Annotated in this window: 116 protein-coding genes, 1 tRNA gene and 2 pseudogenes (1 of these 119 cut by a window edge); 36 read left to right on the forward strand and 83 right to left on the reverse strand. The window is 66.6% G+C overall.

Going from position 1 to position 109,670, the window contains the following annotated elements:
* Positions 1-37 precede the first annotated feature (37 nt).
* On the forward strand, positions 38-1,042 hold the full coding sequence (locus MX571_RS08700; RefSeq protein WP_247415500.1) for an AI-2E family transporter: 1,005 nt from the start codon (positions 38-40) through the stop codon (positions 1,040-1,042).
* A gap of 314 nt (positions 1,043-1,356) precedes the next feature.
* Here MX571_RS08700 and MX571_RS08705 read toward each other — a convergent pair whose 3' ends face one another.
* The 5 genes from MX571_RS08705 to MX571_RS08725 all read right to left on the reverse strand — a co-directional run bounded on the left by MX571_RS08705 (position 1,357) and on the right by MX571_RS08725 (position 4,996).
* The gene (locus tag MX571_RS08705) at positions 1,357-2,433 is read right to left on the reverse strand and encodes an archaeosine biosynthesis radical SAM protein RaSEA (RefSeq protein WP_247415502.1); all 1,077 of its coding nucleotides are present in this window, start codon (positions 2,431-2,433) and stop codon (positions 1,357-1,359) included.
* Positions 2,434-2,488: 55 nt separating this feature from the next.
* Positions 2,489-2,941, reverse strand: a complete 453-nt coding sequence (locus MX571_RS08710) for a VanZ family protein (RefSeq protein WP_247415504.1) — start codon at positions 2,939-2,941, stop codon at positions 2,489-2,491.
* Between the two features lie 7 nt (positions 2,942-2,948).
* Positions 2,949-3,392: a VanZ family protein gene (locus MX571_RS08715; protein ID WP_247415506.1), complete on the reverse strand. Its 444-nt coding sequence runs from the start codon at positions 3,390-3,392 to the stop codon at positions 2,949-2,951.
* Between the two features lie 67 nt (positions 3,393-3,459).
* A complete protein-coding gene (locus MX571_RS08720; protein WP_247415508.1) occupies positions 3,460-4,137 on the reverse strand; it encodes a DNA methyltransferase in 678 nt (225 codons plus the stop codon).
* Between the two features lie 43 nt (positions 4,138-4,180).
* Positions 4,181-4,996 carry a crotonase/enoyl-CoA hydratase family protein gene (locus MX571_RS08725; RefSeq protein ID WP_247415510.1) on the reverse strand — a complete coding sequence of 272 codons (816 nt, stop codon included), beginning with the start codon at positions 4,994-4,996 and terminating at the stop codon, positions 4,181-4,183.
* A 117-nt stretch (positions 4,997-5,113) separates the two neighbouring features.
* Here MX571_RS08725 and MX571_RS08730 point away from each other — a divergent pair, with 117 nt between their 5' ends.
* Positions 5,114-6,397, forward strand: a complete 1,284-nt coding sequence (locus MX571_RS08730; RefSeq protein ID WP_247415512.1) for a cation:proton antiporter — start codon at positions 5,114-5,116, stop codon at positions 6,395-6,397.
* Positions 6,398-6,430: 33 nt separating this feature from the next.
* On the opposite strand, the gene purQ is transcribed toward MX571_RS08730, so the two are convergent.
* Positions 6,431-7,108 carry a phosphoribosylformylglycinamidine synthase I gene (gene purQ / locus MX571_RS08735; RefSeq protein ID WP_247415514.1) on the reverse strand — a complete coding sequence of 226 codons (678 nt, stop codon included), beginning with the start codon at positions 7,106-7,108 and terminating at the stop codon, positions 6,431-6,433.
* Positions 7,105-7,356, reverse strand: coding sequence for a phosphoribosylformylglycinamidine synthase subunit PurS (purS, locus tag MX571_RS08740; protein ID WP_247415517.1), 252 nt, complete (start codon positions 7,354-7,356; stop codon positions 7,105-7,107). Before purS ends, purQ begins: the two co-directional genes overlap by 4 nt.
* Before the next feature lie 203 nt (positions 7,357-7,559).
* Between purS and MX571_RS08745 the strand changes: the two genes are divergently transcribed.
* Positions 7,560-8,894: a DUF389 domain-containing protein gene (locus tag MX571_RS08745; RefSeq protein WP_247415519.1), complete on the forward strand. Its 1,335-nt coding sequence runs from the start codon at positions 7,560-7,562 to the stop codon at positions 8,892-8,894.
* Between the two features lie 86 nt (positions 8,895-8,980).
* On the forward strand, positions 8,981-9,940 hold the full coding sequence (locus MX571_RS08750) for a formyltetrahydrofolate deformylase (protein ID WP_247415522.1): 960 nt from the start codon (positions 8,981-8,983) through the stop codon (positions 9,938-9,940).
* Positions 9,941-9,981: 41 nt separating this feature from the next.
* Here the strand turns inward: MX571_RS08750 and MX571_RS08755 are convergent, their stop codons facing one another.
* Positions 9,982-11,007: a phosphoribosylaminoimidazolesuccinocarboxamide synthase gene (locus MX571_RS08755; protein ID WP_247415524.1), complete on the reverse strand. Its 1,026-nt coding sequence runs from the start codon at positions 11,005-11,007 to the stop codon at positions 9,982-9,984.
* A 161-nt stretch (positions 11,008-11,168) separates the two neighbouring features.
* Here MX571_RS08755 and cofH point away from each other — a divergent pair, with 161 nt between their 5' ends.
* Complete coding sequence (gene cofH, locus MX571_RS08760; protein ID WP_247415527.1) at positions 11,169-12,551, forward strand: 7,8-didemethyl-8-hydroxy-5-deazariboflavin synthase subunit CofH; 1,383 nt, start codon at positions 11,169-11,171, stop codon at positions 12,549-12,551.
* An 86-nt stretch (positions 12,552-12,637) separates the two neighbouring features.
* Here the strand turns inward: cofH and MX571_RS08765 are convergent, their stop codons facing one another.
* From MX571_RS08765 to MX571_RS08820, 12 genes are all read right to left on the reverse strand, one after another.
* Positions 12,638-13,702: a WD40/YVTN/BNR-like repeat-containing protein gene (locus tag MX571_RS08765; protein ID WP_247415529.1), complete on the reverse strand. Its 1,065-nt coding sequence runs from the start codon at positions 13,700-13,702 to the stop codon at positions 12,638-12,640.
* Between the two features lie 209 nt (positions 13,703-13,911).
* Positions 13,912-14,100, reverse strand: coding sequence for a hypothetical protein (locus MX571_RS08770; protein ID WP_247415531.1), 189 nt, complete (start codon positions 14,098-14,100; stop codon positions 13,912-13,914).
* Between the two features lie 48 nt (positions 14,101-14,148).
* Positions 14,149-15,222: a CNNM domain-containing protein gene (locus MX571_RS08775; RefSeq protein WP_247415533.1), complete on the reverse strand. Its 1,074-nt coding sequence runs from the start codon at positions 15,220-15,222 to the stop codon at positions 14,149-14,151.
* A 118-nt stretch (positions 15,223-15,340) separates the two neighbouring features.
* Positions 15,341-16,468, reverse strand: coding sequence for a 7,8-didemethyl-8-hydroxy-5-deazariboflavin synthase subunit CofG (gene cofG / locus MX571_RS08780; protein ID WP_247415536.1), 1,128 nt, complete (start codon positions 16,466-16,468; stop codon positions 15,341-15,343).
* 81 nt (positions 16,469-16,549) lie between these two features.
* Positions 16,550-17,188: a 2-phospho-L-lactate guanylyltransferase gene (gene cofC, locus MX571_RS08785; RefSeq protein WP_247415538.1), complete on the reverse strand. Its 639-nt coding sequence runs from the start codon at positions 17,186-17,188 to the stop codon at positions 16,550-16,552.
* Between the two features lie 94 nt (positions 17,189-17,282).
* Positions 17,283-18,452 (reverse strand): carboxylate--amine ligase, encoded by a 1,170-nt coding sequence (locus MX571_RS08790; protein ID WP_247415540.1) that lies wholly within the window; start codon positions 18,450-18,452, stop codon positions 17,283-17,285.
* Positions 18,449-19,051 carry an arsenate reductase/protein-tyrosine-phosphatase family protein gene (locus tag MX571_RS08795; protein ID WP_247415542.1) on the reverse strand — a complete coding sequence of 201 codons (603 nt, stop codon included), beginning with the start codon at positions 19,049-19,051 and terminating at the stop codon, positions 18,449-18,451. The genes MX571_RS08790 and MX571_RS08795 overlap by 4 nt, the downstream gene beginning before the upstream one ends.
* 175 nt (positions 19,052-19,226) lie before the next feature.
* Positions 19,227-20,147, reverse strand: coding sequence for a polysaccharide deacetylase family protein (locus MX571_RS08800; protein ID WP_247415544.1), 921 nt, complete (start codon positions 20,145-20,147; stop codon positions 19,227-19,229).
* A gap of 82 nt (positions 20,148-20,229) precedes the next feature.
* Complete coding sequence (locus MX571_RS08805) at positions 20,230-21,015, reverse strand: GNAT family N-acetyltransferase (RefSeq protein ID WP_247415546.1); 786 nt, start codon at positions 21,013-21,015, stop codon at positions 20,230-20,232.
* Positions 21,016-21,107: 92 nt separating this feature from the next.
* Positions 21,108-22,274, reverse strand: coding sequence for a tubulin/FtsZ family protein (locus MX571_RS08810; RefSeq protein WP_368409043.1), 1,167 nt, complete (start codon positions 22,272-22,274; stop codon positions 21,108-21,110).
* Between the two features lie 185 nt (positions 22,275-22,459).
* Complete coding sequence (locus tag MX571_RS08815; RefSeq protein ID WP_247415552.1) at positions 22,460-23,374, reverse strand: complex I NDUFA9 subunit family protein; 915 nt, start codon at positions 23,372-23,374, stop codon at positions 22,460-22,462.
* A 30-nt stretch (positions 23,375-23,404) separates the two neighbouring features.
* Positions 23,405-23,611: a hypothetical protein gene (locus MX571_RS08820; RefSeq protein WP_247415555.1), complete on the reverse strand. Its 207-nt coding sequence runs from the start codon at positions 23,609-23,611 to the stop codon at positions 23,405-23,407.
* A gap of 124 nt (positions 23,612-23,735) precedes the next feature.
* On the opposite strand from MX571_RS08820, the gene tmk reads away from it, so the two are divergent.
* On the forward strand, positions 23,736-24,323 hold the full coding sequence (gene tmk, locus MX571_RS08825) for a dTMP kinase (RefSeq protein WP_247415556.1): 588 nt from the start codon (positions 23,736-23,738) through the stop codon (positions 24,321-24,323).
* A gap of 21 nt (positions 24,324-24,344) precedes the next feature.
* On the opposite strand, the gene MX571_RS08830 is transcribed toward tmk, so the two are convergent.
* On the reverse strand, positions 24,345-24,689 hold the full coding sequence (locus MX571_RS08830; RefSeq protein ID WP_247415560.1) for a DUF7991 family protein: 345 nt from the start codon (positions 24,687-24,689) through the stop codon (positions 24,345-24,347).
* Positions 24,690-24,813: 124 nt separating this feature from the next.
* Between MX571_RS08830 and pdhA the strand changes: the two genes are divergently transcribed.
* Positions 24,814-25,830 carry a pyruvate dehydrogenase (acetyl-transferring) E1 component subunit alpha gene (gene pdhA / locus MX571_RS08835; RefSeq protein WP_247415561.1) on the forward strand — a complete coding sequence of 339 codons (1,017 nt, stop codon included), beginning with the start codon at positions 24,814-24,816 and terminating at the stop codon, positions 25,828-25,830.
* Between the two features lie 33 nt (positions 25,831-25,863).
* Here pdhA and MX571_RS08840 read toward each other — a convergent pair whose 3' ends face one another.
* On the reverse strand, positions 25,864-26,181 hold the full coding sequence (locus tag MX571_RS08840; protein ID WP_247415564.1) for a DUF7967 family protein: 318 nt from the start codon (positions 26,179-26,181) through the stop codon (positions 25,864-25,866).
* A gap of 77 nt (positions 26,182-26,258) precedes the next feature.
* Here MX571_RS08840 and MX571_RS08845 point away from each other — a divergent pair, with 77 nt between their 5' ends.
* Positions 26,259-26,936: a potassium channel family protein gene (locus tag MX571_RS08845; protein WP_247415566.1), complete on the forward strand. Its 678-nt coding sequence runs from the start codon at positions 26,259-26,261 to the stop codon at positions 26,934-26,936.
* A 98-nt stretch (positions 26,937-27,034) separates the two neighbouring features.
* Here MX571_RS08845 and MX571_RS08850 read toward each other — a convergent pair whose 3' ends face one another.
* On the reverse strand, positions 27,035-27,544 hold the full coding sequence (locus tag MX571_RS08850; protein ID WP_247415569.1) for a DUF5813 family protein: 510 nt from the start codon (positions 27,542-27,544) through the stop codon (positions 27,035-27,037).
* Between the two features lie 451 nt (positions 27,545-27,995).
* On the opposite strand from MX571_RS08850, the gene MX571_RS08855 reads away from it, so the two are divergent.
* Positions 27,996-28,253, forward strand: a complete 258-nt coding sequence (locus MX571_RS08855; protein ID WP_247415571.1) for a hypothetical protein — start codon at positions 27,996-27,998, stop codon at positions 28,251-28,253.
* Positions 28,254-28,404: 151 nt separating this feature from the next.
* Here MX571_RS08855 and MX571_RS08860 read toward each other — a convergent pair.
* From MX571_RS08860 to MX571_RS08875, 4 genes are all read right to left on the reverse strand, one after another.
* A tRNA-Leu gene (locus MX571_RS08860) sits at positions 28,405-28,489 on the reverse strand.
* Positions 28,490-28,529: 40 nt separating this feature from the next.
* Positions 28,530-28,880 carry a ferredoxin gene (locus tag MX571_RS08865; RefSeq protein WP_247415575.1) on the reverse strand — a complete coding sequence of 117 codons (351 nt, stop codon included), beginning with the start codon at positions 28,878-28,880 and terminating at the stop codon, positions 28,530-28,532.
* Between the two features lie 180 nt (positions 28,881-29,060).
* Positions 29,061-29,579: a peptidylprolyl isomerase gene (locus tag MX571_RS08870; protein ID WP_247415577.1), complete on the reverse strand. Its 519-nt coding sequence runs from the start codon at positions 29,577-29,579 to the stop codon at positions 29,061-29,063.
* A gap of 51 nt (positions 29,580-29,630) precedes the next feature.
* Positions 29,631-30,002: a hypothetical protein gene (locus tag MX571_RS08875; RefSeq protein ID WP_247415580.1), complete on the reverse strand. Its 372-nt coding sequence runs from the start codon at positions 30,000-30,002 to the stop codon at positions 29,631-29,633.
* Positions 30,003-30,154: 152 nt separating this feature from the next.
* Here MX571_RS08875 and MX571_RS08880 point away from each other — a divergent pair, with 152 nt between their 5' ends.
* On the forward strand, positions 30,155-31,111 hold the full coding sequence (locus MX571_RS08880; RefSeq protein ID WP_247415582.1) for a succinylglutamate desuccinylase/aspartoacylase family protein: 957 nt from the start codon (positions 30,155-30,157) through the stop codon (positions 31,109-31,111).
* A gap of 42 nt (positions 31,112-31,153) precedes the next feature.
* On the opposite strand, the gene MX571_RS08885 is transcribed toward MX571_RS08880, so the two are convergent.
* A complete protein-coding gene (locus MX571_RS08885; protein ID WP_247415585.1) occupies positions 31,154-32,218 on the reverse strand; it encodes an anthranilate phosphoribosyltransferase in 1,065 nt (354 codons plus the stop codon).
* Between the two features lie 159 nt (positions 32,219-32,377).
* Here MX571_RS08885 and MX571_RS08890 point away from each other — a divergent pair, with 159 nt between their 5' ends.
* Positions 32,378-32,551, forward strand: coding sequence for a hypothetical protein (locus MX571_RS08890; protein ID WP_247415587.1), 174 nt, complete (start codon positions 32,378-32,380; stop codon positions 32,549-32,551).
* A gap of 66 nt (positions 32,552-32,617) precedes the next feature.
* Entirely contained in the window at positions 32,618-33,169 is a 552-nt protein-coding gene (locus MX571_RS08895) for a GNAT family N-acetyltransferase (RefSeq protein WP_247415589.1), read from the forward strand.
* A gap of 46 nt (positions 33,170-33,215) precedes the next feature.
* On the opposite strand, the gene MX571_RS08900 is transcribed toward MX571_RS08895, so the two are convergent.
* Together MX571_RS08900 and MX571_RS08905 are read right to left on the reverse strand one after the other, a co-directional pair.
* On the reverse strand, positions 33,216-33,704 hold the full coding sequence (locus MX571_RS08900) for a PH domain-containing protein (protein WP_247415590.1): 489 nt from the start codon (positions 33,702-33,704) through the stop codon (positions 33,216-33,218).
* Between the two features lie 101 nt (positions 33,705-33,805).
* Positions 33,806-34,684, reverse strand: coding sequence for an SDR family NAD(P)-dependent oxidoreductase (locus MX571_RS08905; protein ID WP_247415592.1), 879 nt, complete (start codon positions 34,682-34,684; stop codon positions 33,806-33,808).
* Positions 34,685-34,797: 113 nt separating this feature from the next.
* On the opposite strand from MX571_RS08905, the gene ahbB reads away from it, so the two are divergent.
* Entirely contained in the window at positions 34,798-35,838 is a 1,041-nt protein-coding gene (ahbB, locus tag MX571_RS08910) for a siroheme decarboxylase subunit beta (protein ID WP_247415596.1), read from the forward strand.
* 36 nt (positions 35,839-35,874) lie between these two features.
* On the opposite strand, the gene MX571_RS08915 is transcribed toward ahbB, so the two are convergent.
* Together MX571_RS08915 and MX571_RS08920 are read right to left on the reverse strand one after the other, a co-directional pair.
* Entirely contained in the window at positions 35,875-36,135 is a 261-nt protein-coding gene (locus tag MX571_RS08915) for a DUF8006 family protein (RefSeq protein ID WP_247415598.1), read from the reverse strand.
* A gap of 30 nt (positions 36,136-36,165) precedes the next feature.
* A complete protein-coding gene (locus MX571_RS08920; RefSeq protein WP_247415600.1) occupies positions 36,166-36,534 on the reverse strand; it encodes a DUF7996 family protein in 369 nt (122 codons plus the stop codon).
* A gap of 111 nt (positions 36,535-36,645) precedes the next feature.
* Here MX571_RS08920 and MX571_RS08925 point away from each other — a divergent pair, with 111 nt between their 5' ends.
* Positions 36,646-37,509 (forward strand): EamA family transporter, encoded by an 864-nt coding sequence (locus MX571_RS08925; RefSeq protein WP_247415602.1) that lies wholly within the window; start codon positions 36,646-36,648, stop codon positions 37,507-37,509.
* An 8-nt stretch (positions 37,510-37,517) separates the two neighbouring features.
* Here the strand turns inward: MX571_RS08925 and MX571_RS08930 are convergent, their stop codons facing one another.
* The 5 genes from MX571_RS08930 to MX571_RS08950 form a co-directional block, all read right to left on the reverse strand.
* The gene (locus MX571_RS08930) at positions 37,518-38,612 is read right to left on the reverse strand and encodes a phosphotransferase family protein (protein ID WP_247415604.1); all 1,095 of its coding nucleotides are present in this window, start codon (positions 38,610-38,612) and stop codon (positions 37,518-37,520) included.
* Positions 38,613-38,667: 55 nt separating this feature from the next.
* The gene (locus MX571_RS08935; RefSeq protein WP_247415607.1) at positions 38,668-40,995 is read right to left on the reverse strand and encodes a DEAD/DEAH box helicase; all 2,328 of its coding nucleotides are present in this window, start codon (positions 40,993-40,995) and stop codon (positions 38,668-38,670) included.
* Between the two features lie 24 nt (positions 40,996-41,019).
* Positions 41,020-42,417: a ribonuclease H-like domain-containing protein gene (locus MX571_RS08940; RefSeq protein ID WP_247415609.1), complete on the reverse strand. Its 1,398-nt coding sequence runs from the start codon at positions 42,415-42,417 to the stop codon at positions 41,020-41,022.
* Positions 42,418-42,506: 89 nt separating this feature from the next.
* Positions 42,507-43,382, reverse strand: coding sequence for a DUF7537 family lipoprotein (locus tag MX571_RS08945; RefSeq protein WP_247415610.1), 876 nt, complete (start codon positions 43,380-43,382; stop codon positions 42,507-42,509).
* 91 nt (positions 43,383-43,473) lie between these two features.
* Positions 43,474-45,027 (reverse strand): succinic semialdehyde dehydrogenase, encoded by a 1,554-nt coding sequence (locus MX571_RS08950; RefSeq protein WP_247415613.1) that lies wholly within the window; start codon positions 45,025-45,027, stop codon positions 43,474-43,476.
* 263 nt (positions 45,028-45,290) lie between these two features.
* Here MX571_RS08950 and MX571_RS08955 point away from each other — a divergent pair, with 263 nt between their 5' ends.
* Positions 45,291-45,908 carry a cyclase family protein gene (locus MX571_RS08955; RefSeq protein WP_247415615.1) on the forward strand — a complete coding sequence of 206 codons (618 nt, stop codon included), beginning with the start codon at positions 45,291-45,293 and terminating at the stop codon, positions 45,906-45,908.
* 44 nt (positions 45,909-45,952) lie between these two features.
* Here MX571_RS08955 and MX571_RS08960 read toward each other — a convergent pair whose 3' ends face one another.
* Positions 45,953-46,396, reverse strand: coding sequence for an ester cyclase (locus MX571_RS08960; protein ID WP_247415617.1), 444 nt, complete (start codon positions 46,394-46,396; stop codon positions 45,953-45,955).
* A gap of 395 nt (positions 46,397-46,791) precedes the next feature.
* Here MX571_RS08960 and MX571_RS08965 point away from each other — a divergent pair, with 395 nt between their 5' ends.
* The 3 genes from MX571_RS08965 (at position 46,792) to MX571_RS08975 (ending at position 51,416) form a co-directional block, all read left to right on the forward strand.
* Positions 46,792-47,562, forward strand: a complete 771-nt coding sequence (locus MX571_RS08965; protein WP_247415618.1) for a helix-turn-helix domain-containing protein — start codon at positions 46,792-46,794, stop codon at positions 47,560-47,562.
* A gap of 89 nt (positions 47,563-47,651) precedes the next feature.
* Complete coding sequence (locus MX571_RS08970; RefSeq protein ID WP_247415620.1) at positions 47,652-48,377, forward strand: helix-turn-helix domain-containing protein; 726 nt, start codon at positions 47,652-47,654, stop codon at positions 48,375-48,377.
* A 459-nt stretch (positions 48,378-48,836) separates the two neighbouring features.
* Positions 48,837-51,416 carry an ATP-dependent DNA helicase gene (locus MX571_RS08975; protein WP_247415622.1) on the forward strand — a complete coding sequence of 860 codons (2,580 nt, stop codon included), beginning with the start codon at positions 48,837-48,839 and terminating at the stop codon, positions 51,414-51,416.
* A gap of 341 nt (positions 51,417-51,757) precedes the next feature.
* Here MX571_RS08975 and MX571_RS08980 read toward each other — a convergent pair whose 3' ends face one another.
* Entirely contained in the window at positions 51,758-52,162 is a 405-nt protein-coding gene (locus tag MX571_RS08980; protein WP_247415624.1) for an acyl-CoA thioesterase, read from the reverse strand.
* Between the two features lie 182 nt (positions 52,163-52,344).
* Between MX571_RS08980 and MX571_RS08985 the strand changes: the two genes are divergently transcribed.
* Positions 52,345-53,127: an ABC transporter ATP-binding protein gene (locus MX571_RS08985; protein WP_247415627.1), complete on the forward strand. Its 783-nt coding sequence runs from the start codon at positions 52,345-52,347 to the stop codon at positions 53,125-53,127.
* Positions 53,124-54,719, forward strand: coding sequence for a hypothetical protein (locus tag MX571_RS08990; RefSeq protein WP_247415629.1), 1,596 nt, complete (start codon positions 53,124-53,126; stop codon positions 54,717-54,719). Before MX571_RS08985 ends, MX571_RS08990 begins: the two co-directional genes overlap by 4 nt.
* A gap of 39 nt (positions 54,720-54,758) precedes the next feature.
* On the opposite strand, the gene MX571_RS08995 is transcribed toward MX571_RS08990, so the two are convergent.
* Complete coding sequence (locus tag MX571_RS08995) at positions 54,759-55,319, reverse strand: 5' nucleotidase, NT5C type (protein ID WP_247415632.1); 561 nt, start codon at positions 55,317-55,319, stop codon at positions 54,759-54,761.
* Positions 55,320-55,536: 217 nt separating this feature from the next.
* Here MX571_RS08995 and MX571_RS09000 point away from each other — a divergent pair, with 217 nt between their 5' ends.
* The 3 genes from MX571_RS09000 to MX571_RS09010 all read left to right on the forward strand — a co-directional run bounded on the left by MX571_RS09000 (position 55,537) and on the right by MX571_RS09010 (position 57,476).
* Entirely contained in the window at positions 55,537-56,127 is a 591-nt protein-coding gene (locus MX571_RS09000) for a hypothetical protein (RefSeq protein ID WP_247415635.1), read from the forward strand.
* Complete coding sequence (locus tag MX571_RS09005) at positions 56,124-57,137, forward strand: tyrosine-type recombinase/integrase (protein ID WP_247415637.1); 1,014 nt, start codon at positions 56,124-56,126, stop codon at positions 57,135-57,137. The genes MX571_RS09000 and MX571_RS09005 overlap by 4 nt, the downstream gene beginning before the upstream one ends.
* 87 nt (positions 57,138-57,224) lie before the next feature.
* Positions 57,225-57,476: a hypothetical protein gene (locus MX571_RS09010; RefSeq protein ID WP_247415640.1), complete on the forward strand. Its 252-nt coding sequence runs from the start codon at positions 57,225-57,227 to the stop codon at positions 57,474-57,476.
* A 282-nt stretch (positions 57,477-57,758) separates the two neighbouring features.
* Here MX571_RS09010 and MX571_RS09015 read toward each other — a convergent pair whose 3' ends face one another.
* The 7 genes from MX571_RS09015 to MX571_RS09045 form a co-directional block, all read right to left on the reverse strand.
* A complete protein-coding gene (locus tag MX571_RS09015; protein WP_247415642.1) occupies positions 57,759-58,340 on the reverse strand; it encodes a helix-turn-helix domain-containing protein in 582 nt (193 codons plus the stop codon).
* A gap of 200 nt (positions 58,341-58,540) precedes the next feature.
* On the reverse strand, positions 58,541-59,152 hold the full coding sequence (locus tag MX571_RS09020; RefSeq protein WP_247415644.1) for a tyrosine-type recombinase/integrase: 612 nt from the start codon (positions 59,150-59,152) through the stop codon (positions 58,541-58,543).
* Positions 59,153-59,386: 234 nt separating this feature from the next.
* Positions 59,387-59,698 (reverse strand): hypothetical protein, encoded by a 312-nt coding sequence (locus tag MX571_RS09025; protein WP_247415646.1) that lies wholly within the window; start codon positions 59,696-59,698, stop codon positions 59,387-59,389.
* A complete protein-coding gene (locus MX571_RS09030; protein ID WP_247415648.1) occupies positions 59,695-60,057 on the reverse strand; it encodes a hypothetical protein in 363 nt (120 codons plus the stop codon). Before MX571_RS09030 ends, MX571_RS09025 begins: the two co-directional genes overlap by 4 nt.
* Complete coding sequence (locus tag MX571_RS09035; protein WP_247415649.1) at positions 60,054-60,458, reverse strand: hypothetical protein; 405 nt, start codon at positions 60,456-60,458, stop codon at positions 60,054-60,056. The genes MX571_RS09030 and MX571_RS09035 overlap by 4 nt, the downstream gene beginning before the upstream one ends.
* Positions 60,459-60,594: 136 nt before the next feature.
* On the reverse strand, positions 60,595-60,939 hold the full coding sequence (locus MX571_RS09040; protein ID WP_247415650.1) for a hypothetical protein: 345 nt from the start codon (positions 60,937-60,939) through the stop codon (positions 60,595-60,597).
* Entirely contained in the window at positions 60,932-61,291 is a 360-nt protein-coding gene (locus MX571_RS09045) for a hypothetical protein (RefSeq protein ID WP_247415652.1), read from the reverse strand. The genes MX571_RS09040 and MX571_RS09045 overlap by 8 nt, the downstream gene beginning before the upstream one ends.
* Before the next feature lie 302 nt (positions 61,292-61,593).
* Between MX571_RS09045 and MX571_RS09050 the strand changes: the two genes are divergently transcribed.
* Positions 61,594-61,881, forward strand: coding sequence for a hypothetical protein (locus tag MX571_RS09050; protein WP_247415654.1), 288 nt, complete (start codon positions 61,594-61,596; stop codon positions 61,879-61,881).
* 249 nt (positions 61,882-62,130) lie between these two features.
* Entirely contained in the window at positions 62,131-62,937 is an 807-nt protein-coding gene (locus MX571_RS09055) for an AlbA family DNA-binding domain-containing protein (RefSeq protein ID WP_247415657.1), read from the forward strand.
* 106 nt (positions 62,938-63,043) lie between these two features.
* Here the strand turns inward: MX571_RS09055 and MX571_RS09060 are convergent, their stop codons facing one another.
* The 4 genes from MX571_RS09060 to MX571_RS09075 are packed head-to-tail and all read right to left on the reverse strand — an operon-like array spanning position 63,044 to position 68,543.
* Positions 63,044-64,180 carry a hypothetical protein gene (locus MX571_RS09060; protein WP_247415660.1) on the reverse strand — a complete coding sequence of 379 codons (1,137 nt, stop codon included), beginning with the start codon at positions 64,178-64,180 and terminating at the stop codon, positions 63,044-63,046.
* Entirely contained in the window at positions 64,140-65,906 is a 1,767-nt protein-coding gene (locus MX571_RS09065; protein WP_247415663.1) for a DUF8063 family protein, read from the reverse strand. Before MX571_RS09065 ends, MX571_RS09060 begins: the two co-directional genes overlap by 41 nt.
* 57 nt (positions 65,907-65,963) lie before the next feature.
* On the reverse strand, positions 65,964-68,102 hold the full coding sequence (locus MX571_RS09070; protein ID WP_247415665.1) for an Env/VP5 family phage fusion protein: 2,139 nt from the start codon (positions 68,100-68,102) through the stop codon (positions 65,964-65,966).
* 3 nt (positions 68,103-68,105) lie between these two features.
* Positions 68,106-68,543, reverse strand: coding sequence for a DUF8023 family protein (locus MX571_RS09075; protein ID WP_247415667.1), 438 nt, complete (start codon positions 68,541-68,543; stop codon positions 68,106-68,108).
* Positions 68,544-68,800: 257 nt separating this feature from the next.
* Between MX571_RS09075 and MX571_RS09080 the strand changes: the two genes are divergently transcribed.
* Positions 68,801-69,163: a hypothetical protein gene (locus tag MX571_RS09080; RefSeq protein ID WP_247415669.1), complete on the forward strand. Its 363-nt coding sequence runs from the start codon at positions 68,801-68,803 to the stop codon at positions 69,161-69,163.
* A gap of 789 nt (positions 69,164-69,952) precedes the next feature.
* Here MX571_RS09080 and MX571_RS09085 read toward each other — a convergent pair.
* The gene (locus tag MX571_RS09085; protein WP_247415670.1) at positions 69,953-70,645 is read right to left on the reverse strand and encodes a helix-turn-helix domain-containing protein; all 693 of its coding nucleotides are present in this window, start codon (positions 70,643-70,645) and stop codon (positions 69,953-69,955) included.
* A 306-nt stretch (positions 70,646-70,951) separates the two neighbouring features.
* Positions 70,952-71,518, reverse strand: a complete 567-nt coding sequence (locus MX571_RS09090) for a hypothetical protein (RefSeq protein ID WP_247415672.1) — start codon at positions 71,516-71,518, stop codon at positions 70,952-70,954.
* Positions 71,519-72,235: 717 nt separating this feature from the next.
* Between MX571_RS09090 and MX571_RS09095 the strand changes: the two genes are divergently transcribed.
* Positions 72,236-72,646 (forward strand): hypothetical protein, encoded by a 411-nt coding sequence (locus tag MX571_RS09095; RefSeq protein WP_247415674.1) that lies wholly within the window; start codon positions 72,236-72,238, stop codon positions 72,644-72,646.
* On the opposite strand, the gene MX571_RS09100 is transcribed toward MX571_RS09095, so the two are convergent.
* Both MX571_RS09100 and MX571_RS09105 read right to left on the reverse strand, forming a co-directional pair.
* Positions 72,647-74,878, reverse strand: a complete 2,232-nt coding sequence (locus MX571_RS09100) for an AAA family ATPase (protein WP_247415676.1) — start codon at positions 74,876-74,878, stop codon at positions 72,647-72,649. It abuts the gene before it with no gap.
* An 891-nt stretch (positions 74,879-75,769) separates the two neighbouring features.
* A complete protein-coding gene (locus tag MX571_RS09105) occupies positions 75,770-76,048 on the reverse strand; it encodes a hypothetical protein (RefSeq protein ID WP_247415678.1) in 279 nt (92 codons plus the stop codon).
* Positions 76,049-76,297: 249 nt separating this feature from the next.
* Between MX571_RS09105 and MX571_RS22685 the strand changes: the two genes are divergently transcribed.
* Positions 76,298-76,630, forward strand: a complete 333-nt coding sequence (locus MX571_RS22685; protein WP_368409005.1) for a HalOD1 output domain-containing protein — start codon at positions 76,298-76,300, stop codon at positions 76,628-76,630.
* A gap of 297 nt (positions 76,631-76,927) precedes the next feature.
* Positions 76,928-77,647: a helix-turn-helix domain-containing protein gene (locus MX571_RS09110; RefSeq protein ID WP_247415681.1), complete on the forward strand. Its 720-nt coding sequence runs from the start codon at positions 76,928-76,930 to the stop codon at positions 77,645-77,647.
* A 3-nt stretch (positions 77,648-77,650) separates the two neighbouring features.
* On the opposite strand, the gene MX571_RS09115 is transcribed toward MX571_RS09110, so the two are convergent.
* On the reverse strand, positions 77,651-77,833 hold the full coding sequence (locus MX571_RS09115; protein WP_247415684.1) for a hypothetical protein: 183 nt from the start codon (positions 77,831-77,833) through the stop codon (positions 77,651-77,653).
* 284 nt (positions 77,834-78,117) lie between these two features.
* On the opposite strand from MX571_RS09115, the gene MX571_RS09120 reads away from it, so the two are divergent.
* Both MX571_RS09120 and MX571_RS09125 read left to right on the forward strand, forming a co-directional pair.
* Positions 78,118-78,255, forward strand: a complete 138-nt coding sequence (locus tag MX571_RS09120; protein ID WP_247415687.1) for a hypothetical protein — start codon at positions 78,118-78,120, stop codon at positions 78,253-78,255.
* Between the two features lie 78 nt (positions 78,256-78,333).
* Positions 78,334-78,633 carry a hypothetical protein gene (locus MX571_RS09125; protein WP_247415689.1) on the forward strand — a complete coding sequence of 100 codons (300 nt, stop codon included), beginning with the start codon at positions 78,334-78,336 and terminating at the stop codon, positions 78,631-78,633.
* A 69-nt stretch (positions 78,634-78,702) separates the two neighbouring features.
* Here MX571_RS09125 and MX571_RS09130 read toward each other — a convergent pair whose 3' ends face one another.
* The 3 genes from MX571_RS09130 to MX571_RS09140 all read right to left on the reverse strand — a co-directional run bounded on the left by MX571_RS09130 (position 78,703) and on the right by MX571_RS09140 (position 81,800).
* On the reverse strand, positions 78,703-79,548 hold the full coding sequence (locus MX571_RS09130) for a DUF726 domain-containing protein (RefSeq protein WP_247415690.1): 846 nt from the start codon (positions 79,546-79,548) through the stop codon (positions 78,703-78,705).
* Between the two features lie 107 nt (positions 79,549-79,655).
* The gene (locus tag MX571_RS09135; protein WP_247415693.1) at positions 79,656-81,317 is read right to left on the reverse strand and encodes an FAD-binding oxidoreductase; all 1,662 of its coding nucleotides are present in this window, start codon (positions 81,315-81,317) and stop codon (positions 79,656-79,658) included.
* Between the two features lie 54 nt (positions 81,318-81,371).
* On the reverse strand, positions 81,372-81,800 hold the full coding sequence (locus MX571_RS09140; protein WP_247415695.1) for a GIY-YIG nuclease family protein: 429 nt from the start codon (positions 81,798-81,800) through the stop codon (positions 81,372-81,374).
* A gap of 337 nt (positions 81,801-82,137) precedes the next feature.
* Between MX571_RS09140 and MX571_RS09145 the strand changes: the two genes are divergently transcribed.
* Complete coding sequence (locus tag MX571_RS09145) at positions 82,138-82,290, forward strand: DUF7557 family protein (protein WP_247415698.1); 153 nt, start codon at positions 82,138-82,140, stop codon at positions 82,288-82,290.
* A gap of 54 nt (positions 82,291-82,344) precedes the next feature.
* Here the strand turns inward: MX571_RS09145 and MX571_RS09150 are convergent.
* From MX571_RS09150 to MX571_RS09240, 19 genes and pseudogenes are all read right to left on the reverse strand, one after another.
* Positions 82,345-82,492: pseudogene (locus MX571_RS09150) on the reverse strand (peptide-methionine (R)-S-oxide reductase); the annotation flags it as partial.
* Positions 82,491-82,913: a peptide-methionine (R)-S-oxide reductase MsrB gene (gene msrB, locus MX571_RS09155; protein WP_247415704.1), complete on the reverse strand. Its 423-nt coding sequence runs from the start codon at positions 82,911-82,913 to the stop codon at positions 82,491-82,493. The pseudogene MX571_RS09150 and the gene msrB, both read right to left, overlap by 2 nt.
* 79 nt (positions 82,914-82,992) lie before the next feature.
* The gene (locus tag MX571_RS09160; RefSeq protein WP_247415707.1) at positions 82,993-84,414 is read right to left on the reverse strand and encodes an RtcB family protein; all 1,422 of its coding nucleotides are present in this window, start codon (positions 84,412-84,414) and stop codon (positions 82,993-82,995) included.
* Positions 84,415-84,527: 113 nt separating this feature from the next.
* Positions 84,528-84,935 (reverse strand): archease, encoded by a 408-nt coding sequence (locus MX571_RS09165; protein WP_247415709.1) that lies wholly within the window; start codon positions 84,933-84,935, stop codon positions 84,528-84,530.
* A gap of 23 nt (positions 84,936-84,958) precedes the next feature.
* On the reverse strand, positions 84,959-85,465 hold the full coding sequence (locus MX571_RS09170) for a pyridoxamine 5'-phosphate oxidase family protein (RefSeq protein ID WP_247415711.1): 507 nt from the start codon (positions 85,463-85,465) through the stop codon (positions 84,959-84,961).
* A gap of 314 nt (positions 85,466-85,779) precedes the next feature.
* Positions 85,780-86,604 carry a phosphosulfolactate synthase gene (locus MX571_RS09175; RefSeq protein WP_247415713.1) on the reverse strand — a complete coding sequence of 275 codons (825 nt, stop codon included), beginning with the start codon at positions 86,602-86,604 and terminating at the stop codon, positions 85,780-85,782.
* 72 nt (positions 86,605-86,676) lie between these two features.
* Complete coding sequence (locus MX571_RS09180) at positions 86,677-88,032, reverse strand: MmgE/PrpD family protein (RefSeq protein WP_247415715.1); 1,356 nt, start codon at positions 88,030-88,032, stop codon at positions 86,677-86,679.
* 102 nt (positions 88,033-88,134) lie between these two features.
* Positions 88,135-88,272 carry a hypothetical protein gene (locus MX571_RS09185; protein ID WP_247415718.1) on the reverse strand — a complete coding sequence of 46 codons (138 nt, stop codon included), beginning with the start codon at positions 88,270-88,272 and terminating at the stop codon, positions 88,135-88,137.
* Between the two features lie 179 nt (positions 88,273-88,451).
* Positions 88,452-89,495, reverse strand: coding sequence for a deoxyhypusine synthase (locus MX571_RS09190; RefSeq protein WP_247415720.1), 1,044 nt, complete (start codon positions 89,493-89,495; stop codon positions 88,452-88,454).
* 78 nt (positions 89,496-89,573) lie between these two features.
* Complete coding sequence (locus MX571_RS09195; protein ID WP_247415722.1) at positions 89,574-90,329, reverse strand: Nif3-like dinuclear metal center hexameric protein; 756 nt, start codon at positions 90,327-90,329, stop codon at positions 89,574-89,576.
* A 266-nt stretch (positions 90,330-90,595) separates the two neighbouring features.
* A complete protein-coding gene (gene speB, locus MX571_RS09200) occupies positions 90,596-91,456 on the reverse strand; it encodes an agmatinase (RefSeq protein ID WP_247415725.1) in 861 nt (286 codons plus the stop codon).
* 4 nt (positions 91,457-91,460) lie between these two features.
* On the reverse strand, positions 91,461-91,835 hold the full coding sequence (locus MX571_RS09205; protein WP_247415727.1) for a translation initiation factor IF-5A: 375 nt from the start codon (positions 91,833-91,835) through the stop codon (positions 91,461-91,463).
* Positions 91,836-91,997: 162 nt separating this feature from the next.
* Positions 91,998-92,378 (reverse strand): DUF7344 domain-containing protein, encoded by a 381-nt coding sequence (locus MX571_RS09210; protein WP_247415730.1) that lies wholly within the window; start codon positions 92,376-92,378, stop codon positions 91,998-92,000.
* Positions 92,379-92,524: 146 nt separating this feature from the next.
* Positions 92,525-93,604 carry an aminotransferase class I/II-fold pyridoxal phosphate-dependent enzyme gene (locus MX571_RS09215; RefSeq protein WP_247415732.1) on the reverse strand — a complete coding sequence of 360 codons (1,080 nt, stop codon included), beginning with the start codon at positions 93,602-93,604 and terminating at the stop codon, positions 92,525-92,527.
* Between the two features lie 576 nt (positions 93,605-94,180).
* Positions 94,181-95,887: pseudogene (locus MX571_RS09220) on the reverse strand (ABC1 kinase family protein); the annotation flags it as partial.
* A gap of 80 nt (positions 95,888-95,967) precedes the next feature.
* Positions 95,968-96,324, reverse strand: a complete 357-nt coding sequence (locus tag MX571_RS09225; RefSeq protein ID WP_247415733.1) for an Hsp20/alpha crystallin family protein — start codon at positions 96,322-96,324, stop codon at positions 95,968-95,970.
* Positions 96,325-96,461: 137 nt separating this feature from the next.
* Positions 96,462-97,250 carry a GIDE domain-containing protein gene (locus MX571_RS09230; protein WP_247415735.1) on the reverse strand — a complete coding sequence of 263 codons (789 nt, stop codon included), beginning with the start codon at positions 97,248-97,250 and terminating at the stop codon, positions 96,462-96,464.
* A 113-nt stretch (positions 97,251-97,363) separates the two neighbouring features.
* A complete protein-coding gene (locus tag MX571_RS09235) occupies positions 97,364-99,910 on the reverse strand; it encodes a bifunctional metallophosphatase/5'-nucleotidase (protein ID WP_247415738.1) in 2,547 nt (848 codons plus the stop codon).
* 191 nt (positions 99,911-100,101) lie between these two features.
* Positions 100,102-101,301, reverse strand: a complete 1,200-nt coding sequence (locus MX571_RS09240; protein ID WP_247415740.1) for a cytochrome P450 — start codon at positions 101,299-101,301, stop codon at positions 100,102-100,104.
* Positions 101,302-101,434: 133 nt separating this feature from the next.
* On the opposite strand from MX571_RS09240, the gene MX571_RS09245 reads away from it, so the two are divergent.
* Together MX571_RS09245 and MX571_RS09250 are read left to right on the forward strand one after the other, a co-directional pair.
* Entirely contained in the window at positions 101,435-102,715 is a 1,281-nt protein-coding gene (locus MX571_RS09245) for a molybdopterin molybdotransferase MoeA (protein ID WP_247415744.1), read from the forward strand.
* Positions 102,712-104,646, forward strand: a complete 1,935-nt coding sequence (locus MX571_RS09250; RefSeq protein ID WP_247415747.1) for a molybdopterin biosynthesis protein — start codon at positions 102,712-102,714, stop codon at positions 104,644-104,646. Before MX571_RS09245 ends, MX571_RS09250 begins: the two co-directional genes overlap by 4 nt.
* A gap of 33 nt (positions 104,647-104,679) precedes the next feature.
* Here the strand turns inward: MX571_RS09250 and MX571_RS09255 are convergent, their stop codons facing one another.
* Genes MX571_RS09255 through MX571_RS09265 form a run of 3 tightly spaced genes read right to left on the reverse strand, consistent with a single transcriptional unit; the run spans position 104,680 to position 106,074 of the window.
* Positions 104,680-105,360 carry an HAD family hydrolase gene (locus MX571_RS09255; protein ID WP_247415749.1) on the reverse strand — a complete coding sequence of 227 codons (681 nt, stop codon included), beginning with the start codon at positions 105,358-105,360 and terminating at the stop codon, positions 104,680-104,682.
* A 29-nt stretch (positions 105,361-105,389) separates the two neighbouring features.
* Positions 105,390-105,782 (reverse strand): LWR-salt protein, encoded by a 393-nt coding sequence (lwrS, locus tag MX571_RS09260; protein WP_247415752.1) that lies wholly within the window; start codon positions 105,780-105,782, stop codon positions 105,390-105,392.
* 16 nt (positions 105,783-105,798) lie between these two features.
* The gene (locus tag MX571_RS09265; RefSeq protein ID WP_247415755.1) at positions 105,799-106,074 is read right to left on the reverse strand and encodes a 4a-hydroxytetrahydrobiopterin dehydratase; all 276 of its coding nucleotides are present in this window, start codon (positions 106,072-106,074) and stop codon (positions 105,799-105,801) included.
* 75 nt (positions 106,075-106,149) lie between these two features.
* Here MX571_RS09265 and MX571_RS09270 point away from each other — a divergent pair, with 75 nt between their 5' ends.
* Positions 106,150-106,851 carry an SDR family NAD(P)-dependent oxidoreductase gene (locus MX571_RS09270; protein ID WP_247415758.1) on the forward strand — a complete coding sequence of 234 codons (702 nt, stop codon included), beginning with the start codon at positions 106,150-106,152 and terminating at the stop codon, positions 106,849-106,851.
* A gap of 206 nt (positions 106,852-107,057) precedes the next feature.
* On the opposite strand, the gene MX571_RS09275 is transcribed toward MX571_RS09270, so the two are convergent.
* Together MX571_RS09275 and MX571_RS09280 are read right to left on the reverse strand one after the other, a co-directional pair.
* On the reverse strand, positions 107,058-108,626 hold the full coding sequence (locus MX571_RS09275; protein ID WP_247415761.1) for a sodium:solute symporter family protein: 1,569 nt from the start codon (positions 108,624-108,626) through the stop codon (positions 107,058-107,060).
* Positions 108,623-108,871, reverse strand: coding sequence for a DUF3311 domain-containing protein (locus tag MX571_RS09280; RefSeq protein WP_247415764.1), 249 nt, complete (start codon positions 108,869-108,871; stop codon positions 108,623-108,625). The genes MX571_RS09275 and MX571_RS09280 overlap by 4 nt, the downstream gene beginning before the upstream one ends.
* 302 nt (positions 108,872-109,173) lie before the next feature.
* Here MX571_RS09280 and dnaG point away from each other — a divergent pair, with 302 nt between their 5' ends.
* On the forward strand, positions 109,174-109,670 hold the 5' portion of the coding sequence (gene dnaG / locus MX571_RS09285; protein ID WP_247415767.1) for a DNA primase DnaG. Its footprint extends 1,009 nt past the window's final position; the window shows 497 of its 1,506 coding nt (coding positions 1-497); its start codon is at positions 109,174-109,176; the stop codon falls past the right edge of the window.

Consider the following 109,670-nt stretch of genomic DNA (forward strand, 5'->3'; position numbering starts at 1 on the left):
CGGACGCCGAACCGCCCACCCGGCAGTCCGACCGTCGATGAGCCTGAACCCGCGCGTCGCCTTCTCGGCGGCGTTCGTCGTCGTCCTCGGCCTCCTCGCGTTCAGTATCGTCCAGCCGTTCCTCTCCTTCCTCCTCGCGGCCGTGTTGCTCGCGTTCGTCCTCTTCCCCGTCCACCGGCGACTGTCCGACCAGCTCTCCTCACCGGTCTCGGCCGGCGTCCTCGTCTCGGGAACGGTGCTGGCCGTCGTGGTGCCCATCGCCGCGTTCGCGGCCGTCGTGGCGGGCGACGTGGCGGCGCTCGCCGACGGGAACCAGGCGCTGCCCGGTCTGGAGTCGGTCGAGCAGGTGCTCCGCCAGCAGTTCGGCGTCCAGGTCCAGTTGCGCTCGCGGCTTCGCTCGATCGCCGGGAGCCTCCCCGGCTACCTCGCCAGCGCCGCGCCGGGACTGGTCAGGGGCGGCGTCCACGCCACGCTCGGCGTGTTGCTCCTGCTGTTCGTCGAGTACTACCTGCTGAAGGACGGCGCGGCGCTCGTCTCGTGGGTCCGCAGCGTCGTCCCGCTCCCGGACCCCGTCGCCGAGGAACTGGCCGAGGCCACCGACCAGATGACGTGGGCCGTCCTGAAGGGCCACGTCCTCGTCGCTGCTGTCCAGGGGTTCGTCGCCGGTGTCGGCCTGTTCGTCGTCGGCGTCCCGAACGCGGTGCTCTGGACGCTGGTGATGATGTTCCTCGCGCTGATTCCCGTCGTCGGGGTCGCGCCGGTGCTCGGCGGGGGGATACTCTACCTCGTCGTCCAGGGGAACGCTCTCGGGGCGGGGTTCGTCGTCGTCTACGGCCTCACCGTCGTCGCCATCACCGACGACTACCTCCGGGCGTTCCTGGTGGACCGCCACGCCGCCTCGCTCCACCCGGCGGTCATCCTCGTCGGCGTCATCGGCGCGGCCGTCGCGTTCGGTCCGATGGGACTGTTCTTCGGGCCGGTCGTCCTCGGCGTGTTCAAGACCAGCGTCGACGTGTTCCGCGACCACTTCGAGATGGGCTGACCGGGTCGAGCGCGTCCGATAGCGACGTGCGACGCGCCGGATGGCCGTGTCGAAGCAGTGGCTCGGTCGTCGTCCCGTATCCGTAGCCCGCGCTCTCGACGTGGCGAGAGTATCCGTCGAAGAAGCCCGCGACTCGTGAGTTCGTATGCGGAACAGAGCGCAAGCCCGGACGGACAGAAAACGTCCGTCCAGGCCTGCAATCTGAAATTGGTCCCCGCTGACGCTTCGGCCCTCCAGACGAAGCGTCGAGTAAACCAACTACCTCCACCCTAATAAGGTCTCACCTTACCGCAGGAAAGGTACCTACCAGACCGTCAGCGCGCCAGCGGCATCCCGAAGCTCTTCTCGCGCTCGACGACGGCGTTCCACGTCGTCTCGCAGTCGCAGGTGACCTGCTCGAACACGCTCGGGTCCTGCCGGAGGTCGAAGTCCTTGATCGCTCGTTGTACGCGGTCGTCGCAGTCGCCGCAGTTGTGCGGGCCGCGGTCGGAGCCGTGACCGACGGGGTCCGAGACGACGATGGCGTCCGCGTCGGCGGTCGATTCGAGCACCTCGCAGACCGACCAGAGCCACGGCGGTCGGTAGCCCCCCGAGTGGTACAGCTCCTCGACCATCGTGTACGACTGGACGTTGGTCGGGTTCATCGAGACGGTGTGACAGCCGTCGACCGCCGCACAGCGGCGCACGGAGCGTTTCATGTCCTCGACGGCCTCGGCCTCGGTGAGGAACGGCGGCTTCATCAGGAGGTACGCCTTCACGCCGGCGTCGGCGGCTTCGGCCTCCGCGCAGGCGTCCTCGAAGTCGGCGAAGTCGAAGTACTTGTTCACGCAGTCGTGGCGCACGCGGTCGGTGGCCGTCTCCAGTCCGATGGCGACGTCCGTCTCGATGCCGCGGTCGGTGAAGTCCGCGAGACGCTCGCGCTCGACGAAGTCGGGGAGCGATTCGAGCACCATGCGCTCGCGGTCGGCGAACGTCTCGGCGACGGCGTCGCGCGTCTCGGCTGGCACCTCGCGCTCGTCGAGGAAACTGCCGGAGGTGTATATCTTGATGAGCTCTGCGGGTTCGTCGCTCCGCTCGGTCTCGTGGTCGAGGCAGTACTGGACCTGCGCCATCAGGTCCTCGTGGGCGACGGTGCCACCGTCGACGGACTCCGCGACGTAGCCACACATCGTACAGCCGCCGGCGCGCGCCCAGCGACAGCCGCCGGTGTTGAGGATGATGGTCAGCGAGGTGCGCACGCCGTTCGGCGTGTTGTCCTCGTCGAGCCAGACGCGGGTCGGCTCCCGTGGGTCGTACGTTCGGTCGTTGCGCGAGCGCACCTCGCGCATGACGGCGTTGTGGGCGTCCATCCCACGGCCCTCCTCGTAGACCTCGGGGTCGGGCGTACTCATTGCCGGGGCTTGCCGACGGGCGGGTAAAGCGCCTTCGTCTCCTCCGTCTCTTCTGTCACGGCTCGTGGGGTCGCTCGTCGGCTCCTGCCGTCGAGGAACGGTCGAGTGCCAACCACAGCCCGACCCCGAGCAGCGCGCCCGTCGCGTTCGCCGCCATGTCGAGGAGGTCGAACGACCGTGCGGGGAGCGCCGACTGCACCACCTCGACGCCCGCGCCGAACGCCGCGACGCCGAGGACCACGAGCGCCAGCGTCCACCAGTCGCGAGTCCGGTCCGGGGACGCTCCCACGAACGCCGCCGCGCCGAGCACCGCGAGCGTCGCGTACGCCGTCGCGTGGACCCACTTGTCGAGGCCCAGGACGCCGAGTGGGCCGCTCCCCGACGTCTGGTGTCCCGCACCCACCGTACCGGGGTCCAGCACCGACGCGACGAAGACGACGGCGGCGGCCACGACGAGCGCCACGTAACGCCGTCGTCGCGTCGTCGTCGGCCGTCTCGACCTGTCCATACCGCCGTCAGCGCCCCGAGAGGCGTAAGGTGTCCGGTCGCACGCAGTTCGCGTCAGGGTCGCAACGCGGGTCGTCGTCGCTCGTCGCGTCGTGGAGTCGCCACGTCGCCACGCCGAGCAGCGCTCCCAGCGCGTTGGCGGCCACGTCGCCGCGTTCGTACAGTCGCCCCGTCAGCGAGTGCTGGAGCCATTCGAGGGCCGCGCCGTAGCCGGTCACGAGGCAGGCGACGGCCGCGAGGGAGCGCCAGGACTGCGCGTCGACGGCCTCGGCGAACGACCGGGCGAGCACGGCGTACCCGAACAGGTGGCTCCACTTGTCGACGCCCGCGATACCCAGCGGGTCCCGCGGCGGTGGGCCGCGGTCGGGGAGTTCCACGACGGAGGTGACGAAGACGACCGCGGCGACCAGCGCGGTGCGGCGATAGCGCCGACGGTTCGCTGAACTGGTCATACGCTCGTCACGACATACTGCAGGATAACGCTACCCGCGATGAGGCGGGCCGACGATTCGGTCCTCGTCACCCCTCCTTATCGAACACGAGGCAGTAGCTGTGGTCGTAGCCGTAGCCGTACGTCCCCTCGCCGTCCTCGTCCTCGCCCTCCCAGGTGACGACCACCTCTCCCTCGAACCAGAACCGCTCGGCGAGTACCTCCGCGACGTCCCACGCGAGCGTCGTCACCGCTCCCTCGAACGTCATGTTCGAGACGTCGACGAGGACGTGGCCGCCCTCTCCGAGCAGTCCGTCGACGTGGGCGAAGACACGTCCGAGGTCCGCGAGGTACTCGTCGTACTCCCGCCCGCGCTCCTCGTAGTTCGTCAGGGGGTCGCGCTCCATCACCGCCAGCATGTACGGCGGCGAGGTGAGACAGCAGTCGGCCCGCGGGAAGCCGTCGTAACTCTCGGCGTCGAGTGCGTCGCCGTGGACGACTCGCTCGGGGTGGTCGAGTGCCTCGCGGACGAACGCGACCCGGTCGGCGTCGTACTCGACGCCGTAGGCCTCGCGGTCCATGCGCTCGGCGACGCGGAGCGTCGTCCCGAATCCCGCGAACGGGTCGAGGACGGTGTCGCCGGGGTCGGTGAACTCGCCGAGGAAGTGTTCGACGTACGATGCCGGGGTTCTGGGGTCGGCGTCGTCCGCGAACGCCTCCGGGAGCGCGAACTCGAACTCGTGGGCGAGGTGGAGGTACGTCTGCACGGGGCGTGAGAGGCGGAGCGGACGGTAAAACCTCTGCCCCCGACTACCGGTCGACGCCCTCTCCGCCGCGTCCCTCGCCACCGGCGAACCGCGCCGCGCCCTCGTCGGCGGCGTCGAGCGCCTTCGTCCCGTGCCACGCCTCGACTTTGAGTCCGGTCTCCAGGGACTCCCCGAGACCGTCGTACAGCGCCGCGCGGTCGGTGCGGACCGTCGCCTGGGGATGCTCGGCGATGCCTTCGGCCAGTGAGCGGGCCGCCGCCAGCGCCTCGCCGGAGTCGACGACGCGGTCAGCGAGGCCCCAGTCGTGGGCCTCCTCGGCGTCGACCGCCCGCCCGGTCAGAATCATGTCGAGCGCCCGTCCTCGCCCGACGATGCGCGGGAGGCGCTGGGTGCCGCCGTCGACGAGGGGGACGCCGAACCGCCGCTCGAAGCAGCCGAACGTGGCGTCCTCGGCGGCGACCCGCAGGTCACACCAGAGGGCGAGTTCCAGACCGCCCGCGACGGCGTGGCCCTCGACGGCCGCGACGGTCGGCTTCTCCACCCGCATCCGGGAACAGCCCAGCCAGCCCTCGTCGCGGTCCTCCAGGTCCATCGCCTTCAGGTCCGCCCCGGCACAGAAGTCGTCGCCAGCGCCCGTGAGGACGCCCACCAGCGCCGCCTCGTCGGCGTCGAACCGTCGCCACGCGTCGCGCAGGCCGAGTGCGGTCCGGTCGTCGACCGCGTTGCGCGCGTCGGGGCGGTCGATAGTCACGACCGCGACGCCGCCGTCACGCTCGTAGCGGACCGTCTCGTGGTCGAAGGGTGCGTCGGGGTCGGTCGGGTCGTCGCTCCGGTCCCGGTGTTCGTCGGAGTCGCTCATGGACCACCCGCGTCGGGGAGCGAGAAGAAGCCTCGGCCGAGACGGGACGGCCCGCTGAGGCACGGTCGGTCAGGTCGTGGCCCGGACTTTTGTCGTCCGGTCGCGTCGTGTGGCCCGATGGTGATTCCCGACCCCGCCGCGAGCGACGAACTCGTCGTCCTGTTCGTCCAACTCGCCGTGGTGCTCCTGCTGGCGACTGGGTTGGGAGCGCTCGCGCGACGTGCCGGCGCGCCTCCCGTCGTCGGCGAACTGCTGACCGGCGTCGTGCTCGGCCCCTCTCTCCTCGGACTGGTCGCGCCCGACCTCTACGCGGCGCTGTTCCCCACGGACGCGACGACGCTCCTCCTCGGCGTCTCGTCGGTCTGTCTCGTCGTGCTGATGACGGTCGTCGGGTTCGAGACGGACCTCGCCGTCGCGCGGGCGAGACCGGGGCAGACACTGCTCGTCGCAGCGGGGAGCGTCGTCGTTCCGTTCGCGCTGGGTGGTGCGCTCGCCTTCCTCGCGCCCGACGTGGTCCTCGCCGACCCGGACGCCCGCCTCCCGTTCGTGCTGTTCGTCGCCACCGCGATGAGCATCTCCGCGATTCCCGTCGTCGCGCGCATCCTGCTCGACATGGGGCTGCTCGACGCGCCGTTCGGGCAACTCGCGGTCGCCGTCGCCCTCGTCAACGACACGCTCGGCTGGCTGCTGCTCGCCGTCGTCGCCGGCATCGCCACGGGAGAGGGTGACGCGCTGGCGTCGCTGCCGGGCACCATCCTCGCGCTCGCTGGCATCGTCCTCGTCGCGCTCACTGCGGGCCGCTGGCTGGCGGACCGACTCGGTGACGTTGCCGACGGCGTCGCCCTGCCCACGGTCGTCGCCCTCGCATTGGGTGCGGGGGCGGCGACGCAGGCGCTCGGCGTCGAGGCGGTGCTGGGGGCGTTCCTCGTCGGGGCGCTCGCTCGGGAACGCGGGACGCTCGACGCCCGGACGCGCGAGGCGATGGAGTCCGTGACGCTGGCGATGTTCGCGCCCGTCTTCTTCGCCGTCGCCGGACTCCGCGTCGAACTGGGGGCGCTCGCGGACCCCGAGGTCGCGCTCGTCGGTCTCGTCGCGTTCGCCGTCGCGGTCGTCGGGAAGGTGGTCGGGACCGTCGGCGCGGCCACGGTCGCGGGGTTCGAACGCCGCGAGTCGCTGGCGCTCGGGGCCGTGCTGAACGCCCGCGGCGCGATGGAGATAGTCGTCGCGACGGTGGGCCTCCGACTCGGCGTGCTCAACGAGGCGGCCTACGCCATCGTCGTCTGCATCGCCATCGGGACGTCCGTGATGACGCCGCCGCTGGTTCGGTACGTCTACGGAGGGGGAGTGGCCGACGCCGCCTCCGAGCATGGTGTGGGGAGTCTGACCCGGTTCAGACGGTGAGCGTGGTTCGTGCGCTCTGTTCGACGCAGCGACTCAGACCGTGAAACCGCGCAGCACGCCCTGGCCGTCGGTGCCGGCGTGGAGGTCGGGCAGCGTCGCGCGTTCGGGGTGGGGCATCAACACGGCGACGGTGTCGCGGTCGCCCAGGACGCCCGCGACGTTCCCCTTCGACCCGTTCGGGTTCGCGTCGTCGGTGACGGTCCCCTCGGCGTCGCAGTAGCGGAACAGCACCCGATTCTCGTCGTCCAGTCGCGCGAGTTCCTCGTCGGTCGCCTCGAACCGGCCCTCGCCGTGGGCGATGGGGAAGGCGACCACGTCGCCCTCGTCGTAGGAGCGGGTCCAGGGCGTGTCGGCGTTCTCGACGCGCAGGTGGACGTGTTCGCACTGGAACCGGGCGCTCGCGTTCGTCGTGAACGCGCCGGGCGTCAGACCGGTCTCGCAGCCGATCTGTGCGCCGTTACAGATGCCGAGGACGGGCGTCCCGTTCGCCGCGCGCTCGCGGACCTCGGCCATCACCGGCGCGCGGGCGGCCATCGCCCCGGCTCGGAGGTAGTCGCCGTAGGAGAACCCGCCGGGGAGGACGATGCCGTCCGTCTCGTCGGGCAGGCCGTCCTCGAACCAGACGCGTTCGGCGTCGACGCCGAGGTGGGCGAGCGCCCGGACCGCGTCGCGGTCGCAGTTCGACCCGCCGAACTGCAGTACGGAGATCATCGCTCGGCGACGCTCACGTCGTAGTCGTGGATGGTCGGGTTCGCGAGCAGGCGCTGGGCCATCTCGTCGGCGCGGGTCGCGGCCACGTCCGCCGACTCGGCGTCGAGGTCGACCTCGAATCGGTCCGCCGAGCGCAGGCCGTCGACCTCGAACCCGAGGCGTTCGAGCGCGCGCTTCGTCGTCTCGGCCTCCGGGTCGAGGACGCCGTTCTTGAGTCGAACGGTCACGGTCGCCGTGTAGGCGGTCATCGGTCGTGTAGGCGTGGTCGTGCACGAAAACGCTTGTGGGTTCTCCCCGGTGTGCACGTTCGTGGTGTCCTCTCGCGGGTCCGTGCAGCGTGGCCACGTGGCTTGCGAGTGCGCCGACCGTCTCTGCGTGGTGGTCGAGACCGTCTCACGCGGGATGCCCAGGCAGGCTGAAGGACTATCGACAGCGGTTGGGACCGTCCCGTATGCGCCTCGTCCGAGTCCTCGTTCCCGAAGCGGAGTACGCGCCGGTGGCAGACGACCTGCGAGCGGAGGGGTTCGAGGTGGTCACCAGTCGCGCGTACGACGACGCGGGCGAGACCACGGGGTCGTGGCTGCTCGAACTGCCGGTCCCGAACGCGGCCGTGGGGAAGGTGTTCGAGATCGTCGAGGAGACCGACGTCAGCGAGGAGGTGTACACGGTCGTCCTCGAAGCCGAGGCCGTCGCCACACCGAAGAGCGACGAACTGCGCGACCGATACTCGGGCGACTACGCGCCCCTGACGTGGGCGGAACTGCGGGCGAAGGCCCAGGACCTCACCGCCGACCGCTACAGCTACGTCGGGATGATGGTCCTCAGCGCCATCATCGCGACGGCGGCACTGCTGATGGACTCGCCGGCGGTGCTGGTCGGGTCGATGGTCATCGCGCCGCTGGTCAGTCCCGTCATCACCGCGAGCGTCGGGGCGCTCACGGCCGACCGGGAGATGCTCACGGCGAGCCTCGTTCGGCAGGTCGGAGGCGTCGCCGTCGCTGTCCTCGCGGCGACGCTGGTGAGCTTCGCGTTCCGATTCGGGCCGGTCGCACCCGCGCCGCTCGACGTCTCCGGCATCGAACTCGTCGGCCTCCGGATGTCACCGGGGGTGCTCGCGCTCGTCGTGGGGGCGGCCTCGGGGGCGGCCGCCGCGTTCGCGTTCGTCACGCGCGGGACGACCGAACTCGTCGGCGTGATGATCGCGGCGGCGCTCGTCCCGGCGGCCGCGGCGACGGGCGTCGGTATCGCCTGGGGGTCGTACACCCTCGCGTTCGGGACGATGGCGCTCCTGTTCGTCACGCTCGTCCTCATCAACGGCTGTATGGCCGGCACGCTCGTGGTGCTCGGCTACTGGCCGCTCGGCGACGTCGAGGTGCTCTCCTGGCGACCTGCGGCCGTCGTCGTCGGGGCCTGTCTCCTCGTCGCGCTCGCGACGGTCGCCGGCGTCGGTGGGCACGTCGGCTACGCGACCGGTGCGAAGGCGGCAGTCGGGGACGTCGTCGAACGCCCGGCCTACGCCGAGGTGAAGGTGCTCTCGACGAGCGCCCAGTACGCGGCCACCCCAGCGAGCGAACCGCGGAACGTGTCGGTCGTGCTCAGTCGCCCGGCCTCCTCGCAGGTGAACGGGTCGCACCTCGCGGGCGCGCTCTCCGAACACATCACCGCCGAGACCGGTCAGCCGACGACGGTCGACGTCCGGTTCCATGAGTACTACCGGTCGCGGGGGGCGACCGCGACGAACTCGACGGGGCCGACAGCAGCGACCCTGCCGATCCAGGCGACGTGACCGACGCGACGGCGGTGCGCGGAACGTCGCGTTTTTCACCGCCGATTGCCAGGTGACGCCATGAACCGTTTCGACCGGAGGCGACGATGACCCGGAACCTCGCGCAGGTCACCGTCGTCGGCGACGACAAGAAGGGCATTATCGCTCGCGTGACGACGCTGCTGTTCGAACGCGGCGTCAACGTCGAGGACCTCGACCAGGCCGTCCAGGACGGCGTCTTCCGGATGACGCTCCACGTGGACATCAGCGACATGGTCGTCAAGGAGGAGACGCTCCGCGAGGTGCTCGACGACCTCGGCGAGGAACTCGGACAGGACATCTCCATCCGGTTCCCCGGCGACCGGGACACCGACCGCATCGCGGTCCTCGTGACGAAGGAGTCACACTGTCTGGAGGCGCTCATCGAGGCGCGGGAGGAGGGCCGACTCGACGCCGAACTGTCGGTCGTCGTCGGCAACCACGACCACCTCGCCGACCTCGCCGAAGATGCCGGAATCCCGTTCTACGACATCGGCGACGGGTCGGGGTCCCCCGACGAGGAGTGGCTGCTGGACATCCTCGACGAACACGACGTGGACCTCGTGGTGCTGGCGCGGTACATGCGCATCCTCAGCCCGAACGTCGTGTTCCGCTACGAGGACCGCATCATCAACGTCCACCCGTCGCTCCTCCCGGCGTTCCCCGGCGCGGAGGCGTACCGGCAGGCCCGCGAGGAGGGCGTCCGCATCGCGGGCGTCACCGCCCACTACGTCACGACCGACCTCGACCAGGGGCCCATCATCACGCAACGAGCGTTCGACGTGCCCGACGGCGCTGCCCCCGAAGACCTCGAAGCGCGCGGCCAGCCGCTCGAAGCCGAGGCGCTCGTCGAGGCCGTCACGCTCCACCTCGACGACGCGACGACGGTGTACCACGGCCGCACGCACCTCCGCGAGGACGTGGAAGACGACGACTACCAGCTCGGCCTCCCCGGCGTCGCACAGGACGCGAATCCCGAGGAGCCGACCGACGAGGGAGTCACCCAGACGCCCGACGCCGACGACTGAACGCGAGCGGTGTTCGCTCCGGCGAACACAGCGTTTCTGCGTTACAGGTCGCGGACGGCAGCTACCGCCTCGTCCATCGACGGCGCGTCGAACAGGTCGCGACCGAGGTAGCGGTTCGCGCCGGCGCAGTAGTAGTCGCTGACGACCCGAATCACGCGCTCGTCGAGCGGTTCGGGGTCGCGCTCGCACAACTCGCGCCAGTCGGCCACGTCGCGCTCCTTCGCTTCCTCCTTCGCCGCCGCCACCGCTTCGACCCACTCGGGCTGGGTGCGCTTGTGGTACTGCCGGACGACCTCCTTCGACACCTGCTGGCCGTCGTAGGCGAACCGGTTCTCGTCGAACGTGCCGACCACGTCCGCGACGCGCACCTCGCCCTCGTAGAACAGGCACTCTATCTTCCCGTCCTCGTGGGTGAACCCGCGCTCCGCGGCGCGGTCGGTGACGAGTTCGTTCACGCGCCGGGCGACCGATTCGAGTGCGTCGACGCTCGCCGCGCCCGCGATGCGGTCGGCCTCCTCGCGGGCGAGGTACCTGTCGGACTCCTCGTACTTCGTCGAGAACTCGACCAGCGGCTCGGGGAGCGTGACGGCCTCTTCGGGCCACGTCCCGCCGTCGAGTCCGACCGCCTCGGGGGTCGTCCGGGAGCGGAGACTCGACCCGACCGGGACCCGGTTGCGGAAGACGATTTCGAGCGGGACGAGGTAGTTCTCGCCCGCGTCGTGGTGGTAGGCGTCGTAGTCGTACGTGCGGCCCTCGTGGGGCAGGTCGGGGACCTGCGTCAGGTCGATGGCCATCTCGCGTGGTGGGTCGTCCACGTCGGCGAGCGGGACCGGTTCCTCGCCGTCGTCGGGGACGACGCCGCGGTAGTGCGTCGGCACGCCCTCGGCGTCGAGCAGTTCGAAGTTCGCCGCGCCCATCGCGCAGAGCGCCCGCCCCTTCCCCGGAATCGGGTCGGGCATCTGCCCCCAGTCGAAGACGGAGTACGCGTCGGTGAAGACGAACGACCCGCGTCCGAGCGAGTCGGCCGTGGCCGCCTCCTCGACCCGGAACTCCTTCACACTCGTCATGGACGTGGGTGGTCCGCCGCGTAGCAAAGGAGTTTCTATGCACGGTCGTGCGACTCGGCGGGTGTGGTGTTCACGTGTCGGCGTCGGGCTCGCTCGCCCGTCACCGGCGACGCTCACCGGTAGCCGGTGTGGTTTTACCGTTCGAGGCGGGAGTGTCACCGATGGAACGGTTGCCGACGAACGTGCCGCGGGGCCGCTTCGAGTTCGCACACCGCCCGGAGACCGACCAGTCGTTCGAGAACGCGCTGGCGAAGGTGCGGGCGGGCGAGCGGTTGACCGTCGACGACGGCATCGAACTGCTGACGACGGGCACCGGATTCGACGGCATCGACCCGCGCCGGAAGGAACTCGTCCTCGAGGCCGCCGACCAGCGCCGCGCCGAGCAGGTCGGCGAGGAGGTGACGTTCGTCGCCAACCTCAACAACAACGTCACGACGGCCTGCAACACGGGCTGTCTGTTCTGCAACTTCAAGGACCCGGCTGGCGAGTTCGAAGCTGGGAACGTCCCCGAAGAGGAGGTCGCCCACGAGGAACGCGGGTTCACGAAGACGCCCGAGGAGTCGCGTCGACTCGTCCGGGACGCCATCGAGCGCGGCATCTACGAGGTGACGTCCGTCTCGGGGCTCCACCCGGCGCTGGCACTCGACGAGGACCACCTGGAAGCGCTCGACGCGCAGGGCGGCCCGAACTACAAGCCCGCCTCGATGTACGCGACGGACCCCGGCACGTACGTCGAGCAACTGGAGGCGATGGCCGTCGACGGCGTCCACCTCCACTCGATGACGCCCGAGGAGGCCGCCCACGCACGCCGCGGGACCGAGAAGTCCTACGTGCAGGTGTACGGTCGCCTCCAGGAGGCGGGGCTGGACTCGGTGCCCGGCACGGCCGCCGAGATACTGGTCGACGAGGTCCGCGACGTCATCTGCCCGCAGAAGATAGACTCCGGCGAGTGGGTCGCAGCGATGGAGGCGGCCGCGTCGCTCGGCCTCGACATGACGGCGACCATCATGTACGGTCACGTCGAGAACGAGGCGCACCGCGTGCAGCACCTCGACGTGGTCCGGGACCTCCAGGACCGAACGGGAGCCATCACCGAGTTCGTCCCGCTGTCGTTCGTCCACCACGACACGCCGCTGGCCGAGGAGGGGATGGTGACGACGGGGGCGACGCAGGCCGAGGACGAACTGCTGATGGCCGTCTCCAGGCTCTACCTCGACAACGTCGACAACCTCCAGTCGTCGTGGGTGAAGTACGGCGACGAACTCGGCCTGAAGATGCTCTCGTGTGGCGCGAACGACTTCATGGGCACCATCCTCTCCGAGGAGATAACGAAACGCGCGGGCGGCGAGTTCGGCGAGTTCCGGTCGGTCCGGGAGTACGTCGACATGATAACGGCCGTCGGCCGCGTGCCCGTCGAGCGCTCGACGGACTACCGCCAGCGACGGGTCGTCGACCCCGAGGAGGGGCCGTTCGGGCCGACACTCGGCCCGGAAGCCGACGGGACGCCGCTCGTCGACCGGTCGAAAGCGCTCGCCGACGACTGAAGGAGGGCCGACGAGGGAGCACGGCCAGACCGCGACGCGTCCGAACGGGGAGTGAGAACCGTTTCTAACGGCGACGAGGCGCCCGCTCAGCCAGTCACCGCCCCTTCGACGTACTCCCTGACGCCGAGGCTCTCGCTGGAGAGCGAGTCGGTGGACGTGTCGGTCGAGGAGTCGCGTTCGACGATGGTGCCGCCGTTGCCCACGGCGACGTCGTAGGTGTCGCCGTGGGCGACGCCCTGGAACTTCGTCGAGACGGGCGTCTCGTACAGTTTCCACTGGCCGGCCGACAGGCGCTCGTACACCTTGCCGCCGTTGCCCGCCGCGTAGCCGTAGTCGGTACCGCGGTCGAGCGCGCGGATGGCCTGCCGGTCGTCGTCCACCACGTGTGGCGTCCACCGGAACCCGTCGTAGCGGTAGACGATACCGCCGCCAGCGGCGACGTTGACGTCCTTCGCACCGACGCTGGCGATGTCGTAGAACGCGTTCCCGGCGAAGTCGATACCGATCTGCTCCCAGTTCGTGCCGCCGTCGGTCGTCTCGGCGACGAGCTGGCTGGTCGAGGCGACGCGGCCCTTCTGTCGCGCGTGGAAGTCGATGCCCGGAATCGTCGACCCGCCGCCGGGTTTGACGACGTCGTCGTACTTCACGGCGCCGCTCTCCTGGCGGACGCCGACGAGCAGCTCGCCCGACCCGTTGACGAAGTAGAGTCGCTCGTCCGTTCCGGCGGTGCCGACGACGGCGCAGTCCTCCCACGTCGAGGTCTTGCCCTTCGGGGCTGAGTAGTTCGTCAGCGTCTGCGTGTCGACGCGATACTCGCCGATGACGCCCGACCCGCCGACGAACCATACCGCCTTCCCGTCGTCGGTGACGTCACAGCCCGTGAGCGGCCGGCTCCGCGCCTGCGGGCCGTAGTTGACGATGCGCTCCCAGCCGTCCTGTCGGCGGATGACGACGTCGCCGCCGCCGCCGACCGCGACCGGCCCCTCGACCGTGTCGACCGCGTCGTTGAGCGTCTTCGTCGTCGGACTCTCGGCCTCGGTCCACCCGTTCGAACTGTCCTGTGCCGCCACGGTCGGGACGCCGACCACCGCGGCTGCGGTCGCCCCCGTGACCTTCAGAAAGCCCCGTCGGCTCGTGCTGGATTCGTTCATGAGTCTGCACCCGATAGTTACCGCTACCTGTATTCGTAAGTTACAGACTAGCAGATTTAAAATATTATTTCGGAAAAGATTCTAAATTAATGCCGTTTCCGCCGTACCTCGCTCGCGCTGGGTGCTGACGGACGTTCAGTATCGAACGTGTGTCGTAGTGGACCGTTAACGACAACACGTCGAGGAGTCCCGAGACTGAACTCGGAGACTCAGTCGTGCGCGAACGGCGGGGCGATGGCTCGCGTCTGCGGTCGGGAGGCGTACCACGTCGATAGCGCGACGCTCGCCCCCGTGAACGCTCCGACGACGAGCGCCAGCGTCCTGTTCCGACCGACGAGACCGGCGGCGGCCGTGGCCACGACGAACGCGACGACACCACTCACGAGCGAGTTGGACATGGTCGATAGCCGCGGTCCGCCGCCGTGAACGTTCCGCCACCGCTGACGCTACGTGGACGCCCGCTCCTCGGTCGGGTCGGTCGGGTCGGCGAGTTCGCCGGTGACGGCCTCGAATGCGTCGGTCGCCGTCAGCAGGCCGACCACTTCGTCGTCCTCGACGACCAGCGCCAGTTCCTGGTTCTCGTCCTGGAAGCTGTCGATAGCCTCGCTGATGCTCGTCTCCGGGGTGAGGGTCATCGGTGGCGCTGCGAGCTCCGCGAACGTCAGTTCGCCGTCGCGCAGCTCGTCGAAGTGCCGGGCGACGACCGGGATGTAGACGATTCCCTCGAACTCCTCGAGCGAGTCGCCGACGAGCGGGAACCGGGTGTGGGGGTTCTCCTCGAGGACCTGGAGGTTCTCGTCGACGTCGTTGCTCGTCGACAGCGTAGCGATGTCCTCGCGGGGGACCATCTCGTTACGGACGGTCAGTCGGTCGATGTCGAGTGCCGCCTGTATCTCCTCGCGGCGCTCCTCGGGCATGTCGCCCTCGTCGAGCATGTCGTCGAGCTGCCGGCGCAGGTCGGCGCGGGACTCGATGACGTCGGCCTCCGCCTCCATCCACGCGCCGGTCATCTCGACGCCGAACAGCTTCAGCGTCCCCTTCGCGATCCAGTCGCCGAACGCGATGAGCGGCGAGATGGCGTAGTGGAACCAGTACAGCGGGGACGCTCCGTACCGACACACCTGTCGGGAGCGCTCGACGCCCAGGTACGTCGGGGTCTGTTCGCCGTGCGTGAGGTGGACCAGGTTGATGATGAGGAAGGCGATGATCGCACCCGCACCGACGGAGGCCAGCGCCGTGTCCGCCAGCAGGGGTTCGAACAGGGCGGCGAGCGCCGGTTCGGCGACGATGCCGACCGCGATGCTCGACGCGGTGATACCGACCTGACAGGTCGTCAGGTACAGTTCGAGGTTCTGCGTCATCTCCCAGGCTCGCTCGAGCGACGGGTTCCCACCGATGAACTCCTCTTCGGTGAACTGTCGCGCACGCGTCAGTGCGAACTCGATAGCGACGAAGAACCCGTTGGTGAGGATGAGGAGGAGCCCGGCGAGCAGTCTGAGCGTGACCTGAAGCGAGGTCATATCGTGAGCCTGGAGCGGAACCATCTGACTGGTGTACCCGCAGAACGATGAAAAAGGTGGTGCCTCCTCTCTACCGGCCGTTGTCGCCGGTTTCGGTTCGCGGAGGGGGAAGGCGAGTTCAGCCTCCCAGCACCGACCGGTAGCGTTCACCAGTCGATGTCTCCGCGGCGAGTTCGTCGCGGAGTCGGGACGAGAGCCACGCCGACGAGGTGTCTCGCCCGCCTCCCACCTCGTCGCGCTCCCCCTGACCGACGAACCGCTCGTAGACGGGCAGTCGCTCGTGGAGCGGGACGCCCGCCTCCTCGGCGACGTCCTCCAGTTCGCGCAGCGCTGGCCAAGCGTAGTCGGGGTTGATGTGGTCGTCGGTGACCGGCGACACGCCCCCGAGGTCGTCGACGCCGCAGTCCAGCACCTCGCGGACGGGGGCGAGGTTCGGCGGCACCTGCACGCTCACCGACTCGGGAAGCGCGACGCGGGCCATCGCCACCGCGCGTCGGAGCGTCGCCACGTCGGGGGTGTCGCCGCGCCAGCGCTCGTTGTTCGCGACCGGCTGGACGATGACCTCCTGGACGTGGTCGTGGCGCTCGTGGAGCGCCCGGATGGCGAGCAGCGACTCCGCGCGGTCGCGCCACGTCTCGCCGATGCCCACCAGAATCCCCGTGGTGAACGGGACGCCGAGTTCCCCGGCGGTCCGGATGGTGTTCAGACGCTGACCCGGCGACTTCGCTCGTGGCCCGCCGTGGGCCTGCACCGCTGCGGTCGTCTCCAGCATCACGCCCATCGAGGCGTTGAGGTCGGCGACGTGGGCCATCTGCTCGCGGGTCTGGTCGCCGGGGTTCGAGTGGGGGAGCAGGCCCTCCTCCAGCGCTATCTCACAGGCCTCGCGCAGGTACTCGTGGATGGAGTCGTGGCCCCACTCCGCGAGTTGCTCGTGGACCTCGGTGTAGCGGTCGTCCGGGTCGTCGCCGAACGTGAACAGCGCCTCCGTACACCCGGCGTCCGCGCCGCGCTGGCAGACGTCCCTGACCTCCTCGGGGGTCAGGAGCGACGCCTGCCCCGGCACGTCGTAGTAGGTGCAGTAGGTGCAGGTGTAGCGACACGCCGTCGTCAGCGGGACGAACACGTTGCGACAGAACGTCAGCGCGGGCGCGGGGCCGACGTCGTCGGGCGTCACGTCCAGCAGTCGCTCGACGTCGGCGGGGTCGATGGCGATGTCGATATCGTACTCCGCTGCGCCCGGAATCACGGTTCGTGGTCGGCCGTCACCCACCGTAAATCCTCCCACTGTCGGCGGTTCCTGCCGTCGGTCCGGGACGGGCCACGCCGCTCACTCTCGGCGTTCGACGCCCACCCGACCGTCGCCGGTCGTCACCGCGAACCGGTCGGCGAGGAAGTCTCTGGTACGGCCGTCCGCTGTCGCGTGGAGCAACACCTCGACGAGGTCCGCCGGCGCGTCGACGTCCGTCCCGAGGCGGTAGGAGTCGACCGTCGTCGGGGTGACGCCCAGGTCCTCGCAGATTCGCCGGTGGTCGCGGTAGGAGGCTCCGTGGTAGTCCGTCCGGAAATCGGGGTGGCGCGAGACGAAGGCGTTCGTCCCGCCGCCGCGCCCCGGCGCGAACACGACCGGTCCGTCGGCGTCGAACAGCGCCGAGAGCGCCCCGGGCGTCGCCAGCGCGAGGTCGGCCATCACGACGGCGACCGGCGAGTCGGGGCCGGCGCGCTCGGCCAGCACCGCGTTCACGGCCGGTGAGAGCGGTCGGTCGTCGATACGGACCGGCGTCTCGGTGTCGCCGGGCGGGTCGAACGCCTCGGTGGCGAGAACCGTGGGGGCCTCGCCGACCGCCCGAACCGCGTCGAGCACGTCCGCGAGCATCGCCCGGGAGAGCGCCTCGCGCTCCGCTGGCGAGCAGAGCGACGCGAGCCGCGTCTTCGGGTCGGCGACGCGGTACGGGACGACGACGCGCATGGTCCGGACTGCGACGGCCCCACGATTGAGCGTGGCGGTTCGGCCCGGGCGGAGTCGCGTCGCCCGTCGGGTCTGTCGACCCAGGACCGCCGCGCTACGGGAGGACGGCCTCCAGCGTGAGCCACATATCCGTCGCGAACGGCATCGGGTCGTCGAGCGAGAGGTAGTCGAAGTTCGGCTGTTCGACGAACGAGCGCAGAACGGCGGGTATCTCGGTGCGGAGCGACGGCGGGTCGACCGGCCCGTCGTCGGCGGTGAGCAGCGAGGTGAGGTAGATGAGCTCCCCACGGAGTACGTGACTCGCCGTCCCGACGTCGTAGTCGAACGTCGGTTCGGCGGGGTCGCCGGTGGCCACGCGGTAGTAGTGGTACGGGAAGTCGACACCGGCGTGGACGGCGAGCTGGAGCGACCCCCAGAAGCGGGGGTTTATCTCGATGAGCGTGTAGCTGCCGTCGCGCTCGTCGCGCTTGAACTCGACCATCGCCGGGCCGTGCCAGTCGAGCGCTTTCAGTAGCGAGAGCCCGGCGGCTTCGAGGTCCGGGTCGTCGATGGCCTCTCGGTAGACGCTCGCGCCGCCCTTGTAGGTGTAGCTGCGGATGCGCCGGTGCTGGAACGTCGCGACCGGTTCGCCGTGGTCGAACATCGCGAAGAACCCCACCTCGTCGTCGCCGGGGATGAACTCCTGGACGATGGGGACGTGGCGCATCTGCTCGGTGATGGCGTCGCGGTCGGGCGTCTCGCCCGCGTCGAGGAGCTCGACGCCGGGGTAGAACGTCTCGCCGTCCTCGACGAGGATGGAGTACCGCGACTTGACGGCGGCGGGGCCGTCCCACCCGTCCCACTCGTCGAGCGACACCGTCTCGGGGACGGCGACGCCCGCGTCGCGGGCGATGTCGACGAGTCGGAGCCCGTCCTGGACGGACTCGACGGTGTCGTAGTCGGGCCACGGCGTCGCCACGTGTTCGGCGAACTCGTCGCGCCGCGTCGAGAGAACGTACACGTCCGCCTCCCGGAGCGGGACGACGGTCACCACGTCGTCGCGGGCGGCGAGTTTCAGGAGGACGTCGCCGTACCGCTCGATGTCGTCGCCGGGTGCCGGGGCGCGGTACGCCTCGTCGCAGTACTTCGAGGCGAACGGCGGCATCGTCTCGCTGCTCCCGACGGCGATGGTGCGGACGCCGGCCCGTCCGAGCGAGCGGACCGTCGCGAGACTGCTCGGCGCGGGGTAGAGCGACGGGACGACGACCGCGTCCTGCCCGGTCATCGTCGGGCGGCGAGCGCGTCGACGAAGTCGTCGACCGCCTGCGTCACCTCGTCGTAGATGAGTCGGAAGGTCGCCTCGCTCTCGCCTTCGGGGTCGATTATCTCGTCGTCGCCGTCGCGGTAGGCGGGCCCGCGCGTCGACACCGCCCCGAGGAAGAAGAACTTGTGCGCGTACTCGGGGAACTCCCGCATGTAGTAGCGGTAGTTGCGGATGTCCATCAGGAAGGCGACGTCGGCGTCGGCCAGCAGCTGGGCGGTGACGTCCTGCGAGCGGTGGGGCGAGAGGTCGACGTCGTGTTCGGTCGCGACGCTGACCGCGTTGGTCGGGCTCGGCCGGCCGCCGCGACCCGCCATCCCCGCCGAATCGACGGTGATGTCGTCGATACCCGCCTCCTCCAGTCTCCGTTCGAGGTAGTAGTGAGCCAGCGGACTGCGGCAGATGTTCCCGGCACAGAGCATCAGGACGTGGCCGCCGTCGTCCAGCGCCTCGAACGCCCGCTGTATCTCCAGTGGCTCGGGTATCCGGCCCGTCCGGAGGCGCAACCGGTCGAACTCGACGCCGAGTCGGTTCACCGCCTGTTCGGGGAGGGAGCGCGCCACGCTACCGCCCTCCGGACGACCGTCGGTCTACGGACCTGCAGGACACGCTCGGCACGGCAGAGTCGAGTAGCAAAACCTGGTTCATCTATCGTCAACGGGGTATTCCGCACGGCCGCATAGCTCTTTCCCCGGACAGTCTGCCCCACGATAACAAGCCGACAGCGGTAGGGTCGGCCTACCGAACGCTCGCCGCGACGTCCCGCATCGTCTCCACCGTGACGTCGTGATTCCGTCGGTACTCGTTTATCAGGTCGACCACCGCCACCATCCGCTGGAAGTCGGCCTCGGTCACGACGTTGTTCGGGTGGAGCCACAGGTGGAAGACGCCCTCGTCGCGCCGAGCGAGCGACTCCAGCCCGGCCTTCACCTGCCGGAGGATGGGCTGGTCGGTGAGCGGCGAGACGAGCGACCGAGCGGCCCCTTCGAAGCCGTAGAGGTAGAGCGAGGCGGGCACGTTCACCAGGCCGTGCTCGTCGACGGTCGGGTCGAAGACGGGCGGGGTCGACAGCCCCAGCGCGTACTCCGCGAACTTGCCGGGTGCGGTGACCGGCAGGCGGTGGTACCATCGGGGGACCTGGTTCCCCCGATAGCAGGTGAACCCGTTGTCGGCCAGCACGTCCAGGTGGCCGACGTTGTTCCGGGGGAACACGAGCGAGTCGAGGTCGACGCCGTACGCCTCGGCGGCCTCGTTCGCCAGTCGGAGTTCCGCGTCGGCGACCTCCCGGCTGGTGTCGGCCTTCCCGAACTCGACGTGCGAGAACGTGTGCGACCCGATGTCGTGGTCGACGTCGCTCTCGCGGATGCGGTCGAGGAGGTCCCGGCCGAACCAGTTGGGGTTCGCGACCCGGTCGCCGCCGGGGTCCGTCGCGAACCAGCCGTCGCCCGCCGCCGGGTGGTCGGCGTGCGTCCCGTCGCACTCGTCGAGGAAGAGGTGACCCACGACCGCCCACGTCGCCGGGACGTCGCCCCGTTCGAACAGGTCGACGAGGCGGTTCCACGACCCGCGCGCGTGTTCGATTCGCTCCACCGGGGGGTCCTGGAGGTCGTGGAAACCCCACGCCAGTTCGGCGTCGAGCGAGATGACGACGGCCTTCATACCGAATCCATCACGGATATCGACAAGTGCCTTCGGGTCTCCGGCCGTCGAATCACCGCGACGAGGGGGTACTCAGTCGGCGCTACAGGTAGCCGTCGTCGTACTGCTCGCTCCCGTCGGGTTTGTGCTGGTTCCCGCAGCTCTGGCACTCCAGTCGTTCCATCCCGTTCATCGCGGTGTCGGTGGCTCCGCAGTTGCTGCAGAAGAAGCCGTGCTGTTCGCCGTCGTCACCGACGTAGGTGGCGAAGAACGGGGCCTTGGTCCCCGAGCGCTCCTCGTCGCGGTCGACGCGGACCTCGGTGCCGTCGTCCGTCGTCGCCCGGCCGTCCTCGGGGAACTCGGACGGTTCGTCGCTCGGCTCCTCGCGCTCTCGCGGTTCGCCCTCCTCGGCGTCCCGCGAGTAGACGTGTTCGGTCAGCTCCTGGCCGCCGAACTCGACGTCCTGTTCGTCGACCTGCTGGAAGTCGAACCGCTCGAAGAACGCCTCCCCTTCCTGGTTTTCGGTGAGGGCGAGCGCGCGAACCTCCGTCGCTCCCCGCTCGTCGAGTTCGTCGAGTATGCTCTCCAGCAGTTCGGTGGCGTGGCCCTGGCCCCGGTGTTCCGGGTCGACGAACAGCCACCGGACGTCACCCTGCTCGCCGTCGACCGCCGCCTTGGTGACGGCGACGACCGTCCCGTCCGACTCGGTGACGAGGAAGACGGTGTCCTCGTCGTCCGTCCACTCCTGCTGTCGCTCCGGGGAGAACTGGTCCTCGACAACGGCGTCGAGTTCGCGGGGACTGAGCGAGTACGACGCGGTCATCGAGCTCTCGGCGACCGCACGAATCCGGTCGGCATCGTCGGGGTCTGCGGCTCGGGATGTCGTCACGCCTCTCCGTTCGAACGCACGTAGTAAAGAAGAGGGGCCTGCAGTGTCCGGTCGGTCTCCGGGTCGGGAAGGTGGGACGGCCGAGAGACTGCTCAGAACAGCGGTTCCAGCTCGTCCTGGCCGTCGTTGACGAGGTTGTCGAGGTTCTCGGTGCTCTCGTCGCGAATCTCGTCGATGTTGTCCTGCGCCTCGATGGCGACCTGCTGGAGTTCCTTGATGCGCGGGACGTTCGTCACGCCCGACAGCAGGACGACGCTGGCGACGAAGTCGCCGCTCCCGAGCGGGTAGTCACCGCCCCGGACCTCCATGCTCCCGGTCTGCTCCTCGAGCCACTTCCGCCCGCGCTCTATGCCCTTCCGGTTGAGGTACTTCGAGGGACCGGCCATGACGAGCAGTGCGCGCTCGACGCCGTCGACCTCACACGGGAGGGTCAGGCGACCGAGTGCCGCCTTTCGGACGAGCGACGTGACGCGGTTGGTCGTCTGGGCTGCGTCGAGGTCGTCGCCGTTGCCACCGTTGCCGCGGAACCGCGAGAGGAGTCCGGTGTCCTCGCGTTCGATGGTCTCGCTGGCGTAGCCGACCGTCGAGACGCCGCCGCCCGCCAGCGTGTTGATGATCTCGCTGGAGTCGACGACGCTCTCTGCGACCTCGCCGCCGTGTTCGACCTCGCCCGCACCGAACAGGAGGCCGAACCGCTCGACGATCTCCTCGTTGATGGCGTCGTAGCCGCCCTGCATCGACTCGCCCGCGTTGCGCCAGTTGTCGTTGTCGAAGACGAGCAGGTTGTCCGTCTCGCGGACGAACGTCTGGAACGAGCGCGCGGCGTTCAGGGTGTAGATGCCGCCTTCGTCGCTGCTCGGCAGGATGCCCAGCGCGTACACCGGTTCGGTGTAGATGCGCTTGAGGTGGCGGGCGACGACCGGACCGCCGCCGGACCCGGAGCCACCGCCCATCCCGCTGATGATGAGGAACGCGTCGACCTCGTGGGCCGGGACGTCGTCCATCGCGCTCATCACCTCGTCGATGTCCTCCTCGGCGACCTCCGCGCCGAGTTCGTTGTCGGCACCGACGCCGTGTCCTTTCACCCGTGACTGCCCGACGAGGACGCGGTTCTCCTCGGGGACGTGCTCGAGTCCCATGAGGTCGGCCTTCGCGGTGTTCACCGCGAGCGCCGCCCGGACGATGTTCGAGCCGTTCCGCTGGTCGTACTCGAGGAACTTGTCGAGTACCTTCCCACCGGCCTGCCCGTACCCTATCATTGCCAGCTTCATCTTGACGGAGAAAACGGGAGTTCGGGTATAACTCTTGTTACTAGAATAGTAGCGTATATCGACCTGTTTTCGAGCTGTCCCGAGCGCACTCCCGCGGTTCGGGTCGCCTCTAGGCCCCGATTAACGGTCGTATAGAGACGAACGCGCCGGGGATAGCACGCCCTGTCTGGCGATCACTGTTCCACCGGGGTCGGTTCCTCGTCCGGACTCAGACCGAGGTACTCCCCCAGCGTCTTCAGGTCGCGTTCGTCGTAGCCGAAGGCGTCGACGTCGTTGTGGGCGACCGTGTTGTCCATGCGGAGCGACCGGGCCTGGTCCCGACCCATCGGTCCGCCGATGGCCCCGAGCATCCCCAGCCCGATGTCCGCCAGCACCATCGGCATGGGAATCGCCGTGAACGAGTGACCGTCGGCGCGGTGGGCCATCTTCGCAACGTCCTCCAGCGTCAGCACCTCCGGGCCACCGATCTCGTAGGTGTTCCCGAGATACTCGTCGTCGTCGAGACAGTCGGCGAGCATCGGGATGAAGTCGCCGAGCCAGATTGGCTGGAACCTCGTGTCCCCGCCACCGGGTAGCGGTGCGGCCGGTCGCACCGCGAGTTTCTTCGTGAACGAGACGAACTCGCCGCCCTCGCCGAAGATGACCGACGGACGCACGATGACGTAGTCCAGCCCGGACTCCTCGACGACACGCTCGGCCTGCCCCTTCGACGCGATGTAGGCGGTGTCGCCGTCGGGGTCGGCTCCTAGCGCGCTCTGCTGGACGAGCGTCGGGACGCCGTGCTCCGTCGCCGCCTCGACGACGTTCTCGGTGCCGCCGAGGTGGACCTCGAAGTGCTTCTCGTACCCGCCCGAGGGCCGGAACAGCGGCGAGAGCGCGACGAGGTTGACGACGACGTCCTGCCCCTCGAACGCCCCCTCGATGGAGTCGTAGGCCGTGACGTCGCCCATCACCGTCTCGACGCCCGCCGGGAGGTCGTCGTCGTCCGGCGAGCGCGAGAGCGCCGTGACGTCGTGGCCGCGCTCGTTCAACGCTCGGCAGAGTGCGGTGCCGACGAATCCAGTTCCGCCGACTACGAGAACACGCATACGTGAAAGAGGGACGGAACCGACGTAAAACTACGCGCGGCGGCCATTCGGGCCGTCGAATCGGGGTAAGACGAGTCCGGCGGCGAGCAGGGTCATTCCGACGACGGCGGTGAACACTCCCGCGAGCATCGCGACGACGTCCAGGTCGGGCACGAGGAAGCCGTATCCGAAGATGACGACGCCGGCGACGAGGGCGACGGCACCGACGATCTGCAGCAGTCGTTCGAGCGATGGCATATCTCGATTGGGGGAGTGAGACCGGTAAACCGGTTTCGGCCTCCCGTCCCTCGGTCGACAGGTGACGGCCTCTTCGGGTCGGGCGAATCACCGTACTTACGTCCGCCGCCGGGAAACGCCTCTCATGCTCATCACGTTGGAGGGCATCGACGGCTCCGGCAAGACCACCGCCTGGGAGGCGCTGCAGGACGTCTACCCCGATGCGGTGTTCACCCACGAGCCGACGGACTCGTGGTACGGCGAGGCCGTCCGTCGCTCCCTCGAAGACGACGACGCCGACTCCATCGCCGAACTGTTCCTCTACACTGCGGACCACGCCGACCACCTCTCGCGGGTCGTCGAACCCGCACTCGACGACGGCGAACTCGTCATCTCCGACCGCTACTCGGACTCCCGATACGCCTACCAGGGTGCGAGCCTCGCGGGCGAACTGAAGCGACCGATGGAGTACGTCCGCGGCGTCCACCAGCCGTTCACTCGCCCGCCGGACGCGACGATATACTTCGACGTGGACCCGCAGGTCGGCGCGGAGCGGGCGGGCGCGACGGACAAGTTCGAGGCGGCGGGCTACCTCGCGGCGGTCCAGGAGAACTACGAGACGCTCATCTCCTACCAGCCCGAACGGTTCGTCCGCGTCGACGCCCAACAGTCGCCCGAGGAGGTCCTCGACGCGGTGGAGACGGCGCTCGAACGCATCCGCTCGAACGCGTAGGCCCGTCTCGAAAGACCGAACTCAGCGCCGCGGCGAGTTCTCCCGCCGTTCGCTCCCGTACTCGCGGGGCAGGTCCACGTCGTCGGGGCTGGGCATCCAGAGGTAGTCGAACGCGATGCCGAACGTGAGCGGGAGGACGAACGCGATGCCGACGACGGCTGCGCGACTCCCGAGGTCGAACGGGACGATGGCCCCGAGCAGCAGGACCGGGACGACCATGGCGACCGGCGTGATGAATAGCGTGAACACGACCGGTCCCCAGCGCGTGTCGAGACGGACGCGGAAGAAGCGCGTCAGGAGGGCGGCGATGGCGGTGTTGACCCCGACGATGAGGAGCAGGCCGACGACGCCGATGAGCGAGACCATGGGAGAGCTACGAGCGGCGGCCACTTCGACGTAACGGGTCGCGTACAGGAGCGGAACCGGTCGTCGCGTCCGCCGTGGCAGCCGACACCGCAACCGCTTTCGTATCGACACGTCACGTCGCCGTATGCACCGGGTCATCGGCGACCGCCCGTTCCCCGAGACGGGCTTCGAGGAGTCGGAGGCGCACGCGCTGCTTCGGGACATGGTCCGCGCCCGACGGTTCGACGAACGAGCGCTGTCGCTCCAGCGGCGTGGCTGGATGTCGGGGTATCCGCCGTTCCGCGGGCAGGAGGCGTCGCAGGTCGGGGCCGCACACGCCATGCGCGACGACGACTGGCTGGTGCCGACGTACCGCTCGAACGCGATGCAGATAGCGCACGGCGTCCCGATGTGGGACCTCCTCGCGTTCAGGCGCGGCCACGCCGAGTACTCCTCGGGGCACGACCTGAACGTCCTCCCGCAGGCCGTCCCCATCGGGTCGCAGATACCCCACGCGGCGGGCCTCGGGATGGCGACCAACTACCGCGAGGAGGAGTCGGCGGTCCTCTGCTACCTCGGCGACGGGGCGACCTCCGAGGGCGACTTCCACGAGGGCCTCAACTTCGCGGGCGTGTTCGACGCGCCGGTCGTCTTCCTCTGCGAGAACAACCACTGGGCCATCTCGACGCCGCGAACGAGACAGACCGCGAGCGACTCCATCGCGGTGAAGGCCCAGGCGTACGGTATCGAAGGGGTGCAGGTCGACGGGATGGACCCGCTCGCGGTCCGGAAGGTCGTCTCGGCGGCGTTGGACGTCGCCCGCGACGGGACGCCCGTCCTCGTCGAGAGCCTCACCTACCGGCAGGGGCCACACACGACGAGCGACGACCCCTCGAAGTACCGGGACGACGACGTCGACCTGCCCGAGTGGCGGACCGGCGACCCCATCGACCGCTACGTCGACTACCTCCAGCAGACCGACCTCGTCACCGACGAGGAGGTCGAGGACCTCCGCGAGGAGGCGAACGACGAGGTCGGGGACGCCGTCGAGCGCGTCGAGGAGACCGAGACCGACGACCTGGACGACGTGTTCGACCACGTCTACGAGGAGCTGCCGCCGCGACTCCGCGAACAGCGCGAGTACGTCCGCTCGCGGAACTGACCGACCCGCTCTCGGTCCGACGCCGCCGTCGTTTCACACCGAGTCGTCCGGCGCGTGCGTCTCGCGGAGTCGTTCGACCTCCGTCGCGTAGCGCTCGCGCGTCTCCTCGTCCGAGACGGTCCCGAGGTTGCTCGGGGAGACGTCGAGGGCGGCCGTCGTCTCGCGGCCCGGGCCGCTGAAACTCGTCAGCGCTCGTTCTTTCCGGAAGTCGCGCTCGCCGTCGGGCGTCGCGTACGTCAGGATGATGAGGTTCTGCTCGTCGTCCGAGTACGTCCGCTCGACCAGCCACACCCTGACCGCGTCGTCCGACGCGTCGGCTCCTTCCACGTCGCTCGCTCCGGAGTGCTCCATACCTGTCAGTCGGTGCCGCGAGGCCAAAATATCGCCGACGGGGATACAGTTATACAGCGGGGCCTGTATGAGAAATCATGCGCTTTGTTATCGTGGGTGCTGGGCGTGTCGGGCGACGAACGGCACGCGTGTTGACCCAGGAGGGTCACGAGGTGACGGTCGTCGAACTCGACAGCGGTCGTGCGGAGCGCGCACCGTCCGAAGAGTTCGAGGTGGTCGAGGGCGACGGGTCGAGCGAGAGCGACCTCGAATCGGTGGGCATCGACGAGGCGGACGGCATCGCCGCGCTCTCGGGCGACGTGACGGTCAACCTCGTCGCGTGTATGATCGGGAAGGCGCGCGACTGCCGGACGGTCCTCCGGGTCGACAACGACTACCGCGAGTACATCCTCACGAAGTACGCCAGCGACGTGGACGAGGTCATCTACCCCGAGCGACTCGGTGCCATCGCCGCGAAGAACGCCCTCATGGGCGGGTCGGTCCGGGCCATCGCCGACGTCGCCCAGAACATCCAGCTGGTCGAACTCACCGTCACCGAGGAGTCGCCGATGCGCGGCTACACGCTCTCGGAACTCGAACTCCCGGCGGACTCGAAGCTGCTCGGCTTCGGGAAGGAAGGAGGGTCGGTCAGCCTCCCGAACGACGACGAGTCGCTCGAACTCGGAGACAGGGTCGTCGTCATCGCCGACTTCGACGCACTGTCGGACGTCAGACAGATAATCGTCGGCGAGTCGCCGCAGCGAGCGACGGCCTGAACTGACCGTCCGGCGACGCGCTCGTTCTCGGTTGCCACCGCTCTTCGACCGTTCTCCCGACGCCCCGAGTGACGACCGAATCGACGCCGACGCGCCGGTCAGAGCGGCATCGGTCCGCTGCCGCCCTCCTCGTCCTGTCGCGCCCGCGAGAGGAGGTTCGCGACGGGTGGTCGGTAGGTGAACCCGGGGACGACGCCCTCCATGTACGTCCCCTCGACGTACTCGGCGAAGGCCTTCGTCACCTCGGGCGCGCGGTCGGCGTTGCCGAACGTGAACTCGAACGTGGCGACGGCGTCGGTCCCCCTCGTCTCGACGTCGATGGCCTCGACGTCGACGGACTCACGGACCGTCCCCGGCGCGTCCTCCAGTCGCAACTCGAACGTCTCGAGCCAGCCGTCTCGCAGGCTGGGGCCGACGTCCTCCTCGACGGCCGCGTCGAGCGTCGGCACCCGGACCGTGAGCGAGTAGCGGAGCGCCCACCCGTCGGTCTCGCTGGCGGTGACCCGCCCACCGAACGCCGTCGTCTCCAGTTCGTACCCCTCCTCGCCCGCGTCGAACGCGTCGTGTGCGTCGAACGCACGCCGTGCCTTCTCCGGAAGGTCGCTCATTACACCTCTGTAGGCCGCTGCGACGGAAAAGGACACCGCGATGCACCGCTCGCTGACTGTGAAAGGACCAGACTGTTACTGCTCGGCCGCGTCCCCGACCACATGGCATCTCGCGTCAAACGGCTGTTCAAGCTGCTGTACAACGTCACGAGCATCATCACGGTGCTTCGACTGCTCCGCAAGGGGTTCAAGAAGATCCGCGGAAAGTAGCGCCCCCGTTCGGGGACGCCGTTCGGTACTGTAGGGAGAGAACTTTTCAGCCCGGCGACCGTTGGTTTCAACTGTACTTCGCGGTCGGCACCCGCTCGCGGACCGGACGGCGACTCGCCGCCCAACGGGCCCCACTCGACGGCGTGACCGGTCTCTCGCCCGAGTCGACGGACGGTTCGACATCGACGCCAACGACGACGGAACGACCGACGGGAGCCGTGCCGCGGGTCGGAGTTCGACTATGCCCTGGCAAGACCTCGTGTTCGCGGTCGGATCGATGGTCGGAATCATCGCCCTCCTCCCCACGCTCCGGGACCAGACCGCCCTGGTCCCGCGACGGACCTCCCTGACGTCGTTCGCCATCGGCGGCATCTACACCGCGGCGTTCGTCAGCCTCGGGATGTGGCTGTCGGCGCTCGGGTCGGTGCTCACGGCGACCATCTGGTTCGCCATCGCGTCCCTGCGGAGCGACGGCGGCGAGGCTGCGAACTCGGGGTGACGGCTGCTTCGTCTCGATTCGTTGGGAGTGGTCAGGAGCCGGTGGAGGGATTCGAACCTCGTCCGAGAACCTGCGCATCGCGCAGAACCTCGGTCTGGTTCAATTCTCTCACCGTCCATCGCTGTCGCTCACTGTCGTTCGCGACGAGCGATGCGGGAGGAGGGATTTGAACCCACGAACACCTACGTGAGCGGATCTTAAGTCCGCCGCCTTTGGCCAGACTCGGCCACTCCCGCCTACGCGACCCTGTGAGAGCGAGTGAAAAGGCCGTTGCGATTACCAGTCGACGCTGAGTGTCCCGTCACCCTGTGGGTCGGGGGCTATCTCCTCGCTGGTCCGCCGGTCGACGACGTGGATGACGCCGCGGTCCTTCTTCGCCGGACAGACCTCGGCGGCACGGACGTTGTGGTCGAGTTCCGCCTCGTCGAAGAAGTACGTCTGCGGTCGTGCGATTCCCGTCGAGAGGTCCATCTCCCAGTTCGCCGAGACCTCGGCGCACTTCCCGGCGGCGATGCACTTGTTCGCCTCGAAGATGATCTTGTAGGGCTTCTCCTCGACCGGCGGGGCGTCGGCCTCCCCGATGGTGCTCGGGTCGATTGGGGCGTCGGCGTCCTCCTCGCGACTCATGCGAGAGGGTTGCTGACGAGGCGGTTTGTCGCTATCGATAGTGCTCCCGAGCGACTCCCTACTCCTGGGTTCGACCACGGGAATCGAGTTCGCCGGCGGCGGTGCCGACCGAAGAGCAAGACGGACCCGCTGGTGTTCGGACGTGCGCCGAAAGAAAGAAGAGCGCGCGATAGCGCCGGACTACCGGCGAATCTGGACGGACTCGATGACGACGTCCTCGGTCGGCTTGTCGCTGCCGTCGGTGTTCACCGAGCCGATCTCGTGGACGACGTCCATCCCGTCGACGACCTCGCCGAAGACGGAGTGCTTGCCGTCGAGGTGCGGCGTGGCGTCGAGCGTGATGAAGAACTGCGAGCCGTTGGTGTTCGGTCCGGCGTTCGCCATCGAGAGCGTCCCCTCGCTGTCGTGGGTCAGGTCGTCGTGGAACTCGTCGTCGAACTGGTAGCCGGGGCCGCCGCGACCGGTGCCGGTCGGGTCACCGCCCTGGATCATGAACCCCTCGATGACGCGGTGGAAGATGGTGCCCTCGTACAGCGAGTCGTTCCGCGTCTCGCCGCTCTCCGGGTCCTCCCACTCCTGTGCGCCCGTCGCGAGCTCCGTGAAGTTCTCGACCGTACGAGGCGCTCGGTCCTCGTACAGTTCGAGTTCGATGTCGCCCTTGCTGGTCTTCAGGATCGCGTGGGGGTTGTCGTCGGCCATGGCCGAGGCCACGAATCGGGTGCAAAAAAGCGTGCCGATGGCGAGGACGGATTACGCGCCGGGAACGCCGAGTGCGCTGAACGCGAGGATGTTCAGGAGGGTGAGTATCCACAGCACGACCAGCGACGCGAGCCACGCGATGAACGCGATGCCAGCCGCCCGGAGCCACCCACCGGGGTACTGCCAGTTGACGACCGCGAGGTACGCGACGAACGCCAGCAGGAAGCCGACCAACGGCACCCACGAGAACACTGCCCACGCGATGGCACCGATGAGCGCCGTCACGAGCGCCCGCGAGTAGTCGTCGACGTTCGAGAGGACCCGAGCGCCGACGTAGATACCGAGTCCGCCGATGAGCAGACTCACGACGAAGTTGATGATGCTCCCGATGAACCCCTCCGCCTGGACGAGTACTGGTTCCATATTCCTCAAGACACGCCAAGGACACTTTGGTAAGCGGCGCTTGCAACCTTGCACCGGCAAACTCGCCAACCCGGGACGGTTTCGCGCCAGTTTCGCCGTTCGAAAACGACGTTCCCGCAGGTACAAACCGTAGCGGTCCCACACTCTCGTCAATGCACGCCAGCGAGCGTCTCACGCTTGCACGACTCCCTTCGGGGGTCGCCATCGAGACGACCGTCCACACCTACGGCACCGACGACGGTCCGACGCTCTACGTCCAGGCCGCCCAGCACGGCCGCGAGGTCAACGGCTCGGCCGTCCTCAGACGGTTTCACGAGCGTCTCGACCCGAAGGACCTCTCGGGGCGCGTCGTCGCCGTCCCCGTCGCCAACCCGCTCACGTTCGACCGGGTCTCCTACACCACGCCCGAGCGCCTCGACTCGGTCAACCCGAACATGAACCGCGTCTGGCCGGGCGACGCCGAGGGGACGCTCCACGAACGGATGGCCGCGACGCTCTGGACGTACGCGAACGACGCCGACGCCATCGTGGACCTGCACACCGGCGCTCCGGAGATGCTCACCCACGTCGTCTTCGAGGAGGGGGTCGACCGGTCGCGCGAACTCGCCGAGGCGTTCGGAACCGACCTCCTGCTCGGCGAACCGGCCGACGACGAGGAGGAGACGGAGTGGACCGAACGGAGCTTCGACGGCAAGTTCCGCGTCGCAGCGGGGGACGCCGACATCCCGGCCATCACGCCCGAACTCGCCCACAACAAGGAGCTCGTCGAACCGGCCATCGAGACGGGCGTCGAGGGCCTGTTCGACGTCTGCCGCACTCTTGGCCTGCTCGACGGTGCGCCGACACCGACCGACCAGACGCTCGCGCGCAACCACCTCGGCAGCGTCACCGCCGACGACTCGGGCCTGTTCCGCCCGCACCCCGACCGCGACGTCGGTGAAGAGGTCGAGGTGGGTGACCCGCTCGGGACCGTCTACGACCCGTCGAGCTACGAGGTGCTCCAGGAGGCGAGTGTAGCGGACGACGGTATCCTCTACGCGCTGACCCGCGAGGCGACGGTGACGGCGGGGCAGTCGCTGGGCAACGTCGCGCTGGTGCAGGAGGAGTGAAATCGGCAGGCGGTCGGTCGCGTCCGTCTATCGGGTGCCGACTCAGAACGCCCGAAGCGCGTCGAGTCGCTCTGCCGCCTCGCCCGAGTCGATGACCTCGCGTGCCGTCGCCAGGCCCTCGTCCAGGTCCTCGCAGTCGCCGCGGGCGAAGATGCGGAACGCGCCGTTGAGGGCGACGGCGTCGGCGAACTGGTCGTCGCGCTCGCCGGTCAGTACCTCCTCGGTGATGCGCGCGGAGTCGAGGGCCACGTCCTCGACGCCCAGGTCGTCGCTGTCGAAGTCCATGCCGTACTCGGGCGTCTCGATGGTGAAGTCGTCCATCTCGCCGTCCTCCCCCACGGCGACGGTCGTAGACCCCGGACGGATGTCGTCGTAGCCCTCCATGCCCTGGAACATGACGACGCGCCCGATGTCGTAGCGCTCGCTCGCGTCGAACGTGTCGATGATGCGCTTGGCGTACGGCAGGTGGTAGAAACTGCCGAGGTGGACGTCGGCCCGCGCCGGGTTCGCCAGCGTCTCCATCGTGTTGACGAACGTCCGGACGCCCATCTGGTCGCGCCGGTCGGCGAGGTTCGACACGGCCGGGTTGAAGTTCGGCTGGTAGTAGAAGCCGAAGCCGACGTCGTCGGTCATCGCCGCCGACTGCTCGGGCGCGAGGTCGGTTCGAACGCCCAGCGTGTCGAGGACGTGCTTGTAGGCGTCCTGTTTCTGTGTCGGGACCCGGTCACCGGAGTGGACGACGACGGGCGTCCCGGCGGCCGCGGCGACGAGGCCCGCGCCGACGCCGAGCAGTGCGCTCCGGCCCTTGCCGTCGTAGTTCGCCCCGCAGTCGACCGGGTCGCAGTCGGGGGCGGCGAACGCGACGCTCTCCTCGGCCATCACGTCGATGTACGCCGCCAGTTCCTCGGGCGTGTTGCGCTTCCAGCGGTTCGCCAGCCAGAACGCGCCGAGCGTCGTCGGGTCGGGTTCGCCGGCGAGGATGCGCGCGAACGCCTCGCGGGCCTGTTCGCGGGTCATGTCCTCGGCGGACTTGTGGCCCGTCCCGACCACCTCGGTCATCAGCCGTTTCAGCGGCCACTCGCCGAACTCGGGGGTCGCTGTCGCCATGCGTGACCGTCCGAACTCGACCGTCGAAAGCGTTGCCGTTCCCGCGGACGAGTGCCATCGCGCTCGGTTCGCGTCGAGCGGGTGGGTCGTGCCGTCCGATGGCGCGAGCGCCACGCCACGGGAAGCTATTTCGCAGACGACAGGTAAGCTCCTCACGTCATGAACGTCGGACTCGTCGCCAGCGTGCTCTGGTTCCTCGTCGCGGTCGGCCTCGCCGTGTCCTCCGCACTGACGGGTGAACCCTCGCAGGCAGCCCTCTGGGGCGTCGTCTCGGTCATCGCCCTCGTGTTCGTCTCGAAGATGCGCGAGGAGTTCGGCCCCGTCCAGGTGTGACGCTCTCGAACCGGGTCGTACCGCCGAGGTCACAACGGTGATGCACCCGGGCCGTGTGGGGCCGGTATGGAGCTTCAGCCACTCGTCCCGGACACCGCGGCCTTCGAGGAGGCCGCCGAGTGCTACCGGCGCATCTGGGGCCGCGACGGGCGAGTGGCGTTCCGCAAGCACGCCGAGTTCCCCGGCTACCGGGGGTTCGTCGCCGTCGAGGAGGGGTCGGTCGTGGGCTACGCCTACGGCTACACGACGATGCCGGGTCAGTACTACCACGAGGCGCTCCGCGCCGTCCTCCCGCAGGCGACGTACGGGCAGTGGCTCGCGGACTGCTTCGAACTCGTCGAACTCGGCGTCGTCCCGGAGGCACGCGGGCGCGGACTCGGCGCTCGACTCCACGACGTCCTGCTGGGCGGCCTCCCACACACGACGAGCGTCCTCACCACTGGGGTCGACAACGAACCGGCGCGCAGCCTCTACGAGGACCGCGGCTGGGAGGCGCTGTTCGAACCGTTCGACCCGGAGGGCGGCGAACCGATGGTCGTCTACGGCCTCGCCCGCTCGCCACGCGCTGGCGGGCCTGTCGAGGAGGGCGAGCCTCGTTCGCGGACGGACGCACCCTGAGCACCGGTTCTCTCGCGCCGTTCGGTGGGCGTCGCTGCTCCCGATGTCACCTGACCATCCTGTCGAGCTGTTCGGTGAGCAGGTTGCTCACCTGCTGTGGGTTCGACACCGCCCGGAACGTTATCTCGGTCCCGCCGCTCCCGGCGGTGTCGACGTGGACGTCGCCGAAGGACAGCATGCGTTCGAGGAACGACTGCTCGAACGACGTGTTCTGGATGCGGTCGAGCCGGAGGCTGGTCACCTGCCGCGAGAACAGTCCCGTCTTGTGGTACACCTCGTTGGTCGTGATGACGTAGCGCGTCGACTGGTGGCGGACGTACGCGTACCCCACGAACAGCATCCCGAGCGGAATCAACAGCCACGCGACCCACCTGAACTCGAAGTCGTTCGGCAGCAGGAAGCCGTACAGCGCCAGACCGACGAGGACGACGACGACTCCGGCGACCAGCGACCCGGTCGCGAGGAGCAGGCTCGGGGTCCCGGACCAGACCACCTGCTCGTCGTCGCCGAGGGTCACCCACTCTGGGACGGACATGCCCACCCGTACGACGTCCCTCCGTATGGCTCTTTCCGGCCCGCTGACCCGTTCGGGGGCGTCGAGACATCGGCACGCTGTCACGCACCCGAGTCCTCCGGCTACGCGGGCCAGTCCGGTTCGACGTCGACCAGTCGGGCGCTCTCGTCCCACAGCCGTCGTCGGAGCGCGTCGTTGCCGACCCGCGAGTCGGGCGGCGTCGGGTCGCGTCCGACCAGGTACGCACCCGACTCGACGGCCAGTTCCGGCGCACCCGCGGCGTAGACGAGGTCCTCGCCCGACTCGGCGACCGACCGCCCCACGCCGAGACGCGACGCGAGTCTCACCGCGAGGCCGAACGCGCCACCGGTCTCGCGGTAGAGCCCGCTCCCCGGCACGAACCCCGGGTGGTACGCCAGCGCCGTCACGTCGCTCGGCAGGCGCGCGGCGAGTTCGGTGCTGAACAGCACGTTGGCGAGTTTCGACCGCGCGTAGGCCCCGAGCGCGTCGTACTCCTCGGCCAGCGTCGGGTCGTCGAGTCGCAACTCGCCGCGGCGGTGGACGCGCGAGGAGGTGACGACGACGCGCGAGGGTGCGGCCGACTCCAGTCGGCCGAGGAGTTCGTGGGTCAGCAGGTACGGCGCGAGGTGGTTGACGAGGAACACCCGCTCGACGGGGCCGCCGGGCGTCTCGACCACCTCGCGGTCGGGCAGCGAGAGGGCCGCGTTCAGCGCCAGCACGTCCACCTCGTCGTAGCGCTCGGTCACCTCGTCGGCCAGCGCCCGGACCGCGTCGAGGCGAGCGAGGTCGGCGCGGACGAAGATGCCGTCGCCGCCTCGGTCGCGCACCTCGGCGAGCGTCTCGACGCCCCGGTCGCGACTCCTCCCGACGAGCACTACCTCCGCGCCGAGGTCGCCGAATCGCTCGGCGGCGGCCCGGCCGATGCCGCTGGTCGCGCCGGTCAGGACGACGACGCTGTCGTCGAGCGTCTTCCACTCCATGCGGAGACCACGGGCGGGGGGACCGAAAGTACTCGCTCGTAGTGGACGGGGTCGTGACCGGGAGACGGACCGAGACCGAAACCCCCACTGTCGCCGGTTCCCTACGACCGACGATGAAGGCTCCCCGTGGGGACTGGTGCGACGGCCTCGACGCGGTGGACGTCGCCCTCGTCGACGGCTACCAGAGCGGGTTCCCGGTCGAACCGCGACCGTTCCGCGCGGTCGGCGCGGACCTCGGCGTCCCGGAGTCGGAGGCGCTCTCGCGCGTCGAGCGACTCCGCGACCGCGGCGTGTTCCGGCGGTTCGGCGCGGTGCTCAACCCGCCGGTCATCGGCAGTTCGACGCTCGCCGCGGTCTGCGCGCCCGACGACCGGTTCGAGGAGGTCGCAGACGTGATAAACGGCTACCGGCAGGTGAACCACAACTACCGCCGGGACCACGAGTGGAACATGTGGTTCGTCGTGACGGCCGCCTCGCGGACGACCCGCGACGCCATCCTCGCCGACATCGAGAAGCGAACCGGGCTCGACGTGCTGGCCCTCCCGATGCTCACGGACTACTACATCGACCTGGAGTTCCCGGTGATGAACGCGGACCGATTCGCCAGGGAATCGCTGGGCGAGACGACGGTGAGCGCGACCCGCATCTCCGAGTCCGCGACCGTCGACCTGAGCGTCCTCGACAGGCGCGTCCTGCTGGAGATACAGGACGGCTTCCCGCTCTCGCTCACGCCGTACGCCGACGTCGCGGCGGCCGTCGACGCGACCACCGGGGACGTCGTCGCGTCCATCGAGCGACTGGTCGCCGACGGCTGTATCAAGCGCATCGGCTGTATCGTCAACCACGTCGTCACCGGGTTCGACGCGAACTGCATGGTCGTCTGGGACGTGCCCGACGACGAACTCGACGCCCGCGGCGAACGCGCCGGGAGTCTCCCGTACGTCACGCTCTGTTACCACCGGCCGCGCCGACCGGAGCAGGGCTGGGAGTACAACCTGTTCACGATGATCCACGGCCGCGAGCAGGCCGCCGTCGACGAGAAGATAGACGAACTCGCCGTCGAGCACCTGCCGTACGACCACGAGCGACTCTACTCGACCGCGACGCTCAAACAGACCGGCGCGCAGTACGAGGAACTGGTCGGCGAGGAGTGAGGACCGTCACGGGCCGCGGTTCGGGGGTCGGCGCCGTCACTTGCTGGAGATGACGAGCATCGGCCCGACGAACACGAGGGCGATGCCGACGAATCGCCAGATGAACGCGTTGCCCATCATCGAGAGCGGCGTGAGGATGAACAGGAGACCGAACGCGATGATGTGCAGTCCGGTGACGACCTTGCTCTTCAGCGGGAGCGTCCCCAGGAGCCCCACGGCGAACAGTGCGAGGAAGACCTGCCCCATGTGGTACTGCTGCAGGAATGAGTCGACGACCTGGAGCGGGAGCGCGTACATCGTTACTACTCCATCGTACCAGTTCGACTTTCAAGCTTCCGTCTCTGCTCCGATGTCGAGCGGTCTGAGCACGACGTACCAGAGCGCGATGACCGCCGACCCGAATCCGACGGTCCAGACCAGCACGCCGAGGCCCGGCGCGCCCGCCTGCGTCAGCAGGTTGTCGACGAGACCGGGCACGATCACGCCCAGCGCGACGATGGCGATACCGGCCTTCGCGCGCTCCGAGAGCATCTCACCCTCGTCCTCGTCGGTGGCGGGGTCAGTCTCCGCGTCGGTGGTGGACTCCCGGTCCGCGGCGTCCACCTGGTCGGTGCTCCCGGCGGCGTCGGCCGACGTCTCCCCGCCGGCCGTCTGCCCCCTGTCGGCCGTCGAACTCGCGTCGTTTCCTTCGGCCATGGCCGCGCTACGGTCCCGGTGGTCCTGAACCCCACGGTCCTCCTCGGGGGACTCGCCGGCGGGCCGCCCACGAACCGACTCACCTTTCCGGCGGCGACGCGGCGTTCGACCGTGAACGTCGGACTCGTCGCCGCCCTCGCCGCCGCCCTCCTCTACGGCTGCTATCTCGCCGGCTACAAGCAGTTCTTCGGCGACTACCCGGCGATGGCGTACCTCTCGGTCGTCTACGCCGCGGCCGCCGGCTGGTACCTCCCGGTCACGGTGCCACACTTCACGAAGCTGGCGAGCCTGGCGCTCGGCTCGCTGGGCGCGCTCCTCGGTATCGCGGCGCTGACGGGCGTCGCCATCGCAGCGCTGTTCGAGGCGATTCGGTGGGGCGACGTGTCGTACGTCGCTCCGCTGAACAAGCTCGTTCCGCTGTTCGTGCTGCCGCTGGAGTTCTGGTTCTTCGAGGCGGGCCTGTCGGCGCTCCAGGTGGGCGGCGTCGTCCTCGCGACCGCGGGTGTCTACGCCGCGAACTACGAGTCGGGGAACCTCCTCGACCCGTTCCGCCGGGCGCTGTCCTACCGGCCCGCACAGCTCGCGCTCGTCAGCGCGGCGCTGTTCGGGGTCGCCGACACCGGGAAGCGACTGCTGCTCCAGGACCTCGCGCTCCCGGCCCCGCTCGTCGTCTGGACGACCCTCGTCGCCGTGACCGTCGTGGTCGCGCCGCTCGGAGTCCGCCAGCGGAGACGGCTCCCGCGGCGCGTCCTCCCGTTCCTGCTCGGCGTCGGCGCGTTCATCGCGTTCGGGAACCACCTCATCGCCATCAGCTTCGCCGAACTGCACGCGAGCGTCGCCTCGGCCATCATCAACGCACAGGCGGTCGTCGCCGTCCTCCTCGGCGGTGCCGTTCTGAACGAGGGGGCGTTCGGTCAGCGACTCGGCGCGGGCGTGCTCACGGTCTGCGGCGTCGCGTTCGTCGCGCTGGGGTAGCGGGACGCCTACCGGTCGTCGCCGTCCTCGGCGATGTGCTGTGCGACTACCGCCATGTAGTCCACGTAGGGGTTCCTGGTGGGCGCGCCGCCGGACTCGACGCGGTGACGGTCGAGGTCCGCCCACACCGTCGCCAGCACGAACGCCGCTTTCGCCCGGTAGAACCGCTCGTGTTCGAACGTGATGCCGGTGTTCGCCTCGTAGCGCGCGACCAGGTCCTCGCGACTCGGACTGCCGGGGTCCGCGGTGTACGGCGAGAGACCGCGCTCGTTCATCTGCCGCACGTCTTCGAGCGCCGCCTCGTCCGAACTGTGCGCCTCGATGTCGCCGAGCGGGAGGGCCGAATCCGACTCGTCACGGTAGTCGAGGAGGAAGTAGCCCAGTTCGGTGAACGGGTCGCCGAGCATCGCCGTCTCCCAGTCGAGGACGGCCGTGAGTTCGGGGTCGTCGCCGGCGAACAGGACGTTCCCGGCTCTGTAGTCGCCGTGGACGAGCGTCGTCGTCGGCGGCTCCGGGACGTTCGCCCCGAGCCAGTCGGCGACGTCCCGGAGTCGGTCGTACTCGCGGCCCGTGACTGTCGTCGCCACGTCGAGGCGCTCGACCGCTCGGGAGATCTGGTCCTGCGGTGTCAGCCGTTCGCAGACGTCGTCGAACGGGTCGGTGTCGAGCGAGTGAATCGTCGCGAGGGTGTCGACGAGTTGCTCGCCGATGCGTCGTCGCGCCGAGGGGGTACGATACCGTTCGGGCAGGTCGGTCCCGCGCGGGAAGGGCACTCCCTCGGCGTACGTCGTCACGACGAACGCCCCTCCCAGCACCGGCTCGTCGTCGCAGAACGCGACCGGCGAGGGAGTGGGGACGGCGGTCCCGTCGAGTCGTTCCAGCACCGCGTACTCCTGCTCGATAGCGACGAACAGGCCAGACTCCCGGAGCTTGTTCGGTCGGCGGACCACGTACGCCCGCGGGTCGTCGGCCGTCGCCACGGCGACGACCAGGTTGAGACCGTCGCTCAGCGTCTCGGTGCCGGCCACGTCGACCCCGAGTTCCGTCGCGAGGTACGATTCGAGGGCGGAGGTGTCGAGAGCGGTGGTCTCGGGACCGGTCATGCCCGAACGACCGTGCCGCGCCTGAAAAGCGAGGTGGGTGGGGTGTGAGAGTGACTCACGCCCCCTCCGCGTCTGCCTCGGGGGTCGCCCTCGTCTCGACACCATCCAGCACCGTCCCGAGCAGGTCCACCGCGCCGTCGGTGTGGAGCGGGCTGTTCCCCGAGCCGCACTGCGAGTCCATCACGCATCCCGGACAGCCGTCGGTCCCCTCACAGCCACACGTGTCGACGACGGTTCGCGTGTTGGCGGCGACGCGCTCGAACCGGTCGTAGAGCTTCCTGGAGAACCCGAGGCCGCCCTCGACGCCGTCGTAGACGAAGATGCCCGGCGAGTCGAGTTCGGGATGGCCGAGCACCGACAGTCCCCCGAGGTTCGACTTGTCGAGCGTGCACTCCAGCGGTGCGAGCTTTATCATCCCGTGCTCGGCGGCGTGCTGCGCGCCCTGGAACGCCACGTCCGGGGCGTCGACCCCGTAGCGCTGGCCGAGGCGGGCGCGCTCCGATTCGGGTACCGCCAGCCAGAGCGCCTGCGTCCGCATCGACAGCGGCGCGAGACCGGTCGGCTGTGGCGCGCCGAGGCTCTCGCCCGTCGCGATGGACTTGCGGGAGTAGGTGTCGTAGTGGACCGTCACGTCCGCGGTGCCCCAGTGGAGCGTGTAGTCGCCGAACGCCCGCGAGCGCTCAGACTCCAGGTTCCCGATGCGCGTGGCGTGGTTCGTCTGCGTGTAGTAGTCCACGTCGACCGGTTCGAGGTCGATGCGTGGCTGGTGGCCCTCCTCCTCGAAGCCGACCACCTCGAACTGCTGGCCGCGGTGGAGCGCCACCGCGCCGGGGTGGTACTCGCGGTACGCTCGCGCTCTCCCGACCGGTTCCAGTTCGGCGTCCACGTCGTCCGGCGTCCGAACGACGAACTCGTCGCCGCCGCTGGCGTACATCGACACCTGGCTCTGCGGGCGGTCCCGCCGGTCGTAGACGACGCCGGTGTCGAGGGTTCCCGTCAGGTAGCCAGCCTTCGTCCACATCTCGACGGCCGGTTCCAGACGCTCGCCGAACCAGCGCTCGTCGTCGTGCGTCAGGGGCAACTCGTGGGCCGCACAGAGCAGGTGCCGCGAGAAGACGGCGTTGTTCGAGCGGTCCACGACGGCGTCCTCTATCACGTCGTCGTCGAAGAGGTACGCCGGGTTGGCGAACACGTAGTTGTCGATGGCGTCCGCGCGGCCGACGAGGACCGAGAGCGCGTCGCCCGTCCCGCGTCCCGACCGCCCGAGTTGCTGCCAGAACGACTGTCGACTCCCCGGATAGCCGTTGAGCAGCGTCGCGTCGATACCCCCCACGTCGATGCCGAGTTCGAGCGCCGACGTGGTGACGACGCCGTCGAGCGACCCGTCCTTCAGGCCCGCCTCGGTCGCTCTGCGGTCGCCTTTCGTGTGGCCCGCGTTGTACGACTCGACACGCAGGCGACCCATGTTGTGGCGCGTCGCGGCCTGCTTCGCCCGCTCGCGGTTCAACTCGGTCATGCGCCGCGACCCGACGAACGCGAGCGTCTGGGTCCCGTTCGTCCCGAGGTGGGCCAGCACCTCGGCGGCCTCCGCGCTCGCGGAGCGCCGCGCCTCGCCCTCGCCGGGCGGCCGCCAGAACGCGATTTCACGACGCCCGCGCGGAGAGCCGTCGTCGTCCACGACGGTCACGTCGGTGTCGACGAGGTTCTTCGCGTGTTCGGCGGGATTGCCGATGGTCGCGGAGGTGAGGACGAGCGACGGGTCGGCGTCGTAGTGGTCGAGCACGCGCCGGAGTCTCCGCAGGACCCACGCGACGTGCATCCCGTGGACACCGGAGTAGGCGTGGGCCTCGTCGACGGCGAGGGTCGCACAGTTCCCGAACAGGCGCGCCCACTGGCTGTGCTGCGGGAGGTAGGCGTTGACGCCCGAGACGTTCGTGATGACCACGTCCGCCGTCCGGCGGATGTCCCGCTTCGCCTCGCTCGCGGTGTCGCCGTCGTAGACGCGCACCGACACGTCGAGGCCCAGTTCGTCGTACAGGTCGGTGAGCGCACGCTGCTGGTCGCGAGAGAGCGCCTTCGTCGGGCAGAGCAAGAGCGCTGTCGACTCGGGGTTCCGGAGGTGCTGGCGCGCGATCTCCAGCGCGTAGACGAGCGTCTTCCCGCTGGCCGTGCTGGTCGTCACGCAGACGTCCTCCCCTTGAGCCAGCGCGTCCAGTGCCGTCGCCTGGTGACTGTAGAGGTCGTGTGGCATCGCGTCGGCGAGGCCCGGTTCGAGCACGTCGCTCGCGGGGACCGTTCGGGCGTCGCGGGCCTCCTGGACGAACACGTCCCGTATCTGTCCGGCGTAGTCGGGGAACGTGGTGCGGAGGCGGTCGGCGTTCACGTCGAGGGTACCCCGCTCATCGTCTCAGAACTCCGAGAGCGACCCCTGTCGGGTGTCGCCCTCCTGGTTCGTCGCCGCTCGGTCGGCGACGGTCGACTCCACCCGGTCGGTCGCGGCGATAGCGTCGTAGACGTGCGCCAGCATCCGCACGTCGTCCTCGCAGTAGTTGCGGTGACGCTCCCAGTCGGGTTCGGGACCGCCGTCCATCCACGCGCGGTAGCGCCGGGCCGTCTCCGCGCCGGTCAGACCCGTCCCGTGACCCTCGTAACCGAGCGCTCCCGCGACGGCTTCGAGCTTGTTCGTCCGCCCCGGCAACACCGCGTTCCCCTCGTCGCGCGCCCACTGGAGCAGGTCGCACTTCGACGCGCGACGCCAGACGTCGCGGCGTTCGGGGTGGTGGGCCTCGACGTGTTCGTCCAGCACGGGGAAGTCGAACCCCCACCCGTTCCACGCGACGAGCGTCCCGTCGACTCCCGAGAGCCAGTCGAGGAATCCGCCGAGCATCGCGGGTGCGTCGTCGGGGTCCCGCGCGAGGAACGACCGGTAGTCGTCGCGGTACTGGACGCCGACCTGCCAGACGACGCTCGGGCGCAGGCCGTCCGTCTCGATGTCGAGGAAGACGGGGTCTGCAGGGAGCGGCGCGTCGCCCGTCCGCAGCAGTTCGCCGCGTTCGAGCGCCCGTGCGGACCGGACGGCGGTCTCGGCGCTCGAACGCCCGAACCCGTCGAGGTCGGCGAGTTCGTGGGGCGGCGTCTCGGCCAGCGTCTCGCGGTCGTAGCCCGCTTGCGAGAGGGCGGCGGCGCGACTGTCGCCGACGCCGGAGAGCGCGCGCAGGGCCAGGCGGTCGGTGCGCACCTCGTCGACGGCGACGGTCCCGTCGGGGTGGAGTGCGAGGACCGGGACGGCCGGTGCGCCCTGCGTCTCGACGGGCGCGACGCCCTGCACGTCGAGGCCGTCCCACTCGCGGCGGTAGTCGGCGGGGACGTACCCGGCGAGGTGGACGGTCGGTGATCGCTGCTCGCCATCGTCGTCACCCAGCGCCTCCCGGTAGGCGGCCGCGCCGTCGAGGCGGGTGTCGAGCGCCATCGGGTCCGTCTCGACGGAGAGGAGGGTCGAGGCGAGGAACGCGGTGTGGCCGCTGTCGTCGGCTTCTCCGAACGCGGCGCCCGACGTCACGGCTCGAACGTGGTCCAGCGTCTCGCAGACGGCCAGCGTCACGTCGCCGAGGACGTGGACCTCGCCCTCGGGCGTGAGGATGGGGACGTCGCTGCCCGGCGGCCGGAACCGACCCGGCGCGTAGACGGGGTCGGGGACGAGCACCGCGTCGGGGTCCGCGTACGCGTGGAGGTCCGCCAGTTCCGCGGGCGAGAGGCGGCCCGCGAGCGCGGACGGCAGTGCGAGGACGGTCGCCGGGCGAGGCATCTACGCGTGGAAGGAGTCGGAGGCACAAGAATCGCGCGACCGCTCCGGTCGCGCGCTCGGTGGTCGCCTGGTCGGTCGCGTCGACGTCCTCAGGCCGACGCGTTCGCGGTGGCGGTGCCGTTCGCGGAGACGCCGGCCGCGCCGCTCTCGGCTCCGTCGGTGGTTCCGTTCCCGAGACCGCCCGACTGCTCACGGGCCTCGTCGAGCCAGTCGGGTTCTTCCACTGTCGTGTTCCCCACGTCGGTGATGCGGACGTCGACCCGCTGAGTGGCGGACTGTCCCCCGGATTCGACGCCGAGTGTGAACGACGACTGCCGGACGGTCCCGTCGTTCGTCACCAGCAAGGTGGCGTCGTACCGGGTGACGGTCACCCCGCTGCTGGCGAACACCGAGTCGGCCAGCGTCTCGTTCCCCGTGGCGACGAACCGCGTCAGCGTCTCGCCGTCCTGCGTCGTCGTCCCGTTCCGGGTCCAGTCCGTCGCGGTCGCGAGCGACGACGTCGCGTTCAGCGGGACGAACTGCTCGCCGCCGAGCGAGGGGGTCATCGGCCCACCACCGCTGGCGTCGATGTACTGGTACCGCGCGTCCTCGCCCTGTCCGATGCGGACGAACGTCGCCTCGTCGGTGCCGTACACCGTCTGCTCGTTCGACACGGACCGGTTCCCGCTCCGCTGGTCGGCCGAGCCGGTCAGGAGCGTCCGGTTCGCGTCGAGGTCGACTGCGACGCGCTGGCGCTGGTCGGTCGTCGCTCCCTCGCCCGTCGACGAGTTCTGCGTGAGCACGACCGTGAACGACCCCGCCTCGCGGAGGTTCGACGCGTGGTCGGCGGCGAGTGCGCTGGTGTTCAGCGACTCCCCCTCGCCGTAGGTGTCGTCCCCGCCGCCGCCGAGGCCGGGCACGCTCGAACAGCCGGCGAGGACCGTCAGTAGACAGAGCAGTACCGTCGCGCCGCGTGCGAGTTCCATCTCGTCTCTACCGACTGCCGCCCGGCGAAAACAGTCTTCGGTCCGTCCCCGAAACGCGGTCGTCCCTGCGCCAGTTCCGGCTCCGGGTGGCTCAGAGGAGGCGACGGAGCTTCACCACGGCCGAGAGCGCGCTGGCGTACCACTCGCCGGGGAGCCACGACGGCGGTGCGATGGGACCGATGCGCGAGACGGCGACGGTCTGGCGTTCGGTGTACTTGCGGATACCCTCGGGGCCGTGTCGGCTGCCGACGCCGGAGTGCTTCCGACCGCCCATCGGCGCGTCGGCGGCCCCGAGCGTCGAGATGTAGGGGTCGTTGACGCTGACGGTCCCCGCCTCGACGCGTTCGGCGACGTCCCGGCCCCGGTCGTGGTCCTCGGTGAAGACGCAGGCGTTGAGGCCGAACTCGGTGTCGTTGGCGCGTTCGATGGCCTCGCGGTCCGAGCCGACCGGGTAGACGGCGACGACGGGACCGAACGTCTCCTCGCGGAACAGGTCCATGTCGGGCGTCACGTCGGTGAGAACGGTCGGTTCGAACGCGTAGGGGGCGACGTCGGGGCGGTGCTGGCCCCCGGTCTGGATCGTCGCGCCCTTCTCGCGGGCGTCCTCGACGTGTGCCCGCACGCTGTCGAGTTGCTCCTCGGAGGCCAGCGACCCGACGTCCACGTCGAGGCTCGCGTCCGTCCCGAGCGTGAGTCGCTCGGTGGCGACGACGAGTCGCTCGACGAACTCGTCGTACAGGGACTCGTGGACGTAGACGCGCTCGGGAGCCACACAGAGCTGTCCGGCGTTCGAGAAACAGCCAGCGACGGCACCCCGGACGGCGGTGCCGACGTCGGCGTCGTCGAGGACGAGCATCGGGTTCTTCCCGCCCAGTTCGAGCGAGCACGGGACGAGGTTGCGCCCGGCCTGCTCGGCGACGGCGCGGCCCGTCTCGACGCCGCCCGTGAACCCGACGTAGTCGCTCCCCGCGACGAGCGACTCGCCCGCCTCGGCTCCCCCGGTGACGACCTGGCAGACGTCCGACGGCAGGCCGGCCTCGCGGAGCAGTTCGACCGCCCGGAGCGCGACGAACGGCGTGTGCTCGTCCGGTTTCAGGACGACGCTGTTGCCCGCGATCAGTGCGGGTATCGCGTCCGAGACGGAGAGCGTGAGCGGGTAGTTCCACGGCGAGATGATGCCCACGACGCCGCGCGGGTGGTAGTTCACGCGCGTCGGCGTAAGCGGTCCGAGCGCGCCCTCGCGCCGGTCGGGGGCGAGCGCGCGGTCCGCTCCCGCGTAGTACTCGCAGGCCGAGGCGACGTCGAGCAGTTCCTCCAGTCCGGTCCGGCGGGCCTTCCCGCCCTCCAGCTGGAGCAGGTCGAGGAGGTCCTCGCGCTCGTCCCAGACGAGTTCCGCGAACCGCTCGACGACGGCGACGCGGTCGGCCAGCGGTCTGTCGGCCCACTCGTGCTGTGCGGTGCGAGCGTGTCGAATCGCGAGGTCGGTGTCGTCGGCCGTACACATCGGGACGCTCCCGACGGGGTCGCCGGTGAACGGTGCTTCGACCGTGACCGACTCCCGGTCGCCGTCCGCGCGGGTGACGAGCGTCGCGAGTCGCTCCAGTCGCTCGTCGTCGAACCGAGTCGCGCTGTCGAGTCCTGCCATGGTACACACTGCGGTCGCGACTCGCTTACCGTTGCTGCCGGCCGGGTGGTTATTTGTAAATGGAACGTCATCGAACCCTCAATGTGTAGCGCCATCGACGTCGGTCGAGAGGGGGGGACGAGTCCGGTCGACGGTGAGTCCACGTGTCGCGTCGTGTCGGCCTCGAACGGCGAGCCGTGGACGCCGTCATCGCGGCTCACACTTGGTCCGACGGCCGGTGGTCGCCAGCGTGCTCCGCGAACCTTCGGGGGCCACGCCGCACGATGACGCTCTACGACCTCTCACACACCATCGAGCCGGGGATGCCGACGTACCCCGGCGACCCGGTCATCGAGATGTACCCGAACGCGACCCACGCGGAGGAAGGGTTCCGCCTCACCGCCTTCGGTCTCAGCACGCACACCGGGACGCACGTCGACGCGCCGGTCCACGTCGAACCAGACGGAAAACCGCTCTCGGCGTTCCCCATCGACCGGTTCCACTACGACGCGCGACTGGTCCACTGCGACGTCGGGAGCGAGGAGGTCATCACGCCCGACCACCTCCCCGAGGACGAGGACGACGTGGACCTCTACGTGTTCGAGACGGGGTGGAGCGACCACTGGGGCGACATCGTCTACTTCGAGCACCCGTACCTCGGCCCCGAGTGTGCGAAGGTCTGTGCCGAACGAGAGGTGGACGTCGCGGTCGACTGCCCGAGCGTCGACCCGGTCGGTGGCGACCTGCTGGCACACCACGAACTGTTCCGCGAGGAGCGACTCGTCATCGAGAACGTCGTCAATCTCACCGACCTGCCCGACCGGTTCACGGTCCACGCCTACCCGCTCCCGCTCGACGACGCCGACGGTGCACCGGCGCGCGTCGTCGCGGAAGTGAACTGAGAGGGGCCGAGCGGAAACAGCGCGGCGTCACGCACCTGCCACGCTCAGGCGTCGAGCGGCAGTTCCACGTCGAGTTGTCGCAGGAGTTCGCCCATCTCGACCATCGAGACGGCCTCCACGATCTCCCCGTCGCGGACCCGGCGCTGGTGGAACCCGTCGACGCTGATGCGGTTCCCGGTCGGTTCGATGCCCCGGAACGTCCCATCGTGCGTACCGTACAGCGTCACGTGGGCGGTCACGGTGTCGTCCTCGACGACCTCGCTGTTGATGTCGACGTTCAGGTCGGGGAACGCCGTGTTCCACTCGCGGTAGATGTCCTCGATGTCCTCGCGGCTGGCGACCGGTTCGTCCGACCCCGTCCGTCGGATGCCGACGACCACGTCCTCCGCGTAGAGGTCGTCGACCACGCCGACGTTGCCGCGCTCGAACAGTTCGGTGATCTCGTAGCGGACGAGTTCCTTGCTGGTGAAGTTCTGGATACCTGTCATGGGAACGTCCTCCCTTACGTGTCGTTGGGGCGGCGACGAAATAGCTACTCGGGTGGTTTCGGAGGTGTGGTCGAAATTGTCCGGGGTGTCAACAGACATCGCCACGTAGCTCGTTTATTTCGTGGCAAAAGTTGCTGATTCAGCTGATAGACTCAGAGCGTGAGTATTACAGTAGCCGTCCTCCTCCTGCTATTAAACGGCATGAGCCACCAAGGGTTTCCGACTGGCCCTTCGATATGGAAGTCAAGGGACCACGAATCCGAACTGTGTATCCGTCTCTCCGTGCCGGAGGCGATGGATGCCGGTCGTCGTGTCACCGTGACATGGTTCATTCGCGTGGCGTCACGCGGGGTACATCGTACAGTATCACGCGTCCCCCAGACGGTCCACCACCCATGACATTCACACACCTCGTCGCGCCAGCCCGCGACCCGACGCACCGAACCGGTTCGGCCGGTGGAGACGACGGCCCCAGTCTCACCGACGAGGAGACGAAACTCGTCTGTGAGTTCACCGTCGATGCCGAGGACTTCGTCCTCGCCGAGACGGTCGAACGCGTCCCCGAGAAGACGCTGGAGTTCGAACAGTTCGTCCCGACCGGCGAGCACCTGCTGCCGTATCTGTGGGCGACCGACCACGACATGAGCGAGTTCGAAGCGGCCGCAGCGGATGACCCGAGCGTCGCGTCACTCCGGCGGGTCGGCATGTTCGACGACGGCGCACTCTACCGCGTCCAGTGGTCAGACGAGGCCGACCAGCTTCTCACGTGGATTCGAGAGCGCGACGTGGTCGTCCTCCAAGCTGAGACGTCCGGGAGAGACTGGTTGCTCAAGATTCGCGTCGATTGCCGAGACGACCTCAGTGACCTCCAGACATTCTGTCGGGACCGTGATATCGCATTCACCGTCGAGCGACTCTACGAACTAACCCAGCCGAAGATGGGCCAGTTCAACGTCTCGGAGAAACAACGTGAGTGCCTGCTCGCAGCCAAGGAGATGGGCTTTTTCGAGATACCCCGCGCGTCGACGCTCGAAGACGTCGCCGACCGACTCGGTATCTCCACGCGGGCGGCCTCCGAACGCCTCCGGCGTGGGCAGACGAACCTTCTCAACAACACCCTGACTATCGGTGAACCCACTGGTATCGGCGTTGGCGAAAATACATGAAATAATGAGATTACAGGTTGTACTGTTGATATAAAGGGTTCTGCTCATGATGCCTGCACTGTAACCCCCATGGTCAACCAAGTCCTGCTATGGCACTCAGGGAGCCGATGGAACACGGGGAGCCGGAGGAGACTCACCAGAGCGAGAGCGAGGACGTCATCGTACAGGTGCGTATCCCATGTGAGGACTTCGCGCTGGCGGAGACGCTCTCGCAGTTTCCCGAGGTGACTGTCAGTAGCGGGGCCGTCGCCGGAGGGGGCGGTGGGGTGTTGCCACTGCTCTGGATAGACGCCCCGGACCACGACCGGCTTGAGACAGCACTCCGGGAAGATTCGACGACGACGGGCGTGGCGCGCCTCACGACCCATGGCGAGGAGCACCTCTATCGCCTCTCGTGGACCCCTACTGTCGCGCTCGTCGTGGAGATGCTCACGTTGAAGCAAGCGACGATACTTGACGTCTCAGCGACCCACGAGGGGTGGCGAATGCGCGTGCTGTATCGGTCACAGCGGCCCCTCAGAGACGCGATGGACTGTTGTGAACAGCACCACGTGGGCGTCAGCGTTCAGTCGATTCATCAGTCAGCTGGCGACTCGTCCGGGCAGTTCGGCCTGACGACCGAACAGTACCAGTCGTTGAAGTTAGCGTTCGAAGCGGGTTACTTCAGCATTCCCCGGGAGACGAACCTGGAGGATATCGCAGAGATGCAGGACATCTCGCATCAGGCGTTGTCCGAGCGACTCCGCCGCGGCACGGAGACGCTCATGGAACAGGCGCTGTTCTGCGACGGGAAGCGTGCACAGAACTGTCTCTAACCAATCTCAAATCCGTCATGCCCGAACAACTCACCGTCAAGTGCACGGATTGTGGGACTGTCTACAGTGCTCGCAAGGAGAGCGGCCAGTTCGTCCTCACAGCGGGATTTAGTAGCTGTTCGTGTGGAAGTCAGTCGTTCGTCGAGTATCCGCGCGGAAAACGAACAGGCGTTCCCTAATCAAGGTCTGGACCGGCCCCTCCGCTACGAGTCGGTACTAATAGTGGTCGAGGGTGACGACTGATACACTCGCGGCACGAGTCTATCAATACCAGCAATCGACGTGCCCGTGACCTGTCGTGCTGACATCGTCCTTGACCTGTCACGAGCTCCAAGCATCGAAATGAGGATCGAATGCGAATCACCCACTGCGACGTTCGAGCGACTACCGCGGCGTGGAGGCACCTCCACGAAGACCGGGTTCCGACGGTTTATCACCGAGGACGGGCCAGTCGTGAACGTGACCGACGCCCCCCGGACCGTCGCCCGCGACTCGCTCGACGCGCGGTGGAGCGACTGGTTCCCGTTCGACCCGTATCCCCAGCAGGCCGACGGCGTCGAGCGCGCGCTGGCCGCGATGCGCGACGGGGGCTTTCTCGCACTCGAGGGCGCCTGCGGGACCGGCAAGACGCTCATCGCCCTCGCCGCCGGGCTGCAGGCCGTCGAGGAGGACGTCGGCGAGCGAGTGTTCGCCGTCACGCCCGTCAAACAGCAACTGAAGCAGTTCGTCGCGGAGGTGCGCGCCATCAATGCTGGCCGAACGGACGGCGAACCGCCCGTCGACGGCCTCGTCGTGGTCGGGAAACGCGACCTGCTCCCGTACGCCCGGACGGACGCGCTCCCCGGCACGAAGAGCACGCACGACGCGGCCGGCGACCTCCGGGAGACCACGGTGAGCCTCGTCCACCGCGAGTCGACGCACGCGCTGGACGTCGCACCGGGAGCCCTCGACGGGCGCATCAACGTCTGTGCGGCCAGCGACTGCGACACGCTGTCGTACTCGGAGCCGCGCTGTCCCGACCACCGCGAGGAGCGCGACGAGGACGCGCCGTGGTACGACCCCGTCCGTGCGGAGGCGCTCTGCTCGCTCGTCGAGTCGATGAACGGCGACCGGCTGGAGACGGCGGGCGTCAGCGCCCCGTACCCCGACGAACCGCCCCACACTCGCGACGTACTGGACATCTACGACGCCGAGGAACTGCCGGCTGGCGACGCGGGGTACTTCGACCCGTTCTTCTCGCGGTTCCTCGCCGACGAGGGGTGGCCCGGCGTCGACTTCTCGGCGGGCGAACAGAACGTGCTCGACCCCGAGGCGCTCGTCGCCGCCGCCGTCCAGCGAGGCACCTGCCCCCACGAGTGTCTCGCCGCGCTGATGCCCGAGGCTGACGTCCTCGTCGGCAACTACAACCACGCGTTCGACCCCATCACGCGGCAACTCACCGCCGAGAAGGCGGGCGTCCTCGACGGCGACACGCTCCTCGTCGTCGACGAGGCGCACATGCTCGAAGAGCGGGTCCGGGACCTGCTGTCGGAGACCTGCTCGCTCCACGCGCTCCGGACCGCCCACCGCGACCTCGCGCTGGCCCGCGAGTACCTCTCGGGCAACGGCGGCGAGCCGGGTTCGGATTCGGGCGCACACCAGCGCCACGCCCGCCAGACGCTCGCCGAGTTCGACAGCGTCGACGAGCGCGACCTGGCGTTCGCCCAGTCCGTCCTGGAGTGGGCCGCCGCGACCGTCGACGACGAGGTGAGCGAGTTTCTGGGGAGCGAGTTCGGCGACTGGTCCCGCCAGTTCGCGGAGGGGTCGCTCCCGGAAGAGGACCACGAGCTACCGCTGCGCGACCCCGAGTCGGTCGAGACCGACCGGTTCACCGACCGCGCGCTCTCGGAGTTCCCCGACGACGTCTGGACGCGCGTCCGCGACGCCTGCTACGTCGCCGGGCAGGTCCACGAGAACGACGGACAGACCGACCGCACGCCCACAGCACCGACCGTCGGCCGGTTCGTCCACCAGTGGGGCGTCCTCGACCACGCGACCTACTTCCGCGAGATAGAACTGGAGTACTCCGAGAAGGCCGTCACGGACACGACGCTCCCGGAGTGGGCGGAGGCGTTCAACGCCTCGCTCGTCCTCTTCAACTGCATCCCGCGGGACCCACTCGCCCGCGTCCTCGACGACCTGGCGGGTGGCGTCCTGATGTCCGCCACGCTCGAACCGTTCGACGTGTTCGAGCGGGTCAGCGGCCTCGAACTGCTGAGCGAGGGCCGCGAGGAGGGCGATGGAGGGGAGGACCGTCCACCTCGACGTGTCGAGGACGCGACGTACGGCCTCGGCTTCCCGCCCGAGAACCGCGCGTCGTGGGTCCTCGACCTCCCGGCGTTCACCTACCGGAACCGCGGCCCGCCCGTCACCGACTACGAGGAGATGACCCGCGTTCGCCAGAGCTACGCGAGCGCGCTCGTCACCGCCGCGCGCTCACACGGGAACGTCCTCGTCTGTATGCCCTCCTACCGCGAGGCCGAGTGGGCCGTCGACTACCTCCGCGAAGGCACCGAGAAACCCGTCTTGCGCGACCGCTCCTCCGAATCGTCGGAGACCGACGCGATGCTCGGTCGGTTCTTTCAGGACGACGACACCGACCGCGTCCTCGTGACGAGCGCGCGGGGGACGGTCACCGAGGGCGTCGACTACCACGGGGAGCGCCTCCACTGCGTCGTCGTCGTGGGTGTCCCGTACGCGAACACGTCCACCCCGAGGATGGGCGCGGTGATGAACGCCTACGACCGCGAGTTCGAGCAGGGTAGCGGCTTCGACACCGCGGTGCAGGTGCCCGCCGTCCGGAAGTCCAGACAGGCGTTCGGTCGCGTGATTCGCGGCCCGGACGAGGCGGGCGTCCGCCTGCTGTTCGACCGGCGCTACCTCCCGAACGCTCCCCGGTCCGTGAACGCGTTGCTGGGTGAGGCGGAGCGCGAGGAGTTCAGCGCGGTGAGCCCCGATATGCTGGAGTTGGCGCTAGAGCAGTTCTGGACTAGCAGGTGAGTCTGTATGGGAGACGTAGGGAGCTCTTGGGGTCGGTCGAGTGATTGTGACCTCCTCGAAAGTCCCGACCCGCTGGACTCGGGAGGCTCGCTGCGCTCCTCGGCCTTCGGCCTGCGGTGCTTGCGTCGCCTGCCTTCGCCCACCGGGTCGCCCCTTTCAGTCCATCCACTTCGGCCATCCAGCCCGGCACTCTGGGTGGACTGAAAGGGGCCGCGCTCTCGTGAGCTGAGACGAAGCAAGCACCGCAGGCCAAAGGCCGAGGAGCGCAGCGAGTCGCAAGCCACGAGAGCGCGGGGGCTTTCGAGGCGGACTCCCTAGTTCGGATAATCGCGTAACGTCCACTACACCCCGTCTTCGAACGAGTCGATGGCGTCGCGCCATGAGTCCGGGAGCGTCCGCGCCGACCCGTCCTCGTCCACCGAGACGATGACGCACGTCGCCTCGGCAGCGACCTTGTCGCCGACCGAGATACGCTGGTCCATCGTGAGACTCGACTCGCCGAGGTCGACGACGCTCGTCCCGACGGTGGCCTCGCCGTCCTCCAGCAGGATGGGCGAGCGGTAGTCGAGTTCGAGGCGGGCGATGACCATCCCGCCGTCACCGATGCCGACGCCCGCGATGCTGTCGAAGTACTCCGAGCGCGCCTGTTCGAGGTACGACGCGTAGACGGCGTTGTTGACGTGTTCGAGCGTGTCGAGGTCCCGATAGCGCACCTGGACCGAGGTTTCGAACGCGAAGTCGCTCATGGACGAAGGGCGCGGGCGACGAGCAAGGCGGTTGTGATGTTCGGTCGTCGGTTATCGTCGAGAGAGTCGTCCCGGCCCCGACCGAAACCGACCGATCCGCGGCTTCGCCGGCCCCGAGGGCCGTGTTCACGGAGGGAGAACGCTCGCGCAGTATTTTATAGGTGGACGCGCAGGTTCCATCCATGTCCTCGCCGTTCGCCATCGAATCGACGGGTCTCACGAAGCGCTACGACGACGAGGTCGCCGTCGAGGGCCTCGACCTGGCCGTTCGCCACGGGTCGGTCTACGGCTTTCTCGGCCCGAACGGGGCCGGGAAGACGACGACCATCAGGATACTGACGACGCTCCTCAGGCCCACTTCGGGCGAGGCGTCCATCGACGGCGTCCCCATCACCGACCGCGACGCGGTCCGCGAGCGCATCGGCTACCTTCCGGAGACGCCACCACTGTACCCCGAACTCACCGGGCGCGAGCAGTTGCAGTACGTCGCCGGCCTGCGCGACCTGCCGGACGAGGAGGCGACGCGCCGTATCGACGACCTGCTCCACCGGTTCGATCTGGCCGACGACGCGGACAAGCGCGTCTCGACGTACTCCAAGGGGATGAAGCAGAAGGCGGGCATCATCCAGGCCATCCTCCACGAACCGCGGGTCGTCTTCCTCGACGAACCGACGTCGGGGCTGGACCCGCGGGCGGCACGCACCGTCCGGGAGGTCATCTCGGACCTCGCCGCGGAGGACACGACGGTGTTCCTCTCGACGCACATCCTCCCGGTCGTCGACGAACTCGCCGACACCGTCGGAGTGTTGTTCAACGGTGACCTCGTCGCCGAGGGGCCGCCCCAGAAGCTGAAACAGCGCGCGGAGACGGGCGGGGAACGGACGCTGGAGGACGTGTTCCTCGAGGTGACCCAGGAGTCCGACCTGCCGACGGCGGACGCGACGGCGCGCACGGAGTCCCGATGAGCGTCGGCCACGCCGTCCTCGTCGCGCGGATGGAACTGACCTACCGCTGGCGGAAGACGACCGGACGGACGACCCAACTGGTCGCCATCGGTGTCAGCGTCCTGTTCGGGGCGATTCCGCTCCTCGGGAGCATCGCCGTGGCGTACTTCGCCGGCGAGGGCGTCGCGAACGGTACCATCACGGAACTGGTGCCGACGGCCCGGCTGGTGGCGGGGGTGATTCCGCTGTTCGTCGTGCTCGTCACCGCCCTCCGGGTCGTCCAGACCTCCGGGTCGCCGACGAACGCCGACGGCCTCCTGACGACCGTCTCACACCGTGAAGCGGTCCTCGGCGTCCTCTTCACCGAACTGGCCGTCGTCGCCGCCCTCGCGGGCGTACCCGCCGTCGGCGTCCCCATCGCGTTCGCCGTCGGTGCGGGCGAACCGATGGCGTTCCCGTTCGTCTTCGTCACGCTGGTCCTGCTCATCCTGATGGGTGCCCTGGCGGGGTTCACGGTCGGTCTCGCTGTCCGCAACCTCATCGCCCGGTCCGAGGTCCTCGCCCGGTACAAGACGGCCATCGGTATCCTGCTGTTCGTGCTCTACTTCGTCGTCATCAGCAGCCAGCAGGCGGGGTCGGCCATCATGCCCGTCGTCGACGCCGTGAGCGCGTCGCCGCTCGGCTGGTTCGCCGACCTCGCGCTGTACGGCACCGCGCCCGATGCCGACGTGACGCGAGGGGCGGCGGCACTCGTCGTCGGCGTCGTCTCGCTGCCCGCCCTCGTCGGAGCGGCCAGCTGGCTCGCCGCCCTCCTGTGGTACTCCTCGCCGGTCCAGCCCGAAGAGGAGGCGCGCGAGACGTCGCAGATGGGGTCGCTCGGCGGTATCCCCCGACCGATGTCGCGCATCGCCAGGAAGACGTGGATTCGCGCCCGTCGCGGGCCGATGCGGCTCATCTACGTCACCTACCCGCTGTTCCTCCTGTTCCCGTTCCTCCAGGTGGCCATCGTCTCACAGGAGGTGCCGACCGAACTCCCACCGCTGCTGGTGTTCTACGGTGCGTGGGCGACCGGGGCAGCGTTCTCGCTCAACGCCATCGGCGACGAGGGGCCGGTGTTGCCGGTGACGCTCACGACGCCCGTCTCCGGGCGGACGTTCATCGGCGGGCTCTGCCTCGCCGGTGTCGTCATCGGCGTCCCCGTGACTGCGCTGCTCGCGGTCGGGCTGGGGGTGCTCAGCGGTCTCAGCCCCCTCGGACTGCTCTCCGTCGTGGTGACGGCCGTCGCACTCCCCGTCGCGGCGACGGGCATCGCCGTCGGCGCGGGCGTCCTGTTCCCCCGGATGGGCACGGTGCAGGTGACCCGCGGCGTCGAGACGACGGCTCCGAGCCTGTTCGCCTTCGGACTCTACTCGCTCGTGCTCTCCATCACCGGCATTCCGGCCACGCTGGTCGGGACGCCCATCGCCCGCGAGTTCGTCGTCGAGGCCGTCGGCTACAGCGAGAGCGCGGTCATCGCGGGTGGGCTGGCGCTGACGCTCCTGCTGGCCGGGCTCGCGGCGGTGTTCAGCTACCGCTACGCCGTTCGGACGTTCGACGAGTACTACCTCGGGTGAGGACGGTCGCCGGTCGCGCTCGGTGCTGGGGTGTGCGCTTCAGACGACGCTGTCGACGAACCCGTCCCAGGACTCGACGACGAGCGCGCCGTCGCAGGCCGTCGGGTCGCTGTACGGCTGGCGGAACAGCGCGCCCGCCTTCCCGGCGGCGAGGGCGTCGCCGACGTTCCGGTGGTAGTCGTCGACGAGCGCGTGGCCCTCCAGTTCGGCCTTGTTCCGCGGGACCGCCTCTTCGTAGCCGTCGAACGGGATACCGTGAGCCTCGAGCCACTCGCGGGTCACGTCGTGCGTCGTCGCGGGGCGGTGGGTGGCGATGTGGACCTCGTAGCCCGCCTCCCGGAGTCGAGCCAGCCCGTCGGCCGCGCCGGGGAGCGGGTCCATCCCGAGCAGGAACCACTCGGGGTGGTCGGCCATCGCGTCGTCGATGAGTTCGCCGACGTGCATGCCTACCTCGGGAACGTGGTACTGCCACTCGGTGACGGCTGCGGGGTCGAGCGCCGCGCCGTGTTCCCGGTCGACGTACTCGACGAGCCGCGGCAGGTTGTCACAGAGCGTCCCGTCGACGTCGACGAGGATGCGCGCTCCGTCGGGGAGGTTCATGGCGGGAGACAGGACCGCGCGGAAAAATAGTCGTCGCTGTGGCAGGGGAGGCTCGCTCGTCGGCCGACGGAGGCCCGTGTCGGCCGTCCCGACGACGGCCCGTCGACTCAGAACCGGGCGACGATGTCGTCGAGGCAGCCCGACTCCTCGTAGTAGTACGAGTAGGGGCGAGCACGAAAATAATTATTGTTAAGACCCTTGTCCCCGTAGAGAACGTATGGGAACACGCTCTATCAGCGTTTCAGACGATATCCAAGAGGAATGGGAGGACTTCGTCGAGGAGAACGAAGCGTATCCCAATGTCTCCCACCTTGTGCGGGTTGCCGTGCGTCAGTTTATCGAGACTGGAGGGGAACTGAGTGGTCCTGGGCAAGGGACTTCGTCCGAACAGGTGGTGGAGTCTGTGGAAGTGGACATGGGTTCGCTCGAAGAACGGATGTCACGACTAGAGGGGTCCTTGTCGCGTCAAACAGAGATGCTGTCTGTCATCGTTGAACGGGCAGACCTAGAGGTGGCAGACCCCTCATTGGAGGCGGAGATACTTGAGCTCATTCCGACGATACCGAAGCAAGAGTGGAAGCGGTATACGGGTGCTCGGGTGAGTGAGATTGGTGGTCTCAACGAGCGAGCCCGGGAAGGGTTTCGGGAGAGGGAGGATATCTCTGCAGTCCCTCTGTTAGCGAAGCGTCTCGGTGTTGATGAGGAGGCCATCAAGGAGACGGTGAATCGGCTCGTCCGCGACGAGGACCGCATCGGGGTCGAACCGAGAGGTGGGGTGCATTTCGTATTCCAGAGGTTGGGCCAATGAACGTCGAACAGGCACTGAGAGACTGGCTGTCCGACGCCTCGGGGAAGACGAATAGCCACACGTACGGCAACTATCAGAGCCATGGCGGGAAGTTCGCGGGCTACCTGGTCAACAAATGCGACGTCGAAGCCATCTCGGACGCGACACGAGGGGACCTAGACAACTTTTTCGGTCACCTGCTGGACAAAGAGAATTTCTCCCCGGAGACGCTGCCCATCTACCTCCAGGGGATTCGGACTTGGTTTGACCACCTCTCAGACGAAGGCATCTGCGACGACATCACTGAGGGGTACGACATCTACGAAGAGTACGGGTCTCGTGGCGTAACGCAGCAAACAACTCGAAAGGCGCGTGCGACAAAGGCGAAAGGGGGTGTCGTCTGGGCACACCCGAACGAGGTCACCCAGATGCTCGAACACGTGCCAGAGACGTATGAATGGCGTAATAAACTGGTTGTGAGGCTTCTGGCAGAGACTGGCCTTCGGCGGGGGGAGCTCGCCGACGTATCTCTGAGCGACGTCGACCACGATGGACGTTCCATCACAGTCCTGACCCTCAAACGCGAGGACAGTATCGCCCGTACGGTGTACTACTCAGCTCGTACGCAAGAGTTGATGGACTACTGGGTCAACCGCCGTCGACAGGATATGGGTGGCGCTGACAACTCCGAATACCTGTTTCCGACGCATCAGAGTGGTCGAATGGCCGACCGGACAGTCGCGGACATCGTCGTCCAATCAGCTAAGAACGCGGGCATCCAATCTGTGATGTTCAGGGACGCGATGGACCGACCGAGACATCGACTGACCCCACACTCACTGCGTCACGGTTTTGCCGTCTCGTGCGTTCTATCGGGCGTTCGTGACGGGTTCGATTTCGGCAGCCAGATTGACCTTCGCACGCTGTCCACTCTCATGGGTCATAAGTCGACGGACACGACGGTTCGTTACTTGAAAGTCCGTGACGAATTTTTCCGCGAACAGGCTGAGAGCTGCGCTCCAAGGTTCTGAGCGACTCTGGCACTTCTTACCACATTCCTGATTTTCTAGATAATTGACAAGTAGTCGCGCCACGTACGTTCGAACGGTGATTCAGTAATGGACGACATCGACTGGTATCGGAACGGAGTCGGCAGCCAGACACAAACCACAGACCCGTCCGTCACGTCTCGGTTCTTCGACGTCGAGGACGTACCGGACGACCTCGTTGAGGATATCATCAGACACGTCGTGGTGCGGTGCATCTGCCCTGATTGCGGGGATACGTCGTTTTACTATTCGCCGCGTTTAGGCCACCGTGTCCCGGCTGACTGCCAGGGTGGGTGCGGTACCCAACTACACGTCGACTGATTGATTCGCTGACCTATCGCGCGTCTTCGCACTTCGCGCAGCTGCAGTCGACAGCGATGTGCGGGCAGCCGTGGTTGTGGACGACCCTGTCTGGCTCGCATAAGAATTCGGCGTCGCACTTTGTGCAGCGCGACACGGGCCATGTTTGGCCGTGGATGTTGCGTTTTCCTGTTTCGATGCAATCGGTTGGGTCAGTGCTTGCTGACATGCATCGATTCAGACACCACCACCCTATTGGTGTTTGGTGCGTATGGTTCGGCGGGAAATTATCTACTGTTTTCGTCAGTCGTCGTCGTCGGTCAGTCCGAACCGTTCCGCGACGTCGATTGTGGCCTGTGCGCGCTCGACCTTCTCCTCTGCCCTCTGGCGGTAATCATCGACCGTGTGCGGGCTGATGTCCATCGTCTCGGCCGTCAGTTGTCGTGCGTTATACTCGCCAGAGAAATCATCCATGTGGTACAGCACCCGTTCTTCTTGGTCCGATAAGAACGTGTCTTCCACCTGGGCGTCCAGCGCTTTCCCCAGCCACAAACCCATATCATCCACCCTAGAACTGTGGATGAAGTCAGTCATTTGGGGGTTGCCGGGGTCGTTCCCTTTTGGCGTCATCAGCTTGATTCCGCCGCCAGCAAGATTGCCGACAATGATGACGCGTCGGTCCGTGCATCGCGGCGAATACTTCCGACCGTGTGCTCTGGCACCCACACAGTACGCTCTGGCCTCCTCTTCGTCGAGGATGTCGCTGGTGTCTTCGCCGAACTCGTCGACGAGTTTCGCGTGCAGCTTGTCGACGCGGTCTTTCACGCGGTCTTCCATCTTTTGCTCGAACGCCTCGTCCTCGTCTGCGGTTTCGTTCTCGTTCATCGCGATTTATCCAAACACCCTACCCCCTATAGGTTTGCCGGGGCACCAAATGCCCCGAACTTAAGACTACGTCCAAATGTCAATCTGGTAGGTAGCTGCCTTGAGACTACGCCGAACGTAGTCTTAAGTCAAATGGGATGCCGTCGAATACGTCGATAATGTATCACCGGCGAATTGCGAAAATATCTCGCGCGCGGTGGTCAGAGTAGTCCCGCGCGGTCCATCATCTCGGCCGCGAGGTCGTCTGGCTCTCGGCCCAGATAGTTGCTCTCGAACGTACCCCTGTCAGACCATCCACCCCATCGCATGATGACGTCCGCCGCGTAGTGCGCGTCGAGTCTGAAGAACGTGTGCGTGGCCCAGGTACGGCGCAGGTCGTGCGGCCGTACGTGTCGCCAGTCGTCGTCCCCGGTCTCTTTGGCCAGCGCTTCCGCGGCGGTCTTGACCCATCGTCGCACGGTTCGCGGATGGACGTCGATGATGGGTTCGCCCTGGCGCAGACCCTTGGTTTTGCTCATCGTCACGGCGTTCAATCTGGTTTGACTGCTGACGGGGCACTCGCGATACCCAGTCTTCCCTTCTCGAATCCTGACTTTGAACGCTTCAGTCTCGGCGTCGAGCTGGCGGAAGTCCTGGCGAGCGACGCGTGTGGTCTCCTCGCCCCTGAATCCATCCAACATCAACTCGATGGCGAGCTTGCGGTCTGGCTCTTCGCTCCAAAAATCGACTATCTGTTCCTGTTCCTCGGACGAGAGCCAGCAGCGATAGCCGTCCTCTGTTGGCATCGGTTCAATCTGCATTGGAATCACCATCAGAGAGCGTAGAACGCTTCTGGAGAGCACGCCAACGTCGGTCTAACGGCCATCCTTGACGTCGGTGACTCGACCATACCTGATACAGGTCATCTGTCATCTCAATCTCTCCTGGGACACCATCTGTCCCCAGACAATCGTCGATGCGGTCGAGTACGTCCCGCCAGTCAGGGTGTTCGCCTTGAAGGATTTCTCCGGTGATGGTGACCTTGACCACCGTTAGCTTGTAGTCTCTCATCGCTCATCACCCATTATGTCGTACGAGCGCTCTGTCCTACCATTCCCCTTACCCGAATGACCCATCGTGACCAGTGGATGGGAGGTGTATTTGACCATGAACTCGTGAGCCTCCTGGTAGCACTCTTCGACTCTCTGTTCCTCCTCAACGACTACGGTGCAGCGCAGCGTTCGGCCACACCCGAAGTCATCATTCCCGGGGACGTCCTCCCCGCACTCGAACGAGTCGGCGTCGAGGTGATTCAGTCGCGTCCATGTCCCGCAGACGGGGCACTCCGCGCCGAATTCAGACCCCTCGACCTCGCTCATCTCTCATCACCTGCACGTACGAGTCCCAGTTCGAATCGGGACTGACAGAACACATTGATACACGCGTATTCGCCCGAGTCCAGACTGGTGATGTGGTATCCACAGTCCGGGCAGTCGGGGATGTGTTCGTCGTAGCACGAATCCAGGAATTTCATCATGTACGCCTCTGGAAGGTCCTCTCGGATGACTTCGTCTGCCGTTGAGTTACTGCGACGAACCATATCGGGCGGATAGATGATATCATCCCAGGCGTCCTCCAGGGGATACGGTGCGTCATCGGGCCACAGTTCGCGGATGCGTTCAACGTGGTCCTCTTCCTCTTCTCCGTCGACGTCTGGTCGGTATGGATTCGGACTCATCGCTCATCACCCGTGCAGACCTCTTCGATGGACTCTGGCGGCTGGTAATCCAGTTCCTCGGTCTGGTTCTCGCGTACGGTGACGACGCCAGTCTCCTCGGCCCAGTCAGGGTTGCAATCGACCCCCCACATTACCACCACCATCCCATCTCCTGAGGAATTGTCAATATCGACGCGGCCCCACGAAACATCCTGCTCTCCCGAATAATCTACCACTGTCGGTCCTGTGACTTGTGCGACCTCGTCGCAGGTGCGTGCAGGGGTGTCGCAGTCATCTGTTGTCGGTGACAGCATCATCGCACCGATGACGACGACGAAGAGGGCTGCGGTGAGCGTTGCACCCGCAGCGACTGCGACCAGCTTCGTCTTCATATCCATGTTCTGTTCGGTTGATTCGGTCATGTCTGATTCACAGACTATAGCGTAATATCAGATGGCAAAGGTGTTGTGGGGGGTCGAATCGAGTGGAAATCAGGGGGTCGAAGCGACAGTCAAGCGCGAATCTGTCCGAGAATGGGTGTAGTATCGGACAGCCCAATCAGTCGTCACCTGGGGCAATGTTGGCCACGCCCGTTGTCGACGACACAGGGGTCAATCCATCAAGCCGTTCTTGAATCGGCGACACAAACGACCGGGGAGACACGTCGAAGAAGCGCAACCACTGCCGCACCCACAAGAGGGTAATCACGTACCATACCCATGCGCTGTGTTCGACTGGGCCTGCCGCCAGTGGCAGAGCGAACACGTTCAGCTTGACCGTTAGCAGTGTCTCGGTGACCTCGGCGATGTCGAACGCGCTCCCCTGGGTGACCACGACGATGAGCCATGAGACAGAGATGTCTGTTACCGCACCCATGACTCGCGATATACGGTCCTCACTCATCGTCATCACCTCGGTCCGTCGAGTCGATGACTCCTGTCCCGACCGGGACGAGCATCCTCTCACTAATCCGTGCCCGACACACAGCCGGTTCTACCTCACACGACACCCAATCCCCTTCTGAAGGGCACTCACTTTCTGGGAAGAGTACGTACGACGATTCCCGAGTCAGCGTGCGGACGTTCAGGAACTCCAGCACACGCGTCACCGAATCAGGGCAGCGACCATGCTGGCGCTGGATGACGACCGCACACATACCTGCCTCCATCGCTCCTCTCATCAACCGGGTGAACTGGTAGTCGTCGACCTGTTCAGGTGCGACGACCTGCATTACCTCACCCTCGACGTTACTCATCGAACCACCTCTCGTCGAGAGAGAAGCGCATACAGGGCCAGGGCAGTTGTCTTGAACGCCACCGCGGAGAGCAGCCACTCGCCCGGGGGTAGGTACGCGACAGACGCTACCAAGTGAACGGTACCTGCGACCACTGAACTCAACCAGTATTGCAGCTTGCTGAACATGTGTTTATCCAGCTATTCGAGTCATATCGGGGAGTAAAGGGCTTGTGTCGGGCTGATATTGACATCGGAGGAGCCTGTGTTCACTTTCACTCCGATACGCAGAGGTTCATGTTGGATGGCGTTTGAGTGACACTCGTGGGAAACCTGACTTCCCTAGAACTCGGAACCGGTGCATCGGTCAAAGTGGGTGACGTCGTCCTCATCCGCGAGAGGCTCAGTGATTCAGAGGATGAGGCGAATACGAAACCTGGCCCACGCGAGGTGGATGAGATATGGTTCGACGACGACGAGGTTCCATCAGGTCAAGCAATAATCTACCTGAACCACGCCACTATCGAGGACGCAGACAGACTTGCTACCTCACCGGAGACCCTCACCGACTGGCTAGAAGAAGAGAAGGCATACATCGGAACGCCCGAGTGACGGCACAGACAGCATCACGAAACCCCATCCAACACTTCTTCGACGGCTGAACCGGTCATAGGGGATTCTATGGAGGTCCCTGCCCCTCAAGAGATAAAGGGTGCCCAGGGAACGCTGTAGAACGGGTCAGCTGCCCCGGTATAACAACTAGCCTAAATGCGTGCTGCCCGACAGTCACCATCATCACCACTTAGATGAGTAACCACCAAATGCGAAACGTGTTTGTCCGAATGGCATTACAGTGCTTGTATGTCGTCTGACGACTCTTTTGAGATTGAGGAATCTCTGAAAGACGATTTGGTAGAGTTTTTTTCTGAGCCATCAAAAGAGAATCTCCCGAGACTACTCCGCCAAGACAAGGAGTATGATTACTTGGAGTTCAAACGTGAATGGCCGCATAAATCAAAGCTGGCGAAGCATATTCTAGCCTTCTCGAATTCTGGGGGTGGGATAATCGTTGTAGGCGTCGACGAAGATGACAACGGTACACCAGAGCCCGTGGGGGTCGAAGATAGTTGGGACGAAGCGAAATTTGGGAATAAAGTTGAGAATTTCATACCGGACGCAGCACGAGAATTCTATGCGCTCAGGCAATATACATATTCCAGTAGCATATACGAGGATGACGTTGCTGGATTCACCTTCCAAGTCGTACTTATCGAGGGTGCAGACTCCTCCGGCCCACTCGTTGCAACCGGGAGTAGCACGCATATTGATGAGGGGGCGATTTATGTCCGAAGAAACAGCAAGAGTGAGAACGCCAACTACGATGAACTCCAGTCGATACTGCATCGCCGTGACGAAAATGGAGTAGAGAAGTCCACTGCTGAACTTCATGAAGAGATGGAGGAGTTGAAAACGCTCTATGGGCAAATTAGTAAGAAAAAGAGAGTCATTAAGAATAACTTTTTCATCATGGACATGGTTGGTTTTAGCAGCACCAAGAAAAACAAGAACTACCCTAGCCAGACCTATGACGAATATGTCCGCGAGCTCATCGACAAGAAAAAGATTAAGATAGAACGTAGGCTTGGCGTTTCTGGACTTGATATCTAATCAGACAAACCAGATTTTCTGTTTTCCGATTGGTGTGTGTGTATCCCCCCCACCCCTACGCGCCCGCGTACGCGTGCGGATGTCTGGGAACACCCGAGAGCACCATTCAGAGGCGTGAACGGTGGGTTCCGCAGTAGGTGGGGTCTCCACGTGGGTACATCGCTTCCTTCTCGCACGGTTCGTTGTTCGAGCTGTTGATAGCTTCACACTCGGGGAAGTCCCCGTCCTCCTCACCGAGCCCCTCAGTCTCGCCCGAGTCGTCATCATCGATGTCCCAGGTGAACTCACCCTCGTCATCCATCGATGAGTAGGCGAGGTTCGTCGGAGGCAGGTTCCGGAGTTCGTATTCGACGTTCCGAATCTGCATGTCTCCTGAAGAGTCCTCGTCGAGCTTGTTCCCGAGCGTGACACGCGTCTTCGTGTCCTTCCGGGCAAACACAACCGACCTGCGGACGTCCTTCGGAATGTCCTTCCCAGTGTGCGCTATCAGAATCAAGTGACATTGATATTTGCGCATCAGCCGCATCGCGAGACTGAGGACGTCTCCCGCGGTCATGTCTTGGAATTTCAGCCCCTGTGCTGCCTCGTCCAGCATCAGCACCTTCGGCCCGTCCGTCTCCTGCATCCACTCTAGCGCCTCGGACCACGTCTTCACCGTGGGGAACGTGTCGGTCGTGTTGTTCGTACACGCCTGTAGCGTCTTCCCTACGGCTGCGTACGCTCTGATACCGCCGTCGATGGCGGTGTAGCTGAAGTCGGTCTTCCCCTTCCCAGTGTTCGAGCCCTTGGCGATGCTCGGTGCTGGACCGTACACCATCAGGTTAAGCATGTGGTCGTCATCGCTGGGACGCCACAGCTTCTCGGTCAGGACCTCTGCAGCACCCCACGAGGACGCGTCTATCGACTCGGAACCACCACGCCCCTTGCGATAGGACGACCGACCGACGTTCCCGTTGCGCACGTCGTCGTACAACGACTCGCCCCCGGAGAATTCGTACGCCCTCTCGAACAGCTCTGTCTCCTCGAACGACGAGACTTGTTCAGAGCTCTCGACAGGGTCGAACGACTGTGCCATCATGGCCATCGCCTTCCGCGCCACCGGGTCGTCTATCTCCGCGACCCATGGGGGCGGGGCGATGCCATCGTCGCGCTCGCGCTCGCGATTGAGCCACTCGCGCAGGTAGCTCTCTGCGAGACCATCATTACTCACTGTCCTCACCTCCCTCATCCTCGGCAGTACCATCGTCTGGCACGTCCCCTTCATCGGGCGTCGAGCCGGGGTCGGACTGACTCTCGCCAGTCGACTCCTCTATCTGCTCGGTCTTGCTCTCGTAGTCCGGGACGACCCGTTCGAGTGTTCCTTCGATGCCCGTGCCAGACGTCGCTCGCGCAATACCCTCGGCGACCTCGTCCGATGCGTCCGCATAGGACTGCATCTTGATACCAGGCAGCGAGTTCTTCACAGCACGCGCTTCTCGGAGGGTATCCATCATCGAGGAGAACGCCAATGCCGCACGCTCCTTGGTGCTCAGGATATCGTCGACACCGACGTCCTGGTGGTCGACCAGTTCGAACGGTATCTCGGTATCGAGGTCGTACGTGTCCGAGACGCGAAGGTCGTCCGCGTGTTCGGCCGTGTTCTCGTCCGTGTCGATGTCGAGAAGCAGCCACGCCTGGATACCAGTCGACCGCGTCCGGCGAGGTGCAGGCGTCCCCTCTGTGTCGTACTCCCGCGAGAGGGTCCCGAGCTTCGCCACGAGTACGTCGTACGCACCCGTACCAGGGTTTAGCACCGCAGCGAACTCCAGTGAAGGGTTGTAGAGGGCGTTGAGGATTGGACCCATTATCTTCGGCGCGAGGAATGCGTACACGATTACGACAGACCCGACCCCCAGCTTCACTTCATCACTGAGCGACGGCAGCGCCACCTGGATGACGCCCAGGGCGTCGAGGACGTAGACAGCCGTGACTGCCTGTATGAGGAATATGACAGACCCTCTGATAGAGACGTACCGTGAGAGCACTCCTCGGACACCCTCGTCGACGTCCTCATCACTCTGAATCAAGCGCTTCACGAGGGAATCTCTGGATGGTGAACCGACGATGTGGTCTTCCACTGGTTGGTAGTCGGACAGGACCGACTCGCGCTTCAGATACCAGTGAACTGAGTAGAGGGCACACGCTGTGACTGCGCCGAACAGCACAATCCAGAGGTAGTAGTCCTTGAGGTCCTGCAGGAACGGTGGTTCGGCTTCTGTGATGAACGTTGACCCCTGCTGTGACTGGATGAACATCGCCGTCCCCCCTTGATAGTCGGTCGCGGGGAGTGTCACCGTCGACGCCCCCTCGTCGACCTCGACCAGATACTCGACCTGCCCCTGATTGTTCATCATCGCGCCGAAGTCGATGACCCGGACACGCTGGTCTTTGGTCGATTCGAAGTCGAACATTACCGTGTCGTTCCGGTCCGAGATGTGGTAGTCCGTGATACGTACCGTCTCGTCGATATACTTCGCTCGGCCAGGTAGCTCCGGGGAAGGCGTTCGCTCTGAACTCCCTCCGCGCTGGATGACGTCGTTGCCCTCTTCCGGGTTTCCGATGTTCTCGTGCAGACCAGACGGGGGATTGTCGGGGTTATTCGACCACGCGAGCCACGCCTCGACGAACACCTGCTGATTCGCCGAGAACGAGGACTTGTGTTCGTAGTACCAGTTGGCCATCGCCTGCGAGTCGACCGTCACCTCATCCAACGGCTGCTGGGCGATGGATGTGACCCTTTCGACCGACCACTCACTTGAATCGCTCGGCGTCGAGGTTGTGTCGGTGTTTACCCCCGGGTTTTCCGCGTCAGAAGTCGTCGCCGATGTGCTATTCGTTGGTGTCTCCTGTGCGACGGCCACTCCGACCGTCGACGTCAGGAGCAGCATCACCAGCAAGATGGCTGGCACCGTTCTCTCGATTCTTGACATATCTGTAAGTGAGTGTCAAAAATAGCTGCAAAGGAGTTTCCCCGAAAGGGATGTTCGTCAGCGTCGTGGGTCGTACGCCCGCACCGCAGCACCACCGCCACCTTTCAGGAGGTAGACAATGATGACTCCTGCGCCAGCCCACACGTAGATGGGTACGTTCGGCACAGATGGCATCGATGGGATGACCGGGCCATCAATGATGGGGCCGTCGAACCAGTCACCTGGGTCGACGTTGACGGTGTTTCCGTCGTTGTCCTCGTCGATTTTCCCGTCGAGAATCTCAATTTGCTGCTGCAGCGCATTGATGGTCTCGGTGAGTTTGGAGACGTTGGCAGACGTCGGGTCTCGCGGCGTGTGGCCGACCGTCCCGACATTCTCGCCATCGCTGTCCCGCATCGCTTCAACGATGACACGACCCTGCGTCACCTCGAATGTCTTACCCTCGACACCGTACGTGACCGAGCCGTTGACGAACTCCTGTTTAGGCACCGTCGCCGTCACATAGAGCGCCGTGTTGATTTCTGTCGAGGAGTCCGTCACAGAGACGTTGTAGTCCTCGCCCGTTTCCCACACCTGGTTCGGTGGAGAGCCAGACATCCACACCGTCCCCGAGACCGTCTGCGGGGCGTCGAGTGTCTGGTTGTTCACCTTCGTGCCAGCCGTGAACGTCATGTCCATCGTGTTGACCGAGGACATGTTCTGGCTGCTGAAGCCCAGGTAACCATATTGGAAGCTCTGCCATGGCGCTTCGCCGACATCACTGGGCTCGACCGTCAGCTGGTGCCTCTCGCCCGGAGTGTAGAGGTCGGACCAGCTAATCTTCCCGAGCTGGACAGCGTTGTACGCGTCGCTGAGGTAGCCCGAGTCAGCATCACCGAGACCAGCCAGCACCGTGTCCTTGGTGGTGATGAGGTCATTGTGAACCTGCTTGTACTGATTGTGGAAGTTTTCGAGGGCGTGGAGCTCACCAGTGTCGTAGTCAACCGTGACACTGTCGAGGTCACCACTGTTGAAAACCTCCATCGTCGACGATGATGGCGCTTCGACAGTCCCCTTCAGCTCGCCCTCAGAATAAACATCGAACTCGCCATTCGATTCGACGAGTTTGATGTCACGGGACCCACTCCCGTCCGACCACGAGATGTCAGGGGTGCCACCTTCGACACCACTCCCATCAGCACCGTAGACGAATATCTGACTGTCTCCCTTCCACAGGACACGGAATTCGTGGGTGCTCGTGTTCCCGATATACACGTCGTTCGAATCCTCTTGCGTACCAGACGCGTCGAGTCGGTACGTCATGTTAGTCGGCGCAGACTCGTTCGTGTAGACGACCGAACCTGACGCCGGACTGTTGCTGTGGTAGAGCTCTTCGAACCGAGTCGCATCCCCTTCGTTGACAATCATCTTCCAGCCCTGCTCGGGGTGGTTCACGGCCACGAAGACGTCCTGCTCGAACGGGGAGGCAGTCGCCGTAATCGTGCCGTTCCCGTCCGTCTGATAGAGCGCATTGACAGTGCGAGTCGAACCGTTCGCGAGCTGAACCTGAACCTGTGCCGCAGACTTGTTGGCGACGTTGGTGAGCTGGTACTCTTCGATAGTACCGTCGGACTGGATGACACCAGCCTTGATGACGTCGCCGACACCAGCATCCTCAGCCTCCCACGCCGTCCGACCAATGGAAGAACTCATCGCGTTCCACTCCTGGACGAGTCCAATCTGTTGAGCCGACACCCGGTCACGCACCGCCGACCGCGCGTCCGTGATGGCCTCGACCTCCGAAGAGCCGTTGCGCATGCTCGACACGAAGTGGGTCTTACCGTCGAGGTACGCGGGGCTAGAGAGCTGGTCGTTGAACTTCGCGAACTGATTGAACGTGATACGCTCGTGGCGCTCGTCCTCCAACAGCTCGACGGCCGCCGCGAGGCGAGCCTCGCCAGCCGAATCCGCGTCGACGACCTCGTTACCGTTCTGCCAGCACGGGTCACGGACGTTCGAATACAACGTCGTCACAGTCCCAGTGACGAGCCCGATAGTGGCGTCGTCGACACACCCCTCTGCGCCGATGTCCGCACGGGCGGGCTGCACCGGGGAGGCCGCGGGCTGGACCATTACCACGCCAGCGAGCGTGGATGTGACCAGCATGAACGCCAGGACGAATGCTGACGCCGTTCGAAGTGCGTTGCTGCCTCTCATAGATTATTCACCCGTGCTCTTTCCAATCGCGTAGAATCCTGCGGACTGCAGGGCCAGCGCTGCCGTGCGGTGGATGTCAGTCTGCGTGACCGCGTCCATCAGCTGCGGGATATGTGGCCCCGCGACCAGAATAGACGCAGTGGCGACCAACGCGAGCTGCTCGAACGTGGTGAGCATCCGGTAGTCTTCACGGCTAGTGAACGATTCACGAGCAGCCAGTCCACCCAGTGCACCGATTCCCAACACGTGACCAATCGAATAGCCTCCACCGAATACAGTGAAGAGCTGTTCGCTCAGTGCGTAGCCGTACAAATCGAGGTTACCGATGCCGAGAGTCGCGATGCTCCCGAACAAGAAGGCAACCATCAGTCCCTGTTCTACTTCGTCGAATTCGCCGACATCGACGCCGACGAAATCTGCTGTTTTGCTTACAATCGACATTGCACACTGCGAGCTAAAAAGCGCGAGTAAAGGGGTTGCCCCGTGTGGGGCTACCCTGAGAGAACGAGTGGACGTCCACAGGGGGACGCCCGCAAGCACATGTTCGACAACCGAACCGTTTGCACAGTCGGATTGGACAGGACGATATTGCACGCCCCACATCATCGTGTCAGAACGCCCCCTATTGGTCTTCTGTAACCTCGACCAGTGCCCCCGACACAACCCCTTTGCACCCCCTGGCGAGTCAACCAACTGCAATGTCAAGCAGAGAACCAGATGTCAGCAGCAGCATAGGGGACAGCCCAGACGACCACCGCATCGACAACGACGACATCCGAGTCGGCATCAAGCGAAACACAGAGTCCAACCAGACAACCGACCGCATCCACGACGACATCACACGAGACTACGGCGAAGACGCTGTCGTCGAGGTCTCCGAAGACCTACAGAGTGAGACCCCTGACGGCAGTCGAATCATCGTCGTCACCTGGGACAGCCACGTCATCCCGGTCGACGACGTACAGACGGACTACGTCCACCACGACCTGACATGCATCACACGACGGCCGCCACAGCGCGACGGATACGTGGCTATCAGATATCGCTACGACGACTTCTGAACGCGAAAACCCCTGGTTTTTCGTCAGCGTGAGGCGCTGCAGAACTGATTCGCATATAAAGGGGGTCGAAGACCCCATGATGCCAACTGGAAATGGTGTGGGAGCCATCGACAACCAGGATGCCAGACAGACGAATGTTTCGCTTCAGAAACAGCGACGAGCCTTGAATTCCATACACTCCTGTAGTCGTTAACTGTGGAAGAAATTTCTCAGGGGACGAACGGAAAGGGAGCCTCTGACAACCGGTGTGAGAACCGGCATGAGGAACATATCCTGACACGTACTTGTAACTGTCCTCTCATTGCCACCACCATCTCTCGGCATCGGAAATGACACTTTTATATCCTTATTGACAATAACTACTCAATGATATTATATCGTGGTACGCAGTAACAGGACCACGTCTCAACAGCGAGACATGGGGACACCAATGAACCGAACCATCGTGACCTGCACAAACTGCGAACGAGTGTACACTGCCCAGAAGAAAGACAGGGATTTCATCGTCCCAACTCATGATGGGGGCTGCGAATGTGGGAATAGCACCTTCAGAGAGCATGAAGAAGTAGCTAAAGCAGACTAATAGCAAGAGCAGCCAATGCCCACGTCGCGGCGGCTGACTCTAACAAGAAAACGCCTGTATTTGTGTCGGGGTGAGGCACTGCAGAACGGTATTTGATGGTTGTGAGTCCCCCGGGGACGAACTAACTGGGAGACTCTGACAGCCGGGTCTGACAACCCGACGATAACACGGATGCGTGACAAACGGATGAATCTAACCCTTGATTGTCAGAAGAAGCGACGGGATTCCAGTTCGTTGATGCGCTCCTGCTGGTCCGCGACCGTTTCCTCCAGTTCGTCGATACGTGCAGTGAGTCCATCGATGCGCTCAGCCTGCCCCGATGCACTCTGGTCGATGCGATTCTGTATGACGGGGACGAGGCGCTGAAGCGCCTCCCGCGTGTCCTCCTGTGTCTTGTCGATTCGCGCGTGAACGTCATCAGCGACATCGTCCGCGTGGTCAACGGCGATAGACTGCGACCTCAGCAGCTCCGTCATCGGCACATAATCGTCGTCGATGTCGTCGATGCGCGCCTTGTTCTCCTTCGAGCGCGCGTTCACCCTATTCACTTTCGTGCGATAGCCCTGTACGGACTCTTTGGCGCTCTCGGCTGCCTCGATAGCCTCTGCGACGCCGTCCTGCAGGTCGTCCAACGAGTCGATGCTGACCTCGTCCGTATGCTCCGCCAGCCACCCCTCACCAGACCCTGTCAACCGATAATGGTGAGTGTCAGCTGCGGAGCCCGGGTTCTCCTCCGTACGGACGACCTCGACGAGCCCACGGGAGAGCAGATGCTCACGCATCGCGTGAGAGACGCTACCTGAGCCGATGACCAGGCGACTGGCGATGGTCGGGCCACTCAACTCCCCGTGCTCCCCGAGCACCGCCAGGATTCGACGTGCGGTCTTGTCGATTGTCATGGATATTTGAGTTCCAGACAACCGCAAAGGTTTGGTGGCGACTTGGCAGAGGACGACGAATCTCTATTAGAGATTCAAATTGTGACACACGTAGTTTGAAGTCTACAACATAGCTTGATGTCTGCAACAGTCCGGTTCAGAGCATACGGCGGATTCTGGGCCCCGTCTCGTTCTCGAACCACCGATAACAGGATGGGCACAGCTGCGTGTGGTCATCCACCTGGTGCATCCACCTCGCTGAGCAGTCCAGACCATCACACTGCTGGGCTTCCGCGCGGATTTCTCGTGCCGTTTTGAACTCGACATTCATCGCTCATCACCTGGCAGAGGTACGCCGAGCAGGTCATCCACGTCGATGACCTTAGTCGGCGTGTCATCCCCGTGCTTTCCACCCTCGCAGTCCTCGGGAGAGCGCAGCCACATTGCGTCATCGACCATCCCGCGATGGGCCATGCCCTCGACCTGTGCCCAGCCCCCTTCGATGGAGAAGTTTATTTGGACGAAGATGTCCGACTCAACGCCGTTCCGCAACCGCGGTAGAAGGTCTCTTTTCCGTCCGACAGCCCAGTCTTCGAACGCGTAATCGTCGAGATTCCGTCCCTTGATTTCGACCTTCGCTCCCGTGCCCTGGATGACATCCGAACCGTGGTTCATCTGCACTTCTTCGAAGGGGATTCCGCGTTCTTCGAGATAGCGTGCGTAGACGAGTTCAGCGATGCGTCCCGTGGTCGCGTGCTGTGCCTTTGTCGACGATGACCGCGACGCGCTGACCAGTGCCGATTCACACGCCTGTTCGCGCGTCTCGCTGGCTTCGTCAATCAGGTCTTCGTCGAGGGGGGTGAACCAGACCCCTGTCTCTTCAGAAGCGCTCATCGCTCAGTCACCTCAGTGATAGCGCCCGAACAGTCTGCCTCGGTGCAGTACAGGTAGAACGTGTACCGGTCACCATCACTCCCGACGAGTGTGGGGCCGAACGCACGGTTCCCGCACGGGCAGGTCTTCGTTCGACCCGAAACACGCTCGCGAGCTTCGATAAGGTTCATCGGCCACCACCCCAGGAGTTAGCGCTGACCCCACGCAGGAACCAATCCGAGTGGACCGACGACTGTGGGTCAGACGGGAACACGGGCGTAGGCGTCGATATCGGCTCGCGAGTCAACTCGCCCCCGACCCAGGGCCAATAGTGACCGTGCCGAATCCCGTGCACGCGTAGCCCTGCTGTCGAGGACCACGGCACGTCTCGCACGCCATCAGACGAGTGAGTGTCGGCTTCGTGGGTGTTGACACCCGACGAATCGAATCGTTGCTCTCTCGACGCGTGAGAAGTGTCTATGCATTCCGGGTCGCTTCCACAATGTCGAACATGTGACATTGAACTGTCACGGATACGCCCCCCTATTGGTGTTTGGTGGGTCGAAGGGGGGGGTCGGAATGGAATGGGAGAGACGGCACACCCATGACAGACGGCCAATGGCCGTCAATGGTGCCGTCACCAGGGACCACACAGCAACGACATGTCAAGCCTCACCATGCGGCGAGTGTTGCGAGGAGCCTCCTGCATTGATACTCCGGGCATCCGTACGAAGGGGTATGGTCGAGCCACCGTCGCCGCCATCGCCCCGGGACGCCGCAGACCAGGAGATGCTCGACTGGCTCGCGGAGCTGGCGTCGAAGGACGAAGAGTGGTGGGACCAGATGGAGGAGTTCGCAGAGGGTACGCCTTACTTCAACGTGAAGAGGCGGCCAGAGCCACACCTCGCGCGGTTGAACGACCCGCCCACATTGCCCCTGGAAGACGGCCGCCCGGACGACCTCATCTGGATGGACTGGCACACATGGAATGACGATTCACCCGTCGAGCACCCTGTGTTTCACCACCCCCTGGGACACGGGGACGCCGACCATCACCCGATTGAAACACTGCCCGGACCTGCAGTGCTCACGCGAGAGGGGCGTGCGGAAGAGTTAGGCGCTACGCCCTGTCCGGACTGCTGGGACTAATTACTGTCCAGAGACGCCGTACCCGTGCTGGTTCCGCCAGACTGAGTTATCCTTCTGGAGACGCTTCAGAGCCATACGCGTGCGGGTCGGCGGGAACTCGTGTTCGTCCTGCATTACCTCGATAATACGGCCTTCAACGATGTTACCACCAGACTCTGACTGCAGCTCCGAGAGCGCCTCGATGACTGATTCACAGTCCTCACGCTGGGACGCAGTCGGACCAGCAGAAAGTGCGTCTGCATCCAGATTGCCGTGCTGGTCGCTCGCAACCATCTGCAGCGACGATTCGAGCAGTGTCACTGCCCGTTCAGCATCTTCGATTTCGACCTCGTCGGATAGTCGCAGTCGGGCCGACGCGATTGCCAACCGGCGCAGTGCCTCGCCTTGACGAACAGTGACTGAGATTCTGTTCGCGGACGACTGACCCCTGAGGCGCTGAAACTCCGCCTGCATGTGCTTCGCTGCATCCACCGTCAACGAAGGTTCAATCGAACGGGCGATGGACAGAATCAGGCGCAGGTCAGAGACGGGGATGGTGTTATCGTCGACGTCTTCCCCTTCTGCTCGCTGCGCTTCTTTGACCAGTTTATTCATCGCTGCTGCGTCTGCCTCCTCGTTTGGACGGTCGAAGAACGGAACGACCAGGTCGAATCGCGAGAACAGGGCGTCCTCGATGCCAATCTGGTCCGTGATGGGTTCGTGTGGCGAGAATCGCTGCCCATCCGGGTTCGCTGTGACGAGCACGTCAGTCTCAGCGCGGAGGGTCGCACGGATGTTCGCCTTCGACAGCTCTACCTTTCCTGACGATAGCGCAGAGTGCAGGGAGTTGTGAAGCGCTTTTCCACCTTTGTCGAGCTCGTCGATGAAACACAGGCCACCGTTGGCGCGGACCAGTGCGCCCCCAGAGACAGTGTACTCGGCTGCGACGCGGTCGTCTTTAACGACCCCTGCCGTCAGGCCGACAGGAGTCACCGTCTCCGTGTCGACATTGATGGATTTCGGTGCCACTTCGGAGGCGAACTCGGCGATAGACGACTTTCCCGTCCCTGGGTCACCGACCATCGCGACGTGGATTGTCCCTCTACCAGATTCGGACGTGTACGCGCCAGCGAGTTGATACAGTACTGCGCGGCGACCCATTGCAATCTGGTCGCCAGACGCGTGGTCATCAACTGCCTCAAGCGTGGGGTCAATCGATGCTGCCGCCGTCGAGTAGTAGTCCTCTTGACTGACGATGCCCTCTGCGTGTTCGCGTTGCTCCTCCGAGACGTCCAACGACGAATAATCGACGTCGGCATGTTCGACTCCTACCGCACGGAGGACGAAGTCCGCGGTCTTCGCCCCGTGTGATGTGTCGCGCATCACAGCCGCTGCGATACGGACCTCGTCGCCAGATTCGACGCTATCGACGAGGGAATCGGAGAGGATGACTCGGCAGTCAGCAGGCTCTGCAACGTCGACGTGCCGGTGCAGGTCTTGGACGACCAAGTCTTGCACCTCGTGTGTCCGGTGTCCAGCGTCCTGCGGGTCGAACGTGAGCTCACGCTCACACTGACTATAATCACACTGCTCAGTCTCCAACTCATCAGTGAACCATGGCTGGATGACGTGGCCGTCATATTGACAGTCGGAGCATTTTCCGTGTGCTTGATAGATGCGGGTCCGCGTCGATGTGCGGTGTGTCACTGTCGCCTCGATGACCACCATCGTGTCGACATCGGACGCGCGAAGGCCCTCGATGGTGTGTGTCGGTCGAGGGATTCCGTTCACTGGAAGGAAACGCTCGGTGTCGACGGAATCATCGATGTGCGCCATGTCCGACAAGGTTGACTTCAAATGCGCGAACGAACATGCTGGCGACTGCGCGAGTTCCACGATGAGGGGGGCAAGGTCATCATCATCCGCCAGAGCTGGCAGGTCGATGGATTCCGTGCCGTACCGGTGGTGGTAGAGAGCCCACGCAACCCGCGAATACAGATTGCCCCGGCCATTTCCGTTAAGACCCAGACGACCTGCAGTGCTCTTTCCCGCCGAGTAATTAATCCCGTCTGGGAAATCAACGAATGGTGGCTCTGTCTCCGTGTCGAAGGATTTGCACCACTCCACCAGGTCTTCGTACGTTTCGCCATCGGGCGACTGGCTCATGAGTTGGACGATGCGGTCCTCTGTCTCTTGTGCAGCTGTACTGTCGTGCGGGCTACCGCCCGCGTCGGTCTCGTCGAACCCTACCATGGGTTACCCGTTATAAATCGGGTGGGTGGTAAAGGTCTGTCGGCAATACGGACTGTCTCTTTAAACGTAGTTTTATATGAGGGTGCAAGTTAATGATTATGGAGTGCCATATTGGGTTGAGTTTATATAGTATAACAAACGGCAGAAGAAATCACTAGACACTGACAGTCAAAAGCTCTTTACCCCTTGGAAATACAATATAATCCGTCGGCGAAGTCGGACCCTACCAATTCACTTCGCCTTTTCGGTCTTCCCCAACAAATACAATCAATAGTTGTACGTATGTCTTTAGTGTTACAAAATAACATATATCATGACTGCCGAGGTTACGGGCGAATATCCTCTCTCGGCGATAGCCCCCTTACCCCCCCGAAACGTCAACGAGGACGCCCCATCCTACGACGAACAGCACTTCAGTAGCCCCCCAGGGGGGGCGGTGGGCCTTAGAGAGAGTACGCACCTCTCTACAACAATACGTTTTACATTCCAATAATTTCCTCTTACGATTTCATTCACTAGCCGATTCCACCCACTGCCACTCACTACCACACTACGCTACCATACATACGTATTCTATACTCTCTAAAAACCTGTTCATATAAAATAATATACTCCCTATTGTGTAGAAATAGAAGAGGTGATTGTTAGAGTGGTGTGCGCTCTCGCTCTAGCCCCCCGCCCCCCTCCGGGGGGCTACCTAATCTCCTGTATGTGGTTGTTATGAGGGCTGTAACCATCGTCTTAGGGCGATGGGGGGCTACTTGGGGGGCTATTCAGCACCATCGTCAGAAAAAGCTGTACCGTCCGTTTAGACGAGTTCGCCGCATTCGTCGCACTCGTCTGCGCTGTGCCACGTCATCTCGTCGCACGCTCGGCAGAACGCGTAGCCGGTCATCGTCCCACCGTCCGTGCGAACACGTTGCGGGAGTGGTCCTCGCCACCGACGTCGATGATGGTCCAGGGTGCGGGGTCGATGCTGCCCTTGCGCCGACCCAAGGCCATCCACTCGCCGTCGTCGCACACGAGTACGTACTCGTCGTCCGCGAACGTCTCCTCGTCGATTCGTTTGAGGCCGTCATCGCCGAACCACATCGCCACGTCGTCGTGGGGGATGGTGTCCGCGTGGTCGGTTACTGTTCCGTCGTCGTCCAACAGTGTGCTTGTGGACATACATGGCTACTGAAATGTCTGGGCAAAGGGGTTGGGGTGGTCGGTTTGTTTCAAGCTGATTCGCGGTGGCTCGGATGGCAATCATCTATTATTAAGTAAAAGGAATATCTGGGGTACATTAATTACCACCCAATCCTGCGAGCCAGTAGGGAACACGAATCGACCATTTACAGACGAACCCTCAATGACGGTTATCGCGGTTCGGGGGTGGCAGTGCGTCCAACGAGTCTTCGTGTATTCCAGTACTTAATGACACGAACTACACGACGTTCTGGAGCGAATTATAGTGAGGAGGATTGTAGCGATAATCGGTATCTCATTGGATTTGACCCAGAAACAGACTCGATTAGCCAAACAGTCATTGCTGGAGTCGCTGCCCTCACAGATACACCCTGGAGGGACTGTCCAGTGTTCTATGAGACGATGGACCCGGACGCGCTGGACGCGCTTTTTGATACTCATCCCGACGGAACAGAGCGTCCCGGACAATGGGCTATCGAATTCACCTACGCGGAGTGTGCCGTGCAGATTACTGCAGGTGGGTATATCGCACTCACCCCACTGTCGGGTACTGCAGAATAAGAAACTCGATACATCTCCCGAAGGCAGTGCCTCTGGCTGAGACGATTCGGACGCAGACACTCGTCAGTCTCTGGTGTGCGTTCAATTCGTGACCTCACACATTTGATAGCAGCGCCCGTACACCCACCATGGAGACTGTCGCTGACCGAGCGCGTGACCACGTCCGGGCGTCTCTTCTCGTCTTGAACGCTACAATCCCCTCATTCACGCGGTGCTGACCTTCGGAACACCTAATAACAGTGGCTAATATCACCTTGATGTACCAATCATGCAGGCAGGCAATGAGAGGGGGAAACGATGATTGTTGAGTTCACGATTCAGCAGCCGACACTCCTCCAGACATTGCGAGCGGCACCATCAACGCGAGTTATCTGGCAGCAAACCGATTCGACGGCCAACGACGAGCGACTCATTCTGTTCTGGGCGGAGTCAGACGACTACGACGCGTTCGAGCAGGCGATGTACGACGACCCGACGGTGACCGGACCGAAGACGCTCACGAAGTTCAGCGACCGGCGATTATACCACGTCGAGCAGACCGGCGAGGGCATCGCTCAAGCAGTCTACCCGTCGATAGTGGAAGTGGGAGGCATCGTCCAGCAGTGCATCGCGACCCAGGAGGGCTGGTGGTATCAGGTCGCGTTCCCCGACAACGACGCGCTCACGCACTTCCACGACACCTGTACGGACCACGACCTCGACTTTCGACTCGAACGGAAGTACGAGGAAGCCGACGACGACAACCCCTCTGGCAGTTATGGACTGACCGAGAAACAACGCGAGATGCTCGCGCACGCTATCGAGCAGGGGTACTACGAGGTGCCCCGCGCGACGAACCTCGATTGCATCGCCGAGGAGCAGGACATCTCCCATCAGGCTGCCTCCGAACGCCTCCGGCGAGCGGTCGAGGTGCTCGGGCAACATACCATCATGACGACCGCCGAACCGACCGGTCAGACTGCACAGGAAAGCGACGCACCTGACCCGAGTGAAGGGTCGGGACAGAGCGCGAACTGACGCTTAGACGGCTGGCCTGACTGCCGTGACCAACATCTCGTAATCCATCCGGGCTTCTGTCTCGTGACAGACCCATGCGCCTTCGACATCGACGTCGTGTTCGTGCGCCGAGTCGATGAGTGCGGTGAACTGTTCGATTAGCTCTGCTTCGGTCGTGACGGTCGGGGGTGAGTGTGGTGAGTCCATATGGTTCTGAGTCCACGCCAACGTTCTCTCGCCTACCGACGAGACCATTCTGAGCAGTCGCTCTCAGCTGCCTGCAGTCGTCTTCACGAGGGACACTCGAATACGACCATGGCCTGCGAGGGCATGTCCACTCCACTGGGGAGTGGTACCCCTCGATACACTCACGCTCTAGGTCAATCATTACCGGCAAGGCATGCACTGCGCGACATCGGTCTCTATCTCTGGTGTGCGTTCAATTCGCGATGTACGCCAAATCTTTGACAGCAGCACTCGTGAACAGATGCATGGAGACTGTCGCTGACCGAGCGCGTGACCACGCCCGGGCGTCTCTCGTCATCGTCGCATTCGGCGTGTTCGCGCTCGTCTACACTGCTTTCATCGTCTCAATCGTCATCCTAGGCCTCCCTCTCGTCGGGTTCTGACGACGTTCATCTTGTTGAGAATTTGACTTAGTAGGCCACGGTCCGTATTTCGAGACGATGGGCAAACGAGTCGAAATCATGGTGCTGGTCCGTCATATGGTCATCCACAACGATATAGAGGACCTGAAAGACGGCTGGGTGGAGGTCGACACATCGGATGACCCTGATGCGAAGACGCGCATTTTCAAGGGGGAGTTATCTGGCGATACGTTCGTCAGCGACGAGGGTGGGGATGTGTACGTCATCGAAGAGCAGCCCGGTGATTACCATCCCCCTGTGGAATCGGAGATGCCGATTCTGCGCCGTTGCAACGACCCAGGTACGATTGCTGGCGTCATACATCGCATCGACGAAACGTGGATTCACGAATCTGGTTAAGCTGCTTTTGGTCGTGGCTGTGTGAGGGCATCTGAATCGTCTGGCAGCCGGTGGTGTTGTTATTTTTTGTTATGCTGCTGCTCGCTTGTACGAGAAGTGGTCGGGGACGAAGTCGACGTTCACGTCCTCGTAGTTCGCGGGCGGCGTGCCCTCACAGCCCTCCTCGCCGACGGCGGAGTCGAACTCGGCCGTCGAGTAGAGGTAGTTCAGCACGTCGTCGCCGTCCTTCCAGAAGTTCGAGAACGACCCGACCGAGCGCCCGATGGCGGAGCCGTACTCGCCGCCGGTCGACACGCTGTCGTTGTCGGCCGCGCCGCCGAGCAGGCTGACCGAGGCGAGAGCGTCGCCCAGTCCCCACGCGTCGAGCGTCTTCACGGCCTCCAGCACGACTCGCGCACCGAGCGAGTGTGCGACGAACCGGACGTCCGTATTCGGGTACTGCTGGCGGACGTCGCGGGTGTACGCCGCGAGTTTCCGCCCGTTGCGCTCGGCGATCTCCGTCGCGTTCCACCACTGCGTGACGCCCGTGTCGGCGTCGTAGCTGAACCCGACGCCGGGGTGGTCGTACCCCTCGATGCCGAGGTTCGTCACGCCCGTGTAGCACGTGTCGAGGCCGCTCTGGTCGTCGTTGAGCCAGCCGTGGGCGAACACGAGTAGTTCGTCCTGGCCGTATGTACCGGAGAAGTCGCCCGCCGTCTCGTAGTCCGTCGGCGTGTGCCCGTCGGTCAACTGGACTTCGCCGTACCAGGTGATATCGAAGTGGTCGCGGGTCGTCACCCGCGGGAAGCCGCTCGGCGCGGACTTCCCGCCGTCACCGCCGATGGCCGCCGCCGACCCGCTGACGCCCACCGCGCCGACAGCCACCGCCCCAGTCACCGTCAGGAACCGCCGTCGTGATAGCCCGTTGCCAGACATTAGCTCACCCACAGGCGACGATACGATAAGTGTTTCCAACGTTCGTTACAATCGGAACTGGGACACCATCGTTTCAGATAGCACCCGACACAGCTACCGACTGCTGGTCAGAGCAACGCGCCGGGGTTCATGATTCCCTCGGGGTCGAGCGTTCGCTTCATCGAACGCAGGGCGTCGAGGTAGCCGTCGGGGATCTCGCGGTGGTAGTGGTCGCGGTGGACCCGCCCGACGGCGTGGTGGTGGGTCGTGGTCGCGTCGAACTCGTCGAGCGTGTCCGAGGCGGCCTGCTTGATGGCGCGCCACTGCTCCACCTCGTCGCCGGGGTCGGCCGGAGCGAGCAGCGTGTAGTACGGTGCCGGGCCGTCGGGGTAGACGTGCGTGAACCGACAGGAGAGGAAGCCCGCGCCGCACTCCTCGCGCATCGCCGTCCCCACGCGCTCCCGAACCGCCTCGTGGAGGTCGGGGAAGCGGTCCCACGTCACGGCCGTCTCGAACGTATCGACGAGGACGCCGATGCTGACCAGCGTGTTGAACCGGTAGGGGGCCTCGAAGAACGAGTTGCGCCACTCGCCCTCGGTGCCAGTGCGGTCGTCGTCGCCCGCCGATTCGCCGCTCGTCTGGGCCTCCTCTCTCCCGCCTCCTTCCGGTCCGTTCGCCTCCGCTCCGCCCGCGTCCGGCCCCTCGTGGGTCGGGTCGTCCCACTCGCCGCCGTGGTCGGCACAGACGGCCAGGGCACGCTCCATCGTCTCGACGGTCGGACCGTCGAGCGACTCGAACCCCAGCAGGAGGAGCGACGACCCGTCTGCGGCGAGTTCGTTCAGCATCGCCTCGCGCGGGCCGAGCAGGCGGCAGTTCGCGGGCGAGAACCGCGCCTGCACGAGTTCGCGGGTCGCTTCGACGCCGTCCCAGAAGTCGTCGAAGCGAACGGTCGCCCGCGAGCGGTGGCGGGGCCGTGGCTGGACGCGGACCCAGCCCTCGGTTATCACGCCGAACGCACCCTCGCTGCCGAGCAGGAATCTGTTGGGGTCCGGTCCCGCACCCGAGGCGGGTAGCCGTCTGGTTTCGAGCACCCCGGCGGGCGTGACGGCGCGGACCGACTCCACGAAGTCGTCGATGTGCGTGTAGCGCGTCGCGAAGTGTCCGCCCGCGCGGGTGGCGACCCACCCGCCGAACGTCGAGAACTCGTAGGACTGGGGGTAGTGGCGCAGTTGCAGCCCCTCCTCGGCGAGTTGAGCGTTCAGCCCCGGCCCAGTCGCCCCAGCCTGGACGCGGGCGGCCCGCGAGGTGTGGTCGACCTCGAGTACTTCGTCCAGTTCGCGGGTGTCGAGCGAGACGACGCCGCTGTACCCTGCACCCCGACACTCGACGCCACCGACGACGCTCGTCCCGCCGCCGTAGGGGACGATGGCGACTCGCTCGTCGCTCGCCCACAGCAGCAGGTCGGGGATGTCGGACTCGCGCTCCGGTCGGGCGACGGCGTCCGGTGCGGGACCGTACTCGCCGTAGAACCCGCGCACGAGGTCCGGGTAGCCCTTGCCGTAGGTGTGGCGGGCGCGCACCTCCGGGTCGGTGGTGCAGAAGTGGAACGGCGGTTCGACCCTCGACTCCGGGACGGTCGGAGCCCCGTCGTCGGGCAACTCCAGCAGCGGTCGCTCGGGGAACCCGAGCATCGTCTCGACGCGGGACTTCAGTTCGCGGCGGTCCGCCTCGCTCGGCTCCCGGTCGGCGTAGCCCCATCCCCAGCGACTCAGGTCGTCACCCGTTGACATGGCCTCAGGTGCAGTGCCGCCGACAAAACGCTGTGGGGCGGGCTCGCCCCGGCGTCAGTGCGCTCGACGGGCCGCCTCGTGGGCCGCCGTGACGGTCTCGGCGAGCTGTTCGACCGGCTCCGGCCCAAACAGGTGCGTGTCGCAGCCACAGTCCGAGGCCCCGAGGTGTTCCACGGCTGTCACCTCGTCCGCGAGTCGAGTGGCGACGGCGCACTCCGCGTCGATTCCGTCGCTCGTCACCACCGACTCGACGGTGCTCGCCGGGTGACCGAGCAGGTAGTCGACGTGCCAGTGGCGAGCGTCCCGTTCGCCGCGGGCGAGTTCGCGGTGTCGGTCGACCCGCGCGAACCCGCCCGGACCGAACGCCGTCCCGACGTACGCGTACGCGCCAGCGGGTAGGCGACGCTCCCCGGCCGCACCGAACGCGATGCACGCATCGTCCGCGAGTCCCACTACGAGTGTGTACGTCCCATCGCCGTCCATGGTCGGGTGGCGCGACGGAGCGTGTTGAACGGTTCGTTCCCGTGAACGTGGGAGTCACGCACGAGAGACAACACAAAACCTTTGTTCGCGCGTCGTGCTACCACCTCACTAGGTGACGAACCATGCCAGTACCCGTCTATCCCTCGGACGAACCGGACGACGAGGAGGCCCCCGACGGCGAGAAGCCGACGCTGCCGTTGCGGTGTCCGAACGGACGGTTCGTCGTCGTTCCCGGACACTGACGGCCGTCAGCGGAGCGGAGAGCGGTCGGTGACACTCTCTTTGAGCGACGGGTTCGGCCCCGCCGTTTAGGTGATTCCGTCTCCTACTGCCAGGTATGCCACAGGTCGACCTCAGCGAAGAGACCGTCGAGCGCCTCGACGCGCTCCGTATCGAGGAGGAGAGCTACGACGATGTCGTGTCGGAACTCATCAGCATCTACGAGGCAGAGGGCCTGTCGATGGCCCGCGGCGGCGACGAGTCCGGGTAGTCCACTCCGGGCCGTCGAGTCGACCCGTCGCCGGAGTCGTGGGTCGACCGAGAATCAGTCCTCTTCTTCGAAGTCGAGTGCGACGGAGTTGATGCAGAACCGCTTGCCCGTCGGGTCGGGTCCACGGTCGGACGCTATGCGCCCGACCTGCTCGACGGCGTAGCCGTCGACCATCGTCGAAGACGTGGCCGAGGTGGCCGTCAGTCTTCCTCCTCGAAGTCGAGTGCGACGGAGTTGATGCAGAACCGCTTGCCCGTTGGGTCTGGTCCATCGTCGAACACGTGACCGAGGTGGCCGCCGCAGTTCGCGCAGACGACCTCCGTGCGGACCATTCCGTGGCTGGTGTCCTTCCGGAGTTCGACGCTCCCCTCGGCGGCGTCGTAGAAACTCGGCCAGCCAGAGCCCTCCTCGTCGAACTTCGTCCCCGACTCGAACAGTTCCGTGTCACAGGCGGCACAGACGTAGGTGCCCTCGTCGTCCTTACCGATGAACTCGCCGGTGAACTTCGCCTCGGTGCCCTGCTCGCGGAGCACGCGGTACTCCTCGTCGGTGAGTACCTCGCGCCACTCCTCGTCGGTCTCGGGCAGGTCGTACGTCTCGGTGTCGTGGTCCGAGTCGCTCATGGCACGACGTACGCACCCGAGGCGTATCAATCCGTGGCGAGTGGGCCGCGCGACGGAGTGACGACTCTGCTCGTCAGCGCTACCCCTTGACGTTCGCGATTGGGCGCATCCGCGCCACCTTCGTCCCGATGCCGAGGGCGTCGCTCACCCGGACCACCTCGTCGACGTCCTTGTACGCACCCGGTGCCTCCTCGGCGACCGTCTCGCCGGAACGGGCCTTCACGTAGACGCCTTCCGAGCGCAACCGCTGTTGCAGGTCGCCCGCCTCGTAGTCCTTCTTCGCCTGCGTCCGGGACTTGAGTCGACCAGCGCCGTGGGCGGTCGACCCGAACGTCAGGTCCATGGAGCGCTCGCCGCCAGCCAGGACGTACGAGTGGGTGCCCATGCTCCCCGGCAGGAGCACCGGCTGCCCCACGTCGCGGTACGCGCCGGGAATCTCGGGGTGCCCCGCCGGGAACGCTCGCGTGGCACCCTTCCGGTGGACGAGCACCTCCCGCTGCTCGCCGTCGACCTCGTGGGTCTCCTCCTTGGCGACGTTGTGGCAGACGTCGTAGACGAGTTCCACGTCGTCGGTGCCGAACAGGTCGAGGAACGCCTCGCGGACGGCCTGGGTCATCGCCTGGCGGTTCGCCCAGGCGAAGTTCGCGGCGGCGTTCATCGCGCCGAGGTAGTCCTCGGCGGCCTGGTCGCCGAGCGGCGCGTAGACGAGTTGGCGGTCGGGCAGCGAGTCGACGAGGTCCGGGTAGGTCTTCTCGAACCGTCGGATGTAGTCCTGACACACCTGGTGACCGAGGCCGCGCGACCCCGAGTGGATCATCACGACGACGCCGTCCTCGCGCAGGCCGTACGCCTCGGCGGTCTCGTCGTCGTAGATGTCCGCGACGCGCTGGACCTCGAGGAAGTGGTTGCCCGACCCGAGCGACCCGACCTGCTTGACGCCGCGGCGCTTGGCGTCGTCGGGGACGGCGTCGGGGTCGCCGTCGAGTCGCCCCTCCTCCTCGCAGTGCGCGAGGTCGGCGGGGCGAGCGTGGCCCGCCTGCGCCATCCACTCGATCCCGTCTTCGAGGATGCCGTCGAGGTCCTCGCGGTCCACGTCGACGTAGCCGCCCTTCCCCAGACCGCACGGGACGAGGTCGTAGAGGCGTTCGACGAGTTCCTGCTCGTGCCCTTCCACGTCCGCGTAGTCGAGGTCGGTCCGCAGGACGCGGACGCCGCAGTTGATGTCGAAGCCGATTCCGCCCGGCGAGACGACGCCGTCCTCCGCCGAGACGGCGGCGACGCCACCGATGGGGAAGCCGTACCCGAGGTGGCCGTCGGGGAGGACGAGGCTGTACTTCTGGATTCCGGGCAGGGCGGCGACGTTGCGGATCTGCCCGAGGGTCCGTCCCTCCTCCTGCATCTTCCGGAGGAGCGGTTCGCTCGCGAACACCCGCGCCGGGGCCCGCATCTCACCCTCCTGCGGGATCTCGTAGACGTTCTCGGTGAGTTCGGTGAGGTCCATACCCGACGTTGGACGCTCGGGAAGAAAAGGGACGTGCGTGAGTCGGCGCGGAGGGCGGGAATCAGCGCGGAGCGGACGTGAGTTCGGGACGTGAGTGGGAGGACGGCAGACCGCTAGATATCGAGAGTCGTCTCCAGCACCCACCCGTCGTCGGTCTCCTCGACGCGCATCTCGCTGTACGTCGGGCTCTTGACGTCGAACAGCGTCCCCTCGATGGGTCCGCCGAGGATGCTCGCGTCGAGGTCGTAGCCGCCCTCCCTCGCGGTTATCTCGAGGGAGTCGGCTCGCGTCACCGCCACCGCCTCGACCTCCTGCAGGAGGATCAACTGGGCGACGAAGTCGAACAGGAGCGCCTCGCGGTCCTCGCTCTCGACGTGGACCGCGTGACGGACGTCGGTGCCGCCGTGGCTCTCGGAGACGTCCGCGAACGCGCGGACCGCCTCGGCGAACGCCGCCTCCAGCGTCGGCCCCGTCGCCCGGAACCGTACGTCCGCGGGGTGCGAGAGGAGTTCGTAGCTCATACCGACGGGACGTGACCGCCGGGCTAAGGCGTGTCGTCGTCGGACGGACCCTCATCGCTCCCCGGGTCCTCGCTCCGAACGGTCTCGTTGTGTTCGCCCGTCCGGCGTCCCGTCACCCGGTTCGGAACGAGTTCGAACAGGACCACTTCGACGTCGCCGATGGGCTCGTCGAACACGCGGAGGTCGGTGAACGCGTCGTTGATGGCCGCCGCGTCGAACGACTGCCGCTCTTCGGGCGGCAGCCGCCGGAGCTCGCCCTCGACGACGACGCTCCACGAGTCGCCGTCGCTCGCGTCGTACAGGAGGAGACTGGCCTCGTCGGTCGTCCCCGCGTACGTCATCTTCTTCGAGTGGCCGTCGTCGCTCAGTCGGAGGAGCAGCGACCCGTCGCGGTAGGCGTACGAGACCGGGAGCGCGTAGGCGTCGTTATCGTGGGCGAGGGCGAGGACGGCCGTCGTCCCCGCTCGGAGGCGCTCGGTCACCTCCTCGTCGGTCATCCCGACCGTGTAGGTGTACTCGACGTGCTCCATACGCACCGTTGGACCCCCAGCGGTATAGAACGTGACAGCTCCGGCGAACCACCTGTCGCCGCCGACCGTCGGGCGATGGCCGTGCGAAAAAATCGGTGCTCTGGATACCACGCACGGCCCACCGTCGTTCTGGGGGAAGGGGCTACGTGGGCCGCTCTGCGTGGTGAGACATGCGGTAGGTCGATGCATCGACGACGGCCCGGAGCACCACGGACCACCCGCCGTCTCTCACCTGTATCGACCGGGGCGGCGTGCCCCGTCGAGCCGTAGTACGCCGACTGACATAAGCTAGTTGACATTTCTAGTGGGGCGAGTCAGTCCCGGGAGTAGGAGACGACGCGTCCCCACGAGGACTTCTTCCCCCAGAGTCCGGAGCGCATGCACTCGCACTCGACGATCTGGGAGTTGTCCACGAACAGGTTGACGTTCGGTCCGAACTGCTTGATGTACCACTCGAACACCGCGGGGTCGGCGGCCTCGAAGACGCAGTTCTCCGCGCCGACCTCGTCGGCGATGGCGAACGCCACGTCGGTCCGCCACTCCCGGACGCGCTCGGTGATACCCTCGGACTCGACCATCACCTTGTACGCGCCCGCTTCGAGGTGACGTTCGGCTTCGGCGATGGCGGTGGCGGGGTCGACGGCGCTCTCCGATTCGAGTTCCTCGACGCTCGACGCGCCGCCCGCGCCGAACTGGACGTTCACCTCGGGTTTCGCCTTCAGGCCGTGGTCCTGCACGAGTTCGGTCAGCGCGACCATGTCCTCGGTGTCGATGGCGAGGAAGCCCGACGACACCTCGACGATGTCGAAGCCGAGTTCGCCCGCCGCCTCGACGTACGCCTCCACGTTGTCGCGGTCCGCGGCGAGGACGTGCTCGACGAACCCGCCGGTCGACACCTGGACGTCGAACTCGTGGCAGGTGTCGACGAGTTCCCGGACGGCCGTCTCGGGCATCAGCGCGAACGACCCTCCCGAAAATTTGTAGATGTCGACCCAGTGGCCCATCGTCTCCAGGATGTCGCGCAACTCGCGCGGCCCCATCGGGTCGTAGTACGGTCCGCGTATCTCCGTGATACCGCGGTCGCGGGGCTTCTCGGGGCGGTCGTTCAGTCGCAGGAAGTCGAACGCTCGGTCCTCCATGGCAGGTGCGCTACACCGAACGCGAACTTAGCAGTTTTTCGACAGTACGGGGACTGTCCCGTCGAGAGAGGCTCAGTCCAGCAGCGCGACGAGGTCCGAGACGGCGTGCTCGTCGAGGTGGCGAATCGTGTCGACGAGTTCCTCGCGGCGACCCTCGTCGTACCGTTCGCGGGTCAACGTCTCGAACTTCGCCGTGAGTTGCTCCCACGTCATCGGCTGGCTGGGGTGGCCACGGAAGGCGCTCTTCTCGACTCGGTACACCGTCCCGTCGGCCGTCTCGACGGTGACGACCGCGGGCATCTCGCCGTCCTCGAACCGGTCGGTGAGGGCGCGGTCGGCCTCGACGTCGACGGTCCGCAACAGCGACTGGACGTCGCCCCGGCGGATGCGCTCGGGGTCGTACGACCCGACCGTCAGTTCCCGGTCGACGAGCGCCGCCGCGAGCATGTACGGCAGCGAGTGGTCGGCCTGCGCCTTCGTCTGGACCTCGTAGCGCGACCCCTCGCCGCCGCCGATGATGAGTTTCGCACCCGCGAACGTGTCGAGGTGGATGCGCTCGACGCGTTCGTGGTCCAGGTCGTGCTTCTCGGCGAGTTCGACGATGCCCTCGACGGCCGACTGGGCGTACGTCTCGGCGACGTAGCGCTTCGTCATGGTGTCGAACACGTGCGAGCAGTCCGGGTCGAGGTCCACCTCGAACTCGCCCGAGACGACCTGCTTCCACCCCTTCTGTCCCTCGAACAGGTCACGAGGTCCCTCCATCCCCTCGCGGGCGAGTATGACTGAGTAGACGCCGTTGCGCGCGGCGTTGGCGCTGGCGACCCCCTTCCACTCGTTGATGCCGCCCGTCCGGGTGACGCGCAGGGCGTTGTGCGCCGTCCCCGCGATGCCGACGGCGTTGCGCAGCTGCTCGTGGTCCAGTCCGGCGACGTGGGCCGCGCCGCAGGTCGCGGAGACGACGGTGTGGGTGACGTGGTCCCAGCCACGGTCCCGGACCGGCGCGTTCCACGCGAGTTCGCCCTGCACCTCGTAGGCGACGCCGAGCGCGGCGAGTAGCTCCGCGCCGGTCGCGTCCTCCGCCTCGCCCATGGCGACGACGCTCCCGAGGTTGTCGCTCGGGTGTGGCGTCTCGCCGGGGGCGAGGAAGGAGTCCATGAAGTCGAGGTAGCGCGTCAGCGTCGTGTCGTACATCGCCGCGTCGGGCGGCGAGGCGCGGTCGTCGGTCCCCCACAGGCGACAGGGGCCGCCGTCGGTCCCCATCGCGTCCACTGTCGCGCGCACCTGCCCGACGGGCGTCGCGTCCATCGCGGCGACGGCGATACCGACCGAGTCGAGGACGCGCTTCTTCAGCGCGTCGCGCACGTCGTCCGGGAGGCGGTCGTACTCGACGCGCTCCACGAACGACGCGACCTCTTCGGTGGTTGTCATGCTCGCCACCTCCGCAGGCTCCAGCAAAAGGGTTCGTCAGGCCGATTCGGACAGTCTCACGGCAGTACCGTTCCGGATTCGGGCGTGTTCCGCGACACTCGCTCAGGGCCTGGACGGGTCGCGGTACCGGCCGAGCAGGAAGTTGCAGTCGGGGCAGTGGACGACGACGAGGCCCTCGCGCTCGTGGCGACATAGCGCCGCCGTCTCGTGGTCGGCCCCGCAGTTCGGGCACGTCGGCATACATAGTTAACTGGTAGCACGTGCCAATACGAGTTACGGACGGTGGTCACTGAACGGTCGACGGTCGACAGTCCCATGCCGGTGGCCGCTCTCCGTACCCTTCGCTCGCCGAGCGGCGCGTTCGCTCGTGACGTGCCGAGTTGGTAGCGAGTGGCGTCGGGCGTCGGCCCCGGTTCGACTCAGCCGTCGAGTCGCTCGTACGCCGCGGCGACGAGCAGCGGGAGGAACACCGTCGCGTCGCCCTGGACCGTGACGTTCCGGGCGTCCTCGTTCAGCTTCCCCCAGGACCGCGCTTCGTCGAGCGTCGCCCCCGAGAGGCCGCCCGTCGAGGGCGAGTCCATCGTTATCTGGACGGCGTAGTCGTACGCGCCCGGCGTCACGAGCATCGTCTGGAGCGTGAAGTTCTTCGGGACGCCTCCGCCGACGAGCAGACAGCCCGCACGCTCGGCGTCGTACGCGAGGTCCGTCAGCGGCGTCATGTCCGTCAGCGCGTCCAGCGAGAACGCCGACGTCTGGGAGTACATCCACGCCTGCAGGCCGAGCACCGAGTCCTGCACGGCCGGACAGTAGACGGGCACGTCGCACTCGTAAGCCGCCGCCGCGACGCCCGCGTCCTCATCGATGCCTTCGCGCTCGTTGACCTCGCTGTTCGCCCGTCCGAGTTCCCGACAGAGGCGTTCGATGCTCACCGTCCCCTCCTCGTCGAGGACGGGGAACACCTCCTCGCGGAGGTGGCTCTCGAACGCCGCGAAGTGCTCCTGTGGCAGGTAGACGTTGTAGATGCGGTCGACCTCCTCGTCGCGTAGCTGTTCGTCGTGCTCGCGGGTGGTCTTGCCCTCCTGGTGTTCGGCCCCGTGGTGGTGTTTCCCGCCGATGGCCTCGATGGCGTCGTGGGTGAGGTTCGCGCCCGTCGTCACCAGGGCGTCGACGTGCCCGTCGCGAATCAGGTCCGAGACGACCCGGCGCATCCCGGTGGGGACCATCGCACCCGCCAGCGAGAGGAAGACAGTGCAGTCCTCGTCGGCCAGCATCTGCGCGTAGACATCGGCGGCGTCGTGGACCGCGGCCGCCCCGATACCGGCGTGACCGTACTGCTCGACCAGTTCGCCGACGCTCATCCCGGCGTGGACGCTGGCGTGGCCGATTGGGTCGTGGGAGAACGCCTCGCGGTGTGGCTCGGGGTGGCCCCCGTGGTCGCCGTCGTCGTCGTGACCGTCGCTCATACGGGAGATGTGGGGGAGGTGGACTTGAACGCTGGGAAGCGTCGGTCGACCGGGTGCCGACGCGACGTCACCTGCCTCTCAGAGTCCGGTCGGGTGGTCGACGAACGTGGTCGTCAACCCCCACGACTCGCACGTCTCGGCCAGCGAACGCACGCCGAACGTCTCGGTGGCGTAGTGACCGGCGAGGTAGACGTGGACGCCCGCCTCCCGTGCCTCGTGGTACACCTGCTGTTTCCCCTCGCCGGTGACGAGCGCGTCGACGCCCTCCTCGCGGGCCTCGCCGAGCCAGTCCGACCCGCTTCCGGTGACGATGGCGACGTCCTCGACCTGGTCCGGTCCGAACGCCAGGTGCTGGACGCCCTCGTTGTCGAGGTCCGCCAGGGAGTCGCGTAGTTCGTCGGGCGCGACGGGCGCACGGTTCCCGCGGACGCCGATGTGCTCGGGGCCGAGCGCACCGAACGGTTCGCGCTCGTCGAGGCCGAGGTGGTCCGCGAGACCCGCCGCGTTTCCTAGGTCCGGATGCGCGTCGAGCGGGAGGTGCGAGACGTACAGCGCGCAGTCGCCGCGAATCAGGGGGGCGATTCGGTCGTACTCCGTCCCAGTGACGCGGTCCAGGCCACCCCAGACCAGACCGTGGTGGACGAGCAGGCAGTCCGCGTCCCAGGCTATCGCCTCCTCGACGGTGGCCACGGCGGCGTCGACGGCGACGGCGACGCGTTCGACATCCCGCTCGTCGGGTCCGACCTGCACCCCGTTCGGACTGGCGTCGAGGTCGGCGAACGCGTCGGTTCGGAGGCGGTCGTCGAGTCGCGCGGCGAGCGTGGCGAGGTCCATGCAGGCACGTGCGCCCCACACGGTTATGAAGGTCCCTGGAGTACGAAACGACCGCCTGCCTCGCAGGCGCGAGCGACACGAGGTGACACCTTATGGGAAAATTCAGTAAGGCGTTCCGAGTGTGGCGACGACTACCACGCGGTGCAAAACGGCGCATCACGCGCAAAGCACGCAAAGTCTTCAGCCGGGGCCGGTAGGCCCATCCGCTCGTTTCTGACCGATAACGACCCCGAGAGCGGCGGCGTCGCTCGATGGTCGGACGCTAATTACTCTTCGCCAGCGTCGCCAGCACCACCAGCGCTGTCAGCGCCGCCAGCGGCGTGTTCGAAGACGAACGACCGGAGCAGTTTCCCGGCGAGCGTCGCGGCCTGGCCGTCGTCCCGGTCGTTGACCTCCACCACGTCGAACCCGACTGCCCGCGGCGCGACGCTCCGGACGACGCGATGCATCTCGGCGGACGAGAGGCCGAACGGCTCCATCGTCCCCGTACCGGGCGCGAACGCGGGGTCCGCGGCGTCGATATCGACGCTCAGGTACGCCGGGCCGTCGAAGTCGGGCGTCCAGTCGGCCACCTCGGCCGGTGGAACGACGGTGACGTCGGCCTCGCTCGCCCGGTCCCATTCGGCTTCGCTGCCGGTCCGGGCGCCGAGAATCACGGCCCGGTCGGCGTGGTCGAGGACGCCCCGCGTCACCGTCGCGTGGCTGAGCGGGTTGCCGTCGTACGCCTCGCGCAGGTCGAGGTGGGCGTCGAGGCAGACGACCGTGAGTTCGTCGGGGGCGTCGTCTCGCTCCGTGACGGCCCGGACGCCCGCCCGAGTGACGGTGTGTTCGCCGCCCAGCAGTAGCGGCGTCGCGCCGTCGTCGTGGACGTCCGAGAGGGTGCCACGGAGGAAGTCGAGGTAGTCGCCGGCGTCGTCCCAGGCGTGGACGTCGCCCGCGTCGTGGACGGACAGGTCGGTGAACCGCGCGTCGGTCTGGTGGTCGTAGTCGTCGAAGGTCCGTGAGAAGCGTCGGACGCGGTCCGGACCGAACCGCGTGCCGGGCTGGAACGTCGTCGAGACGTCGAGGGGAGCGCCGACGACGACGTACCGGGCGTCGGTACGGTCGGCGGTGGCCCCGGGGAACACGGCCTCAGACCAGTTTCCGCTGCTCTTCGTACTGCAGGTACTCGATCTCGTCGTCGGAGGACGCGTCGAACCCGTCCGGAACGCGCATCGTGATGGTCTCGTACGTCTCCAGGTCCATCACCTGCATGTCGTTACCGTCGACGCTGATGACCTGGCCCTGCTTCCGGTCGATGATGGGGACCCACACCTTCGCGTCGACCGGTTGCGTGAAGTTCCGCTTCTTCGCGTCGAAGACGCCCTTCCCCTCGACGCGAGCCTTCGCGCTCCCGTGTTTGCCCGGCTTCGCCGTGCTGTACGAGTTGATGACACAGGGAGTGTCCTCGATCATCACGTAGCTGCCCTCCTGGAGGTCGCGAACCTCGTTCTGCTGTCTCGCCATACTCGGCGTATCAACCCCGGCGTGATAAACAATTTGAACCACGTCGCCGAGGGACGGCGAACGCGGGGGTGTCGAGACCGCACCGGACACGCGACGCGACCGCTCCCGTCACGACTCGACGCCCGCTACTGCAACTCGACGTCGGTCACGGCTCGGCGCTCGTCACTGCAACTCGACGCCCGTCACCGCGAGCAGTTCCCTGACGAAGGGGGCGTCGTCGGCGAGGCGTGCGGTCTCCCCCTCGCGGTCGTAGTCGACGATGTCGGCGTCGGCGAGCGCAGGGAGGTGGACGTGGCGGAGGGAGACGCCGGTGGCGTTCAGGTCGTCGGCGTCGGGGTGCCCTCCGGTCTTCGTCGCCGCGACGAACCGCGCCAGGTCGTCGACGTCGAGTGCCCCCTCGCGGTTCAGGTAGTAACAGACGTAGCGGCGCTCGTGGTCCGCGAGAACGCGAAGCGTCTCGTCGATGGTTGGCTCGCGCTCGTTGGTGGCGAGTACCTCGCCTGACCGTTGGGCTCCTGAGCCGCTCTGTGATGGGTCGGACATGCAGTTCGGTGGGGGACTTCCTCACTCCGCACGATGCGAACGATTCGCTCCGAGACAGGCGGCCTGCCACCGTTCGTGTGGAGGAACACGACGGAGTGGTATAGTTACGTTTGTCATAGTATGCCTCGACGCAGATAACCTTGGTGTCAGTTGCCGCCGCTGTCGTGTCGTTCGAGGAACGAGTCGAGCCTCTCGAGGCCTCGTCGAAGGTCCGCAGTCCGCAGTCCCACCCCGAGACGGAACCGGTCGGGGTGACCGAACGCCTCCCCCGGTGCCAGGACGACGCCCTCCTCCTCGACGACGCGCTCGCAGAACGACTCGCCCGAGGCGAACCCGTCGGGGACGGTGACGAACCCGTCGACGCCGACGGGGTCGTACCAGGAGAGCCCGTGGCGGGCTATCCACTCGCCTGCCACGTCGCGATTCTCGGCGGCGAGGGCGCGGTTCTCCGCGAGTATCGCTTCGCGCTGGTCGAGCGCCTGTCGGGCGACGTGCTGGCCGAACTGCCCCGGCGAGATGGTCGTGTAGTCCTTCCAGTCCCACGCTCCGGCGACCACCTCCGGCGGTCCCGCGACCCACCCGAACCGCAGTCCGGCGAGGCCGTACGCCTTCGTCACGCTGGACGTGGAGACGCCGTACTCGCCCATGCTCGCCACCGGGGGCAAGGGGTCCTCGGCGAGCAGTCGGTACACCTCGTCACAGAGCAGGTACGCCCCGGCGTCGGCCGCGAGGTCGTACACCGCCCGGACCGTCTCCTCGCCGAGGTACTTCCCCGTCGGGTTGTTCGGGTTGTTGAGCACGACGACCGTCGTCTCGGGGCGGATGGCGTCGGCGACGCGGTCCACGTCGAGGTCCCACTCCGGCGGTTCGAGGTCGACGGTCGTCACGCTCCCGACCGCCTCGGGGACCGACCGGAGCGACTGGTAGGTCGGCGTGACGACGACGGCGTGGTCGTCCTCGTCGACGAGGCTCAGGAAGGTGAGGAAGTTCGCCTCCTGGGCCCCGCAGGTGCAACACACCTCGTCGGCCGAGCGGTCGTACTGCTCGGCGATGGTCGCGCGTACCTCCGGGTCGCCGTTCGTCGGAATCACGTAGCCGAGTTCGCCGACGTCCGTGTCGAACCTGTCGGCGTCCAGACTGCGGATACCGCTCTCGGCGAGCATGAGGTCGGCCTCGTGTTCGTAGCGGGCGAACCAGCGCTCCAGCGAGAACGGCTCGATGTGCATACGTCGGCATGCGGCGCGGTCGGCTTAAGCGCCGTCGATGCGGCGGCCCCCGGATTACTCCCGCTCGGTGCGGTCTGTACTGTCGGTACTGTCGGTACGGTCGGTTCGGTCTGTGTCGTCCGTCCTGTCCGCGCTGTCCGTCCTGTCTGCGCTGTCAGTACGGTCTGTGTCGTCCGTCCGGTCGATGTCACCGGTGCGGTCGGGAGGGGCGGTTCGATTCGAGTCGGCCGTGTCGTCGCGCTCGTGTCCACGTGGTCGGTCGGCGTCCGACGGTCGCTGCGGTCCCGGCCGACGGTCGGCGTCCGACTCCACCGGTCGGTCGGCGCGGTCGGGTCCAGTCGGTCGACCCGTCTCGGTCTCCGCTTCCGTTTCCGTCACCCCTGTCTGCTCGGTCTCGCTGCGACGCGACCCGGTGGCTCGGTTCATCGGGTCGTCGATGCTCCCGTCCGTTCCGGCGATGCCGTCGGTTCCCGAGGTCGTCGTCGGTTCGCCGGCCGCGGCCGAGCCAGCGGTTCCGGTCGTCCCACCGGTCCCACCAGCACCACCCGCCCCGCCGAACGCGCCCGTCATCCCGGACGCGTCGTCCCCGGAGGGGCCGATAGCGCCGTCGAGCCCACCGCCGCCGGCACCCGCACCGCGTTCGCGCATGCTCTGCCGGGTGAACTGCGGTTTCGCGCGGATGCCCCGCTCGTCGCGGAACGAGAAGTAGAGCACGACGAGCGACCCGACGGCGAAGGCCGCCCCGACGGCAGCCGACGCGAGGCCGTCGAACGCGTACAGCACTGCCGTCGAGAGCGTCGCTGCTCCGAAGAACAGCCCCGCGATGAGGCGCTTGGCGAACAGTTCCATCACCTGGTTGTTGTCCGAGAGGTGCGTCTCGATGGAGAGGTCCTCCCGGTTGACCGTGTCGAGGGCGTCCTCCAGCTTCGGCGGGATGCGGACGCTCGACTGGACCGCCTGGTTCGCGTCGTCGATGCGGTCCTCGACGAAGTTCCGGACACCGGCCTCGATGTACCCCTCCTCCCGGAGGTAGCCGGTCGCCACGTCGATGAAGTCGAAGTTGGGGTCGAGCGTGACGCAGACGCCCTCGACGACCGTCGCCACCCGGAGGACGAGCGCCAGGTTCGGCGGGAGTCGGAGCGGGAACTCGTAGATGGTGTCCTCGACCTGGTTGATGATCTGCTGGACGCGGTACTGCTCGATGTTCTCGCCGCGCGCGTCGGCGATGGCGAGCTCCATCACGTTCGCCATCGTCTGGCGGTCGGCCTCCGGCGAGAGCGTGCCCATCTCGATGAGCGAGTCGAGGATGGCGTCGATGTTCTGCTGGGCGATGGCCCCGTAGAACTCGATGATCTTCTCCTGGATGAACGGGTCGACGCGGCCGCTCATCCCGAAGTCGTAGAAGACGAGCGTCCCGTCGGCCTGCACCGCGAGGTTACCTGGGTGCGGGTCGGCGTGGAACACCCCGTCGTCGACGATCATCTGCAGGTACACCCGCTGGAGCGTCTCGGCGAGGCGCGTCCGGTCCACGCCGAGGTCGTCGATGTCCTCGACGTTCGATATCTTCGTCCCCTCGACGTACTCCATCGTCAGGACGCGGCCCGTCGAGCGCTCCTCGACGACCGCCGGGATGCGAACTTCCGGCTGGTCGGCGAAGTTCGACTTGATGGCCTGCAGCATCGTCGCCTCCCGCTCGTAGTTCATCTCCTGGCGGATGACCGTCGAGAACTCGTCGGCCAGCGTCTCCAGCGAGAAGGATTGGGCGGTGTCGACGAACCGCATCAGCAGGGGGAGCGAGAACTTGATGACCCGCAGGTCGGCGTTCACCAGTTCCTCGACGTTCGGCCGACGGACCTTCACCGCGACGCGTCGGCCCTCGTACTCGGCCATGTACACCTGCCCGAGGCTCGCGCCGCTGATTGCCTTCGGGTCGAACGACTCGAACGCGTCGTCGACGGGGCCGAGTTCCTCCTCGACGACCGTCTCAGCCTCCTTCCACGGCGCGGCGGGCACCTCGTCCTGCAGTTTCGAGAACTCCTGGATGTACTCCGGCGGGAGGACGTCCGGGCGCGTCGACAGCAGTTGCCCGAGTTTGATGAACGTCGGCCCGAGCGTCAGCATCGAGTCGAGTAGCCGCTTCGCCCGGTCGTGGCGCACCTCGCTCGACACCTGTCTGGGCTTGCCGAAGAAGAGGAACCGGTGGCGGTCCCGTGCGTAGGCGAACAGCAGCGGCAGGAACTGGTACGCGACGACGAAGAACCGGCGGTACGCGGAGACGGCCATCTACGGCCACCCGCTACCGTCGACGTGCGTCGGGACGGACCGCCGGATACGCACGGGCGGTGCGACGAGGTGCGGGCCGGTCACTTCTCGGTGATGGGAATCGTCTCGTCGACGGTCGTCTCCCGCTTCGGGAGGCGGAGTTCGAGGACCCCACGGGTCATCGACCCCTCGGCACCGCTGCCGGTGGCGTCCGGGGGCAAGAGGAGCGTCGCGTCGAGGAACAGCGAGCGCTCTTCGGTGACGTAGCGGTACTCCGTGGGGAGTTCCTTCTCGCGCTGGGCCTCGATACGCAGGCGACCGTTGTCGACGCGGGCGTCGACGGTGTCGGCGCTGGCTCCCGGCAGGTCGACGACGACGAGGTAGGCGTCCTCCGACTCCAGCATGTCGGCGAACACGGCGTCGGGGAGGTCACGTAACGCGTCACGCAGGGCGGACATACGAACGATTAGTCCCGCCGGAGCGAAAAAGCCCCCGGTGAGGGATGTTCACACACTGGCGGCGGTCGGCACCGAGCGAGCGTCCCCGATTCGCACCACGTCGTCGGTATCACGTCGTCGGTGTCGGGCGGTCGGCGTCACGTCAGCGCGACGAAGCCGAACAGCGCCGCGCCGACGAGGAACACCAGTCCCACGAACAGCGGCACGAGCGCGTCACAGAGGACCCGCCGGGTCACCCCTCGGTCGTCGGTGTCCGCGACGACGAACAGTTTCCCCGGCTCGATGACGGCGTTGACCTCGCCCGCTCGCTCGGAGACGCTGGTGTCGTAGCGCACCTGCCCGTAGACGTACACCTGCTCGTCGGGGTCGAGGCGGCGTTCCCTGTACCGTCGGTCGCTCCCCGTCGCGATGCGCAGGCCGCCGAGTTCGAACGCGGTGTTCTCGTCGTCGACCCGGTCGTGGGCGTCCACGTCGATGAACTGCTGGATGCGTTCGGGCGGCGCGTCGCCGCCGTCGACCCGGATGTCGGCGGCCTCGCCGAGACGGAAGTCGACGCCCGCGGGGTATACGAGGACGCTTCCCGTCCCGTCGTCGACGCGGAACGGGACCTTCTGGACGCCGGACGCTATCTCCTCCCAGTGGCTCCCGTCGTCGTCGTGGTGTTCCTCCTCGACGGTCCACTCACACGCCAGCGAGGCGGTGCCGGTGAACGGCGTCGTCACCGTCTCGTCGGCGACGCGGGCGACGCCCTGCACCTCGACCATGCCCGACCGGTTCGGCACGTCGGCGACCGGCGTCGGGTCGGTCCGGTGGAGGCGGAGCGCCAGCCAGAACTCCCGGAACGAGAACGCGACGATGGCGAGGCCCGCGAGGGCGAACAGGGCGACGAACAGCAGCATCGGCGTGAACGGCAGTTGGAGGGGCACGTCCGGACGGACGACTGACGGGAGCGTAAAATTTCGGACCACGTGACGGTCACCGCGCGCCGTCGCTCGTCGGGCGCACGGACGAAAGAAAGTCGCGTCGAGTCGGTCGTCGCTCAGTCGTCGCCGTCGTCGGACTCGTCCGTGAGGTCGAGCGTCACCGTCTCGCTGTCGCCGGATGCGAGCGTGACGGTCTGGTGAGCGACGAGTTCCTGGTCGACCGCGTTCGCGCGGACGAACGTGGTGTCGTCGCCGGGCAGTTCGTAGCCCGCCAGCGTCAGCGTCACGTCCTCGCAGTCGGCGTCCTCGCTCACGCTCACGTCGAGCGTCACCTCGCCCGAGTCGGCGTCGTAGTCGACGGGCGTGTAGGAGACGCTACAGCCGTCGAGGTTCGTCGTGACCTCGCCGTCGGGCACCGTGAACGCGCTCGTCACGGTCCCGTCGGCGAGCGCGGTCTGGGCCTGCAGGAGGCGACCCTGCCGGGCGTAGAAGTCCGCCTGCCCGTCGTCGTCGCCGTCCTCGCCGAGGTCCTCGATGACGTCGCCGGCGGCCACGTCGAACTGGTAGGCGGTCGTAGCGTCGCCCTCGTCGGGGTCCGGACCGTCGGAGGCGTCGTCGTCGTCACCAGCGTCGCCGTCCGCACCCTCGTCACCCTCGCCGGCGTTCGAGTCGTTCCCGTCGCCGGCCTGTTCGTCGTCGGTGGTGTCGGTCACGGTCACGTCGCCGTTGAGGCGGGCGTGCTGGAAGTAGACTAACTCGTACTCGGAGGAGTCGTACTCGCCGTAGAGGTCGAGTGTCGACTCGCCGGAGTCGACGAGGTCGCTCACCGCCGCGTCGTCGAACCGGACGACGAGGGTGTTGCCGTTGGCGGTGACCTGCTCTGCTCGCACCGTCTCGTTGCCGGGCGTCGCGAGCACGAAGGTCTCGGGGACGGTGTCGGTGAGGTCCGAGGGCGCGTCGAACTGCAGGACGACCTTCCCGTTACCGTCGAGTTCGGCGCTCGCGTCGCCGACGTCGGCGTCGACGCGCTGCATCCGACCCTCGACCGTCGGCGAGACGGTCTCCTTCGGTTCGAGGTAGTCGATGAGCACCTCGGCGAGCAGCTGGTCGGTCTCCGAGAGGCGCGTCGCGTCCGCCAGCGGGTAGCTGCTGCCGCCCGAGGCGATGAAGCTGTTCACCGCGACGGCGTAGCTGGCGTCGTCGTCGAGTTCCTGCCAGTCGGCCGCCTCGTCGGGGCCGTTGGCGTTCACGTAGACGTCGCGAATCTGCGGGTCGGCGTCGTCGTGGGGCACCCACTCGAAGCGGACGCCCGACACCTGCTGGCTGATCTCCTCGCCGTACTGCGAGCCGGTCTCGCTCTCAAGTGTCACGAGCTGGCTGGCGAGGGCGTCTTTCAGCTCGGCACCGGTCAGTTCGACCGTCACGAGCGTGTTGGCGAACGGCAGCGTGCTGAACACGTCGCCGCCCGTGATGTTGCCCGGTCCGTAGACGCCGTCCGAGCGGATGCCGCCCGCGTTCGTGATGGCGACGTCCGCGTCGGCCTCGGCGCGCATGGCGTCCGTTACGAGGTTGCCGTAGTTCGACTCCTCGTGGTAGTTCGTCGCGAACTGCGCGTCGAGCGGCACCGTGGAGTAGGTGACGTTCGTGTCGAGGCTCGCGTTCGCGCGGTAGCCGTCGATGATGCTCGCGGCCGTCTCGTTCTCGCCGACGCCCGACGTGTTGGTCTGGATGAGTCGGCCGTTCCACTCGGTCACGTCACCGTTCTCGACGGTGAGGTTGAGTTCGCCGAGGAACTGCGCGCGGGCCAGGCCCTCCGTTATGATCGTGTCGGAGGTCTCCTGTGGCGGGTAGTAGACCTCGTCGTCACCGACGGCGACCACGTCGATGGCTCCGGAGTCGGCCTCCGCGAGGTCCTTCGCCTCGGGGACGCCCGTGTGTGCCAGCGCGACGACCACGTCGACGCCCTGCTCCTGCTTGAGCATCTCCGCGGTCGCGGGGCCGTCCTCGGTGAAGTTCTGGAGGGTGACGCCCTCCTGCGAGAAGTTGATGTTCGTCTTGCCGTACGTCGCGCCGTAGTCGACGAGGCCGATGAAGCCGACCCTCACCCCGCCGCGTTCGACGATCTCGTACTCCTGAGTCCCGTCGAACGACTCGCCGGTCGTCGAGTTGACGAGGTTCGTCGCCAGCCACGGGAACTCGGCGGCGGCGGTGAAGTTCGACACCTCGTCGAGTCCGTAGTCGAACTCGTGGTTACCGATGGCGTCCGCGTCCGGGTCGAGGTGGTTGAGGACGGCCGTCGGCGCTCGCCACTGGCTCACCGGCGAGAGCGGGTGCGGGCTGACCTGGTCGCCCGCGCCGGCCACCACGACGGGGTTGTCGTGGGCGCTCCGGCGCTGGTGAACGAGTTCGACCAGCGTCGGGAGGTCGTCGCCCCGCGCCGCCGCGGTCTGGATGTCGTTGTAGGTGAGCAGCGTCAGGGTCGTCGGCCCGGCCGCCGACTCGTTGCCGCCCGTGTCGTTCGTGTCGTTCGACTGCTGGAGCGCCGGTGGCGCGTCCGTGGCTGTCGGCCCGTTCGAGGGAGCGGGTGCGGCCGCGCCGACGGCCGGGCCGACCCCGGCGACGACGAGACAGCACACCATCAGGAAAGCGTGTACCTGTCGCATCGATGAAGCTCTCACGCGACCGTGGTTTATGGTTAACTAAAGCGGAACTACTGCTGGACGTAATCATCAGTAGCGGTACTGGTCAGCACGCGAGACAGTGTTTGGAACGGGAGGCGGCTGTCAGACGTGCGTCCAGTTCTGGGCGGAGAATCCCGGAGCCGACTGGGCGGTCGGTCGTTCCGTTCGCCGAGTCAGTCGAGACGGACGGGGAGCGAGCGAACGCCGTGGAGGAACGAACTCTCGATGGGTTCGAGGTCGTCGTCCTCCCAGGCAGGTCGGACCTCGTACTCGGTGCCGAGTTCGCGGAGCGCGACGCTCGCCTCCAGTCTGGCCAGCGGCGCGCCCAGACAGTAGTGCGTGCCGTAGCCGAACCCGAGGTGCTGGTTGGGCCGGCGGTCCGGGACGAACGTGTCCGGGTCGGCGAACTGCGTGCCGTCGCGGTTGGCCGCGCCCAGCCAGCAGACCAGCGTGTCGCCCTCCTCGACCGTCTTGCCGTCGACGGTGACGTCCTCCATCGCGACCCGGGTCATCGACTGGACGGGGGCACGGTAGCGCAGCACCTCCTCGATGGCGGTGTCGCGCTGGCGCTCGCCCGGCCAGTACTCCTGCTCGCCGAACGTGCGGACGGCGTTCGTGATGAGGTTCGTCGTCGTGATGTTCCCCGCGATGAGCAACAGCATGCAGAACCCGAGCAGTTCGGTCTCGGTGAGGTCCTCGTCGGCCTGGACGATGCTGGTCACCAGGTCGTCCCGTGGCTCCTCGCGGCGCTTGGCGACGAGGTCGCGGAAGTAGTTCGCCAGCGCCATCCCGGCCTCCATCTGCCGCTCCTGGAGGGCCTCGGCGTCCTCCTCCTCGCCCGCCGTCCCCTCGACGATGGTGTCGGACCACTGCTTGAACTGCTCGCGGTCCTCGGCGGGGACGCCGAGCATCTTCGCGATGACGATGACCGGCAGCGGGTACGCCAGTGCGTCCACGAGGTCCACGACGCCATCGTCGCTCTCGTCCAGCGCTTCGGCCAGGAGGCGCTGGCTCTCGGCGGCGATGAACGGCTCCAGCGACTTCACCGCGCTCGGGCGGAAGAACTCGTCGACCACGTCCCGCGTGCGGTCGTGTTTCGGCGGGTCCTGGAACAGCATCGTCTCCAGCAGGAACGTCTGTTCGCCCGCCGGCTGGAACCCGGTCGCCTCCCGCGGGTTCACCGAGAAGGACTCGTCGTCGCCGAGCATGCGTTTCACCTCGTCGTAGGCGAACACGTCCCAGCAGTGGCGGTCGGGGTCCCAGTGGAGGGGCGACTCCGCGCGACGGTCGGCGTACCAGTCGTAGGGGTCGAGGCGGCGCTCTCGCGCGGCGAGCGCCTCGGGGAAGGTCTGGAGCGGGCCTGCGGAACTCATGGCTCCGAGTCCGGGCCGCCGAGGCTTCAGGGTGTCCCCGACGTGACCACCCGGCAGGGTCGCAATCCGATACCCGGAGAGACGGGCCCCCGACGGACGCCGAGGCTTTCCCGCTGGCCGTCGAACGCCGGGTATGACCGACGTACGCGACGCCGGGTTCAAATCCGTCACCCGCGTCGCCGACGCGCGCCGCCGCCTCCTCGACGCGGCGACGCCACACGAGCGGACCGACTCCGTAGTCACCGCGGACGCGGCCGGACGCGCGCTCGCCACCGACGTGACGGCGACCACGGACGTCCCCCACTACCGCCGGGCAGCGATGGACGGCTGGGCCGTCCGTGCCAGCGACACGTTCGGCGCCGGCGACCGCTCTCCCGCCATCCTCCGGGCCGACGCCGCTGGGGCGGACTCCGTCGCCCCCGAGACGGCGGTGCGCGTCCACACGGGGAGCGCACTCCCCGAGGGCGCGGACGCGGTGGTGATGATAGAGGAGACCGACCGCTTCGGCGACGACGTCGAGGTGTTCGACGCCGTCGCGCAGGGCGAGAACGTCTCGCCCGTCGGCGAGGACGTGACCGAGGGCGAGCACCTGTTCGACGCGGGCCACCGCCTCCGCGCCTCGGACCTCGGTCTGCTCCGCTCGACCGGCGTGCGGACCGTCGAGGTGTACGACGCACCCGATATCGCCGTGATTCCGACCGGCGAGGAACTTGTGACGGCCGACCCCGAACCGGGCGAGGTGGTCGAGACGAACGGCCTCACCGTCTCCCGACTCGTCGAGGGATGGGGCGGGAGCGCGCGGTACCGCGACGTGGTGACCGACGACCGCGACTCGCTCGCGGAGGCCATCGAGCGGGACCTGGACGCCGACGTGGTCGTGACGACCGGTGGCTCGTCGGTCGGCGAACGCGACCTGCTCCCCGCGGTCGTCGACGACCTCGGCGAGGTGCTCGTCCACGGCGTCGCGCTGCAACCGGGCCACCCCGGCGGACTCGGGATGGTCGAGGGGACGCCCGTCGTGATGCTACCGGGCTACCCGGTCGCCTGCATCGTCAACGCGGTGCAGTTCCTCCGACCGCTCCTGAAGCACGTCGGGCACCTCCCGGACGCGCCCCACCCGACCCGCGAGGCACGACTGGACCGGAAGATACGGAGCGAGGTGGGCGTGCGGACGTTCGTCCGGGTCCGACTCTCCGAGACGACTGACGGCGAGGCGGCGAGCGAGGACGAGGAAGCGAGCGACGGTGACGACGACACTGCCGACCTCCCGACCGCGACGCCGACGCGTGCCGGCGGGGCAGGAGTGCTCTCGTCGGTCGCGCTCTCGGACGGGTGGGTAGTGGTCCCCGAGTCCCGCGAGGGCGTCCCGGCAGGGGAAACGGTGACGGTGGCGGACTGGGAGTTCCAGCCATGAGGAAGGAGTTCCGCGACCTCGCACCCCCCGAGGCCGCTCACGAGGCAATCGCGTCGCTCGACCTGTCGGGCGGAACCGAGTCGGTGCCGCTCCGGGAAGCCCGGGGACGCGTCCTCGCGGAGCGAATCGACGCCGTCCTGGACGTGCCGGGGTTCGACCGCGCGAGCGTCGACGGCTACGCCCTTCGCGCCCACGACACGTTCGGCGCGGACGAGGCAGACCCCGCCACGCTCGACCTCGTGGGCGTCGTCGACGCCGGCGAGCGACCCGACGTGACCGTCGGCGACGGCGAGTGCGCCGAGATATCGACCGGTGCGGTCGTCCCCGACGGCGCGAACGCGGTGGTGATGGTCGAGCAGACCGACCACGTGGCGAGCGGGGGCGACGACGACTACGCTACCATCGAGGTCCGAACGAGCGTCGCCCCCGGCGACCGCATCATGTTCGCCGGGGCTGACGTGGCCGCTGGCGAACGGGCACTCGGTCCAGGGACGCGACTCACGACCCGCGAAGTGGGTCTGCTATCGGCGCTCGGTGTCGACGAGGTGCCGGTCCGCGCCCCGCCGCGCGTCGGCATCGTCTCGACGGGCGACGAACTCGTCCGCCCCGGCGAACCGCTCGACTCCGGCGCGGGCCAGATATACGACGTGAACAGCTACTCCGTCGCCGCGGGCGTCGAGGAGGCGGGCGGCGAGGCCGTCCTCTACCCCCACGCAGGAGACGACTACGACGCGATGGAGCGCCTGCTCCGCGAAGCCGCCGAGGAGTGCGACCTCGTGCTCTCCTCCGGCTCCACGAGCGCGAGCGCCGTCGACGTCATCTACCGCGTCATCGACGAGCAGGGCGACCTCCTGCTCCACGGCGTCGCCGTCAAACCGGGGAAACCGATGCTCGTGGGGCGGTTAGAAGGTAGCGCGTACGTCGGCCTGCCGGGCTATCCGGTGAGCGCACTCACCATCTTCCGGACGTTCGTCGCGCCCGCGATTCGTCGTGCGGCGGGCGTCCCGGAACCGCGAACGGCGACCGTCGCCGGGCGGATGGCCAGCGAGGAACGCTACACAGAGGGCCGACTCCGACTGATGCCCGTCGGACTGGTCGAGGCGGGCGACGACGAGACCATCGAGGACACCGACGTCGGCGGCGAGACGCTCGTCTACCCCGTCGACAAGGGCTCCGGCGCGACGACGAGTCTCGTCGAGGCCGACGGTCTGGTGGAGATGCACCCCGACACGGAGCGACTGGACGCGGGCGAAGCCGTCGAGGTACGCCTGTTCTCACCCGACGTGCGCGTCCCGAGCGTCGTCGGCGTCGGCGAGGACGACCCCGCGCTGTCGCGTCTCCTCGACCGGCTCGACGCGCCGCGCTACCTCGGACTCGGCAGTCGGGAGGGCCTGCGCCGCCTTCGGAACGGCGTCCCCGACCTCGCGGTGACGACGACGAGCGGCGACCCGGAGTTCCCGACGGCCGACCTCGGCGCGTGGACCCGCGAGTGGGGCCTCGTCGTGCCCGACGGGAACCCCGAGGACGTGTCGGGGCTGGCGGACCTCGTCGACCGTGACCTCCGGTTCGCCAACCGCGCGAGCGCATCCGGCCTCCGCACGTCGCTCGGCGAGGCGCTGGCCGACCTCGCGGACGAACGCGGCGCGTCGCGCCACGACCTCGTCTCCGCCATCGACGGATTCGAGGCGGGGCGACGCGCCCACGAGAGTCCGCCGCGGGCGATGATGGCCGGCCACGCCGACGTCGCCCTCGGCCTGCGCGCGACGGCCGCGTCGCTCGGTCTCGGGTTCGTTCCGGTGGACACGGAGACGGTCCGCGTGCTCGGGAATCCGGATCGGGTCGAGAAGTCGGGCGTCGAGGCGGTCGCCGCGCAGGTCGCGGGACTGGACGAGCTGCTCGACGAACTTCCGGGCTACGGGCGACCGGACTGATTCGGTCGGCCTGGGCGACCGCCAGCGATAGAACTACTGTTCGGTACCGCCGTCGGCCGCGACGGGTCGAATCTCGGTGAGGTCGCTCACCCGGCGGTCGCCGAGCACGCACGACCCCCGGCGCTCGTGGCCGTGGCGCTCGACGTGGATGCCGTCGAGACCCGCGTTCCACGCCGCGCCGACGTCCTGTGGTCCGTCGCCGACGAGGACGCCGCGCTCGCTCCCGTTCGCGAGGCCGCTGCCGACGCCGAGGTTCGACATGGCGAGGTGGAGCGGCGCGGGGTCGGGCTTCCAGCCCAGTTCGTCGTCACAGCAGACGACGGTGTCGAACCAGTCGCCGATGTCGAGCGTCGAGAGCGCGGCGTCCGCGAGGTACTGCTGGGAGTGGGTGACGAGTCCGACGGGTGCGTCGATGCCGGCGACGAACCGTACCGCGTCGTCGTAGACGAACGAGTGCTCCGCACGGGCGATGGGGTCCTCGACGTCGTGGAACACCGACCAGAACGCCTGCGGGTCGTACCCCCAGGTTCGGAGGAGGTCGTCGCGCGACCCGCCGAGGCCGTGCCAGAGCAGTTCCGACTCCCGCTCGGTGAACGAGTGGCCGATGCGGTCGCCGACCTCGGCCATCACGTCGCGGACGTAGGTCGGTTCGACGTCGATGAGCGTCCCGTCGAGGTCGAGCAGCCAGAAGTCGTAGGTGGTGGAGGGAGACATCTAGGGAACACGAACTACGATACCGAGTGTCAAGTGTCTTCCGGGCGCACGTGGACGGAACTCCCGAGGTAGTTCGTCACGACGCGTTCGACGGTCTCGGCGTTGCCGAACGTCGCGGTCCCCGAATCGAGTTCGTCGGCGATGGCTGCCTCCAGGGCGTCGCGGTACTCGCGGTCGGTCCGCAGTTCGCGGAACTCGACGGCGTCGACGGGGACGCCGAGCGCCGCCTCCGCCTGCTCGCGCTGGTACGACGGCTCGTTGACCTCGCCACGCCAGAGGTTGTCACGGAAGAACAGCCAGCCGGACTGGCCCGGTTCTGCGGCCGAACGCTCCATCGTCGTCTCGAACCGCTCGGGCGAGACGTCGACATCCGGCGCCGGGTCGAGGTGGAACCGTACGCGGAAGACGTAGGCGGCGTTCATCTCCGCTCGCTCACCACTACTGGAGGTCGTCGAACCGCTCGGCGAGGTCGACGTCCTTCTCGGTGATGCCACCCTCCTCGTGACTCGTCAGTCGCACCTCGACCTCGCCGTAGTCGATGGTGATGCTCGGGTGGTGGAAGGCGTCCTGCGCGACGCCGCCCGCGCCCGCGGCGAAGCCGACGCCCGCGAGGTACGAGTCGAACTCGTAGGTGCGGACGATCTCGTCGCCGTCTCGCTCCCAGTCGTCGGGGATGCGTGATTCGATCTCGTCGTCGGACAGTGTGTCGGCCATGTCGCCATCGACGGGTCCCAGGCCGATAAAACGTCGGCGCGCGAACGTTTTGCCGGTAGAACCGCTAGTTCCCGTATGGACGAGGATATCGACCTGTACGACTCGCTGGCGGGGCAGGTCGCGCTCGTGACCGGTGCGACGCGCGGCATCGGGGCCGAGGTCGCCGCCGACCTCGCGGACCTCGGCGCGACGGTGTACGCCGGCGCCCGAGACACCGACGACGTCACGGACGCGGCGCTCGTGCCGGTCAGGCTCGACGTGACCAACGAGCGGACCATCGAGGGGGCCATCGACCGCGTCGAGAGCGAGGAGGGTCGCCTCGACGTGCTGGTGAACAACGCGGGCGTCTACGGCCCGGCCGGGGCGCTCCACACCGTCCCCACGTCGGGTATCGACCGGACGCTCGACACCAACCTCAGGGGGCCGATGCTGGTGACGAAGCACGCGCTCCCGTCGTTGCTCGTCGGTGAGAGCGGCCGCGTCGTCAACGTCTCCTCGGGGTCGGGGCAGTTCTCCGGCGGGATGAGCACCGGACGCGGCCCCTACGCCGTCTCGAAGGCGGGCCTCAACGCGCTGACGGCGTATCTCCACGCCGAGTACGGTCCCGAACTCGTCGCCAACGCGGTCTGTCCGGGGTGGGTACGGACGGACATGGGCGGGCCGGGGGCGACGCGGAGCGTCGAGGCGGGAGCGGAGACGCCGGTCTGGCTGGCGCGCTTCCGACCCGGTAGCCCTGGCGGACGACTCTGGCGCGACAGGGAGGTCGTCGACTGGTGAGGGTTCTGCGGGTCTAGCAGCCGTCGGGAACGGGGTGAGCGGTGGGGCGAACAGGCGACCCGGCAGCGGGACGCGAGAGGGTGGTCGCGCGCCGCTCCCGCTCGGAGCGGTTCGAGATGGGGACTCGCTCGTGCTCTCGCGGCGACGGTCAGTGCACGGCGGCGCTGGTCGCGGCTTTCGAGAAGAAGGTTCGCCCGATATTGGGGTCAGTCCGCGCGCAGCCCCTCGAAGTAGACGGCGCGCTCCTCGCTGTCGGCGGGGGCCGTGACGAGACTCACGCCGACGGTGAGGACGAGCGAGAGCAGGATGCCGACCATCTGGGGGGTCCAGCCGAGGTAGTACGTCGCGCCGAGCGAGGCGAGCGACACGTCCCCGGAGACGAACGGGACGCTGGAGGCGGGGAGGAGCGTCGCGGCGACGTGGACGAGGTAGAACGCCTGTGCGCCGACGATGCCCGTCGCGATACCGGTACGGGTCGTCCGCCGCCAGTACAGTGCGACGAGCACCGGGAGCGTCATCTGCGCGAAGCCGCCGAACGCCGTGTCGCCGATGACGAACAGCGTCTGGTTGGTGAAGAGCGAGGCGACGAACGACCCGAGGGCGAACACGACGACGCCGCCGCGGGCGAGCATCGCCTCGCGGTCCGGTCGCCCGAAGAGGGGCCGGTAGACGTCCCGCGTGAGGTACGACGCGCCCGAGAGGAGCATCGAGTCGCTGGAACTCATCATCGCGGCGATGGCCCCGGCGACGACGAGCGCCGCGAACCAGACCGGCGTGTACTCGTTGAGCAGGATGGGGACGACGTTGCCGCCCTCGGGAACCTGGATGCCGAGGCCCTGCGCCCACGCGCCGAGCATGAACGCCGGGACGAACAGCAGCAGGACGAGGACGGGCCAGAGCGTGAACGTCCGCTTGAGGACGCGCTTCGACGACGCGGCGAAGAACCGCTGGTTGATCTGCGGGAACATCGCGACGCCGAAGGCGATGCTCACCGCCGTCGAGACGACGTACTGCTGGGTGTACGCGCCGCCACCGAGTGCGAGGAACTCGGGGTTGCTCGCGGCGAGAGCGTCGGTCGCCGCGCCCGCGCCACCAACCTCCATCAGCACCCACAGCGCGGCGGCCCACGTCGCGACGAGCATGAACGCGCCCTGCAGCGTGTCGGTCCACGCGACGCCGCGCATCCCGCTGATGCCGACGTACAGTATCATGAACAGCGTGATACCGCCCGCGCCGACCCAGTAGGGGATCGCGCCGTCGGTCAGCGATTCGAGGGCGATGCCCGCGCCGCGTTGCTGGAGCATCACGTACGGGAACAGCCAGAACAGACCCACGAGGGCGACGAGGACGCGGAGGCTGCGCGACCCGAACCGGTCGCCGAGCATCTCGCCGAGCGTGACGTAGCCGTGGACGCGCCCGACGAGCCACTGCTTGTAGCCCAGCACGTACCAGAGGATGGCGAACAGGATGCCGTCCATCAACCCCATGACGAGTATCCACTCGGGGCCGAGCGAGTAGGCGATGTTCGGCCCCGCGAAGAAGGTGAACGCCGACAGCAGCGTCGCGAACGTCGTGAACAGCAGGACGACCGTGCCGAGCGTCCGCGAGGCGAGGTAGTAGTCCTCGGCGGTATCGGAGCTGAGTCGGTAGGCGACGAGGCCGACGGCGAGCGCGACGACCAGGTACGCGCCGATGACGCCCGTCTGGACCGCGAGCGTGGACTGGAGCGGAACGGCCGAGAGTACGGACGACACCCCGGTCGCTGGCTGGCTCATACGCGGTCACCCCGTGAGCTGTCGGGGTGCGTGTCGTCGGGCGACTCGATACCGATGCCCCACGCCCGGCGCGCGAACAGGGCGAACACGCCCGACGCGAGGACCATCCAGCCGACGTGCCACCAGAGCCACAGCGGGAGTCCGGCGACGACGGTGCTGTCTCGCCACAGGAACCACGGGACGGCGAAGACGACCAGCAGGGCCATGGCGACGGGCCACAGGAGCCGCTCGGTTCGACGGATCATGTTGGCCGACGTACGTAACGACCCTATCTAAGTGTTGCTAAAAGCCACCAATCACGGTGGTCGAAGAATTTTGTTCTTCATAACGGCGGTCGTGGTGGTCGGTGGCCGAGCGTCGCGACGCAGGTCCCGCCACCGTGCCGAGCCAGCTGTCACTGATTCTATGAGTCTGCGGGCCGAAACGGTCCGGGGGGAGGAGTCGGACGAAAACGTGGCTTTATACCCCGACCGGCGCCTATTTATACTGACACCCGCGCCGACGCGCGGGCCATCACCATCCAGCCTTCACGGGCACTCACCACATCATGCAAGACACCGCGAAATACCTCATCCACGCCGACATCACGGCCGAGGGGGTGGTCGAGCGGTCGGACGTCGTCGGGGCCATCTTCGGGCAGACCGAGGGCCTGCTTGGCGACGACCTCGACCTGCGCGACCTGCAGGACTCCTCGAAGGTCGGTCGCATCGACGTCTCCGTCGACTCGCAGAACGGGCAGTCGTTCGGTACCGTCACCATCGCCAGCGGTCTCGACCAGGTCGAGACGGCCATCCTCGGCGCGTCGCTGGAGACCATCGAACGCGTCGGACCGTGTCGCGCGACCATCTCCGTCGACCGCATCGAGGACGTACGGGCAGCGAAACGTCGCGCCGTCGTCGAGCGCGCCAAGGAACTGCTCGGCGAGGCGTTCGACGGGTCGATGCTCACCAGCGACGAACTCGTCGAGGAGGTCCGCCGGGCCATCCGCGTCGACGACATCACGACCTACGAGGGCTTCCCGGCGGGGCCGCGCGTCCACGACTC

It is taken from the genome of Halomarina salina, assembly GCF_023074835.1.
In the GTDB taxonomy this organism is placed as follows: Archaea; Halobacteriota; Halobacteria; order Halobacteriales; family Haloarculaceae; genus Halomarina; species Halomarina salina.

Bases quoted from the DNA above. Each gene is read 5' to 3' on its own strand.
- MX571_RS08700 (WP_247415500.1), top strand. From the start codon at position 38: ATGAGCCTGAACCCGCGCGTCGCCTTCTCGGCGGCGTTCGTCGTCGTC.
- MX571_RS08705 (WP_247415502.1), bottom strand. From the start codon at position 2,433: ATGAGTACGCCCGACCCCGAGGTCTACGAGGAGGGCCGTGGGATGGAC.
- MX571_RS08710 (WP_247415504.1), bottom strand. From the start codon at position 2,941: ATGGACAGGTCGAGACGGCCGACGACGACGCGACGACGGCGTTACGTG.
- MX571_RS08715 (WP_247415506.1), bottom strand. From the start codon at position 3,392: ATGACCAGTTCAGCGAACCGTCGGCGCTATCGCCGCACCGCGCTGGTC.
- MX571_RS08725 (WP_247415510.1), bottom strand. From the start codon at position 4,996: ATGAGCGACTCCGACGAACACCGGGACCGGAGCGACGACCCGACCGAC.
- MX571_RS08730 (WP_247415512.1), top strand. From the start codon at position 5,114: ATGGTGATTCCCGACCCCGCCGCGAGCGACGAACTCGTCGTCCTGTTC.
- purQ (WP_247415514.1), bottom strand. From the start codon at position 7,108: ATGATCTCCGTACTGCAGTTCGGCGGGTCGAACTGCGACCGCGACGCG.
- purS (WP_247415517.1), bottom strand. From the start codon at position 7,356: ATGACCGCCTACACGGCGACCGTGACCGTTCGACTCAAGAACGGCGTC.
- MX571_RS08745 (WP_247415519.1), top strand. From the start codon at position 7,560: ATGCGCCTCGTCCGAGTCCTCGTTCCCGAAGCGGAGTACGCGCCGGTG.
- MX571_RS08750 (WP_247415522.1), top strand. From the start codon at position 8,981: ATGACCCGGAACCTCGCGCAGGTCACCGTCGTCGGCGACGACAAGAAG.
- MX571_RS08755 (WP_247415524.1), bottom strand. From the start codon at position 11,007: ATGACGAGTGTGAAGGAGTTCCGGGTCGAGGAGGCGGCCACGGCCGAC.
- cofH (WP_247415527.1), top strand. From the start codon at position 11,169: ATGGAACGGTTGCCGACGAACGTGCCGCGGGGCCGCTTCGAGTTCGCA.
- MX571_RS08765 (WP_247415529.1), bottom strand. From the start codon at position 13,702: ATGAACGAATCCAGCACGAGCCGACGGGGCTTTCTGAAGGTCACGGGG.
- MX571_RS08770 (WP_247415531.1), bottom strand. From the start codon at position 14,100: ATGTCCAACTCGCTCGTGAGTGGTGTCGTCGCGTTCGTCGTGGCCACG.
- MX571_RS08775 (WP_247415533.1), bottom strand. From the start codon at position 15,222: ATGACCTCGCTTCAGGTCACGCTCAGACTGCTCGCCGGGCTCCTCCTC.
- cofC (WP_247415538.1), bottom strand. From the start codon at position 17,188: ATGCGCGTCGTCGTCCCGTACCGCGTCGCCGACCCGAAGACGCGGCTC.
- MX571_RS08790 (WP_247415540.1), bottom strand. From the start codon at position 18,452: ATGACCGGGCAGGACGCGGTCGTCGTCCCGTCGCTCTACCCCGCGCCG.
- MX571_RS08800 (WP_247415544.1), bottom strand. From the start codon at position 20,147: ATGAAGGCCGTCGTCATCTCGCTCGACGCCGAACTGGCGTGGGGTTTC.
- MX571_RS08810 (WP_368409043.1), bottom strand. From the start codon at position 22,274: ATGATAGGGTACGGGCAGGCCGGTGGGAAGGTACTCGACAAGTTCCTC.
- MX571_RS08815 (WP_247415552.1), bottom strand. From the start codon at position 23,374: ATGCGTGTTCTCGTAGTCGGCGGAACTGGATTCGTCGGCACCGCACTC.
- MX571_RS08820 (WP_247415555.1), bottom strand. From the start codon at position 23,611: ATGCCATCGCTCGAACGACTGCTGCAGATCGTCGGTGCCGTCGCCCTC.
- tmk (WP_247415556.1), top strand. From the start codon at position 23,736: ATGCTCATCACGTTGGAGGGCATCGACGGCTCCGGCAAGACCACCGCC.
- MX571_RS08830 (WP_247415560.1), bottom strand. From the start codon at position 24,689: ATGGTCTCGCTCATCGGCGTCGTCGGCCTGCTCCTCATCGTCGGGGTC.
- pdhA (WP_247415561.1), top strand. From the start codon at position 24,814: ATGCACCGGGTCATCGGCGACCGCCCGTTCCCCGAGACGGGCTTCGAG.
- MX571_RS08840 (WP_247415564.1), bottom strand. From the start codon at position 26,181: ATGGAGCACTCCGGAGCGAGCGACGTGGAAGGAGCCGACGCGTCGGAC.
- MX571_RS08845 (WP_247415566.1), top strand. From the start codon at position 26,259: ATGCGCTTTGTTATCGTGGGTGCTGGGCGTGTCGGGCGACGAACGGCA.
- MX571_RS08850 (WP_247415569.1), bottom strand. From the start codon at position 27,544: ATGAGCGACCTTCCGGAGAAGGCACGGCGTGCGTTCGACGCACACGAC.
- MX571_RS08855 (WP_247415571.1), top strand. From the start codon at position 27,996: ATGCCCTGGCAAGACCTCGTGTTCGCGGTCGGATCGATGGTCGGAATC.
- MX571_RS08865 (WP_247415575.1), bottom strand. From the start codon at position 28,880: ATGAGTCGCGAGGAGGACGCCGACGCCCCAATCGACCCGAGCACCATC.
- MX571_RS08870 (WP_247415577.1), bottom strand. From the start codon at position 29,579: ATGGCCGACGACAACCCCCACGCGATCCTGAAGACCAGCAAGGGCGAC.
- MX571_RS08875 (WP_247415580.1), bottom strand. From the start codon at position 30,002: ATGGAACCAGTACTCGTCCAGGCGGAGGGGTTCATCGGGAGCATCATC.
- MX571_RS08880 (WP_247415582.1), top strand. From the start codon at position 30,155: ATGCACGCCAGCGAGCGTCTCACGCTTGCACGACTCCCTTCGGGGGTC.
- MX571_RS08885 (WP_247415585.1), bottom strand. From the start codon at position 32,218: ATGGCGACAGCGACCCCCGAGTTCGGCGAGTGGCCGCTGAAACGGCTG.
- MX571_RS08890 (WP_247415587.1), top strand. From the start codon at position 32,378: ATGAACGTCGGACTCGTCGCCAGCGTGCTCTGGTTCCTCGTCGCGGTC.
- MX571_RS08895 (WP_247415589.1), top strand. From the start codon at position 32,618: ATGGAGCTTCAGCCACTCGTCCCGGACACCGCGGCCTTCGAGGAGGCC.
- MX571_RS08900 (WP_247415590.1), bottom strand. From the start codon at position 33,704: ATGTCCGTCCCAGAGTGGGTGACCCTCGGCGACGACGAGCAGGTGGTC.
- MX571_RS08905 (WP_247415592.1), bottom strand. From the start codon at position 34,684: ATGGAGTGGAAGACGCTCGACGACAGCGTCGTCGTCCTGACCGGCGCG.
- ahbB (WP_247415596.1), top strand. From the start codon at position 34,798: ATGAAGGCTCCCCGTGGGGACTGGTGCGACGGCCTCGACGCGGTGGAC.
- MX571_RS08915 (WP_247415598.1), bottom strand. From the start codon at position 36,135: ATGTACGCGCTCCCGCTCCAGGTCGTCGACTCATTCCTGCAGCAGTAC.
- MX571_RS08920 (WP_247415600.1), bottom strand. From the start codon at position 36,534: ATGGCCGAAGGAAACGACGCGAGTTCGACGGCCGACAGGGGGCAGACG.
- MX571_RS08930 (WP_247415604.1), bottom strand. From the start codon at position 38,612: ATGACCGGTCCCGAGACCACCGCTCTCGACACCTCCGCCCTCGAATCG.
- MX571_RS08940 (WP_247415609.1), bottom strand. From the start codon at position 42,417: ATGCCTCGCCCGGCGACCGTCCTCGCACTGCCGTCCGCGCTCGCGGGC.
- MX571_RS08945 (WP_247415610.1), bottom strand. From the start codon at position 43,382: ATGGAACTCGCACGCGGCGCGACGGTACTGCTCTGTCTACTGACGGTC.
- MX571_RS08950 (WP_247415613.1), bottom strand. From the start codon at position 45,027: ATGGCAGGACTCGACAGCGCGACTCGGTTCGACGACGAGCGACTGGAG.
- MX571_RS08955 (WP_247415615.1), top strand. From the start codon at position 45,291: ATGACGCTCTACGACCTCTCACACACCATCGAGCCGGGGATGCCGACG.
- MX571_RS08960 (WP_247415617.1), bottom strand. From the start codon at position 46,396: ATGACAGGTATCCAGAACTTCACCAGCAAGGAACTCGTCCGCTACGAG.
- MX571_RS08965 (WP_247415618.1), top strand. From the start codon at position 46,792: ATGACATTCACACACCTCGTCGCGCCAGCCCGCGACCCGACGCACCGA.
- MX571_RS08970 (WP_247415620.1), top strand. From the start codon at position 47,652: ATGGCACTCAGGGAGCCGATGGAACACGGGGAGCCGGAGGAGACTCAC.
- MX571_RS08980 (WP_247415624.1), bottom strand. From the start codon at position 52,162: ATGAGCGACTTCGCGTTCGAAACCTCGGTCCAGGTGCGCTATCGGGAC.
- MX571_RS08985 (WP_247415627.1), top strand. From the start codon at position 52,345: ATGTCCTCGCCGTTCGCCATCGAATCGACGGGTCTCACGAAGCGCTAC.
- MX571_RS08990 (WP_247415629.1), top strand. From the start codon at position 53,124: ATGAGCGTCGGCCACGCCGTCCTCGTCGCGCGGATGGAACTGACCTAC.
- MX571_RS08995 (WP_247415632.1), bottom strand. From the start codon at position 55,319: ATGAACCTCCCCGACGGAGCGCGCATCCTCGTCGACGTCGACGGGACG.
- MX571_RS09000 (WP_247415635.1), top strand. From the start codon at position 55,537: ATGGGAACACGCTCTATCAGCGTTTCAGACGATATCCAAGAGGAATGG.
- MX571_RS09005 (WP_247415637.1), top strand. From the start codon at position 56,124: ATGAACGTCGAACAGGCACTGAGAGACTGGCTGTCCGACGCCTCGGGG.
- MX571_RS09010 (WP_247415640.1), top strand. From the start codon at position 57,225: ATGGACGACATCGACTGGTATCGGAACGGAGTCGGCAGCCAGACACAA.
- MX571_RS09015 (WP_247415642.1), bottom strand. From the start codon at position 58,340: ATGAACGAGAACGAAACCGCAGACGAGGACGAGGCGTTCGAGCAAAAG.
- MX571_RS09020 (WP_247415644.1), bottom strand. From the start codon at position 59,152: ATGGTGATTCCAATGCAGATTGAACCGATGCCAACAGAGGACGGCTAT.
- MX571_RS09025 (WP_247415646.1), bottom strand. From the start codon at position 59,698: ATGAGCGAGGTCGAGGGGTCTGAATTCGGCGCGGAGTGCCCCGTCTGC.
- MX571_RS09030 (WP_247415648.1), bottom strand. From the start codon at position 60,057: ATGAGTCCGAATCCATACCGACCAGACGTCGACGGAGAAGAGGAAGAG.
- MX571_RS09035 (WP_247415649.1), bottom strand. From the start codon at position 60,458: ATGACCGAATCAACCGAACAGAACATGGATATGAAGACGAAGCTGGTC.
- MX571_RS09040 (WP_247415650.1), bottom strand. From the start codon at position 60,939: ATGAGTGAGGACCGTATATCGCGAGTCATGGGTGCGGTAACAGACATC.
- MX571_RS09045 (WP_247415652.1), bottom strand. From the start codon at position 61,291: ATGAGTAACGTCGAGGGTGAGGTAATGCAGGTCGTCGCACCTGAACAG.
- MX571_RS09055 (WP_247415657.1), top strand. From the start codon at position 62,131: ATGTCGTCTGACGACTCTTTTGAGATTGAGGAATCTCTGAAAGACGAT.
- MX571_RS09060 (WP_247415660.1), bottom strand. From the start codon at position 64,180: ATGGTACTGCCGAGGATGAGGGAGGTGAGGACAGTGAGTAATGATGGT.
- MX571_RS09065 (WP_247415663.1), bottom strand. From the start codon at position 65,906: ATGTCAAGAATCGAGAGAACGGTGCCAGCCATCTTGCTGGTGATGCTG.
- MX571_RS09070 (WP_247415665.1), bottom strand. From the start codon at position 68,102: ATGAGAGGCAGCAACGCACTTCGAACGGCGTCAGCATTCGTCCTGGCG.
- MX571_RS09075 (WP_247415667.1), bottom strand. From the start codon at position 68,543: ATGTCGATTGTAAGCAAAACAGCAGATTTCGTCGGCGTCGATGTCGGC.
- MX571_RS09080 (WP_247415669.1), top strand. From the start codon at position 68,801: ATGTCAAGCAGAGAACCAGATGTCAGCAGCAGCATAGGGGACAGCCCA.
- MX571_RS09085 (WP_247415670.1), bottom strand. From the start codon at position 70,645: ATGACAATCGACAAGACCGCACGTCGAATCCTGGCGGTGCTCGGGGAG.
- MX571_RS09090 (WP_247415672.1), bottom strand. From the start codon at position 71,518: ATGAGCGCTTCTGAAGAGACAGGGGTCTGGTTCACCCCCCTCGACGAA.
- MX571_RS09095 (WP_247415674.1), top strand. From the start codon at position 72,236: ATGGTCGAGCCACCGTCGCCGCCATCGCCCCGGGACGCCGCAGACCAG.
- MX571_RS09100 (WP_247415676.1), bottom strand. From the start codon at position 74,878: ATGGTAGGGTTCGACGAGACCGACGCGGGCGGTAGCCCGCACGACAGT.
- MX571_RS09105 (WP_247415678.1), bottom strand. From the start codon at position 76,048: ATGTCCACAAGCACACTGTTGGACGACGACGGAACAGTAACCGACCAC.
- MX571_RS22685 (WP_368409005.1), top strand. From the start codon at position 76,298: ATGACACGAACTACACGACGTTCTGGAGCGAATTATAGTGAGGAGGAT.
- MX571_RS09110 (WP_247415681.1), top strand. From the start codon at position 76,928: ATGATTGTTGAGTTCACGATTCAGCAGCCGACACTCCTCCAGACATTG.
- MX571_RS09115 (WP_247415684.1), bottom strand. From the start codon at position 77,833: ATGGACTCACCACACTCACCCCCGACCGTCACGACCGAAGCAGAGCTA.
- MX571_RS09120 (WP_247415687.1), top strand. From the start codon at position 78,118: ATGGAGACTGTCGCTGACCGAGCGCGTGACCACGCCCGGGCGTCTCTC.
- MX571_RS09125 (WP_247415689.1), top strand. From the start codon at position 78,334: ATGGTGCTGGTCCGTCATATGGTCATCCACAACGATATAGAGGACCTG.
- MX571_RS09130 (WP_247415690.1), bottom strand. From the start codon at position 79,548: ATGTCTGGCAACGGGCTATCACGACGGCGGTTCCTGACGGTGACTGGG.
- MX571_RS09135 (WP_247415693.1), bottom strand. From the start codon at position 81,317: ATGTCAACGGGTGACGACCTGAGTCGCTGGGGATGGGGCTACGCCGAC.
- MX571_RS09140 (WP_247415695.1), bottom strand. From the start codon at position 81,800: ATGGACGGCGATGGGACGTACACACTCGTAGTGGGACTCGCGGACGAT.
- MX571_RS09145 (WP_247415698.1), top strand. From the start codon at position 82,138: ATGCCACAGGTCGACCTCAGCGAAGAGACCGTCGAGCGCCTCGACGCG.
- msrB (WP_247415704.1), bottom strand. From the start codon at position 82,913: ATGAGCGACTCGGACCACGACACCGAGACGTACGACCTGCCCGAGACC.
- MX571_RS09160 (WP_247415707.1), bottom strand. From the start codon at position 84,414: ATGGACCTCACCGAACTCACCGAGAACGTCTACGAGATCCCGCAGGAG.
- MX571_RS09165 (WP_247415709.1), bottom strand. From the start codon at position 84,935: ATGAGCTACGAACTCCTCTCGCACCCCGCGGACGTACGGTTCCGGGCG.
- MX571_RS09170 (WP_247415711.1), bottom strand. From the start codon at position 85,465: ATGGAGCACGTCGAGTACACCTACACGGTCGGGATGACCGACGAGGAG.
- MX571_RS09175 (WP_247415713.1), bottom strand. From the start codon at position 86,604: ATGGAGGACCGAGCGTTCGACTTCCTGCGACTGAACGACCGCCCCGAG.
- MX571_RS09180 (WP_247415715.1), bottom strand. From the start codon at position 88,032: ATGACAACCACCGAAGAGGTCGCGTCGTTCGTGGAGCGCGTCGAGTAC.
- MX571_RS09185 (WP_247415718.1), bottom strand. From the start codon at position 88,272: ATGCCGACGTGCCCGAACTGCGGGGCCGACCACGAGACGGCGGCGCTA.
- MX571_RS09190 (WP_247415720.1), bottom strand. From the start codon at position 89,495: ATGAGCGACGGTCACGACGACGACGGCGACCACGGGGGCCACCCCGAG.
- MX571_RS09195 (WP_247415722.1), bottom strand. From the start codon at position 90,329: ATGGACCTCGCCACGCTCGCCGCGCGACTCGACGACCGCCTCCGAACC.
- MX571_RS09205 (WP_247415727.1), bottom strand. From the start codon at position 91,835: ATGGCGAGACAGCAGAACGAGGTTCGCGACCTCCAGGAGGGCAGCTAC.
- MX571_RS09210 (WP_247415730.1), bottom strand. From the start codon at position 92,378: ATGTCCGACCCATCACAGAGCGGCTCAGGAGCCCAACGGTCAGGCGAG.
- MX571_RS09215 (WP_247415732.1), bottom strand. From the start codon at position 93,604: ATGCACATCGAGCCGTTCTCGCTGGAGCGCTGGTTCGCCCGCTACGAA.
- MX571_RS09225 (WP_247415733.1), bottom strand. From the start codon at position 96,324: ATGTCCGCCCTGCGTGACGCGTTACGTGACCTCCCCGACGCCGTGTTC.
- MX571_RS09235 (WP_247415738.1), bottom strand. From the start codon at position 99,910: ATGCGACAGGTACACGCTTTCCTGATGGTGTGCTGTCTCGTCGTCGCC.
- MX571_RS09240 (WP_247415740.1), bottom strand. From the start codon at position 101,301: ATGAGTTCCGCAGGCCCGCTCCAGACCTTCCCCGAGGCGCTCGCCGCG.
- MX571_RS09245 (WP_247415744.1), top strand. From the start codon at position 101,435: ATGACCGACGTACGCGACGCCGGGTTCAAATCCGTCACCCGCGTCGCC.
- MX571_RS09250 (WP_247415747.1), top strand. From the start codon at position 102,712: ATGAGGAAGGAGTTCCGCGACCTCGCACCCCCCGAGGCCGCTCACGAG.
- MX571_RS09255 (WP_247415749.1), bottom strand. From the start codon at position 105,360: ATGTCTCCCTCCACCACCTACGACTTCTGGCTGCTCGACCTCGACGGG.
- lwrS (WP_247415752.1), bottom strand. From the start codon at position 105,782: ATGAACGCCGCCTACGTCTTCCGCGTACGGTTCCACCTCGACCCGGCG.
- MX571_RS09265 (WP_247415755.1), bottom strand. From the start codon at position 106,074: ATGGCCGACACACTGTCCGACGACGAGATCGAATCACGCATCCCCGAC.
- MX571_RS09270 (WP_247415758.1), top strand. From the start codon at position 106,150: ATGGACGAGGATATCGACCTGTACGACTCGCTGGCGGGGCAGGTCGCG.
- MX571_RS09275 (WP_247415761.1), bottom strand. From the start codon at position 108,626: ATGAGCCAGCCAGCGACCGGGGTGTCGTCCGTACTCTCGGCCGTTCCG.
- MX571_RS09280 (WP_247415764.1), bottom strand. From the start codon at position 108,871: ATGATCCGTCGAACCGAGCGGCTCCTGTGGCCCGTCGCCATGGCCCTG.